Origin of the sequence: Pseudomonas chlororaphis subsp. chlororaphis, assembly GCF_003945765.1 — a bacterium.
GTDB lineage: Bacteria > Pseudomonadota > Gammaproteobacteria > Pseudomonadales > Pseudomonadaceae > Aquipseudomonas > Aquipseudomonas chlororaphis.
In genome coordinates, this window is the sequence record NZ_CP027712.1 from 5,470,296 (window position 1) to 5,584,450 (window position 114,155).

Annotated in this window: 105 protein-coding genes, 1 tRNA gene and 3 pseudogenes (1 of these 109 only partly in view); 42 read left to right on the plus strand and 67 right to left on the minus strand. The window is 62.2% G+C overall.

The genetic code is table 11. The annotated features are described in order from the left end of the window. A protein-coding gene (gene metR / locus C4K27_RS24700; protein WP_007930536.1) for a transcriptional regulator MetR crosses the window boundary here: on the plus strand, positions 1-915 show its 3' portion. 3 nt of this gene lie to the left of the window's left edge; only the last 915 of its 918 coding nucleotides appear in the window; its start codon lies off the left edge, out of view; its stop codon occupies positions 913-915. Between the two features lie 32 nt (positions 916-947). Here the strand turns inward: metR and C4K27_RS24705 are convergent, their stop codons facing one another. The 4 genes from C4K27_RS24705 to C4K27_RS24720 form a co-directional block, all read right to left on the minus strand. Further along, complete coding sequence (locus C4K27_RS24705) at positions 948-1,457, minus strand: GNAT family N-acetyltransferase (protein ID WP_053262471.1); 510 nt, start codon at positions 1,455-1,457, stop codon at positions 948-950. A 39-nt stretch (positions 1,458-1,496) separates the two neighbouring features. Beyond that, entirely contained in the window at positions 1,497-2,135 is a 639-nt protein-coding gene (locus C4K27_RS24710) for a LysE family translocator (protein ID WP_007930534.1), read from the minus strand. Positions 2,136-2,162: 27 nt separating this feature from the next. Next, positions 2,163-2,597, minus strand: a complete 435-nt coding sequence (locus tag C4K27_RS24715; RefSeq protein WP_053262472.1) for an NUDIX hydrolase — start codon at positions 2,595-2,597, stop codon at positions 2,163-2,165. Positions 2,598-2,831: 234 nt separating this feature from the next. Continuing rightward, positions 2,832-3,104, minus strand: a complete 273-nt coding sequence (locus tag C4K27_RS24720) for a type B 50S ribosomal protein L31 (protein ID WP_009045397.1) — start codon at positions 3,102-3,104, stop codon at positions 2,832-2,834. A gap of 133 nt (positions 3,105-3,237) precedes the next feature. On the opposite strand from C4K27_RS24720, the pseudogene C4K27_RS24725 reads away from it, so the two are divergent. From C4K27_RS24725 to C4K27_RS24735, 3 genes and pseudogenes are all read left to right on the plus strand, one after another. Beyond that, positions 3,238-3,399, plus strand: a pseudogene (locus C4K27_RS24725) (LuxR C-terminal-related transcriptional regulator); the annotation flags it as partial. 129 nt (positions 3,400-3,528) lie between these two features. Next, positions 3,529-5,148, plus strand: a complete 1,620-nt coding sequence (locus C4K27_RS24730) for an FMN-binding glutamate synthase family protein (RefSeq protein ID WP_053262473.1) — start codon at positions 3,529-3,531, stop codon at positions 5,146-5,148. A gap of 66 nt (positions 5,149-5,214) precedes the next feature. Continuing rightward, positions 5,215-5,499 carry a putative quinol monooxygenase gene (locus C4K27_RS24735; RefSeq protein WP_007923147.1) on the plus strand — a complete coding sequence of 95 codons (285 nt, stop codon included), beginning with the start codon at positions 5,215-5,217 and terminating at the stop codon, positions 5,497-5,499. Between the two features lie 22 nt (positions 5,500-5,521). On the opposite strand, the gene C4K27_RS24740 is transcribed toward C4K27_RS24735, so the two are convergent. The 3 genes from C4K27_RS24740 to C4K27_RS24750 are packed head-to-tail and all read right to left on the minus strand — an operon-like array spanning position 5,522 to position 8,344. Then, the gene (locus tag C4K27_RS24740) at positions 5,522-7,030 is read right to left on the minus strand and encodes a glucosyltransferase domain-containing protein (protein ID WP_053262474.1); all 1,509 of its coding nucleotides are present in this window, start codon (positions 7,028-7,030) and stop codon (positions 5,522-5,524) included. A gap of 1 nt (position 7,031) precedes the next feature. Then, positions 7,032-7,973 (minus strand): glycosyltransferase family 2 protein, encoded by a 942-nt coding sequence (locus C4K27_RS24745; RefSeq protein ID WP_053262475.1) that lies wholly within the window; start codon positions 7,971-7,973, stop codon positions 7,032-7,034. Next, a complete protein-coding gene (locus C4K27_RS24750; RefSeq protein ID WP_053262476.1) occupies positions 7,970-8,344 on the minus strand; it encodes a GtrA family protein in 375 nt (124 codons plus the stop codon). The genes C4K27_RS24745 and C4K27_RS24750 overlap by 4 nt, the downstream gene beginning before the upstream one ends. 370 nt (positions 8,345-8,714) lie before the next feature. Here C4K27_RS24750 and C4K27_RS24755 point away from each other — a divergent pair, with 370 nt between their 5' ends. Next, complete coding sequence (locus C4K27_RS24755) at positions 8,715-9,311, plus strand: papain-like cysteine protease family protein (RefSeq protein WP_053262477.1); 597 nt, start codon at positions 8,715-8,717, stop codon at positions 9,309-9,311. 10 nt (positions 9,312-9,321) lie between these two features. Beyond that, the gene (locus tag C4K27_RS24760) at positions 9,322-9,921 is read left to right on the plus strand and encodes a hypothetical protein (RefSeq protein ID WP_053262478.1); all 600 of its coding nucleotides are present in this window, start codon (positions 9,322-9,324) and stop codon (positions 9,919-9,921) included. A 122-nt stretch (positions 9,922-10,043) separates the two neighbouring features. On the opposite strand, the gene C4K27_RS24765 is transcribed toward C4K27_RS24760, so the two are convergent. Then, positions 10,044-11,465 (minus strand): amino acid permease, encoded by a 1,422-nt coding sequence (locus C4K27_RS24765; RefSeq protein ID WP_053262479.1) that lies wholly within the window; start codon positions 11,463-11,465, stop codon positions 10,044-10,046. A gap of 581 nt (positions 11,466-12,046) precedes the next feature. On the opposite strand from C4K27_RS24765, the gene C4K27_RS24770 reads away from it, so the two are divergent. The 3 genes from C4K27_RS24770 to C4K27_RS24780 all read left to right on the plus strand — a co-directional run bounded on the left by C4K27_RS24770 (position 12,047) and on the right by C4K27_RS24780 (position 16,793). Further along, on the plus strand, positions 12,047-15,154 hold the full coding sequence (locus tag C4K27_RS24770) for a transglycosylase domain-containing protein (protein WP_053262480.1): 3,108 nt from the start codon (positions 12,047-12,049) through the stop codon (positions 15,152-15,154). Positions 15,155-15,435: 281 nt separating this feature from the next. Then, a complete protein-coding gene (locus tag C4K27_RS24775; RefSeq protein ID WP_009045406.1) occupies positions 15,436-16,011 on the plus strand; it encodes a PadR family transcriptional regulator in 576 nt (191 codons plus the stop codon). After that, positions 16,008-16,793, plus strand: a complete 786-nt coding sequence (locus C4K27_RS24780) for a siderophore-interacting protein (RefSeq protein ID WP_053262481.1) — start codon at positions 16,008-16,010, stop codon at positions 16,791-16,793. Before C4K27_RS24775 ends, C4K27_RS24780 begins: the two co-directional genes overlap by 4 nt. A 123-nt stretch (positions 16,794-16,916) precedes the next feature. Here C4K27_RS24780 and C4K27_RS24785 read toward each other — a convergent pair whose 3' ends face one another. Further along, positions 16,917-17,576, minus strand: a complete 660-nt coding sequence (locus C4K27_RS24785) for a Pr6Pr family membrane protein (RefSeq protein WP_053262482.1) — start codon at positions 17,574-17,576, stop codon at positions 16,917-16,919. Between the two features lie 9 nt (positions 17,577-17,585). Continuing rightward, positions 17,586-17,816: a VF530 family protein gene (locus C4K27_RS24790; RefSeq protein WP_007923118.1), complete on the minus strand. Its 231-nt coding sequence runs from the start codon at positions 17,814-17,816 to the stop codon at positions 17,586-17,588. A gap of 350 nt (positions 17,817-18,166) precedes the next feature. Here C4K27_RS24790 and C4K27_RS24795 point away from each other — a divergent pair, with 350 nt between their 5' ends. From C4K27_RS24795 to C4K27_RS24815, 5 genes are all read left to right on the plus strand, one after another. Continuing rightward, complete coding sequence (locus C4K27_RS24795) at positions 18,167-20,206, plus strand: TonB-dependent receptor (protein WP_053262483.1); 2,040 nt, start codon at positions 18,167-18,169, stop codon at positions 20,204-20,206. A 303-nt stretch (positions 20,207-20,509) separates the two neighbouring features. Then, entirely contained in the window at positions 20,510-21,883 is a 1,374-nt protein-coding gene (locus C4K27_RS24800; protein WP_053262484.1) for a carbohydrate porin, read from the plus strand. A gap of 130 nt (positions 21,884-22,013) precedes the next feature. After that, positions 22,014-24,434, plus strand: a complete 2,421-nt coding sequence (locus C4K27_RS24805) for a glucose/quinate/shikimate family membrane-bound PQQ-dependent dehydrogenase (protein WP_053262485.1) — start codon at positions 22,014-22,016, stop codon at positions 24,432-24,434. Positions 24,435-25,155: 721 nt separating this feature from the next. Beyond that, positions 25,156-25,476 (plus strand): hypothetical protein, encoded by a 321-nt coding sequence (locus tag C4K27_RS24810; RefSeq protein WP_053262486.1) that lies wholly within the window; start codon positions 25,156-25,158, stop codon positions 25,474-25,476. Positions 25,477-25,691: 215 nt separating this feature from the next. Next, entirely contained in the window at positions 25,692-25,985 is a 294-nt protein-coding gene (locus C4K27_RS24815; protein ID WP_007930783.1) for a hypothetical protein, read from the plus strand. A 90-nt stretch (positions 25,986-26,075) separates the two neighbouring features. On the opposite strand, the gene C4K27_RS24820 is transcribed toward C4K27_RS24815, so the two are convergent. Next, positions 26,076-28,418 (minus strand): putative bifunctional diguanylate cyclase/phosphodiesterase, encoded by a 2,343-nt coding sequence (locus C4K27_RS24820; protein ID WP_053262487.1) that lies wholly within the window; start codon positions 28,416-28,418, stop codon positions 26,076-26,078. A gap of 404 nt (positions 28,419-28,822) precedes the next feature. On the opposite strand from C4K27_RS24820, the gene lon reads away from it, so the two are divergent. The 5 genes from lon (at position 28,823) to cmoB (ending at position 34,450) form a co-directional block, all read left to right on the plus strand. Beyond that, positions 28,823-31,243 (plus strand): endopeptidase La, encoded by a 2,421-nt coding sequence (gene lon, locus C4K27_RS24825; protein WP_053262488.1) that lies wholly within the window; start codon positions 28,823-28,825, stop codon positions 31,241-31,243. Positions 31,244-31,430: 187 nt separating this feature from the next. After that, on the plus strand, positions 31,431-31,823 hold the full coding sequence (locus tag C4K27_RS24830) for a protease inhibitor I42 family protein (RefSeq protein ID WP_053262489.1): 393 nt from the start codon (positions 31,431-31,433) through the stop codon (positions 31,821-31,823). A gap of 1 nt (position 31,824) precedes the next feature. Next, positions 31,825-32,460 (plus strand): lysoplasmalogenase, encoded by a 636-nt coding sequence (locus C4K27_RS24835; RefSeq protein WP_053262490.1) that lies wholly within the window; start codon positions 31,825-31,827, stop codon positions 32,458-32,460. Between the two features lie 293 nt (positions 32,461-32,753). Beyond that, positions 32,754-33,497: a carboxy-S-adenosyl-L-methionine synthase CmoA gene (gene cmoA, locus C4K27_RS24840; protein WP_007929593.1), complete on the plus strand. Its 744-nt coding sequence runs from the start codon at positions 32,754-32,756 to the stop codon at positions 33,495-33,497. Continuing rightward, complete coding sequence (cmoB, locus tag C4K27_RS24845; RefSeq protein WP_007929591.1) at positions 33,494-34,450, plus strand: tRNA 5-methoxyuridine(34)/uridine 5-oxyacetic acid(34) synthase CmoB; 957 nt, start codon at positions 33,494-33,496, stop codon at positions 34,448-34,450. The genes cmoA and cmoB overlap by 4 nt, the downstream gene beginning before the upstream one ends. A gap of 131 nt (positions 34,451-34,581) precedes the next feature. Here cmoB and tadA read toward each other — a convergent pair whose 3' ends face one another. The 7 genes from tadA to treP form a co-directional block, all read right to left on the minus strand. Further along, a complete protein-coding gene (gene tadA / locus C4K27_RS24850) occupies positions 34,582-35,076 on the minus strand; it encodes a tRNA adenosine(34) deaminase TadA (protein ID WP_053262491.1) in 495 nt (164 codons plus the stop codon). Then, the gene (locus C4K27_RS24855) at positions 35,076-36,452 is read right to left on the minus strand and encodes a multicopper oxidase family protein (protein WP_053262492.1); all 1,377 of its coding nucleotides are present in this window, start codon (positions 36,450-36,452) and stop codon (positions 35,076-35,078) included. Before C4K27_RS24855 ends, tadA begins: the two co-directional genes overlap by 1 nt. A 252-nt stretch (positions 36,453-36,704) precedes the next feature. Then, on the minus strand, positions 36,705-37,004 hold the full coding sequence (locus C4K27_RS24860) for a PTS sugar transporter subunit IIB (protein WP_053262493.1): 300 nt from the start codon (positions 37,002-37,004) through the stop codon (positions 36,705-36,707). Between the two features lie 2 nt (positions 37,005-37,006). After that, positions 37,007-39,544, minus strand: coding sequence for a phosphoenolpyruvate--protein phosphotransferase (gene ptsP, locus C4K27_RS24865; protein ID WP_053262494.1), 2,538 nt, complete (start codon positions 39,542-39,544; stop codon positions 37,007-37,009). A gap of 60 nt (positions 39,545-39,604) precedes the next feature. Beyond that, complete coding sequence (locus tag C4K27_RS24870; protein WP_053262495.1) at positions 39,605-40,828, minus strand: maltoporin; 1,224 nt, start codon at positions 40,826-40,828, stop codon at positions 39,605-39,607. Between the two features lie 109 nt (positions 40,829-40,937). Beyond that, a complete protein-coding gene (treC, locus tag C4K27_RS24875; protein ID WP_053262496.1) occupies positions 40,938-42,587 on the minus strand; it encodes an alpha,alpha-phosphotrehalase in 1,650 nt (549 codons plus the stop codon). Between the two features lie 54 nt (positions 42,588-42,641). Then, complete coding sequence (gene treP / locus C4K27_RS24880) at positions 42,642-44,084, minus strand: PTS system trehalose-specific EIIBC component (RefSeq protein ID WP_009045423.1); 1,443 nt, start codon at positions 44,082-44,084, stop codon at positions 42,642-42,644. A gap of 337 nt (positions 44,085-44,421) precedes the next feature. On the opposite strand from treP, the gene treR reads away from it, so the two are divergent. Continuing rightward, the gene (treR, locus tag C4K27_RS24885; protein ID WP_007929570.1) at positions 44,422-45,126 is read left to right on the plus strand and encodes a trehalose operon repressor; all 705 of its coding nucleotides are present in this window, start codon (positions 44,422-44,424) and stop codon (positions 45,124-45,126) included. Between the two features lie 18 nt (positions 45,127-45,144). On the opposite strand, the gene C4K27_RS24890 is transcribed toward treR, so the two are convergent. The 6 genes from C4K27_RS24890 to C4K27_RS24915 all read right to left on the minus strand — a co-directional run bounded on the left by C4K27_RS24890 (position 45,145) and on the right by C4K27_RS24915 (position 51,043). Next, the gene (locus tag C4K27_RS24890; protein WP_053262497.1) at positions 45,145-45,666 is read right to left on the minus strand and encodes a helix-turn-helix transcriptional regulator; all 522 of its coding nucleotides are present in this window, start codon (positions 45,664-45,666) and stop codon (positions 45,145-45,147) included. Positions 45,667-45,668: 2 nt separating this feature from the next. Further along, positions 45,669-45,950, minus strand: a complete 282-nt coding sequence (locus tag C4K27_RS24895) for a hypothetical protein (RefSeq protein ID WP_007929564.1) — start codon at positions 45,948-45,950, stop codon at positions 45,669-45,671. A gap of 290 nt (positions 45,951-46,240) precedes the next feature. Next, the gene (guaA, locus tag C4K27_RS24900; protein WP_007929562.1) at positions 46,241-47,818 is read right to left on the minus strand and encodes a glutamine-hydrolyzing GMP synthase; all 1,578 of its coding nucleotides are present in this window, start codon (positions 47,816-47,818) and stop codon (positions 46,241-46,243) included. 99 nt (positions 47,819-47,917) lie between these two features. Continuing rightward, a complete protein-coding gene (gene guaB / locus C4K27_RS24905; protein ID WP_007929561.1) occupies positions 47,918-49,387 on the minus strand; it encodes an IMP dehydrogenase in 1,470 nt (489 codons plus the stop codon). A gap of 195 nt (positions 49,388-49,582) precedes the next feature. Then, entirely contained in the window at positions 49,583-50,131 is a 549-nt protein-coding gene (locus C4K27_RS24910; protein ID WP_053262498.1) for a hypothetical protein, read from the minus strand. Positions 50,132-50,275: 144 nt separating this feature from the next. Further along, a complete protein-coding gene (locus C4K27_RS24915) occupies positions 50,276-51,043 on the minus strand; it encodes a sulfite exporter TauE/SafE family protein (RefSeq protein ID WP_053262499.1) in 768 nt (255 codons plus the stop codon). A 101-nt stretch (positions 51,044-51,144) separates the two neighbouring features. Between C4K27_RS24915 and C4K27_RS24920 the strand changes: the two genes are divergently transcribed. The 4 genes from C4K27_RS24920 (at position 51,145) to leuA (ending at position 56,361) form a co-directional block, all read left to right on the plus strand. Next, the gene (locus tag C4K27_RS24920; protein WP_053262500.1) at positions 51,145-52,047 is read left to right on the plus strand and encodes a LysR family transcriptional regulator; all 903 of its coding nucleotides are present in this window, start codon (positions 51,145-51,147) and stop codon (positions 52,045-52,047) included. 93 nt (positions 52,048-52,140) lie between these two features. After that, positions 52,141-53,520: an exodeoxyribonuclease VII large subunit gene (gene xseA, locus C4K27_RS24925; protein WP_053262501.1), complete on the plus strand. Its 1,380-nt coding sequence runs from the start codon at positions 52,141-52,143 to the stop codon at positions 53,518-53,520. Positions 53,521-53,523: 3 nt separating this feature from the next. After that, positions 53,524-54,345: a peptidoglycan DD-metalloendopeptidase family protein gene (locus C4K27_RS24930; RefSeq protein ID WP_053262502.1), complete on the plus strand. Its 822-nt coding sequence runs from the start codon at positions 53,524-53,526 to the stop codon at positions 54,343-54,345. 336 nt (positions 54,346-54,681) lie between these two features. Then, on the plus strand, positions 54,682-56,361 hold the full coding sequence (gene leuA / locus C4K27_RS24940; RefSeq protein WP_007929549.1) for a 2-isopropylmalate synthase: 1,680 nt from the start codon (positions 54,682-54,684) through the stop codon (positions 56,359-56,361). A 68-nt stretch (positions 56,362-56,429) separates the two neighbouring features. Here the strand turns inward: leuA and C4K27_RS24945 are convergent, their stop codons facing one another. From C4K27_RS24945 to trmJ, 22 genes are all read right to left on the minus strand, one after another. Continuing rightward, entirely contained in the window at positions 56,430-56,843 is a 414-nt protein-coding gene (locus tag C4K27_RS24945) for a hypothetical protein (protein WP_053262503.1), read from the minus strand. A 54-nt stretch (positions 56,844-56,897) separates the two neighbouring features. Then, entirely contained in the window at positions 56,898-57,695 is a 798-nt protein-coding gene (locus C4K27_RS24950; RefSeq protein ID WP_053262504.1) for an amidohydrolase, read from the minus strand. Then, positions 57,683-58,831, minus strand: a complete 1,149-nt coding sequence (locus C4K27_RS24955; RefSeq protein WP_053262505.1) for a pyridoxal phosphate-dependent aminotransferase — start codon at positions 58,829-58,831, stop codon at positions 57,683-57,685. Before C4K27_RS24955 ends, C4K27_RS24950 begins: the two co-directional genes overlap by 13 nt. A 191-nt stretch (positions 58,832-59,022) precedes the next feature. Continuing rightward, a complete protein-coding gene (der, locus tag C4K27_RS24960) occupies positions 59,023-60,495 on the minus strand; it encodes a ribosome biogenesis GTPase Der (RefSeq protein ID WP_007929542.1) in 1,473 nt (490 codons plus the stop codon). 139 nt (positions 60,496-60,634) lie between these two features. Beyond that, entirely contained in the window at positions 60,635-61,786 is a 1,152-nt protein-coding gene (bamB, locus tag C4K27_RS24965) for an outer membrane protein assembly factor BamB (protein WP_009045434.1), read from the minus strand. Beyond that, a complete protein-coding gene (locus C4K27_RS24970; protein ID WP_007929540.1) occupies positions 61,779-62,420 on the minus strand; it encodes a tetratricopeptide repeat protein in 642 nt (213 codons plus the stop codon). Before C4K27_RS24970 ends, bamB begins: the two co-directional genes overlap by 8 nt. Before the next feature lie 40 nt (positions 62,421-62,460). After that, positions 62,461-63,750, minus strand: a complete 1,290-nt coding sequence (gene hisS, locus C4K27_RS24975) for a histidine--tRNA ligase (RefSeq protein WP_053262506.1) — start codon at positions 63,748-63,750, stop codon at positions 62,461-62,463. Between the two features lie 22 nt (positions 63,751-63,772). Beyond that, positions 63,773-64,882 carry a flavodoxin-dependent (E)-4-hydroxy-3-methylbut-2-enyl-diphosphate synthase gene (gene ispG, locus C4K27_RS24980; protein WP_007929536.1) on the minus strand — a complete coding sequence of 370 codons (1,110 nt, stop codon included), beginning with the start codon at positions 64,880-64,882 and terminating at the stop codon, positions 63,773-63,775. Between the two features lie 3 nt (positions 64,883-64,885). Then, entirely contained in the window at positions 64,886-65,920 is a 1,035-nt protein-coding gene (locus tag C4K27_RS24985) for a RodZ domain-containing protein (RefSeq protein WP_053262507.1), read from the minus strand. After that, on the minus strand, positions 65,920-66,678 hold the full coding sequence (pilW, locus tag C4K27_RS24990; protein ID WP_053262508.1) for a type IV pilus biogenesis/stability protein PilW: 759 nt from the start codon (positions 66,676-66,678) through the stop codon (positions 65,920-65,922). Before pilW ends, C4K27_RS24985 begins: the two co-directional genes overlap by 1 nt. A gap of 12 nt (positions 66,679-66,690) precedes the next feature. Beyond that, on the minus strand, positions 66,691-67,839 hold the full coding sequence (rlmN, locus tag C4K27_RS24995; RefSeq protein WP_007929531.1) for a dual-specificity RNA methyltransferase RlmN: 1,149 nt from the start codon (positions 67,837-67,839) through the stop codon (positions 66,691-66,693). Between the two features lie 29 nt (positions 67,840-67,868). Next, the gene (gene ndk / locus C4K27_RS25000; RefSeq protein ID WP_007929529.1) at positions 67,869-68,294 is read right to left on the minus strand and encodes a nucleoside-diphosphate kinase; all 426 of its coding nucleotides are present in this window, start codon (positions 68,292-68,294) and stop codon (positions 67,869-67,871) included. A gap of 94 nt (positions 68,295-68,388) precedes the next feature. Beyond that, on the minus strand, positions 68,389-68,589 hold the full coding sequence (gene iscX, locus C4K27_RS25005; protein ID WP_007929528.1) for a Fe-S cluster assembly protein IscX: 201 nt from the start codon (positions 68,587-68,589) through the stop codon (positions 68,389-68,391). 14 nt (positions 68,590-68,603) lie between these two features. Further along, positions 68,604-68,945 carry an ISC system 2Fe-2S type ferredoxin gene (gene fdx, locus C4K27_RS25010; RefSeq protein WP_009045439.1) on the minus strand — a complete coding sequence of 114 codons (342 nt, stop codon included), beginning with the start codon at positions 68,943-68,945 and terminating at the stop codon, positions 68,604-68,606. 3 nt (positions 68,946-68,948) lie between these two features. After that, positions 68,949-70,811, minus strand: coding sequence for a Fe-S protein assembly chaperone HscA (gene hscA, locus C4K27_RS25015; RefSeq protein WP_053262509.1), 1,863 nt, complete (start codon positions 70,809-70,811; stop codon positions 68,949-68,951). 51 nt (positions 70,812-70,862) lie between these two features. Next, complete coding sequence (gene hscB / locus C4K27_RS25020) at positions 70,863-71,384, minus strand: co-chaperone HscB (RefSeq protein ID WP_053262510.1); 522 nt, start codon at positions 71,382-71,384, stop codon at positions 70,863-70,865. Positions 71,385-71,392: 8 nt separating this feature from the next. Further along, complete coding sequence (iscA, locus tag C4K27_RS25025) at positions 71,393-71,716, minus strand: iron-sulfur cluster assembly protein IscA (protein WP_007929524.1); 324 nt, start codon at positions 71,714-71,716, stop codon at positions 71,393-71,395. Between the two features lie 48 nt (positions 71,717-71,764). After that, on the minus strand, positions 71,765-72,151 hold the full coding sequence (gene iscU / locus C4K27_RS25030) for a Fe-S cluster assembly scaffold IscU (RefSeq protein WP_007929523.1): 387 nt from the start codon (positions 72,149-72,151) through the stop codon (positions 71,765-71,767). Positions 72,152-72,253: 102 nt separating this feature from the next. Next, complete coding sequence (locus tag C4K27_RS25035; RefSeq protein ID WP_009045441.1) at positions 72,254-73,468, minus strand: IscS subfamily cysteine desulfurase; 1,215 nt, start codon at positions 73,466-73,468, stop codon at positions 72,254-72,256. 50 nt (positions 73,469-73,518) lie between these two features. Then, positions 73,519-74,010 (minus strand): Fe-S cluster assembly transcriptional regulator IscR, encoded by a 492-nt coding sequence (gene iscR, locus C4K27_RS25040; RefSeq protein ID WP_009045442.1) that lies wholly within the window; start codon positions 74,008-74,010, stop codon positions 73,519-73,521. 259 nt (positions 74,011-74,269) lie between these two features. After that, entirely contained in the window at positions 74,270-75,046 is a 777-nt protein-coding gene (gene cysE, locus C4K27_RS25045) for a serine O-acetyltransferase (protein ID WP_007929518.1), read from the minus strand. Beyond that, positions 75,039-75,818: a tRNA (cytosine(32)/uridine(32)-2'-O)-methyltransferase TrmJ gene (gene trmJ / locus C4K27_RS25050; RefSeq protein WP_053262511.1), complete on the minus strand. Its 780-nt coding sequence runs from the start codon at positions 75,816-75,818 to the stop codon at positions 75,039-75,041. The genes cysE and trmJ overlap by 8 nt, the downstream gene beginning before the upstream one ends. Before the next feature lie 255 nt (positions 75,819-76,073). Here trmJ and suhB point away from each other — a divergent pair, with 255 nt between their 5' ends. After that, on the plus strand, positions 76,074-76,889 hold the full coding sequence (gene suhB, locus C4K27_RS25055) for a type III secretion system regulator SuhB (RefSeq protein WP_007929514.1): 816 nt from the start codon (positions 76,074-76,076) through the stop codon (positions 76,887-76,889). A gap of 233 nt (positions 76,890-77,122) precedes the next feature. Here the strand turns inward: suhB and C4K27_RS25060 are convergent, their stop codons facing one another. The 6 genes from C4K27_RS25060 to queA form a co-directional block, all read right to left on the minus strand. Further along, complete coding sequence (locus C4K27_RS25060; protein WP_007929513.1) at positions 77,123-77,671, minus strand: glycine zipper 2TM domain-containing protein; 549 nt, start codon at positions 77,669-77,671, stop codon at positions 77,123-77,125. Positions 77,672-77,791: 120 nt separating this feature from the next. Beyond that, positions 77,792-78,706, minus strand: coding sequence for a protein translocase subunit SecF (secF, locus tag C4K27_RS25065; protein WP_053262512.1), 915 nt, complete (start codon positions 78,704-78,706; stop codon positions 77,792-77,794). Between the two features lie 9 nt (positions 78,707-78,715). After that, positions 78,716-80,584: a protein translocase subunit SecD gene (secD, locus tag C4K27_RS25070; protein ID WP_053262513.1), complete on the minus strand. Its 1,869-nt coding sequence runs from the start codon at positions 80,582-80,584 to the stop codon at positions 78,716-78,718. A gap of 62 nt (positions 80,585-80,646) precedes the next feature. Further along, a complete protein-coding gene (gene yajC, locus C4K27_RS25075; protein WP_007929510.1) occupies positions 80,647-80,982 on the minus strand; it encodes a preprotein translocase subunit YajC in 336 nt (111 codons plus the stop codon). 47 nt (positions 80,983-81,029) lie between these two features. Beyond that, entirely contained in the window at positions 81,030-82,145 is a 1,116-nt protein-coding gene (gene tgt, locus C4K27_RS25080) for a tRNA guanosine(34) transglycosylase Tgt (RefSeq protein WP_162096445.1), read from the minus strand. Between the two features lie 14 nt (positions 82,146-82,159). Beyond that, a complete protein-coding gene (queA, locus tag C4K27_RS25085; RefSeq protein ID WP_007929508.1) occupies positions 82,160-83,209 on the minus strand; it encodes a tRNA preQ1(34) S-adenosylmethionine ribosyltransferase-isomerase QueA in 1,050 nt (349 codons plus the stop codon). 108 nt (positions 83,210-83,317) lie between these two features. Between queA and C4K27_RS25090 the strand changes: the two genes are divergently transcribed. The 6 genes and pseudogenes from C4K27_RS25090 to C4K27_RS25115 form a co-directional block, all read left to right on the plus strand. Continuing rightward, a tRNA-Leu gene (locus C4K27_RS25090) sits at positions 83,318-83,402 on the plus strand. A gap of 165 nt (positions 83,403-83,567) precedes the next feature. Then, complete coding sequence (locus C4K27_RS25095) at positions 83,568-84,827, plus strand: tyrosine-type recombinase/integrase (RefSeq protein ID WP_053262676.1); 1,260 nt, start codon at positions 83,568-83,570, stop codon at positions 84,825-84,827. Positions 84,828-84,928: 101 nt separating this feature from the next. Beyond that, positions 84,929-85,909: a glycosyltransferase gene (locus C4K27_RS25100; protein ID WP_238437397.1), complete on the plus strand. Its 981-nt coding sequence runs from the start codon at positions 84,929-84,931 to the stop codon at positions 85,907-85,909. Continuing rightward, the gene (locus tag C4K27_RS25105) at positions 85,909-86,340 is read left to right on the plus strand and encodes a GtrA family protein (protein ID WP_081002339.1); all 432 of its coding nucleotides are present in this window, start codon (positions 85,909-85,911) and stop codon (positions 86,338-86,340) included. Before C4K27_RS25100 ends, C4K27_RS25105 begins: the two co-directional genes overlap by 1 nt. Beyond that, complete coding sequence (locus C4K27_RS25110; RefSeq protein WP_125738105.1) at positions 86,324-87,688, plus strand: hypothetical protein; 1,365 nt, start codon at positions 86,324-86,326, stop codon at positions 87,686-87,688. Before C4K27_RS25105 ends, C4K27_RS25110 begins: the two co-directional genes overlap by 17 nt. 59 nt (positions 87,689-87,747) lie before the next feature. Continuing rightward, positions 87,748-88,119, plus strand: a pseudogene (locus C4K27_RS25115) (polyphosphate kinase 2); the annotation flags it as partial. A 65-nt stretch (positions 88,120-88,184) separates the two neighbouring features. Here the strand turns inward: C4K27_RS25115 and C4K27_RS25120 are convergent. After that, the gene (locus tag C4K27_RS25120) at positions 88,185-89,528 is read right to left on the minus strand and encodes a sensor histidine kinase (RefSeq protein ID WP_053262514.1); all 1,344 of its coding nucleotides are present in this window, start codon (positions 89,526-89,528) and stop codon (positions 88,185-88,187) included. After that, positions 89,525-90,235: a response regulator gene (locus C4K27_RS25125; RefSeq protein ID WP_053262515.1), complete on the minus strand. Its 711-nt coding sequence runs from the start codon at positions 90,233-90,235 to the stop codon at positions 89,525-89,527. Before C4K27_RS25125 ends, C4K27_RS25120 begins: the two co-directional genes overlap by 4 nt. A gap of 168 nt (positions 90,236-90,403) precedes the next feature. Here C4K27_RS25125 and C4K27_RS25130 point away from each other — a divergent pair, with 168 nt between their 5' ends. From C4K27_RS25130 to C4K27_RS25155, 6 genes and pseudogenes are all read left to right on the plus strand, one after another. Next, the gene (locus C4K27_RS25130; protein ID WP_053262516.1) at positions 90,404-91,192 is read left to right on the plus strand and encodes an MlaA family lipoprotein; all 789 of its coding nucleotides are present in this window, start codon (positions 90,404-90,406) and stop codon (positions 91,190-91,192) included. Then, positions 91,182-91,454, plus strand: coding sequence for a hypothetical protein (locus C4K27_RS25135; protein ID WP_053262517.1), 273 nt, complete (start codon positions 91,182-91,184; stop codon positions 91,452-91,454). The genes C4K27_RS25130 and C4K27_RS25135 overlap by 11 nt, the downstream gene beginning before the upstream one ends. A gap of 586 nt (positions 91,455-92,040) precedes the next feature. Next, entirely contained in the window at positions 92,041-92,538 is a 498-nt protein-coding gene (locus tag C4K27_RS25140; protein WP_053262518.1) for a PAAR domain-containing protein, read from the plus strand. 3 nt (positions 92,539-92,541) lie between these two features. Next, complete coding sequence (locus tag C4K27_RS25145; protein ID WP_007929476.1) at positions 92,542-93,276, plus strand: alpha/beta hydrolase; 735 nt, start codon at positions 92,542-92,544, stop codon at positions 93,274-93,276. Then, positions 93,273-93,803: a hypothetical protein gene (locus C4K27_RS25150; RefSeq protein WP_053262519.1), complete on the plus strand. Its 531-nt coding sequence runs from the start codon at positions 93,273-93,275 to the stop codon at positions 93,801-93,803. The genes C4K27_RS25145 and C4K27_RS25150 overlap by 4 nt, the downstream gene beginning before the upstream one ends. A gap of 137 nt (positions 93,804-93,940) precedes the next feature. Beyond that, positions 93,941-95,889 (plus strand): annotated as a pseudogene (locus C4K27_RS25155) (alkaline phosphatase D family protein). 33 nt (positions 95,890-95,922) lie between these two features. On the opposite strand, the gene vapB reads toward C4K27_RS25155, so the two are convergent. Further along, entirely contained in the window at positions 95,923-96,147 is a 225-nt protein-coding gene (vapB, locus tag C4K27_RS25160; RefSeq protein ID WP_053262521.1) for a type II toxin-antitoxin system VapB family antitoxin, read from the minus strand. 161 nt (positions 96,148-96,308) lie between these two features. On the opposite strand from vapB, the gene C4K27_RS25165 reads away from it, so the two are divergent. From C4K27_RS25165 to C4K27_RS25175, 3 genes are all read left to right on the plus strand, one after another. Beyond that, entirely contained in the window at positions 96,309-96,899 is a 591-nt protein-coding gene (locus tag C4K27_RS25165; protein WP_053262522.1) for a DedA family protein, read from the plus strand. Positions 96,900-97,021: 122 nt separating this feature from the next. Beyond that, positions 97,022-98,272: a 2-aminoadipate transaminase gene (locus C4K27_RS25170; protein WP_053262523.1), complete on the plus strand. Its 1,251-nt coding sequence runs from the start codon at positions 97,022-97,024 to the stop codon at positions 98,270-98,272. Positions 98,273-98,419: 147 nt separating this feature from the next. After that, complete coding sequence (locus C4K27_RS25175) at positions 98,420-98,659, plus strand: hypothetical protein (protein ID WP_053262524.1); 240 nt, start codon at positions 98,420-98,422, stop codon at positions 98,657-98,659. Between the two features lie 9 nt (positions 98,660-98,668). Here the strand turns inward: C4K27_RS25175 and C4K27_RS25180 are convergent, their stop codons facing one another. After that, positions 98,669-99,490, minus strand: a complete 822-nt coding sequence (locus C4K27_RS25180) for an amidohydrolase family protein (RefSeq protein ID WP_053262525.1) — start codon at positions 99,488-99,490, stop codon at positions 98,669-98,671. A gap of 75 nt (positions 99,491-99,565) precedes the next feature. On the opposite strand from C4K27_RS25180, the gene C4K27_RS25185 reads away from it, so the two are divergent. Both C4K27_RS25185 and C4K27_RS25190 read left to right on the plus strand, forming a co-directional pair. Then, positions 99,566-99,922 (plus strand): hypothetical protein, encoded by a 357-nt coding sequence (locus C4K27_RS25185; RefSeq protein WP_125738109.1) that lies wholly within the window; start codon positions 99,566-99,568, stop codon positions 99,920-99,922. Then, the gene (locus C4K27_RS25190; protein ID WP_053262526.1) at positions 99,906-101,180 is read left to right on the plus strand and encodes a glycoside hydrolase family 68 protein; all 1,275 of its coding nucleotides are present in this window, start codon (positions 99,906-99,908) and stop codon (positions 101,178-101,180) included. Before C4K27_RS25185 ends, C4K27_RS25190 begins: the two co-directional genes overlap by 17 nt. 227 nt (positions 101,181-101,407) lie before the next feature. Here the strand turns inward: C4K27_RS25190 and C4K27_RS25195 are convergent, their stop codons facing one another. The 11 genes from C4K27_RS25195 to C4K27_RS25245 form a co-directional block, all read right to left on the minus strand. Then, positions 101,408-102,502: a polyamine ABC transporter substrate-binding protein gene (locus C4K27_RS25195; RefSeq protein ID WP_053262527.1), complete on the minus strand. Its 1,095-nt coding sequence runs from the start codon at positions 102,500-102,502 to the stop codon at positions 101,408-101,410. A gap of 105 nt (positions 102,503-102,607) precedes the next feature. Beyond that, a complete protein-coding gene (locus C4K27_RS25200) occupies positions 102,608-103,423 on the minus strand; it encodes a carbon-nitrogen hydrolase family protein (RefSeq protein ID WP_053262528.1) in 816 nt (271 codons plus the stop codon). A gap of 162 nt (positions 103,424-103,585) precedes the next feature. Further along, a complete protein-coding gene (locus C4K27_RS25205; protein ID WP_053262529.1) occupies positions 103,586-103,969 on the minus strand; it encodes a hypothetical protein in 384 nt (127 codons plus the stop codon). After that, positions 103,966-105,480 (minus strand): flavin-containing monooxygenase, encoded by a 1,515-nt coding sequence (locus C4K27_RS25210; RefSeq protein ID WP_053262530.1) that lies wholly within the window; start codon positions 105,478-105,480, stop codon positions 103,966-103,968. The genes C4K27_RS25205 and C4K27_RS25210 overlap by 4 nt, the downstream gene beginning before the upstream one ends. Positions 105,481-105,592: 112 nt before the next feature. Continuing rightward, positions 105,593-106,090: an HIT family protein gene (locus C4K27_RS25215; RefSeq protein WP_007929455.1), complete on the minus strand. Its 498-nt coding sequence runs from the start codon at positions 106,088-106,090 to the stop codon at positions 105,593-105,595. A 48-nt stretch (positions 106,091-106,138) separates the two neighbouring features. Then, on the minus strand, positions 106,139-107,095 hold the full coding sequence (locus tag C4K27_RS25220; protein ID WP_053262531.1) for a fatty acid desaturase family protein: 957 nt from the start codon (positions 107,093-107,095) through the stop codon (positions 106,139-106,141). A gap of 26 nt (positions 107,096-107,121) precedes the next feature. Next, positions 107,122-108,153 (minus strand): ferredoxin--NADP reductase, encoded by a 1,032-nt coding sequence (locus C4K27_RS25225; protein WP_053262532.1) that lies wholly within the window; start codon positions 108,151-108,153, stop codon positions 107,122-107,124. Beyond that, complete coding sequence (locus C4K27_RS25230) at positions 108,150-109,454, minus strand: fatty acid desaturase (protein WP_053262533.1); 1,305 nt, start codon at positions 109,452-109,454, stop codon at positions 108,150-108,152. Before C4K27_RS25230 ends, C4K27_RS25225 begins: the two co-directional genes overlap by 4 nt. Before the next feature lie 78 nt (positions 109,455-109,532). After that, positions 109,533-110,669, minus strand: a complete 1,137-nt coding sequence (locus tag C4K27_RS25235; RefSeq protein ID WP_053262534.1) for an acyl-CoA dehydrogenase family protein — start codon at positions 110,667-110,669, stop codon at positions 109,533-109,535. Between the two features lie 28 nt (positions 110,670-110,697). After that, the gene (locus C4K27_RS25240; RefSeq protein ID WP_053262535.1) at positions 110,698-113,310 is read right to left on the minus strand and encodes an aminotransferase class III-fold pyridoxal phosphate-dependent enzyme; all 2,613 of its coding nucleotides are present in this window, start codon (positions 113,308-113,310) and stop codon (positions 110,698-110,700) included. After that, positions 113,303-113,581 (minus strand): acyl carrier protein, encoded by a 279-nt coding sequence (locus C4K27_RS25245; RefSeq protein WP_053262536.1) that lies wholly within the window; start codon positions 113,579-113,581, stop codon positions 113,303-113,305. The genes C4K27_RS25240 and C4K27_RS25245 overlap by 8 nt, the downstream gene beginning before the upstream one ends. Positions 113,582-114,155: the final 574 nt, after the last annotated feature.

Consider the following 114,155-nt stretch of genomic DNA (forward strand, 5'->3'; position numbering starts at 1 on the left):
CTCGAAATCCGTCACCTGAAGACCCTGCACGCCCTGCGCGAAGCCGACAGCCTGGTCGAAGCCGCCGAACGCCTGCACCTGACCCAGTCCGCCCTGTCCCACCAGTTCAAGGAACTGGAAGAGCGCATGGGCATGCCACTGTTCGTGCGCAAGACCAAGCCGGTGCGCTTCACCAGCGCCGGCCTGCGCCTGCTGCAACTGGCGGACGCCACCCTGCCGTTGCTGCGCGCCGCCGAACGGGACATTTCCCGCCTGGCCGGCGGTACCGCCGGGCGCCTGCACATGGCCATCGAATGCCACAGCTGCTTCCAGTGGCTGATGCCGACCATCGACCAGTTCCGCGACGCCTGGCCGGAAGTCGAGCTGGATTTGGCCTCGGGTTTCTCCTTCGCCCCGCTGCCGGCCCTGGCCCGTGGCGACCTGGACCTGGTGGTGACCTCCGACCCGCTGGAGCTGGCGGGCATCACCTACGTGCCGCTGTTCACCTACGAAGCCATGCTGGCGGTGGCCAACCAGCACCGCCTGGCCAGCAAGCCCTACATCGTTCCGGAAGACCTGCTCAGCGAAACCCTGATCACCTACCCGGTGGAGCGCGATCGCCTGGATATCTTCACCCGCTTCCTGGAGCCCGCCGACATCGAACCGGCCCAGGTCCGCACCTCGGAGCTGACGGTGATGATGATGCAACTGGTGGCCAGTGGCCGTGGCGTGTGCGGCATGCCCCACTGGGCGCTGCATGAATACAGCTCGCGGGGCTATGTGAAGGCCAAGCGCCTGGGAGAAAAGGGCCTGTTCGCCACGCTGTACGCGGCGATCCGCGCCGACATGCTGGATGCGCCCTATATGCGCGACTTCCTGTTGACCGCCAAGGACACCTCGTTCTCGACCCTGGACGGGGTCAGCGCGGTGCGTTGAAAAGCGCCATCGGCCTGCAAGAGCGGGGACTGTCAGAGGGGGGAGACAACTTCACGCCACAGGTGGAGCTTGTCGAAGTACTCGACGCCCACCCGCACCGCCAGCGGCTCCAGGCCGAACTGGACGAAACCGCAACGCTGGTACAGCGCCAGGGCGGCGTCGTTGCCGGCGGTGACCGTCAGTTGCACCAGCCGCACCCCGGGGCGTTTGCGCGCCTCCTGCAGCAGCGCCTGGACCAGCCGGTAACCCAGGCCGCCGTGGCGATAAGGCGGCGCCACATACAGGCCGAACAGCGTGGCCTTGTGCCGGGCTTTTTCCCGGACCTCGAACGCCAGGCCGACGATGCCCACCAGTTCGCCATCCTCGAAAGCCCCCAGCAACAGGTCCAACGGGCTGCTCAGCCGCGACTCCCACCAACTCAGGGGCATCGCCGCACGTTCGGCGACACTGGAAGTAAAGGCCTGCGGATGATGCTCGTAGGCTTCGAGCATCAGCGCGCGGTAGGCAGCGGCGTGACCGGCATCGAGGCGCTGGAGGGACATGGTCGGTCGAGGCTCCCGGGCCGCAGGTGAATGAAACGGTCAGACCGTCTGGCGTTGTTCCAGCAGCAGACGCACCGCCAGCCCGGCCAGCACGAAGCCCATGAAATAACGTTGGGTCGCCAGCCACAGCGGGTTGTGCACGAACCAGGCGGCGATGCCCGAAGCGAACAGCGCGATCAGCAGGTTGACGCTGAAGCTCACGCTGATCTGGGTCAGGCCGAGGATGATGCTCTGGGTGAACACCGAACCGTGTTCCGGGCTGATGAACTGGGGAAAGACCGACAGGTAGAACACCGCGATCTTCGGGTTCAGGGCGCTGGTGAGAAAGCCCATCAGGATCAGCTTGCGCGACGAATCCGGCGGCAACTGCTGCGCCTCGAACGGCGAACGCGCGCCCGGCTTCAGGGCCTGCCAGGCCAGCCACATCAGGTACAGGGCACCGACCCACTTGAGCACTTCATAGGCCACCGGCACGGCCATGAAGACCGCGGTCAGGCCGATCGCCGCGGCGAACAAGTGGACGAAGAAGCCGGCCACCACGCCGACCAGCGAGGTCACGCCTGCCCGGCGGCCCTGGCAGATCGAACGGGAGATCAGGTAGATCATGTTGGGGCCGGGGGTCAGCACCATCAGCAAGGCTGCGGCGATGAAGATCAACATGTCGTGAAGGGGAATCATGATGGGCAATCCTTTGTCCTTGAAAAATCAGGCCGAGGCCAGTTGCGAGGCGCGATAGAACGGCAAGATCAGGTCGCGTGTCAATGGGGCCAATGTGAGCTCGTCGCCAGCCTGCGGATCGATCCAGCAGACCTCCTCGATTTCCGCCGCGGGCCGGACCTCGTCGGTGTCCAGATCGAGGCGAAACAATTCGGCCTCGACCACAAAACCCGGCTCGTTGGCTGCCGGTGCGGAAAAACGTCCCAGGTAACGGGCGTCGGCCGGGGCGATACGCAGCCCGAGTTCTTCTTCCAGCTCACGGGCCAGGGCCTGGGCCGGCAACTCGTCCGGCTCGATCTTGCCGCCCGGCTGCATGAAAGCCAGGGTGCCGCGCTTGCGCACCAGCAGGGTACGGCCGTCCGGGCCGATCAACAGGGCCGCGGCGATACGGATAAGGGGGGATGTAGCGCTTGAAAGAGTCATGAAAAACCTGGATCGGTTACGCGAGGCGGCAAGGATCCCATGACTGGCGAGGCGTCGTCACGACACAGTCGGCCGCTGTTTTTTCCATACACCCGGCGCCTCGGGCGGGACCAAGCGCTTGCCACCCAGGCCTTCCATGGGCGGGTTGGAATAGAGAGGGGAATAGACCAGAGGATGCAGCCCGCTCCTGCACGGATGCAGGAACAAGCGGCTGTGCGGCAAGGGCCGGGGCCCTCAAGCGTTGCCGGTCTTGCCGGACGAACCGAACGAAGCGAAACGCTTGTTGAAGCCGGCGATCCGCCCTTCGGACTGAGTCTTGCGCTGCTGGCCGGTGTAGACCGGGTGCGAAGCGCTGGAGACGTCGAGGGTGACATAGGGATAGGTGTTGCCATCGCTGTGGCGCTGGGTGCGGTCGGTGTCCACGGTGGAACCGATCAGGAAGTACACATCCGCGGCGGTGTCGTGGAACAGTACGGTGCGGTAGGCGGGATGGATATTGGCTTTCATGGCAGTCTCCGAGGGCTGGGTGATGATCAATTGCGTTATACAGTAACATTATCAGACCATGGAAACGAGAACCAGTTGCAATAAGAAAAGCAGCAAATCGTCTATCGCCCTCGTCAACGCCTGGCACCAGGGCGGACACCTGATGCTCAGCGGTTGCTCCAGCAAGGAGATCGCTCGTAAGCTGCAAACCTTTGCCGAAACCGTGAACGTCCATAAGAAACACATCTACGGCACGCGGGGCATCAAGTCCCGGTCCGAACTGTTTTCAATTGTTCTCCAGGCGCGCACTGCCTGACGCCTGAAGCTGCCATGTGCGCACACTGGCTGCGCCACAGCCGTTCTCTACAACAACAAGATCGTTGGCCACACAAGAAGAATGAGTACCCAAAAACGAAATCTATAGAGTCCGAACCAAGGAAACCGTATGAGCCTGTCCCTCCTGAGCCGCTACGCCTTCTTTGCTGCCTGCGTGATTTTCACCCTCGCCAGCTTGCCCTTTCTCGAACATGACTGGCTCTGGCCATTCACCCTGGTCACCTTCCTGCTCAGCCTGCTGGGCATTTTCGACCTGCTGCAAAGCCCCCACGCGGTGCGCCGCAACTACCCGATCCTGGGCAATATCCGCTACCTGGTGGAAGGCATCCGCCCGGAAATCCGCCAGTACCTGCTGGAGTCCGACAGCGACGCCCTGCCCTTCTCCCGGGCCCAGCGCTCGCTGGTCTATTCGCGGGCCAAGAACGAAAGCGCCGACAAGCCGTTCGGCACCCTGATCGACGTCTACCAGTCGGGTTTCGAATTTATCGGCCACTCCATGCGCCCGGCGCCCCTGAGCGATCCGAGCACCTTCCGCGTCACAGTCGGCGGCCCGCAGTGCAAGCAGCCCTATTCGGCCTCGGTGTTCAACATCTCGGCCATGAGCTTCGGCTCCCTCAGCGCCAACGCCATCCGTGCCCTCAACCAGGGCGCCAAGCTCGGCAACTTCGCCCATGACACCGGCGAAGGCAGCATCAGCCCCTACCACCGGGAAAACGGTGGCGACCTGACCTGGGAACTGGGCAGCGGCTACTTCGGCTGCCGCACCAGCGACGGCCATTTCGACCCGGAGCGCTTCGCCGTGCAGGCGCAGAACCCGCAGGTGCGGATGATCGAAATCAAGATGAGCCAGGGCGCCAAGCCCGGCCACGGCGGCATCCTGCCCAAGCACAAGGTGACCCAGGAAATCGCCGATACCCGCGGCATCCGCATGGGCGAGGACTGCATCTCGCCATCGAGCCACAGCGCCTTTTCCACGCCGATCGAAATGATGCATTTCATCCAGCAGCTGCGTGAGCTGTCCGGCGGCAAGCCCGTAGGCTTCAAGTTCTGCCTCGGCCACCCCTGGGAGTTCATGGGCATCGCCAAGGCCATGCTGGAGACCGGCATCCTCCCCGATTTCATCGTGGTCGACGGCAAGGAAGGTGGCACCGGCGCGGCACCGGTGGAGTTCACCGACCACATCGGCGCGCCGATGCGCGAAGGCCTGCTGTTCGTGCACAACACCCTGGTGGGCCTGAACCTGCGCGACAAGATCAAGCTCGGCGCCAGCGGCAAGATCGTCAGCGCCTTCGACATCGCCAGTGTGCTGGCCATCGGCGCCGACTGGGCCAACTCGGCGCGCGGCTTCATGTTCGCCATCGGCTGCATCCAGTCGCAAAGCTGTCACACCAACAAATGCCCGACCGGCGTCGCCACCCAGGACAACCTGCGCCAGCGCGCGCTGGTGGTGCCGGACAAGGCGCAACGGGTGTTCAGTTTCCACCGCAACACCCTCAAGGCCCTGGCCGAAATGCTCGCCGCCGCCGGCCTGAATCACCCGTCGCAACTGGAAGCCAAGCACCTGGTACGGCGCATGTCGGCCACCGAGATCAAGCTGTTCTCGCAGCTGCATGTGTTCCTCAAGCCCGGCGAATTGCTCACCGGCGCGGTCAGCGGCGAGTTCTATTCGCGCATGTGGCAGCTGGCGCGCGCCGACAGCTTCGAGCCCAACAGCGAAGCCGCGGCCTGACCGGCCACCCTCGGCGCCCCGCCGCAACGGCGGGGCGCTATCCATCATGCAAAGGATGCAACCCCAGTGCTCAAAGTCATCGCCGAAGACTTCATCAAGCCCGAACACCTCGACACCGTGCGCCCCTGGTACGCCGAACTGGTGGAGAAAACCCGCCAGGAGCCAGACTGCATCGCCTACGACCTGTTCGTCGACCAGCAAGACCCGGGGCACTTCATCTTTATCGAACAATGGCCAGACCGCGCGGCGCTCGAGGCCCATTGCCAGACCGAGCACTTCACCCGCCTGGTGCCACAGATCAACGCCTTCCAGGCCAGGGAATGCCGTGTGCTGCTGATGGATCAGTTCTGATCCAGCGGATAAGCCCGGCGCCTCACCAGTGCAACGTCTTGATCGGCGCCGGTTCCTTCATGACGATAAAACCGTAATCGCCCAGCAGATAGATCCGGTAGTAGCGGCTGTCCACCAGCGGTGGATAGCCCTGGTAACCGACCAGGGTCGCATTGCGCCGCTCCCTTTCCGCGACCACGTTGGTAATGCCCACCTTGGGCAGGTTCTCGGCCAGCATGAAGAAGTCGATGTTCAGCAGGTAGTGCAGCACCGGCATCTGCTTGAACGAGCCCGCGGCCGCCAGCAGCCAGTGATCGGAATAGGTCACCGACATATAGATGCGCTTGGCCTCGCGCAACGGCCGGTGGCTGGTGATGTCGCGCTCAAGACTCGACAGCGCGCTGGCCACCAGGGTTTTCTGCACCGTCAGCACCCGGCCATAGGCGAACGACAGCGACAGCATCGCCAGCAGCGGCACCATCAGCAACAGCGGCAAGCGCTCATGCAGTGCCGCCAACGCCAGGTGGCTCAGATAGAACAGCAGCACCCACAACACCGCGAAGCCCATCAAGGTCCGGGCGCCTTCATTGAAGTCGCGGAAAAACAGCGCGATCCCCGACACCAGCACAAGCACCAGCGGCAATGCCAGCAGGCAGACCAGGGCCATCACGACTTTTTTCAGGCCGCTGTCCGGCCGCTGGAACAGGTTCGCCGCCAGCCGCACGCAACCGGCCAGGGCGCACAGCGCCAGCGCGGCGAACACCCAGGCGAACCCGCCGTGAAACAGCAGCACGACTTTTTCCAGCACCCTGGCGATGTTGACTTGCAGTTGCAGCAAGGGCTGCGCCGACCAATTCAGCAGCAAGGTGCGGGTCTGTTCCATGAAGGGGTAGGCGGTGACGCAATAGATCATCCAACCCAGGGCCACCTGGGCGATCTTCCAGCCGATCATTTCCCACCAGCGCGGCCAGGCGCGCTTGTCATTGGCGCCGCGGATCACCTCCAGGCAACACAGACCCAGGAACACATTGATGCTGATCTGATACAGCCCGATGGCCAGCGCCACCAGCAAGGCCGGCACCAGCCATTGCAGTACGCGGTACGGGTTGCGATAGGTGATGGCGTAGATCACCGCCACCAGGCTCAAGGCCATGGCCGGGCCGTCGTATTGATACGACAGGTTCTGCAGAAAGAACGGGTTGTACCAGAGCGGCAACAGCACCAGGCAGCAGGCCGCCGTCGGCTGCGGGTAGTAATGGAACGTCAGGCTGGTCAAGGCCGCAGCCATGGCGACCGTGGCGATCAGCAGCGGCAAGGGAAAGATGTTTGGCGCAGCGCCGCTGAAGGTCAGGGCGTTGTAGAACAGCTCGGTAAACAGCCGCCCCTGCTCCGTCCAGGCGGTGCCGGCCGACAGCGAGCGCCAGTTGTCATCGATATAGGGAAAGTCCGCGAGGATCAGCGGCAGCACATACAACAAGGTGGCGCACAGAAAAAACAGCCAGGCCTGGCGACGCCCGAGTTCCCCGCTGAGCAAGCGGCCCATTCTGTCCATGCTATAGCCCCAGGCGGTCTTTGCCGCCGATGACGTCCTTGATCACGTAGCGCGGCCGATGCTTGGCCTCGATGTAGATACGGCCGACGTACTCGCCGAGGATGCCGATGCCGATCAACTGCACGCCGCCGAGAAACAGAATGGCGGTCATCAACGAAGGGTAGCCGGGCACGCTGTTGCCGAAGAAGATCTTGTCCAGGACCATGTACACCGCGTAGAGCACCGCGAAAATCGAGATGCCGCCACCGATGTAGGTCCACAAGCGCAACGGCACGGTGCTGAACGAGGTGATGCCTTCCAGCGCCAGGTTCCACAGTTTCCAGCCATTGAACTTGCTCTTGCCCGCCACCCGTCCGGCGCGCTCGTATTCCACCACCACCGTGGTGAACCCGGCCCACGACAGGACGCCCTTCATGAACAGCTGATGCTCGGGCAGGGTCCGGATCACATCGACCACCTTGCGATCCATCAGCCGGAAGTCGCCGACGTTCTCCTCGATCCGGGTGTAGGCGATACGGTTCAGCAGGTGGTAGAACAGCGCCGCGCTGCTGCGCCTGAGAAAACTGTCGGCCGTGCGCCTGCGGCGTTTGGCGAGGACCACATCGGCACCCTTCTGCCATTCCTCGATCAGCCGTGGGATGACGCTGATCGGGTCCTGCAGGTCGACGTCCATGGGAATCACCGCATCGCCGCTGGCGTGCTCCAGCCCGGCGAACAACGCCGGCTCCTTGCCGAAGTTGCGTGAAAAGTTGATCAACAGCACCTGCTCGTCCATCTGCGCCAGGGCCTTGACCTCTTCGGCCGTGCGGTCGGAACTGCCGTCGTTGATAAACACGATCTCGACTTCGCCCTGCTCGAACCGCAACTCGCGACGCACCGCCTGGTAAAACAGACCGATGGCCTGCTCTTCATTGAAGACCGGAACGATCAGCGAGATCTTCATCGTTCACACTCGCGGAACACCAGGTACTTGGCGAACAGAAAACCCGCCACCAGGCTCAGGGCGGAAAACACCAGCACCGTCAGCAAGCCGGGCAGCCGCCACACATCCCCGGCATGCCCGACACCCAGGCTCAGCGCCCCCATGCCCCCGAGAAACAGCAGATAGCCACCGACCGAGGCCCTGGCGGCGAAGGTGAAGCGCGCGTTCATATAGAAAGAAAACGACGCCGCGACGCAAAAGGCCGCCAGGTTGCTGAGCGCCTGGCTGAGGCCGACCACCAGGCTCAGCAAAAAGAACACCAGCCAGTGGATAAAGGTGTTGGCGATGCCGATCACCGTGTATCTGGAGATTCCCTTCCATAAGAGTCTCATTGGTGACTCTCCCGCGTTGAATGTTGCTCAACTTGTATGGCAGGTTTTTCTGCCCATCGATTGGCGAAATCGCTGATCCGGCGGTCTTTCAGACGTGTGGCATCCAAGCCGGCCTGCATGGGCCGTTGTCGTGCAAGCCCCCTCCCAGGCCTTCTCTGGCCTGATTGCCTACCCACAAATAATTGCATCAATGCATATTTAAACTTGCACAAATGCATATAACAACTAAGGTTACCCCTGAGCCCGACCGGAGCAGGCCATCGAGGATGGCGAATCCTACAGGCCGGTCACGGGCTTGCGAAAAACGCTGCATCGCCACACGCAACAACGACACAAGCTGGACGCTTGTTTTCACTCATGGAGGATGAAAATGTTAACCCTTGAAGACACACCCTTTACCCGCACAGGTCCTGCCGAGGCACTACCACAGTGCCTGGTCGGTACCCTGCTCAACGCCGGACTGAGCGAAGTCGACGACAGCGCGGAACACGCCGCCCTGGCCGCCAGCCTCAACTTCAGCATTCAGCAGCAAACCCAGACCAACTGGTGCTGGGCCGCGCTGTCGGCCTCGGTCGGCAACTTTTACCGCACCGGTTCCTGGACTCAATGCGGGGTCGCCAACACTGAACTGGGGCGCAATTCCTGCTGCAACCAGCCAGGGCCATGCAACGTGTATGGCTACCTGGACTCGGCCCTGCGCACCACCCGCAGTTTTGGTGGCATGAGCCAGGGTTCGATCCAACTGTCGGCCATCGACAACCAGATCAACATGGGACGCCCCGTTGGCCTGCGCTGTGCCTGGTTTGGCGGCGGCGCGCACTTTCTGGCGATCTATGGCACCAACGGCAGCTACCTGCTGATTGCGGATTCCATCTACGGCTATTCGACCCGTGCCCTGAACACCTTCCCCCGTTCGTACAACGGCGGCGGTAACTGGACCAACACCTACTTCACCCGGAAAAACTAAGGAGGGCAGCATGCAACTGACTTATCCCAAGGCACCCGCCAACGGCGCTCAGGTACTGCGCCCGGCTCTCCAGGCGGCCCTGCAGAGCAAAGGCTTCGGCGTCAACCGCCAGTTCGCCCAGGCCACCGCCAGTAAAGTGAGCCTGTCCGAGCCCTACCGCGGCTACTCGCTGAGCCTGGAAGACCTGGCCCAGGGCAAAGGCCTGCAGCAGGCCACGCTGGGGGACTGGCATTACCTGGTATTCAGCGACGGAGTCTCGATTGCCGACGCGCAACTGGCGGAAGTCGCCGGCCAGGTCGAGTTCTCGTCGCTGAACCACGGCGCCCTGGCGTCGGCCACGGTCAATGCGCTGAACCTGGCGGAAAAGGCGCCGCACCTCAAAGGCCGGACCTTTGAACTGCGCGTGTTGTTTGTCTCGGCGCTGCATGTCGCGGCGATCTGGCTGCACGCCAACGATGAAGACGTGCTGATCCCCATCGAACCAACGCCCAAGCACCTGGCGAGCACCAAGCTGTACAGCGAGGCCGCGTTGCTGGCCCTGCTGGCGCCCGCCGCGCAACAAGCGAAAGCGGCGTTCGATGCGGACACCACAGGGCTGTTGGGGAGCTGACCGTTCACCGGGCTGCGGTGAACGGGCGGTTGCAACACTAAAACCCGGAACCGCAGAAACAGCGCCCGCATAAAAAAGCCCCGGTCACTGACCGGGGCTTTTGGTTTTATCGCCTGATGGCGTTACGACGCCGAACGCACCGCGCCCTGTTGGGCATTGTTCGGTTGCAGCTTGAACAGGTAGAACAACGCCGTCAGCAGCACCAGGAACGCCGGCCCCACATACAGCGCCACACGGGTGTCCGGGAAGTAGGCCATCAGCCCCACCACCAGCACCAGGAACGCCAGGGCCAGGTAGGAACTGACCGGGTACAGCCACATGCGGTACTTCAGGCCGGCACGTTGCGAAGCGCTCAGGCCTTTGCGGAACTTGAGCTGGGCCAGGAGGATCATCACCCAGGTCCAGATCGCGCCGAAGGTGGCGATGGAGGTCACCCAGACGAACACTTTCTCCGGCACCAAGTAGTTGAGCAGCACGCCCAGCAGCAAGGCGAAGATCGACAGCAGCAGCGCGCGACGCGGCACGCCGTTGTTCGAGGTCTTGGCGAAACCGGCCGGGGCCTGGCCGTTCTGCGCCAGGCTGTAGAGCATGCGCCCGGTGCTGAAAATGCCACCGTTGCAGGACGACAGCGCGGCGGTGATCACCACGAAGTTGATGATGCCAGCGGCGGTCTTGATGCCCAGGCGCTCGAAGGTCATCACGAACGGGCTGCCCTGGGTGCCGATTTCGTTCCACGGGTAGATCGACAGGATCACGAACAGCGCGCCCACATAGAACAGCAGGATGCGCCAGAACACCGAGCCGATGGCGTTGGGAATGGTCTTCTGCGGGTTGCGCGCTTCACCGGCGGTGAGGCCGATCATCTCCACGCCCAGGTAGGCGAACATCACCATCTGCAGGGACATCAGCACGCCGGTCACGCCGTTGGGCATGAAACCGCCGTGGGTCCACAGGTTGGAGATGCCCAGCGCCACGCCGTCATTGCCGAAACCGAAGGCAATGATGCCGACGCCACCGATGACCATGGCGATGATGGTGACGATCTTGATCAGGGCGAACCAGAACTCGAACTCACCGAAGGCCTTGACCGCGATCAGGTTGATCGAGCCCATGCTCACCAAGGCCGCCAGGGCCCAGATCCAGCGCGGCACATCGGGGAACCAGATGCCCATGTACACCGCCACCGCGGTGATTTCCGCGACGCAGGTCACCAGCCACAGGAACCAGTAGTTCCAGCCGGTGAGAAAGCCCGCCAGCGGGCCGAGGTAGTCTTGCGCGTAACGGCTGAAGGAACCCGCGACCGGGTTATGCACGGCCATCTCGCCGAGGGCGCGCATGATCACCAGAATCGCCAGGCCGCCGAGAATGTAGGACAGCATGATGGCCGGGCCGGCCATTTCGATGGCCTTGGCCGAACCGAGGAACAGACCGACGCCGATACAGGCGCCAAGCGCCATCAAGCGAATATGCCGTTCGCCGAGTTCGCGTTTCAGCGGGCCGCCTTGAGCGGTCTCGCCTTGGGGCAGGTGGTTGCCAACTGGCATAGGGATACAACCTCATCTTGTTATTGGATATGAGCCACCGAGTCTGTGAGGCACGGATGGATAACCCGTGCCAACCAGATCGGATCGACCTTGTGGGCCGACACGTCTTGTAGGACAAATCCTGCAAGATCAGTGGGGTGTGCAGTATAAAAAGCTGACGACAGGCTTTTTCACTCTATAAACAGCTAAATTTAGAGAGAAATCTCGGTATTTTCGGGTTTTACCGAGTGGCATTACCTGGAATTTTCGCCGTTTGTCATTTTTGAACGGCGCCGAGTATTGCACAGCCATGGGGCAGCGTCATGCCCCTACCTAGGACCTATTTACTGGTCGCGATGGCTCTATCTCAAGCTTCTTTCGCCTCGCCCCATGCCCCGTAGGAGCGAGCTTGCTCGCGATAAACCCGAGGGCGCCGCGATGCTTTGGATACACCTAGCCATCGTTGACGACCATCGCGAGCAAGCTCGCTCCTACAGGGGGAGATGAATGCTTTCAGGTCGCGCACAAATTTTTCACCATTGCCTACCACCGTCTAAGCTTCAGACAAGTCCGATCAATCTGCGTGAATGGATCAGTCGACTATGGGTGCTTTGCGACAGACCGATTCGAGTAAAAAAGTAGTGCCAACTGATCGCGTGGAAGAAGCGCCTATCCCTGAGAAATCCCATTCAAGCCGGCTTTGGTGGCGGCTGTTCTGGCTATTGCTGCTGATGGCGCTGATCGCCCTGGGCTTTGCCGCGTCCAAGGAAATGCGCACCTCGAAACTGCAGGCGCGCGAGCTCAGCAAGTTCGCCGCGGACCTGAGCTATTCCGTAGCCCCCGGCCCCAGCGATGCCATCGTCTACCCCGGCGCCGGGCCCTTCGACAAGCGCCTGGGCTACAGCGCCCTCGATGATTTCCTGGCGCGCCTGCTCAAGCGCGGTTACGTGGTGGAGGCCCAGACCCGCTTCTCCCCCGCCTTGATGAACTACAGCGAAAACGGCTTCTTCGTCCCCTATACCGAGAAGATTCAGGCCGGGCTGTCGATCACCGATTGCCGCGCGGCGCCGCTCTATCAATTCAAGTACCCGCAACAGCTCTATTCGAACTTTGCCGCCATCCCGCCGGTGATGGTGCGCAGCCTGCTGTTCATCGAGAACCGCGAGTTGCTCGACCCCGACCAGCCCCTGGCCAACCCGGCGGTGGACTGGCCACGCTTCGCCAAAGCCGCCTGGTCGCAAGTGGCCAAGCTCCTGCACTTGCCAGGGCAGACGGCGGGCGGCAGTACCCTGGCGACCCAGCTGGAAAAGTACCGGCACTCGCCGGACGGCCTGACCGTGTCCGGCGCGGAAAAGATCCGGCAGATGATTTCCGCCAGCGTGCGTGCCTACCAGGGCGGCCAGCAGACCCTCGAGGCCCGGCGGCGCATCATTCGCGACTACCTCAACAGCGTGCCGCTGTCGGCCGTGCCCGGCCACGGTGAAGTGCATGGCATGGCCGAAGGACTGCGGGTCTGGTACGGCGCCGACTTCGCCCAGGTCAACGAGCAGCTGGCGAGCACCGCCAACGATCCGCAGAGCCTGGCGCAACGCGGCCTGGCCCTGCGCCAGGTGCTGTCGTTGATGATCGCCCAGCGCCGGCCTTCGCATTACCTGTCCAAGGGCCGCCGGGAACTGGCCGAACTCACCGACAGCCATATCCGCCTGCTGACCCAGAATGGCGTGATCGATACGCCGCTGTCCGAAGCCGCCCTGGCCAGCAAGGCCACCTTCCGCGACTGGGTGCAGCAACCGACGATCCAGCCGATCGAAACCAACAAGGGCATCAGCGTCGCCCGCAGTCGCCTGGCCGGCTTGCTCAACCGGCCGCTGTACGACCTCGATCGCCTCGACCTGTCCGCCACCAGCACCCTGCAAAGCGACCTGCAACGCCAGGCCACCGAATATCTCAAGCACCTGGCCGACCCGGTGTTCGCCGCCGAGATCGGCCTGCTCGGCGAACGCCTGCTGACGCCGACCAGCACCACCCAGGTGCGCTACAGCTTCACCCTGCTCGAGCTGACGCCGGACGGTTCGCGGGTGCGGGTCCAGACCGACAGCACCGACCAGCCCTTCGACATCAACGAAGGCAGCAAGCTGGAGTTGGGCTCCACCGCCAAGCTGCGGGTCCTGACCACCTACCTGCAGATCATTGCCGAACTGTACGAGCAGTACGGCGCCGAAACCCCGGCGGTGCTGAAGAAAGTCGAGATCGCCGAACAGGACCGCCTGAGCCGCTGGGCCGTGGACTACCTGATCCAGAACAGCGACCGCAGCCTGCCGAAAATGCTCGAGGCGGCCCTGGACCGCAAATACTCGGCCAGCCCCGGCGAGAGTTTTTTCACCGGCGGCGGGCTGCACACCTTTCATAACTTCCGCAAGGAAGACAACGGCCGCATACCGACCCTGCGCGACGCCCTGCGCGAGTCGATCAACCTGCCCTTCATCCGCCTGATGCGCGACCTGGTGCGCTACAGCACCTACGCCGGCCCGAGCAACAGCGCCAACCTGCTCAAGGACGACGGCGACCCGCGGCGCCAGGAATACCTGGCCAAGTTCGCCGACCGCGAGGGCACTTCTTTCCTCCTGCGGTTCTGGAAGAAATACCGCAACAAGGACACCCAGGCGCGCCTGGACACCTTCCTCGACAGCATGCACCCGACGCCGATCCGCCTGGCGGCCGTGCACCGCTACCTGCTGCCGGAAGCCAGCCAGGAGAGTTTCAACAGTTTCGTGCGCTCGCACCTCAAGGGCGCCAAGCTCACCGAGAAACTCACCGACGAACGCCTGGACAAGCTCTATTACAGCTACGGCCCCGGCTCCTACGACCTGCCCGACCAGGGCTACATCGCCAAAGTGCACCCGCTGGACCTGTGGCTGCTCGGCTACCTGTTGAACCACCCCGACGCCAAGTTCAGCGAGATCGTCAAAGCCAGCGAATTCGAGCGCCAGGAGGTCTACAGCTGGCTGTTCAAGAGCCGGCACAAGAGCGCGCGGGACAGCCGCATCCGCACCATGCTGGAGATCGAGGCGTTCCTCGACATTCACCAGCGCTGGCAGAAAGTCGGTTATCCGTTCGACCACCTGGTGCCCTCGCTGGCGACCGCCATCGGCAGTTCCGGCGATCGCCCCGCGGCGCTGGCCGAACTGGTCGGCACCATTCTCAACGACGGCGTGCGCATGCCGACCCTGCGCATCGACAGCCTGCACTTCGCCGCCGATACGCCGTATGAAACCAAGCTGGTCAACGACCCGGCCGAGGGCAAGCGGGTGATGCCTTCTGAAGTGGCCACGGCGCTGCGCGGCGCCCTGTCGCAAGTAGTGGATGCCGGTACCGCCAAGCGCCTCTCCGGCAGCTTCAAGCTGGCCGACGGCACCCCGCTGGCCATGGGCGGCAAGACCGGCACCGGCGACAACCGTATCGAGGCCATCGGCTCCGGCGGACGGATCCTCAGTTCGAAATCCATCAACCGCACCGCCACCTTCGTGTTCTATATCGGCGAACACCACTTCGGCACCCTGACCGCCTATGTGCCGGGCGTCTCGGCGCAAGCCTTCAAGTTCACCTCGGCCTTGCCGGTCCAGGTGCTCAAGGGCATGGCGCCGATCCTCACGCCGTACCTGCAACCGGGCAGCAATACCCAATGCCTGGGCAGCCTGGCCCAACGCTGAAACCTCCCCCCGCAACGTAGCCGCCTGTAGCCGCTGCCGAGGCTGCGATCGGCTGCGTAGCGGCCGCAAACCGGGCAACCCCGCTGCTCCAGGTATCACTGCGGAGGCCGTTTTGCGAGGACTGCGTCCTCGATCGTAGCCTCGCGGGCTCGGCAGCGGCTACGGACTGTCTCGATTCTCCCCCTCTACGACAAACGGCTGGTGCGGCCAGCACGGAAGTACTTGCGCGGCCTTTAAGATATATCTTAAGTTATGTCTTAATCGCACAGGAGAAAGAGAAAATGAGAGAACACCACCACCCCCACCGTGAGTACGGCGACGGCCACGACGGTTTCGAAAAACGCCCCGGGCGCGAACGCGGCGGCCGTGGCCCACGGGTCTTCGCCCCCGGCGACCTGAAGTTGCTGTTGCTGGCGCTGATCGCCGAGCAGCCGTGCCACGGTTATGACCTGATCCGCCAGATCGAAGGCATGTTCGATGGCGCCTACAGCCCCAGCCCGGGCGTGATCTACCCAACCCTGACCTTCCTCGAAGAGAGCGAATTGATCAGCGGCGACGCCGAAGGCGGGAAAAAACGCTACAGCGTGACCGAGGCCGGCCGTCTGTCCTTACAGGACCAGGCGATTGCCCTGGATGGCGTGCGCATGCGCATCGACGTCAGCAAGCGCTCGCTGCGCGGCCACGATCGCCCGGCGGAAATCCACGAGGCGGTGCACAACCTGCGCCACGCCCTGCAAATGCACCACGGCCGCTGGAACCCGCAAGAAATCCTGCGCGTCCGCGACCTGCTGAACAATACCGCCCGCGCCATCGTCGACGGCCCGGCCCCCTCTTCCACTCAGGAGTCAGCTGAATGACCGCAGACACTTCGCCATCGATTCATCGGGTCAGCCACGAGATCAAACGCCGTCGCCTGGAAGTGCTGCGGGTGGTCGACCTGACCCCGCGCATGCGCCGCATCACCCTGGGCGGGCCGGAACTCGCCGGTTTCATCAGCCTGGGCAGCGACGACCATATAAAGCTGCTGTTCCCACAGAACGCCGAACAGCAGGCGGCCCTGGAGACCCTGGTGCTGGGCCCGGGCAAGGACAACGGCGCGATGCCGGCCATGCGCGACTACACGCCACGGCGCTACGACCTGGACATCGGTGAACTGGATATCGATTTCGTGCTGCACGGCGACGGCCCTGCCTCGACCTGGGCCGAGCAGGCCAAGCCCGGTCAGTTCCTGCATATCGGCGGGCCGCGCGGCTCGATGATCGTGCCGGACATGTTCGACAGCTACCTGCTGATCGGCGATGAAACCGCGCTGCCGGCGATTGCCCGGCGCCTGGAGGAATTGCCGGCTGGGCGCCAGGTGCTGGCGGTGATCGAGATCCAGGACCCCGCCGAGCGCCAGGTGCTGCAGAGCGCGGCGCAGGTCGAGGTGATCTGGGTCGAGCGCGACGGCGGCCAGCAGGACCTGATCGGCACCGTGCGCGGGCTGCAGGTGCCGAGCGGCAAGCTGTACGCCTGGGTGGCCACGGAAAGCAAAGTCTCGCGGCAGATTCGCCGGGTGCTGCTGGACGAGCACCGGCTCGACGACGAGTTCGTCAAGGCCGCCGGTTATTGGCGCCTGGACAGTAGCGAAGAAGATTAAGCGGCGGCTTTGTCGCCTTTCGCGGGCAAGCCTCGCTCCTACAGAATTCAAGCGGAACACCGTCATTCATTTTCTGTAGGAGCGAGGCTTGCCCGCGATGACGCCCTTCCAGTCACCGCATACTCAAGCCCGGCGCCGCCCCAGCCAACGATCCAGCCCGACCATCCCCAGCGCCACCAGCACGAACCCCGCCAGAATCCCCAGCGCATTCACGAACGCCTGCGCATAGCCCAGCTTGCCCACATCGACAAAAGGATAGGGATACAGCCCCAGCACATGCCCGCGCAGCAGCACATAAGCGAAGTACAGCAGCGGGTAGAGCATCCACCCGGCGACATGCCGCAGCCCCAGGCGCCCCTTGGGCACGCAGCACCACCAGTAGACGAGAAACAGCAGCGGCATCACGTCGTGCAGCAACTCGTCCGCCACCAACTGCCAGCCCTGGGGATGCCACAGGTGACGCAGCAGCAGGCTGTACGCCAGCCCCACCACCACAATGCTGACCGCGATACCGCTGCTGACCCAGGGTTGCAGAAAGAACCGCTGCCCGCGCGAGCTGCGCAGGTTCAAGGCACAGGTCAGCACCACCGCCACCAGGGTGTTGGTGAGCACGGTGAAGAAACTGAAAAAGTTGATCAGCCCACCCAGCAGGCTGGCGTCCACCGTCCAGCGCAAATGGAGGATCAGGTACAGCTGGATCGTCAGCGCCAACCAGCCGAGCAACGCGGCCAGCGCGGTGAACAGCCGTTTACCGCCTGAAGGAAAAACCGGCTCGACAGCCATCGAAGGTCCTTAGAGCGGGCGTTTGGTGCGCTGCAATTTCACGTACAGCTGCTCGACTTTCTCCCGCGCCCAGGGCGTCTTGCGCAAGAAGGTCAGGCTCGACTTGATGCTCGGGTCGCTCTTGAAGCAACGGATATCGATGCGCTCGGCCAACCCCTGCCATTCGTAGTGTTCCACCAGCGCCTTGAGGATCTGTTCCAGGGTAACGCCGTGCAGCGGGTCGTTGTTCGTTGCAGTCATGCCGGGCCTTTGAGCAAGAGAAAAAGGAAGTCGCGCACCTTAGCCGAGGGTTCGATCCGGTGGAAGGGCGAACACTCATCAACTGTAGCCGCTGCCGCAGGCTGCGATAGCGCCGAAGGCGCTCATGCACCTGAGATCGCCACGAGCGTTCTGCTCGATCGCAGCCTGCAGCAGCGGCTACATCGGAACGAATGCCCCCCTTCTCCTGAAAAGTTCCTTTCTTTTTGTTCAGAAAGAGATGTTATATTGTATCAATACAAAACAAACCCCTGATCCAGACACCTCGCCGTGTCACGCCTGTTCTCTTTTGACTCAAAGCGCACAGCCTCGCGCTTGCCAAGGAATGACCGATGTCCCTCTCTGCCCCCCGCCCTTCTCGCTCTTTACTCTGGCGCCTGACACCGCTGTCCGCCGCCTTGCTGTTCGCCTCCCAGGCCCACGCCCTGGAGTTGCAACCGCAGGTCATCACCGCCAACCCCCTGGGCAGCCAGCAAACGGCAGCGCCGAGCACGGTACTGGAAGGCGACGACCTGACCCTGCAACAACAAGGCAGCCTCGGCGAAACCCTGAATAAACAGCCGGGCGTGTCTTCGTCCTACTTCGGCCCGGGCGCCAGCCGGCCGATCATTCGCGGCCTGGACGGCGATCGCATTCGCCTGCTGCGCAACGGTGTCGGCGCCCTGGATGCGTCGTCGCTGTCCTACGACCACGCCGTGCCGTTGGACCCGGTCAACGTCGAGCGCATCGAGATCGTCCGCGGCCCGGCCGCCCTGCTGTATGGCGGCAGCGCCATCGGCGGCGTGGTCAACACCTTCGACAACCGCATCCCCACCGCAGCCATCGAAGGCATCCACGGTGCCGGTGAATTGCGTTATGGCGGTGCCGACACCACCCGCAGCAGCGCGGGCAAGCTGGAAGCCGGCAACGGCACCTTCGCCTTGCACCTGGACGCCAACTCGCGGCAGTTCAACGACCTGAAAATCCCCGGCTACGCCCGCAGCCGCCATGCCCCAGCGAGTGAAGACGGCAACGGCAAAAAAGGCCGCCTGGGCAACAGCGACGGCCGTCAGGACGGCGGCGCCATCGGCGGTTCCTACACCTGGGACGACGGTTACGCCGGGCTGTCCTATAGCAACTACGACTCCAACTACGGCTCGCCCGCCGAAGACGACGTGCGCATCCGCATGAAGCAGGATCACTACGCCTTCGCCTCGGAACTGCGCAACCTCGACGGCCCCTTCAGCTCGCTGAAGTTCGACGCCGGCTACACCGATTACGAGCACCGCGAAATCGAAGGCGGCGAGACCGGCACCATTTTCAAGAACAAGGGTTACGAAGCCCGGGTCGAAGCGCGCCACCAGCTCCTCGGCCCGCTCAATGGGGTGATCGGCACCCAGGTCAGCCGCAGCGAATTTTCCGCGCTCGGCGAAGAAGCCTTCGTGCCCCAGACCGATACCGACAGCGCCGCGCTGTTCATCCTCGAAGAATTGCAGGCCACCGAGCGCCTGAAACTCAGCCTCGGCGGGCGCCTGGAACACACCCGCGTCGACCCGGACAGCAAAGGCAACGAGCGCTTCAGCCAGGCCGACAGCTCCAACAGCTTCACCGCCGGCAGCCTGTCGTCCGGCGCGGTCTACACCCTGACGCCGATCTGGTCCGTGGCCGCCACCCTGGGCTACACCGAACGCGCGCCGACCTTCTACGAGCTGTATGCCAACGGCGCCCACGTGGCCACAGGCACCTATGAAGTCGGCGACGCCAACCTGTCGAAAGAAAAAGCCGTGTCCAGCGACCTGGCCCTGCGTTTCGACAACGGCACCCACAAAGGCAGCGTCGGGGTGTTCTACAGCCACTTCTCCAACTACATCGGGCTGCTCGGCAGCGGTCGCACCCTCAACGATGAAGGCGAGGAGGACGCCGGTGGCATGCCGGAATACACCTACTCCGGGGTCCGCGCGCGGTTTGCCGGGATCGAGGCCCAGGACCACTGGAAGCTCGGCGAAAGCGCCTACGGCAAGTTCGCCCTGGAACTGTCCGGCGACTACACCCGCGCCAAGAACCTGGACAACGGCGAAGCCCTGCCACGCATCGCGCCGCTGCGCCTGAACAGCGGCCTGCTGTGGGAACTGGATCGCTGGCAGGCGCGCATCGATGTCGAACACGCCGCCAGCCAGCGTCGCGTGCCGGACAACGAAAGCGGCACCGACGGCTACACCACCCTGGGCGCCAGCGCCGGTTACCACTTCGACATCGGCAGCAGCCAGTGGCTGGCCTTCGTCAAGGGCGAGAACCTGACCAACCAGACCGTGCGCTACGCCAGCTCGATCCTGCGCGACATCGCCCCGGCCCAGGGGCGCAGCATCGAGGTCGGCTTGCGTACCACCTTCTGAGGCTCTGACCCGCGACGGCCTGCAACGGGCCGTCGCGCCACGGCTTTCCTGGCGTTCACCGCGCCAGCAGGCCCTGTGCTCCAGGAGGCGAGGCAGTACTGTTACCGAATCCGAAATGATTCATGTCAACAAAAGCCCTTTCTCTCGCCTGGCCCCTGATTTATTCTTCGCGCCGCTCAAGCTGAATCCATTAATCCTGCCCTTTGAATCAGCTGTATTAACGTGCTCGCACTGCCGCGAACCGAGCCACGTCGAGCCTTTGCTTGCCTGCCCATTTCCCTGAATAAGACCAAGATTTCACCTATGCCAGACGTTCAAACCTTTAAAGACAGCGCTGTCTCTCGCCCTGCCGCCCTGCACCAAACCATGACCCTGCTCAGCGCCCTCGGCCTGGCTACCTGCGCCCAGGCCGCGCCGGCCTTCGACAGCGAGTCCCCGTGGATGCTCGGCGACTGGAATGGCAACCGCACCGAGCTGGCGAAAAAAGGCTACGACTTCAAGATCGACTTCGTCGGCGAAATGGGCGCCAACCTGCATGGCGGTTACGACCATGACCGCACCGCGCGCTTCAGCGACCAGTTCGCCTTCGGCAGCCACCTGGACCTGGGCAAGATCCTCGGCTGGAACGATGCCGAGTTCCAACTGACCATCACCAAGCGCGACGGCGACAACATCAGCAACGACCGCATCAACGACCCGCGGGTCGGTGGCTTCACCTCGGCCCAGGAAGTCTGGGGCCGCGGCCAGACCTGGCGCCTGACGCAGATGTGGTACCAGCAGAAATTCTTCGACCAGAAACTCGACATCAAGGTCGGCCGGTTCGGCCAGGGCGAAGACTTCAACAGCTTCCCCTGCGACTTCCAGAACCTAGCGTTCTGCGGCTCCCAGGTCGGCAACTGGGCCGGCAGCGTCTGGTACAACTGGCCGGTCAGCCAGTGGGCGCTGCGGGTCAAATATCACCTGACCCCTGAGCTCTACGCGCAGATCGGCGCCTATGAGCAGAACCCGTCCAACCTCGAGCGCGACAACGGCTTCAAGCTCAGCGGCAGCGGCACCCAGGGCACCCTGCTGCCAGTGGAACTGGTGTGGACGCCGAAGCCGGGCGGCCTGCCGGGTGAATACCGCGCCGGTTACTACTACAGCAGCGCCAAGGCCAACGACGTGTACAAGGACAGCAACGGCCAGCCGGCGGCCTTGAGCGGCGAGGCCTATCGCAGCAGTTCGAGCAAGCACGGCCTGTGGCTGGGCGCGCAACAGCAAATCACCAGCCTGGCCAGCGACCACTCGCGCGGCTTGAGCCTGTTCGCCAACGCGACGATGCACGACAAGAAGACCAACGCCATCGACAACTACGTCCAGGCCGGCCTGGTCTACAAAGGCCTGTTCGATGCACGCGCCAAGGACGACATCGGCTTCGCCATGGCCCGGGTCCACGTCAACCCGGCCTACCGCAAGAACGCCGAAGCGACCAACCAGGCCAACCTCATCCAGGACTACGACAACCCGGCCTACCTGCCGCCCCAGGACACCGAATACAGCGCCGAGCTGTACTACGGCGTGCATGTCACTAATTGGCTGACCGTGCGCCCGAACCTGCAATACATCCGCCACCCGGGTGGCGTGGACAAGGTCGACGACGCACTGATCGGCGGGATCAAGATCCAGAGCTCGTTCTGAGGCGCACCGGCAACGCGCCCAATCTGAATAAAACTGTTTTTCCCAAACACTGCTGAACCATGCCCGCGCCTGATCGTCATCTACAGTGAACAAGCGCGGGACTACCTTAAACGTCACGGAGAACCACACTATGAGCACTGATGGTGCTTCAAGTCCGAGCCGCCTGCTGCCGAGCCTGCTCGGCATCTTGCTGCTGCTAATGGGCCTGGCCATGCTGGCCGGGGGGATCAAGCTGAGCATGCTCGGCGGCTCGCTGTACTACCTGTTGGCCGGTATTGGCCTGATCGTCAGCGGCATCCTGCTGCTGGCCGGTCGTAGTGCCGCGCTGCTCGTCTACGGGGTGGTGCTGTTCGCCAGCTCCGTCTGGGCGCTGTGGGAAGTCGGCCTGGACTGGTGGCAACTGGTGCCACGCCTGTCGCTGTTCTTTGCCCTGGGCGTGGTTCTGCTGCTGCCATGGTTCCGTCGTCCGCTGCTGCGCAACGGCCCGGCGCCTGTGAGCACCGCGGTACTGGGCGTGGCCGTGGTCCTGGCCGGCGGTGCCGCGATCAACAGCCAGTTCACCCACCCGGGCGAGATCTCGGGCGAACTGGGTCGTGCAAGCGCCGACACCACCAGCGCCGCGCCGACCATGCCCGAAGGCGACTGGCAGGCGTATGGCCGCACCGAGTTCGGTGACCGCTACTCGCCGCTGACCCAGATCACTCCGGCCAACATTGGCAAGCTGCAGGAAGCCTGGCGTATCCGCACCGGCGACATGCCGACCGCCAAGGACCCGGTGGAAATCACCAACCAGAACACCCCGCTGAAGGTCAACGGCATGCTCTATGCCTGCACCGCCCACAGCCAGGTGCTGGCGCTGGACCCGGACACCGGCAAGGAAATCTGGCGTTTCGACCCGAAAATCCAGGGCCCGAACGGCGATGACTTCCGTGGCTGGGCACACATGACCTGCCGCGGCGTGTCGTACTACGACGAAGCCAGCTTCAACAAAAGCGACGCAATCAGCACCCCGGCCAGCCTCTCGGCCGCCGGCCAGGCGATCGCCGCCAGCTGTCCGCGTCGCCTGTTCCTGCCGACCGCCGACGCGCGCCTGATCGCGATCAACGCCGACACCGGCAAGGTCTGCGAAGACTTCGGCAACAAAGGCGCCGTGGACCTGAAGGCCGGTATCGGCCCGTTCACCCCGGGCGGCTACTACTCGACGTCGCCAGCCGCCATCACCCGTAACCTGGTGATCATCGGCGGCCACGTGACCGACAACGAGTCGACCAACGAACCGTCCGGCGTGATCCGTGCCTTCGACGTGCACGACGGTCACCTGGTGTGGAACTGGGACGCCGGCAACCCCGACGTCACCACGCCGCTGCCGGAAGGCCAGACCTACACCCGCAACTCGCCGAACATGTGGTCCCTGGCCAGCGTCGACGAGAAGCTAGGCCTGGTCTACCTGCCGCTGGGCAACCAGATGCCTGACCAATGGGGCGGCAACCGCACCACGGGCGCCGAGAAGTTCAGCGCCGGCACCGTGGCCCTGGACATCGACACCGGCAAGCTGCGCTGGAACTACCAGTTCACCCACCATGACCTGTGGGACATGGACGTGGGCAGCCAGCCGACCCTGGTGGACATGAAGACCGCGGACGGCATCAAGCCGGCGCTGATTCAGCCGACCAAGCAAGGCAGCCTGTATGTGCTGGACCGTCGCGACGGCACCCCGATCGTGCCGATCCAGGAAGTACCGGCGCCGGGCGGTGCGGTCGAAGGTGACCACACCGCGCCGACCCAGGCCCGTTCGGGCCTGAACCTGCTGCCGCCGCCGCTGGAAGAAAAAGGCATGTGGGGTGCCACGCCGTTCGACCAGATGCTGTGCCGCATCCAGTTCAAGGAACTGCGCTACGAAGGCCAGTACACCCCGCCGTCGATCCAGGGCAGCCTGGTCTACCCGGGTAACGTCGGTGTGTTCAACTGGGGTAGTGTGTCGATCGACCCGGTCCGTCACCTGCTGTTCACCAGCCCGAACTACATGGCCTTCGTTTCCAAGCTGGTGCCACGCGCCGAAGTCGCCGCCGGCAGCAAGCGCGAAAGCGAAACCTCCGGTGTGCAACCCAACACCGGCGCGCCTTACGCGGTGATCATGCATCCGTTCATGTCGCCGTTCGGCGTACCTTGCCAGGCCCCGGCCTGGGGCTACGTGGCCGGTATCGACCTGACCACCAACAAAGTGGTGTGGAAGCACAAGAACGGCACCAGCCGAGACAGCTCGCCAGTACCGATCGGCCTGCCCATCGGCGTGCCGAGCATGGGCGGCTCGATGGTCACCGCCGGTGGCGTGGGCTTCCTCAGCGGCACCCTGGACCAGTACATCCGCGGTTATGACGTGAACAACGGCAAGGAACTGTGGAAGTCGCGCCTGCCAGCGGGCGGCCAGGCCACGCCGATGAGCTACACCGGCAAGGATGGCAAGCAGTACGTGCTGGTGGTCGTGGGTGGCCACGGCTCGCTGGGCACCAAGATGGGCGACTACATCATCGCCTACAAACTGTCGGAATAAGCCTTACCGGCGGTGAATGAAAAGGCGGCTACCTGCGGGTAGCCGCCTTTTTTTGTGGGTGGGGTTTGGGGGGAGTGTCTTTGGCCTTTCATTTTGTATTGCCCGGCCTGACGTCATCGCGAGCAAGCTCGCTCCTACAAGGACGATGCAATACCTGTAGGAGCGAGCTTGCTCGCGATAGGGCCCGCCCAACCACCACCAGCCTCCCGGGCGATAACGATTCATGTAGCCGCTGCCGAGCCCGCGAGGCTGCGACCGGCCGCAAAGCGGACGCCAAACCAGACAACGTGGTGTATCAGGCTGATGGGGGACACCGCCCTTGCGTCTGCTACGCAGACGATCGCAGCCTCGCGGGCTCGGCAGCGGCTACAGGGCCAATGTCGATCCGAGATCGGTGTGGCAGTGGTTATAGCGAAAATTCCTACAACACGCGTCGACTCCCATCACCTTGTCCCGCCAGGCCTCGGACTCTATGGTTTGGCCTGTCACTGCCAATTCAGTGACAGGGCGTAGGAACCCTTTTGATGACCCTTGGCGCGTACGCGTCCCGACTGATTGCGGCCCCTTTGAGGTGTCCGTAAGATCAGCCGCGGCGGCTGTGCGCGGGCACGTTTCGACGTGGCCGAGTCCCTGGGTATTCGGTTCCTACCCCGCGCACGGCTGCCACCCAAGCCCGTAGGAAGGCTGTTGGCGGCTCAGATCCCTACCCGGAGCCAGTTCAATGAAAAAAGTCGTTCCCGATCCACCCGTGCTCATCGACGACACCTCACCCCGCCGCTACATGGCCCTGACCAGCAACGACTGCACCATCCCCGCCTTGCTGATCGACACCGAGGCGCCATTGGATGTGCTGCACGAAGCCGCCGCCCACCGCATCCGCGCCGCGGCCCAGTTGCTGGAAAACCTCGCCAGCGACGCCAACCTGCACGGCAACCCGGCGCTGCTCCAGGATTTCGCCCAGCTCTGCGTCATCCCCCTGCGCGACGGTTGCGACCTGCTGGACGTACTCGGCCGGCGCCTGCAGGAACAACTGCTGAGCTGAACCTCGATCCGGGGCCGGCGACTTTCTGCCGGCCCTGACCCCATACCCCGCCCGCCGCAATTGCAAAGGGACATTAGCCCATCTGTGCTAATCGACCCTCTTCCACCCCGGCGATATAGTGCCAACCACTCACTCGCTCTTCTCAACACTGCCGCTCTGCGGTGTCGGGGTCGGCTGCGCCGTAGAAAACACAACAATGCCAAGGAAGAATCACCATGAACCTCCACCCCACTGCTCGTCCCCTCGCCCTGCTCGGCATCCTGGCTCTCGCCCTGGGCGGTTGCGCCATTGCCAAACCCAGCAACGACGACCTCAAGAACCGCGCCCAGACCACCCTCGGCAAGCCCGTGACCACGGTCTCCAATGTGCGTAGCGACGCGTCCCAGACCTACTTCACCGCCAGCACCAGCAACGGCGAATACAATTGCATCCTGCCCAGTGGCGGCATGGTCGCCTTCGCCTCCATGGGCGGCGTCGTAGCACTCCCCGCCGAGTGCACCAAGCAGTAAGCCACGCCCCATCACCGAGGGTTCATGGCGCCAGGCTTCACACCGTGAAGCAGGGCGGCTGCAGCGCCCGGTGCGGCCACACAGGGCTGCTCAGCTGGAAATCCGCGACTTCAACAGCCAGGCCTCGAAGGCTGTGGCAGTCAGCGGCCGGCTGATCAGGTAGCCCTGGGCCGTGTCGCAATGCCAGCGCTCCAGCAGGCGCAGGCTGCGCTCTTGCTCCACCCCTTCGGCCACCACCTTGAGCCCCAGGTTGTGGCTCATCTCGATGGTGGAACGCACGATCACCGCGTCGCCGCTGGTTTCGTCGAGGTTGCGGATAAACGACTGGTCGATCTTCAGCTCCTGCACCGGCAGCCGCTGCAATTGCGCCAGCGACGAGTAGCCGGTGCCGAAGTCGTCCACCGACAGGCTGATGCCGCAGTCGCGCAGGCTCTGCAGCACCTCCAGCGCCTGCTCCGGGTGACGCATGATGGCGCTTTCGGTGATCTCGAAAATCAACTGCTCGGCGGACAACCGATAACGCTGCAGCAACACGCTCACCCGCGCCGCCAGGTCGTGGCCATGCAGGTCGTCCGCCGAGATGTTCAGCGACAACTGCAGATGCAGCCCGCGCATGTTCCATTCGGCCAGTTGCCGCATGCCCTCCTCGATCACCCACAGGGTCAGGCTGTTCATGCTGCCGGTGCGCTCGGCCAGGGGGATGAACTCCGCCGGCGAGACCATGCCGAACTCCGGGTGCTGCCAGCGCAGCAGGGCTTCGGCCTGGTGCACATGGCCGTGACGCAGGTCCAGCTTGGGCTGGTACAGCAAGAACAGCTCGCCTTCCGCCGCGGCCCGGCGCAGGTCGCGGATCAGTCCGATCTGGCGCTGATGGGCCAGGTCGCGGTCCTGCTGGTAGATCTGCAGGTAACCGGGCTGGGCGGCCGCGTCGTGGCGGGCGATGGCGGCGCGGCTGATCAGCTCTTCCGCCGATTGCCCGTCGGTGGGGTAGACCGCCACGCCGATGCACACCTGGCGCTGCACTTCATCGCCACGCAGGGGCTGCGGCCGGCTCAATAACGCATGGAGCCGGTCGGCCATGGCCACCGCGCCATCGATCTCGGTATTTTCCAGCAGCAACAGAAACTCGTTGGCGGTGATGCGCGCGGCGGTGTCACCGGTGGACACCGTCTCCGACAGCCGCCGGCTGACTTCGCGCATCATCTGCTCCACCCCTTCCGGGCCCAGGCCTTCGTTGATCGCCCGATAGTCCTCGATGCCCAGGTACAGCAGCACCACCTTGCGCCCGGCGCTGATGGCGTTGCTCAGGCGCTCCATGGCCAGCGCCCGGTTGGGCAGGCCGGTCAGGGGGTCGTGCAGGGCGTTGTGGGCCAGTTGCAGCTCGCGGCTGGCAATCCCGCTCTGCATAGCGTTGATCGCCTCGGCCAGCAAGCCGAACTCGTCGGTGCGCTTGAGCACCACCGGCACCTGGTAGTTGCCGGCGCCGATGCGTTGGGCGGCATCGGCCAGCACATTCAACGGCCGCGACACCCGCCGCGCCATGAACAGGGCGCCGGCCAGCGACACCACCAGCGCCACCAGGGCAATCACCAGGAACTCGCGGTCCAGCGGCGCGAAGGCCTGCAAGGCGTGATCCAGCGGGCTTTGCAGCAACGCCAGAACCTTGGGGTCGTCGGGATCGTCGGTATTGGCCAGTTGCAGGGCCTGATTGAGGAAGCGCTTGCCGTGGGCATCGCTCAACTGTGGTCGCGCGCGCCAGGACGCATTGCGCAGGGTGGTGATGATGGTCGCCCAGAAAATATCCGGCTGAGTGCTGAACAGCTCCCCCGCGCGCCCGTCCTGCAGGGTGAGGAATGACACCTCCAGGTTGCTCATGGAGCGCAACTCGCTGGCGAACAGGTCGTCCATGCGAAACGCCATGACCACCCGATTCATGTGCATCGGCGTCAGTACCTGCCCCTGGACCAGCAGATAAGGCTGGCCCTTGAGCGCGACGATCAACATGCTTTTGTTCTGCCGCAGGGCCGTGCGCAATGCTCGGTCGTAGGGGAAATGCTCACGCTCGGCGATCGCCCCCAGGGTGCTGGCGATCACCGTGCCTTCGGCGCCGAGCACGAACAGCTCGCTGCCGCGGGTGCCAGTGCCATGCTGACGCAGCGCCTCGAGAATCGCCCGCGAGTCGCCGCTGATCACCGCTTCACGGAACTGCGCGTCCACCACCAGCCAGTCCACGCCATAACGCAAGCGCCGACCGCGCAGTTCGAGCAGGCGTTCGAAGACCCGGGCGCCGGTTTGCAGCTGCACTTGCGCCTGGTTTTCCACCGCATGATTGGTCGCGGCCTTGACGGCGAAATACACCACCCCGATCACGATCAACAGCAACAACGCCAATACCCCAGTGATCCTTACCTGGAACGTATGGCGCCACTTCATGAGACGGCTCTCGTCGCCGCGACCTCACTGTTGTCGACCCTGCACCCCCACGGCGACACCCGCCGCTCCCCGCTGAAAAGTCCTTTGATCATTACGCGTCCCTCTGGGCAGCTAAAGATGCGTCAAATAAATGCCATTTTCCTGACAACATTCAATCGATCCAGATTAGACTGCCAAGAGAAGAAGATCACGCAATAAAATCAGGGGGTTCATAAAGTCATTTTTTTGTCACCGCCAATTTACCAACGTTCTTGCGCAGAAATGACAGCCTCACAATCAGCGCTTTGGAAGCTGCACTGCGTTGCGGTGACAAGGACTGAAATAATTGATCCGGCCCGGGCACCATTGAAACCGCTCGTCACCTGCCCCATCTAACCAGGCATACCCCATTGCGCAGGTGCCCCATGAGCGACCAGCAAGAACTTCCTGAAACCATGAGTGAATACGCCGACCCGGAAAACGCCGAACTCCATACGTCCTCCGGCAAGGGCCTGGCCCTGCCCGGGCAGAATCTGCCGGACAAGGTCTACATCATCCCGATCCACAATCGGCCGTTCTTCCCCGCGCAAGTCTTGCCGGTGATCGTCAACGAAGAACCCTGGGCCGAAACCCTGGAGCTGGTGAGCAAATCCGAACACCATTCCCTGGCGCTGTTCTTCATGGACACCCCGCCGGAAGACCCACGCCATTTCGACACCTCGGCCCTGCCGCTGTACGGCACCCTGGTCAAGGTGCACCACGCCAGCCGCGAGAACGGTAAGTTGCAGTTCGTGGCCCAGGGCCTGACCCGCGTGCGCATCCGCACCTGGCTCAAGCACCATCGCCCGCCCTACCTGGTGGAGGTCGAATACCCGCACCAGCCGAGCGAGCCGACCGACGAGGTCAAGGCCTACGGCATGGCACTGATCAACGCGATCAAGGAACTGCTGCCGCTCAACCCGCTGTACAGCGAAGAGCTGAAGAACTACCTCAACCGCTTCAGCCCCAACGACCCGTCGCCTTTGACCGACTTCGCCGCCGCGCTGACCTCGGCCACCGGCAACGAACTGCAGGAAGTGCTCGACTGCGTGCCGATGCTCAAGCGCATGGAAAAAGTCCTGCCGATGCTGCGCAAGGAAGTCGAGGTCGCGCGCCTGCAGAAAGAGATTTCCGCCGAGGTCAATCGCAAGATCGGCGAACACCAACGCGAGTTCTTCCTCAAGGAACAGCTCAAGGTCATCCAGCAGGAGCTGGGCCTGACCAAGGACGATCGCAGCGCCGACATCGAGCAGTTCGAGCAGCGCCTGGCTGGCAAGGTCCTGCCTCCTCAAGCGCAAAAGCGCATCGTGGAGGAAATGAACAAACTGTCGATCCTCGAGACCGGCTCGCCGGAGTACGCAGTCACCCGCAACTACCTGGAATGGGCCACCGCGGTGCCCTGGGGCGTGTACGGCGAGGACAAGCTCGACCTCAAGCATGCGCGCAAGGTGCTGGACCAGCATCACGCCGGGCTCGACGACATCAAGAGCCGGATCCTCGAATTCCTCGCGGTCGGCGCCTACAAGGGCGAGATCAGCGGCTCCATCGTGCTACTGGTGGGCCCGCCCGGCGTGGGCAAGACCAGTGTCGGCAAGTCCATCGCCGAATCCCTGGGCCGGCCGTTCTACCGCTTCAGCGTCGGCGGCATGCGTGACGAGGCCGAGATCAAGGGCCACCGCCGCACCTACATCGGCGCCCTGCCGGGCAAGCTGGTGCAGGCGTTGAAAGACGTCGAGGTGATGAACCCGGTGATCATGCTCGACGAGATCGACAAGATGGGCCAGAGCTATCAGGGCGACCCGGCCTCGGCGTTGCTGGAAACCCTCGACCCGGAACAGAACGTGGAATTCCTCGACCACTACCTGGACCTGCGCCTGGACCTGTCGAAAGTGCTGTTCGTGTGCACCGCCAACACCCTGGATTCGATTCCCGGCCCGTTGCTGGACCGGATGGAAGTGATTCGCCTGTCGGGCTACATCACCGAGGAAAAGCTGGCCATCGCCAAGCGCCACCTGTGGCCCAAGCAGCTGGAAAAGGCGGGTGTGTCCAAGGCCAACCTGAGTATCAGCGACGCGGCCCTGCGCGCGGTGATCGATGGTTACGCCCGCGAGGCCGGCGTGCGCCAGCTGGAGAAACAGCTGGGCAAACTGGTGCGCAAGGCCGTGGTGCGGCTGCTGGAAGAACCGGACGCGGTGATCAAGCTCGGCCCGAAAGACCTGGAGGCGTCCCTGGGCATGCCGGTGTTCCGCAACGAGCAGGTGCTCAGCGGCACCGGGGTGATCACCGGCCTGGCCTGGACCAGCATGGGCGGCGCCACGCTGCCGATCGAAGCCACGCGGATTCATACCCTCAACCGCGGCTTCAAGCTCACCGGGCAGTTGGGCGACGTGATGAAGGAGTCGGCGGAAATCGCCTACAGCTACGTCACCTCGCACCTCAAGCAATTTGGTGGCGATGCCAAGTTCTTCGACGAGGCATTCGTCCACCTGCACGTGCCGGAAGGCGCCACACCGAAGGATGGCCCGAGCGCCGGGGTGACCATGGCCAGCGCCCTGCTGTCCCTGGCACGCAACCAGCCGCCGAAAAAGGGCGTGGCCATGACCGGCGAGTTGACCCTGACCGGGCATGTCCTGCCCATCGGCGGGGTGCGCGAGAAGGTCATCGCGGCGCGCCGGCAGAAGCTCTACGAGCTGATCCTGCCGGAAGCCAACCGCGGCCACTTCGAAGAGCTGCCGGAGTACCTCAAGGAAGGCATCACCGTGCACTTTGCCAAGCGTTTCGCCGATGTGGCGAAAGTGCTGTTCTAAACGCTGTCCGTAGGAGCAGGGGGACGCCCAGTCCTTGCTCGCGATGAACGATGACGCGGTGCGTCAGGTACTACGCGCTGCCTTCATCGCGAGCAAGCTTCGCTCCTACAGCGTCTGCCTTCCCCGGCACATATTCCTCAATCTTCGGTTATGCTCGCCCTTTGTCATGACCGGAGCTTTCTGACCCATGTCACCGATTCGTCTGTTGCTGCCCCTCAGCCTCACCCTGCTCGCCGCCTGCGCCAGCCAACCCAAGCACAACGTCACGGTCGAGAACCAGAGCGAATGCCCAGTGCAACTGAGCAACGGGCAAAACCTGATCCTGACCCTGCCGAGCAACCCGACCACGGGTTATCGCTGGGCGATCCAGGATTCGGCCGGCGGCGTGCTGCGCAAAATCAGCCCCGAGGTCTACAGCAACCCCGAAGACAGTGGCCTGGTGGGCAGCGCCGGCCAGTCCACCTGGCGCTTCCAGGCCTTCGCCGCCGGCACCGGGCGCCTGCTGCTGACCTATCAACAGCCCTGGGCCCCGGAAGTAGCGCCGGTGAAAGCCTTCGACTGCGCCATTTCGGTCAAATGACATGGGCTGGCTGATCCTGGCGCTGATGGGCGCGGTGACCTTCCTCTACGGCCTGAGCATTCACGCCACCCTGCTGTGCCTGCTGGTCAAGCCGCTGCCGGTGCTGGCCCTGCTCGGCTGGCTGCACGATGCGCCCCCCAGCGACTATCGCCGCTGGATCAGCCTCGGCCTGTTGTTCTCCCTGCTCGGCGACGTGCTGCTGGCCTGGCCCGCCGACCTGTTCGTGTTTGGCCTCGGCGCCTTCCTGGTCGCGCACCTGGCCTATCTCAAGGCCTATACCAGCGATTGCCGGCGCCTGGCGCCCTTGCCCCTGCTGCTGGCCCTGGTCGTCGGCGCGGCGTTGCTGGGCATCCTGATCAGCCATGGCCTCGGCCCGTTGCTGGTGCCGGTGATTGTCTACGGCCTGGCCATCAGCGCCATGCTCTGGCGCGCCCTGGCTCGCCTGGGCAGCGAGGTGCCCAAGCGCTCGGCGCAACTGGCCGCCGCCGGCGCCGTGGCCTTCGTGTTCTCCGACAGCGTGATCGGCATCAGCCGTTTTGTGGTGGCCTTCGATGCCGCGCCCTACCTGATCATCCTCAGTTACTGGCTGGGGCAATGGGGGATTGCGGCGTCGGCCTTCCGCCAGAAGCCCCGCTGAGCCTGTAGCCCTGTAGCCGCTGCCGAGCCCGCGAGGCTGCGATCGGCTGCGCAGCGGCCGTAAAACCAGTCGCCACGGCTCTTCAGATAAACCCCATGCACAGGCTTGGCGAGGACTGCGTCCTCGTGCGCAGCCTCGCAAGCTCGGCAGCGGCTACAGGGCCAGAGGCGGCGAATCCAGCCGGCGGCGCCTTGTGTCGCCCTTGCGGCCCTGAAGGCCCTTCGGGCCTTATCGCAGCCTGCGGCAGCGGCTACAATGCCGCCCCTCTTTCTATCTCCACCGCTGGAACCGCCGTGAGCAAAGAACCCGACCGCCTTTTCGCCCAGCCCCTGGCCCAGGTGCCCGACTTCGCCTTCAACGAGGACGTGGTGCGGGTGTTCCCGGACATGATCAAGCGCTCGGTGCCGGGTTACCCGACCATTGTCGAGAACCTCGGCGTGCTCGCCGCCCAGTTCGCCCAGCCCAATAGCGTGCTCTACGACCTGGGCTCGTCCCTCGGCGCCGTGACCCAGGCCCTGCGCCGCCATGTTCGCACCGACGGCTGCCGGGTGATCGCCATAGACAATTCAGCGGCCATGGTCGAGCGCTGCCGCGAATACCTCAACGGCCAGGACTCGATGTTCCAGGAGCTGTTGCCGGTCGAAGTGATCGAAGGCGACATCCTCGCCCTGGAGTTCCAGCCGGCCTCGGTGGTGGCGCTGAACTTCACCCTGCAATTCATCGCCCCCGAACAGCGCCTGGCCCTGCTCGGGCGCATTCGCCAGGCGCTGCTGCCCGGCGGCGCGCTGATCCTCTCGGAGAAGCTGCGCTTCAACGACCCCGAGGAGCATGCGCTGCTCACCGACCTGCACATCGCCTTCAAGCGCGCCAACGGCTACAGCGAACTGGAAATCGCCCAGAAGCGCAGCGCCATCGAAAACGTCATGAAGCCCGACAGCCTCGAAGAACACCGCGAACGCCTGCTGGCCGCCGGGTTCTCGAAAGTCGTGCCGTGGTTCCAGTGTCTTAACTTTGCCTCGTTGATTGCCTTGCCATGATTGATCTGTCCCCCCTCGCCCGCCGTCTGGCCGGTACGCCGCTGGCCGACTGGGCCAACACCCTGCAAGCGCAACTCGACACCAAGATGGAAAAGGGCCACGGCGACCTGGAGCGCTGGCAGAGCGCGCTGGACGCGCTGCCGAAGATCCAGCCGAGCACGGTCGACCTGCTCAACGGCCTGACCCTGGATACCGATTGCGACGACGCCACCCGCGCCCAGATGCGCAGCGCGCTGATGGGCCTGTCGCCCTGGCGCAAGGGCCCGTTCGACCTGTTCGGCGTGCATGTGGACACCGAATGGCGCTCGGACTGGAAATGGTCGCGGGTCGCGAAGCACCTGGACCTGCAAGGCAAACGCATCCTCGATGTCGGCTGCGGCAACGGCTACTACATGTGGCGCATGCTCGGCGCCGGTGCCCACAGCGTGATCGGCGTCGATCCGAACTGGCTGTTCTTCTGCCAGTTCCAGGCGGTGCAGCGTTACCTGTCGGAGCCCGCGGTGTGGCACCTGCCGTTCCCGTTCGAGGACCTGCCACCCAACCTGGAAGGCTTCGACACGGTGTTTTCCATGGGCGTGTTCTACCACCGCCGCTCGCCGATCGAGCATTTGCTGGCGCTCAAGGACTGCCTGGTCAAGGGCGGCGAACTGGTGCTGGAAACCCTGGTGGTGGAAGGCGACCGGCATCAGGTGCTGGTGCCGGAAGACCGCTACGCGCAGATGCGTAACGTATGGTTCCTGCCGTCGGTGCCGGCCCTGGAACTGTGGCTGCGTCGTGCCGGCTTCAGCGATGTGCGTTGCGTGGATGTGAGCGTGACCAGCATCGAGGAACAGCGCGGCACCGAGTGGATGAAGTACCAGTCGCTGAGCGATTTCCTCGACCCCAACGACCACAGCAAGACCATCGAAGGCCTGCCGGCGCCGATGCGCGCCGTTATCGTCGCCAGGAAGTAAATGCCCCACACCGTGTAGGAGCGAGGCTTGCCCGCGATAGCGATTTCGAGCGTCACGCCAGGTTCGAGGTATGCATGGCCCGGGCTGACGTCATCGCGAGCAAGCTTCGCTCCTACAGAGAAGGGAGGTGCTCAGTTGCGACTGGCCCGGCGCGCCTTGAAAAACTCGCTCAACACCGCGCCGCACTCTTCAGCCAGCACCCCACCCTCGACCAATACCCGGTGGTTGAGAAAACCCTGGCTGAAGAACTGCCCCTGGCTCTGCACGATGCCCGCCTTGGGCTCCAGCGCGCCGTACACCACCCGGGCGATACGCGAATGCACGATCAGCCCGGCGCACATGCTGCATGGCTCCAGGGTCACGTAGAGGGTGCTGCCGGGCAGGCGATAGTTGTCGACCGCCTGGGCCGCGGCGCGGATCGCGACCATTTCCGCGTGGGCGCTGGGATCGCTGCCGCTGATCGGGCAGTTGAAACCTCGGCCGATGATTTCCCCGTCCTGCACCAGCACCGCGCCCACCGGCACCTCGCCCAGGGCCGCGCCCTGGGCGGCCAGGGCCAGGGCTTCACGCATGAAGTCCTGGTCGCGGCTGCGATCGATGATCCGGGCGGGGCGAATCTGCCGCATCAGGCCACCTCGATGGCGGCCATCAGGCCGGTTTCCATGTGGTCGATCACATGGCAATGGAACATCCACACCCCCGGGTTATCCGCCACCAGCGCCACCCGGGCACGCTCGTTCTTGCCCAGCAGGTAGGTGTCGGTGAAGTACGGGGTGATCTTCTTGCGGTTCGAGGCGATGACCTTGAAGCTCATGCCGTGCAAGTGGATCGGGTGCTGGTACTGAGTCATGTTCTTCAATTCGAAAATGTAGCTCTGGCCCTTCTTGAGCGTGGCGATCGGGCGGTCGGCGCAGGTCTTGTCGGTGATGTCCCAGGCCTTGCCATTGATCTGCCAGAGGCTCGGTGGCTTGCCATTGTCCACGTTCACCGAGACTGAGCCAACCCACTCGAAGTTGAAGTTGAGCTTCTCGGCGTTATCCAGGTCCGGCTCGGCGATCGGGTTGGCCGGCAACGCCGGCGGCCACTCGGTCGGCGCGTCGCTGTTGGCCACCGAACGCAAGGTGCCCAGGCGCACCGGGCCGTTGCGCAACGACAATTCTTCACCGGTCGGCGGTGCCTTGATCGCCAGGCAGATGCGCATGCCCGGCCCCAGCCAGTACTCCTTGCCCAGCGGCCGCGGCTCGATGGGGTTGCCGTCCAGGGCGTAGATTTGCGCTTCGACACCCGGAATGTTGATGCGGTAGGTCAGGGTGTTGTCGAGGTTGAGCAGGCGCACGCGGGTGATCTGCCCGGCCGGGATCTCCACCACTGCCTGGGACACGCCATTGATGGTCGACAGGCGCCCCGCCGTACCGCCACGCGCCGCCTCGCGGGGAATGCTGAAAGGCACGAAGGCGCCGGCTTCATCCACATGCCAGCTTTTCAGGCTCAGGGTGCGTTCGTACTTGAAGCCGGTGGGTTCGCGCTCTTCGATGATCAGCGGGCCAACCAGGCCGCGACCCAGTTCTTCACTGCTGTTGACGTGGGGGTGGTACCAGTAGCTACCGGCATCCGGCACGCGGAACTTGTAGTCGAAGTATTCGCCCGGCATCACCGGCAATTGCGAGACGTAAGGCACCCCGTCCATTTCCAGCGGCAGGCGGATGCCATGCCAGTGGATGGTGGTGGCCACCGGCAGGTGGTTGATGAAGCGCACCCGCAGCCACTCGCCCTGGCGCACCCGCAGCTCGGTGCCCGGCGCGGACGGGCCGAAGGCCCAGGCTTCGGTCTTGTGGCCCGGCACCAGTTCCACGTCCAGCGGCGCGGCGATCAGTTGATAATCGTGGCCCGCCTCGGCGTCGGCCATCTTGCCCAGCCAGTAACGCGCCGCGCCGCCGGCGCCCACGCCAACCACGGCAAGACCGGCCAGACCACCGAGTATCTGTCGACGGGTAAAGGACATGGACTCAACTACCTCACGTATCCGCGGCGGGCCGGGGCCCGCAAAAGGCGAATACGATACACCCGCAGTTGAGAAACAGTAAGGCCGGCGCGGCGACCGGCCGCAGGCATAACCGCCCCTGTAGCCGCTGCCGAGCTTGCGTACGGACGCGAAGCGTCCGCAACCCAGGCAATGCGTTGCACCTGAGCCACCACCTTGGATGCCTTGGCGGGCGCGGCGCGCCCGTATGCAGCCTCGCAGGCTCGGCAGCGGCTACAGAGGAGACAAGCCGACGAGCAGATGCACCACGCCGCCGACCAGCGCCATCACCCCGGGCACGCCGGCATTACGCAAGGCTGTGGCATCGAGCAAGGTCGGGTCATGCAATTCCACCCGCACCCGGGTCAGGGCCACGCGTTGCCGGGTCTTGAGGTTGTTGGCGCCGCCCAGCGCCGCGATGACGGCCTCGTCCAAGGCGGCGTCGTCCTTGACCGGGGCCGTCGCTTTCGGCTGGTCGGGCACCAGATCCGGAGTCAGGGCCTTCCAGAACGCCCGCTGCAATTTCTCGAACATGTTCAGTTCTCCAGAACCGGTGAAGGGGCCAGCGTCGATTGCCGATGCTGGTGCAAGGCGTCACGCACCTGCTCGGCGCTTTCCAGGCCGAGAATGCGCCCGGCGAGGGCCTGGCACTGGCTCAGCTCGACCTCGCGCACGCCGGCCTTGATCGCCGGAATCAGCGGCACGCTGACCGACAGCTCGTCCACACCCAGCCCCAGCAGCAGCGGCACCGCCAGGGTTTCCGAAGCCAGCGCCCCGCACACGCCGACCCACTTGCCATGGGCATGGGCAGCCTTGACCGTGGAGGCGATCAGACGCAGCACCGCCGGGTGGAAACTGTCGGCCTGGCTGGCCAGGCGCGGATGATCGCGGTCCATGGCCAGGGTGTACTGGGTCAGGTCGTTGGTGCCGATGGAGAAGAAGTCCACCTCCGGCGCGAACAGGTCGGCCAGCAGCGCCGCCGACGGCACTTCGATCATGATCCCCAGCTTCGGCAACTCCTTGAGCCCCAGGGCCAGGGCTTCGTCCTCCAGCATCTGCCGCGCCCGCCGCAACTCCGCCAGCTGGGTGACCATCGGCAGCATGATGTGCAGGCGAGCCAGCCCGGCGCTGGCGAGGATCGCCCGGAACTGCTCGCGCAACAGCTGCGGGCGCTCCAGGCACAGACGGATCCCGCGCATGCCGAGGAAGGGGTTGGCTTCAGGTTCCATCGGCACATAGGCCAGCGGTTTGTCGCCACCGACATCCAGGGTCCGCACCACCAGATTGCGCTCCGGCCCCAGGGCCCGGGCGATGGCGCTGTAGGTCGCGGCCTGTTCCTCGTGGCTCGGGGCGACGCCGCGGTCCTGGTAAAGAAATTCCGAACGCAACAGGCCGACGCCCTCCCCGCCCAGGTCCATGGCCTGCTCCGCCTCGGCCAGCGAGGCGACGTTGGCCGTCACCTCGAAGTGATGGCCGTCGCGGGTCACCGCGGCCTGGGCCGACTGTTCCAGCTCCTGGCGCTGGCGCTGCTGTTGCTGCTGACGTCGTGCCTGCAACTGTGCGATCACCGCCGGCGCAGGCTCCAGGTGCAATTCGCCCTGGTCGGCATCCAGCAGCACCGGTGTGCCGCTGGCCAACGCCAGCACCTGTACCGGCAGGCCGCAGATCGCCGGCAACCCCAGGGCCCGGGCCAGAATCGCCACATGGCTGGTGGCCCCGCCGCCGACCGTGGCGAACCCCAGCACCTTGCGGGTATCGAGGCTGGCGGTCTGGGACGGGGTGAGCTGCTCGGCAATCAGGATCGCCTGCTCCGGCAGGGCCCAGGCGCTGTCCTGCACACCCAGCAGCAACTTGAGCACCCGCTGGCCGACATCCATCAGGTCCAGGGCGCGCTCGGCCAGCAACGGACTGCCTGAATCCTTGAACAGCTCGGTGGTGGCTTCGGTGGCGCGGTTCCAGGCGAATGCCGCGCTCTTGCCGTCGCTGATCAGGGCCTGGGCCTGCTCCAGCAGGCTCGGGTCTTCCAGCAGTTCCTGGTGAGCCTTGAAGATCTCGCCCTGGGCTGCACTGGCGGCCTTGTCCCGCAGGACTTGCAGGGCCGCGTTGGCCTGCGCCAGCGCCCGTTCCAGCTGCCCACGCTGCGCCGCCTGATCGCTGACGAACTCGACGACCTCAAGCTTCTGCTCGGCCACCTGCACCACTTGCCCGAAGGCCGAACCCGTCGAGGCGCAGACGCCCCGCAGCAACTTGCCCGATGGCGCGGCAACCGGCGCCACAGGTTCGGCGGCGATCACCGCGGTCACCGCTTCGCCACAACCACTCGCCAGCAATTCGGCCAGGGTCTTGATCGCCCTCTCGGCATCCTCGCCCGCCGCGCTGACTTGCAGGGCATCGCCCTGCGCGGTCTGCAACGCCATGATCGCCACCAGGGACTTGGCGTTGGCGCTGGCCTGCTGCTTGTGCAGGCAGATGCTCGCCTTGAAGCCCTTGGCCGCCTGGGCGAACACCGCCGCCGGACGCGCATGCAGGCCATTGGGATTGGGCAGCGTCACCGGTTTGGAAAACAGCGCCTCGCTCTCTTCCTCGGGCTCCGCGCTTGGCGCAGTCTCGCCCAGGCTCAACTGCAATAGCGGCTGGCCGCTGTCCACCAGCGCGCGGTCCGCGGTCAGCCAGGTGAACGGCTCGCCGCTGACCACCAGCATCAGCGTCAGCAGGCTGCGGGCATGCACGGCGATGTAGTCGGCATCGAACTCGATCAACGGTTGCCCAGCCTCGACCCGCTGGCCCTCCTCCACCAGGCGGCTAAAGCCCTTGCCCGCCAGGTTCACCGTGTCCAGGCCGATGTGCATCAGCACCTGCACCCCGTTGTCGTCAGTGATGCTCACCGCATGGCCACTGTCCTGCACGTTGCTGACCACACCGGCCAGCGGCGCGCGCAGGGTCTGCGAGGTCGGGTCGATGCACAGGCCGTCACCGATGACCCGGCTGCAGAACACCGGGTCCGGCACTTGCTCCAGGGGCATCAGCAGCCCGGACAGCGGCGCGAGCAGTTGCAATTGTTGGGTTGTAGCCATGACTTCACCTGCTGTTTGTTCTTGTAAGTGCCGATGGAGCGCGAGCCCCGACAGCATCGCTTATTTCCACCAGTACTCGACTTGCAATCCGACGTTCGCGCCATGCCTGGCGGTGCCGAAGGCGCCGGTATCGGACAGCGCCGACCCCGCCGCCAGCTCATTGGCCGCGCGCTTGGCGGCCTGGTTCCAGCTGGCATAGGTGTAGTACAGACGCACCTCGGGGCGCGCCCAGAATTCCGGGCCCTTGGGCGACCAGGTCGGGGCGAAGGTGAACTTGCTGAGCTTGCGCGTGCCGCCGGGGGCCTCGACCTGATCGTGGCCCAGCTCGGTGACCAGCTTGAACTGCTCGCTGATCGCATAGGCCGGGCGGATGCCCAGGGAGATCCAGTTCTGGTCGTTGCCGTCGGGGCGGATGTCTTTCTGATAGATCGCCTCGACCTGCCCGCCAAACCGCGGGGTCAATTGCCAGTCGAAGAACTCCACCAGGCGGTAGCTCTTGTTGCTGTCATCCAGTTGCACATTGCCGGTGTAACCCAGCCCGGTGCCCGGGCCTTCACCGTACTGCAACGCCAGCTTGTTCTTGCCACCGAGGAAGTCCTTTTGCACATGCTGGGCGGTGATCGCCCAGCCCCGATGGGCGTCGCGACTGTCAGGCTTGTCGATGTAGCTCAGGCCCAGTTCCAGCTCGCCGCCGGGGTTGGTCTTGAAACCGGCGACATTGAAGTCGTGCCGGTTGATGTAGTCCTTCTGGTACAGGTTGTCCTTGCGCGAGAAGGCGTAGCTGTATTTCAAGTCGCCGATCAGCACGTCCTCGATACCGCCGCCAGTGGCGCTCTGGTTCCAGTAGTAGAAGTCGGAGATATGGATGTCGTTGCGCTTGTAGTAACGCCGGCCGGCCCACAGCGAGCCGCCATTGAGGCTGGGCATGTTCGACCATTGGGCATACATCTGCGGCATGCGCGCCGAGCCGTTGTCGCCCTGGAAGGTCAGGCTGCGGTCGTACTGGTTATACAGCGACGCCATGGCATCGACACTGAGCACCGAGCCGTCGTCCAGGGTGTACAGGTCCTGGCGCAGCTCCAGCTCGGCGTACTGTTCGCATTCGTTGCCCAGGCGGTATTTGGACTGGGCGCCGGGCAGTTGGAAACAGGATTGCGAGCTGCTGTTGACCGAGGTCCCGAGGCCGCTACGCAAGTAACCGGCGAACTCCAGGGCCTGGGCCGGGAACGGCAAGGCCAGGCAGACGCAAGAGGCTGCGAGACCGCGATTTATTGTTGTTTTCATAAGCCACCCCATTATTTTTATTCTGTGTGTGTGCCCCGCAGGCGCCGCCCTACCGGCGAGCGAAAGCTCGCGGTGTACCGGGCACGCCGCGCTCATGCGGGGAAGGTTGTCAGCGGTCGATCAGGTGCAGGACAAAGGACTCGTAAGGCCGCAGGAACAGCTGGCGACTGCGGGTTTGATGGTCCGCGTAGTTACTGATGACCAGGCGCTGCTCCATGCGCTCGGTCATCACTCCCTCCGGCAACTGCACTTCGCAGGCGCTGCCGTAGAAATTGTTCACCACCAGCAGACGCTCGCCCTGGCCCTCGCGCAGATAGGCCCAGACCTGCGGGTGCTCGGCCAGCAACTGGCGATATTCGCCGTCCTGGATCAGCGGCTCGCGACGGCGCAGGGCAATCAGCTGGCGATAGTGGTGCAACACCGAATCCGGGTCTTCGAGCTGCTGCGCGACGTTGATCCGCGCGGCATTGGCCGGCACGCCGATCCAGGGCTCGACGCTACTGAAACCGGCATGGGCCTCGGTATTCCATTGCATCGGCGTGCGCCCGTTGTCCCGGGACTTCTGCATGATCGCCGCCATGTTGTCCGCCTCGCTGTCGCCGGCTTCGCGCTTGAGGCGGTAGATGTTCAGGGTCTCGACATCGCGGTATTGGTCGATGTGGGTAAAGCCGGGGTTGGTCATGCCCAGCTCTTCGCCCTGATACACGAACGGCGTGCCCTGGAGGAAGTGCAGCGCGGTGGCGAGCATCTTCGCCGAAACCACCCGGTACTCGCCGTCGTCGCCGAAACGCGACACCACCCGTGGCTGGTCGTGGTTGCACCAGAACAGCGCGTTCCAGCCACCGCCAGCCTGCATGCCGCTCTGCCACTCGGAGAGGATGCGCTTGAGCTGGAGGAAGTCGAAATCGGCTCGAATCCACTTCTGCAGGTTCGGGTAGTCGACCTTCAGGTGGTGGAAGTTGAAGGTCATTGACAGCTCTTTCGACTCGGGCTGCGAGTAACGAATGCAGTGATCGAGGCTGGTGGAAGACATCTCGCCGACGTTGATCAGGTCAAAGCCCTCGAAGACCTCGCGATGCATCTGCTGCAGGTACGGGTGCACGTTCGGGCCGTCGGTATAGAAGCGTCGACCGTCGCTGGCATCTTCCGGGAAATCCGCCGGTTTGGAGATCAGGTTGATCACGTCCAGGCGGAAGCCGCCCACGCCCTTGTCGCGCCAGAAACGCATCATCTTGAACACTTCGGCGCGCACCTGGGGGTTGTCCCAGTTGAGGTCGGCCTGGGTATGGTCGAACAGGTGTAGGTAGTACTGGCCGGTCTGCGCTTCGTATTCCCAGGCGGAACCGCCGAACTTGGACTCCCAGTTGTTCGGCTGGTCACGCCAGATGTAGAAGTCGCGATACGGGTTGTCGAGGCTGCTGCGCGCCTGCTGGAACCACTCATGCTCGATGGAGGTGTGGTTGACCACGATGTCCAGCATCAGCTTGATGCCACGCTTGCCGGCCTCGGCGATCAGCAACTCGCAATCGGCCATGGTCCCGTAGCTCGGGTCGATGGCGTAGTAGTCGCTGATGTCGTAGCCGTTGTCGCGCTGGGGCGAACGCAGGAACGGGGTGAGCCACAGGCAATCGACGCCCAGCCAGTGCAGGTAGTCGAGCTTGTCGACCACCCCCAGCAGGTCGCCGGTGGCCTGGCCGCTGTGGCTGTAGAAACTCTTCGGGTAGATCTGGTAGATCACCGAACGCTGCCAGTCTTGCATGGCGGGCTCCTTCAATGGGTTGGGTACTGGCCCTGGGGGCCTTGTCGCGATCTGTCAGGCGACGCGATACCCCGGCCGGATGATCTTCATGCTCAAGCCGCAGGTCAGCACGAACGGCACCACCAGGGCGACGACCATGCCGACCACGAACATCGGGATGTACTGGGGAATGATCGAGATGAATCCCGGCAGCCCGCCAACGCCGATGGCCGAGGCCTGGACCTTGTTCAGCGAGAGGAAAATGCAGCCTAGCGCCGAGCCGATCAGCGCGGCGTAGAACGGGAACTTGTAGCGCAGGTTGACCCCGAACATGGCAGGTTCCGTGATGCCGAAATAGGCGGAGATCGCCGAGGTCGAGGCCATGCTGCGGTCCCGCGCGTTGCGGCTCATGCTGAACACCGCCAGTGCCGCGCTGCCCTGGGCCAGGTTGGACATGACGATCATCGGCCAGATGAAGGTGCCGCCCTGGGTCGAGATCAGTTGCAGGTCCACGGCGAGGAACATGTGGTGCATGCCGGTGATCACCAGCGGCGCGTAGAGCAGGCCGAAAATCGCCCCGCCAACCATTGGCGCCAGTTCGAACAGGGTGACCACGCCCTCGGTGATCAGGATCCCCAGGTGCCGGGTCACCGGGCCGATCACCGCCAGCGCCAGCACGCCGGTGACCACGATGGTGGTGATGGGCACGACCAGCAGGGTGATCGCATTCGGCACCCGCGCCCGCAGCCATTTCTCGATGACGCTCATGACATAGGCCGCCAGCAGGATCGGCAGGATCTGCCCCTGATAGCCGACCTTCTCGATCTGGAACAGGCCGAAGATGTCGAAGTACGGCAGGCTCTGGCCCTCCAGCCCGGCCACGGCCTTGCCGTAGTTCCAGGCATTGAGCAGGTCGGGGTGCACCAGCATCAGGCCCAGCACGATGCCGAGGATTTCGCTGCCGCCAAAGCGCTTGGCCGCCGACCAGCCCACCAAGGCCGGCAGGAATACGAAGGAGGTGTTGGCCATCAGGTTGATCAGGCTCCACACGCCATCCAGGGTCGGATAGGCCTCGAGCAGGGTCCGGCCTTCGATGAACATGCCCTTGGCGCCGATCAGGTTGTTCACCCCCATCAGCAGGCCGGCAATGATCAGCGCCGGCAGGATCGGCATGAAGACATCGGAAAACACCCGCACCAGACGCTGCATGGCGTTGGTCTTGTCGGCGCCCTTCTGCTTGACGTCGGCGATGGTGGAAGCGGCCAGCCCGGTGAGTTGGCGCAACGCGGCATAGACCTTTTCGACTTCGCCGGGGCCAATGACCACCTGGAACAGGCCACCGGTGAAAAACGAGCCCTTGACCAGATCGATCTGGTTCAGCGTCGCGCTGTCCACCCGGCTCGGGTCCTTGAGCGCCAGGCGCAGGCGGGTGACGCAATGCGCGGCTTGTTCGAGGTTGTCGGCGCCACCGAGGCTGTGCAGCAACTCGCTGGCGATCGTGGAGTAATCGTGGCTCATGCTTGTTCTTCCGCTTTGGTTTTTTGTTATTGGCAGCACGCCGAAGCGAAAAATACTCGTCTGTACGAGTTAAAGCAACAACTCGTACAGACGAGTTTGCCGGCATCGCTCCGAAACCCGGGTCGCAGGGAGTTTCTGCTGCGCAAAAACGGCTCTAGATCCATACTCTCCGGCAGAGCGCGCCATGCGCGACAGAAAATTCTTAAACTGCTGTAAGGTGTTTCATTGCCATTTCGACACCCGCAGTCAGGCGTTCGACCCACTCGCCTCAAATAGACAAATCCGCTCACGGCCCTTAAGGTTCCCGCCTTGAGCGCAGACGGCACAGAGCCATCCCATGAGTAAATACAACCAGATCTACAGCGATCTGCTTGCCAGCATCACCACCGAGCGCCTGGAACGCGGCGCTCGTCTGCCTTCCGAAACCGAGTTGATGGACAGCTACCAGGCCAGCCGCGGCACCGTGCGCAAGGCCATCGAGCAGTTGCAGGAGCGCGGCTTCGCCCAGAAGATCCATGGCAAGGGCACTTTTGTGCTGTCGCCGCACCCGATCGAGTTCCAGCTGGGCGGCATTGTCAGCTTCCAGGAAACCTATCCGCGCCTGGGCAACGACGTCAGCACCGAGGTGGTGGAGTTCACCCAGTTTCCCCTCGAAGGCGCGTTGCGCGAACACCTGCAGGCCGAGGAAGGCAGCCTGATTACCCGCATCAAGCGGGTGCGGCGTATCGATGGCAAACGGGTGATTCTCGATATCAACCACTTCGTCGCCGAGTTGATCCCGGGACTGGACCGGCAGATTGCCGAGCACTCGATCTACGCCTACATCGAGCAGACCCTGCAATTGCAGATCAGCTACGCCCAGCGGACCATCGAAGCCACCCCACGCACCCGGGATGACCAGCAGCACCTGGACCTGGAGGGCCAGAGCCACGTGATAGTGGTCAGCAACCAGACCTTCCTGCAGGACGGCCGGCAGTTCGAGTACACCGAATCACGCCATACCCTGGACAAGTTCTACTTCTCGGACGTCGCCCGACGCTGACCACCGCGGCAGGCCCGCTCAACCCAGCAGCGCCACCAGTTCGGCGCTCGGCGTGCCGACCCGTCGGGCCTCCTTGGCGACGTTTACGGATTGCGCGACCCGCGCCACCTCTATCACCGGATGCTGCAACTGGTAACCGCCCCGGGCCTCCAGCCAGCTCAGCACTTCCGCCAGATGCCAGAGCGAGGCACTGCCCTCGTGGATCGCCAGGGGGAAACTGCCGGCATGGTTGAGCATCAACTTGCGCATGTTCTGCCGGGAGACCCCGACGATGTCGGCAATCTCGCTCAGGCCGACGAAATCCGGGCTGGCCTCTACCAGCCGCGCATCCGGAATGATCCGCTTGATATCGCCCAGGGCACTGAGCAGCGCCGCCTCAGCGCTTTCGGCCTCGCGGCTGAACTCCAGTGCCAGGCGCCCCGCCAGCCCGGTACCGACCAGCGCATCGGTACAGCCCCCCGCGCCGAGGCGCTCCACCAGCACGTCCGGGTCGCAGTCGTGGGCGGGCAGCAGGTAGTTGAGGGTAAACAGGTATTCCATGGTCATGACTCCCGACGAGGTTGCGGGACTTTCCCGCCGCGCAGCTGATTCAGCGTGCAGTTGTCGATTACCCGGCACAGCGCCCGGGCATGCTGGAGGGGATTTTTCGGCGTGCTCCACACACTGGTGATGCAGAACTCGCCGCAACGACACACCTCGCTGTTGTAAGGGCAGTAGATCTTGCCCCAGGCATGACTACCGCCGACTTCGACGCGCCAGCCCTGCCATTCGGCGTAGCGCAGCGCCATTTCAATGTCTTTCTTGGGATGAGGTGTGCGAGCCATCCATGGCCTCCAGTCTCGTCAACAATGAATAGGTTGTCAACTGACAACCACAAATATTCTGAACACCTGCGCCGGAGTCGCCAGAGGCCGCCGCTGGGAGTTCGATGAATGTCTGTCGAGGGTACACAGGCCAGGCGGGCGACGATGTGCCCATGTCTTTCCTGGTATTGCGGAAGGGCTGGAAAACGGGCTTTTTAAAGACCCTGAAACACAAATGGCGATCGACACCCGAAGGTCTCGATCGCCATTGCTGTTGCCTGAACGATCAGCTGCCGATCACTCGGCCGGGATCATTCCCACTCGATGGTGGCTGGCGGCTTGCTCGACACGTCGTAGGTGACGCGGGAGATGCCTTCGATCTCGTTGATGATCCGGCCGCTGACGGTTTCCAGCAGCTCGTAAGGCAGGTGCGCCCAACGCGCGGTCATGAAGTCGATGGTTTCCACGGCACGCAGGGCCACGACCCAGGCGTAACGACGGCCGTCACCGACCACGCCCACCGATTTCACCGGCTGGAATACCACGAACGCCTGGCTGACCTTGTGGTACCAGTCGGCCTTGCGCAGCTCTTCGATGAAGATGTGGTCGGCGCGACGCAGCAGGTCGGCGTATTCCTTCTTCACTTCGCCGAGGATGCGCACGCCCAGGCCCGGGCCCGGGAACGGGTGACGGTAGACCATGTCGTACGGCAGGCCCAGCTCCAGGCCCAGACGACGGACTTCGTCCTTGAACAGCTCGCGCAGTGGCTCGACCAGCTTGAGGTTCATTTCTTCCGGCAGGCCGCCCACGTTGTGGTGCGACTTGATCACGTGGGCCTTGCCGCTCTTGGCGCCAGCCGACTCGATCACGTCCGGGTAGATGGTGCCCTGGGCCAGGAACTTGATGTTGTCCAGCTTGCAGGATTCGGCATCGAACACGTCGATGAAGGTACGGCCGATGATCTTGCGCTTCTTCTCCGGGTCGGCTTCGCCGGCCAGGTTGTTGAGGAACTGTTCCTCGGCGTTGGCGCGGATCACCTTGACGCCCATGTTCTCGGCGAACATGGCCATCACTTGCTCGCCTTCGTGCAGGCGCAGCAGGCCGTTGTCGACGAAAACGCAGGTCAGCTGGTCGCCGATGGCTTTGTGCAGCAGGGCCGCGACCACCGAGGAGTCGACGCCGCCGGACAGCCCCAGCAGCACGTTGTCGGTGCCGACCTGGGCACGCACCTGGGCGATGGCGTCTTCAGCGATTTTCGATGGGGTCCACAGGGCTTCGCAGCCGCAGATGTCGAGGATGAAGCGCGACAGGATGCGACCACCCTGCTTGGTGTGGGTCACTTCCGGGTGGAACTGCACGCCGTAGTAGCGCAGGTCGTCGTTGAACATGCCGGCGATCGGGCAGCTCGGGGTGCTGGCCAGGATGTGGAAGTCTTGCGGCATCTTGGTGACCTTGTCACCGTGGCTCATCCATACGTCGAGGCCGAACAGGCCGTCGGCGTCGACGTGGTCTTCGATGCCGTCCAGCAGGCGGCTCTTGCCGACCACATCGACGCGGGCATAACCGAATTCACGCAGTTCGGAACCCTCGACCTTGCCGCCCATTTGCTCGGCCATGGTCTGCATGCCGTAGCAGATACCGAAGACCGGCACGCCCAGGTCGAACACCGCTTGCGGGCAACGCGGGCTGTTGGCTTCGTGCACGGACTCGGGGCCGCCGGCGAGAATGACGCCTTTGGGAGCGAATTCGCGAATCGCTTCGTCATCCATGTCGAACGGATGCAGTTCGCAGTACACGCCGATTTCACGCACGCGACGGGCGATCAATTGGGTGTACTGAGAACCGAAATCGAGGATCAGGATGCGGTGGGCGTGAATGTCGAGGGCCATGATTCAGTCTCGTCTAGGTAATTCGAAAACAGTCGTGATTCAGAAACGACTCGGGGCTGAATAAAACAGCCCCGGTCATTTAACGTTTTGCTTGAAGCATCAACCTACGCGGTAGTTTGGCGCTTCCTTGGTGATCTGCACGTCATGGACGTGGGATTCAGCCATACCGGCGCCAGTGATGCGTACGAACTCTGGCTTGGTGCGCATTTCTTCGATGTTGGCGCTACCGGTGTAGCCCATGGAAGAACGCAGGCCCCCCATCAGCTGATGGATGATGGCGGTCAGGGTGCCCTTGTAGGGAACACGGCCTTCGATGCCTTCCGGAACCAGCTTCTCGGCACCCGCGGAGGAGTCCTGGAAGTAACGGTCGGAAGAGCCCTGGGCCTGGGACATGGCACCCAGCGAACCCATGCCGCGGTAAGCCTTGTAGGAGCGACCCTGGAACAGTTCGATTTCGCCTGGCGCCTCTTCGGTACCGGCGAACATCGAGCCCATCATCACGCAGGAAGCACCGGCGACGATGGCCTTGGACAGGTCACCGGAGAAGCGGATGCCGCCGTCGGCGATCAATGGAACGCCGGTGCCTTCAAGGGCCGCGGCGACATTGGCGATGGCGCTGATTTGCGGTACGCCGACACCGGCGACGATACGGGTGGTGCAGATCGAACCAGGGCCGATACCGACCTTGACCGCATCAGCGCCCGCTGCGGCCAGGGCCTTGGCTGCGGCACCGGTGGCGATGTTGCCGCCGATCACCTGCACTTGCGGGTAGTTTTCCTTGACCCAGCGAACGCGGTCGATCACACCTTTGGAGTGACCGTGGGCAGTGTCGACCACCACTACGTCCACGCCGGCGTTGACCAGGGCGGCAACGCGGTCGCCGGTGTCTTTACCGGTACCGACGGCAGCCCCTACGCGCAGACGACCTTGATCGTCCTTGCTGGCCAGCGGGTAAGCCTTGGCTTTTTCGATGTCGTTGACGGTCATCATGCCTTTGAGGGCGAACTTGTCGTCGACGATCAGCACGCGCTCGATGCGGTGCTTGTGCAGCAGCTCGCGCACGTCGTTCTTGTCGGCGCCTTCCTTGACCGTGACCAGGCGCTCTTTAGGCGTCATCACTTCACGGACACTGGCGTCCAGGCGGTTTTCGAAACGCACGTCACGGGAAGTGACGATGCCGACCAGGTCGCCATCGTGCAGTACCGGAACGCCGGAAATGTTGTGCATGCGGGTCAGTTCGAACAGGTCGCGCACCGTGGCGTCAGCCTCGATGGTGATCGGGTCTTTGACGACGCCGGCTTCGAACTTCTTGACCTTGCGGACTTCGGCAGCTTGCTGCTCGATGGTCATGTTCTTGTGGATGATGCCGATGCCACCTTCCTGAGCCATGGCGATTGCCAGACGGGCTTCAGTGACGGTGTCCATTGCGGCGGAAACCAGTGGAATATTCAGCTCGATGCCACGGGTAAGACGGGTCTTGAGACTGACTTCGTTAGGAAGCACCTCGGAATAACCGGGCACTAGGAGAATGTCGTCGAAGGTCAGAGCTTCTTGGCTGATACGCAGCATCGCGGGGGCTCCCGAGCGGGAAAATGGAAGCGCGCCATTATACTCAGACACCTACCCGGGCTCAATGTAAAAGTCTGTCTATTATCAACGGGGTGATGGATGGGGAATTTGCCAGAACACAGCATCTGTTTCGCGAGCAGACATGGCACCTGCTGATGATGAATTCACCACCCGGACCCGGCTGCCGAAATCCCCTTACAACTCCACCTTCACCCAGCTCACCGGCTGATCCAGCCATTCGGCGAACTCGTCGAGAAAGCTCTGCTTGAACCCGGCTTCGGCCCAGTTATTGAAGATGAAACCGAGGTTGGAAAACCCACACTCCTGCAAGAACAGAAAACCGTTGATGTCATCTTCATGACCGCACTCGGGGCAGGTGAAGTTATCAGTGCGCCCGGGCATCCAGTCTTCCAGGCTCTCGAACAGCGCCTCCCCCACTTCCTGACGGCATTCGGCGCAACCCGCTTCCTCGAGAAACCCCTTGGCCGGGGTATAGATGCAGCGCTTGGTAATGATTTCCAGGCCGTTGACCGGTTCACCAAAGGGCAAGGCCTCCGGGTGCAGCACCACATCCCGCGCGCCTGGGGCGATCGCATGCGCCATGCGATTGCCGGTACGGCCACAGGTGCTCAAGGCTTCCTCAACGATGTTCTTGCGCACCAACCAACGCACGATCGCCCGGGCGCGGGGTTCGTGAACCGGCAAGGTGGAGATTTTCGGGATGATGATGCTTTGCGAGTTCATGGATGGGGCCTGAAGCGTCTGAAGGGAAGTCTGCGTCGCCTGCTCGAACAGTACCGCCAGCAAACCGATACCTGCCAATAAGTGTAGAAGTCGGCGTACCTGGCAAATCCGAGGGCCCGCAGCTTAATCCCTGAACCCCACAGGTCAAGTGCTCAGGTAACGACCGACCAGGGCCATGCCGCTGGCCAGCACCAGCCAGGTCACCAGCCGGACGAACGCCTCGCGGGACAATCTCATGGTCAGCCGCCGGCCAATCCACAGGCCCAGGGCCATGGCCGGCAACAAGCACAGCGCCAGCACCAATAAAGGCAGTTGCGCATAAACGCCGGCAATGGCGAACAGGCTCAGGCGCACCACCGTGCTGCAACTGATCAACGCACTCTGGGTGGCCCGCGCCGCATCCTTGGGCAGGCGGCTATTCAGATAGATCGCATATAAAAAGCCGCCGCTGCCGAACAGCGCGCCGAACGTTCCACCCACGGTCCCCATGGGAATCGCCCAGCCCGCCGCCAGCGCCTTGGGCCTTGTCTTGCCCCAAAGGCTGTACGCCGCATAAGCGCTGATAAACAGCCCCATCAACAGCAGCAACACATCGGACTTGAGGTTGAGCAGGAAGATCACCCCCAGGGTGCAGCCCAGCGCCATGCACGGCAGCAGGCGCAACAGTTCGGAGCGATCAACATCCCGCCGCGACGGCAGGAGATTGCCGAAGGCCGCGACAAAATCCAGCAGCACCAGCAGTGGGACTATCTTCGACAGCGGCATGAACAGGATCAGCACCGGCCCCGCCACCAGCGCCGTGCCGAATCCGGCGATGCCAAACACGATATAGGCCAGGGCGATCCCCAGGCCGATCGCCAACCAGCCACTCGTCCCCCACGACCACTGCCCCAACAACTCGACCATGCTCATCGATTCGCCTTCCTTCTTTATCAAGGAATGACTTTAGCCAGCCACAAGCCTTGCGACTAATATCATCAAAGCCACCTACCCATCTCAAAAAGGCATGACGAGTGATTTCAACCCGCCAACTGCGCTACTTCGTGGAAATCGCCGACAGCGGCAGTTTCAGCGCCGCCGCCGAACGCCTGTTCGTTGCCCAGTCAGCCCTCAGCCGGCAGATCAAGGAACTGGAAACCCACCTCAAGACCGCGCTGTTCGAGCGCACCGCGCGCCTGCCCAGGCTGACGGCGGCGGGCGAAGCGTTCTACCCGCGCGCCCGCAACCTGCTCGATGAGCTGAACAAGGCCAGCGAACTGGCGACCCAGGTCGGCCAGGGGCAGCTGGGAACATTGCGCCTGAGCCACTCCAGCACCGTGTCCATGAGCGGCCGCCTGCTGCGGGCCATCAGCGGTTACCTGGAGCAGTGCCCGGGGGCCTCGATGGACATCGCCACCCTGTCTTCCGAAGCGCAGTTGGAAGAAGTCGCCGAAGGCCGGCTGGATATCGGCCTGCTGCGACTGCCGGTACTGCGCCAGCGCGAGGGCGTGCGGATCACGCCACTGTTCAGCGAACGCCTGCTGCTGGCCGTGCCGCCGGGCCACCCTCTGGCAGCAGATCCTCCCAAGCAGGGCGTGGATCTGGCGCAACTGCGCGACGAAGCCTTTATCTCCATTCCCCATCCGCAGCGTGGCGGCCTGAGTTACCTGTCGGCCGAGTTGTGCATGCGCCAGGGCTTTTTCCCCAAGGCAGCGCGGGTGCTGTCGCGCAAGACCACGCAGTTGCAGTTGATCCAGGCCGGATTCGGCATCGCCCTGCTGCCCGAGTCGATGCGTGACATCGCGCCCGCCAGCCTGCACTTCCTGCCCTTGGCGGACCCGGCCTGCCAGAGCACGGTCGCCCTCGCCTGTCGGCAAGATCCGACACCTTTGGTCAAACAGTTCATCGAACACTTCCACAACGCTCTCACGCCCTAACCGCCGAAGGCGTATTGGAGGCCGGCAAAGGCATCGTCTCCTTTTGTTTCGATCCATGGAGATTGTTTGCCGAATGCCTTTAAACTGCGCCCCATGATTAAAGATCCCTTTGCAAGACTCGGCCTGGACCGCGAAGTCCTGACAGTCAGCCAGCTCAACGGCCGTGCGCGGGTGTTGCTGGAAGACGTGTTCAGCAACATCTGGGTCGAAGGCGAAATTTCCAACCTCGCCCGCCCGGCGTCCGGCCATGTGTATTTCACCCTCAAGGACAGCAATGCCCAGGTGCGCTGCGCGCTGTTTCGGCAAAATGCCGCGCGGGTGCGCCAGGCTCTGAAGGACGGCCTGGCGGTCAAGGTACGCGGCAAGGTCTCGCTGTTCGAAGGCCGCGGCGACTACCAACTGATCCTCGATACGGTCGAACCGGCCGGCGACGGCGCCCTGCGCCTGGCCTTCGATGCGCTGAAGGAAAAGCTCAGCGCCGAAGGCCTGTTCAGCAGCGAACGCAAAGTGCCACTGCCCGCCCATCCGCAGCGCATCGGCATTATCAGTTCGCCGACCGGGGCGGTGATTCGCGACATCATCAGCGTGTTCCGACGCCGCGCGCCACAGGTGGCCCTGACCCTGATCCCTACTGCCGTACAAGGCCGCGAGGCGACCGCGCAGATCGTCCGCGCCCTGAAAATGGCCGATGCCCGTGGCTTCGATGCGCTGATCCTGGCCCGTGGCGGCGGCTCCCTGGAAGACCTTTGGTGCTTCAACGAAGAAGCCGTGGCCCGGGCGGTGGATGCCTGTGTCACGCCGATCGTCAGCGCCGTGGGTCATGAAACCGACGTATCGATCAGCGACTTCGTCGCCGACGTGCGCGCACCAACGCCCTCGGCGGCGGCCGAACTGCTCGCGCCGGACGCCAGCGACCTGCAACACCGGGTCGAAAGCCTGCATCGGCGCCTGGTGATGCGCATGCGCGACCGGTTGCTGCGTGATCGCCTGCGCCTGGAAGGCATGGCCCGGCGCCTGCGTCACCCAGGTGAGCGCCTGCGCCAGCAAGCACAGCGCCTGGACGACCTGGACATGCGCATGCGCCGGGCGTTCGAGCGCAGCCTCAATACCCGCCGCGAGCGTCTGATCCGCCTGGAAACCCGGCTCGCCGGCCAACACCCCGGGCGTCAGCTGGCGCTGCTGCGGCAACGCCTAGATAGCCTGGCCGAACGCCTGCCACGGGCCATGCGCGAAGGTCTGAAATCCCGTCGCCTGCAACTGCAAAGCCAGATGCAGACCCTGCATGTGGTCAGCCCGCTGGCCACCCTGGGCCGTGGCTACAGCATCCTGCTGGACGAACGCGGCCAGGCCATTCGCAGCGCCGCACAGACCCAGCCGGGCCAGCGCCTCAAAGCCCGGCTTGGCGAAGGCGAACTGCAGGTCCGGGTCGAGGACAATCACCTGACGCCTGTCACCCTTTCTTTACTGGATTGATCCATGCCGCGTTTTCTGAGCTCCCTGCTGTTGCTGTGCCTGACCTTCAACGCCCACGCCGATAGCTACATCACACGCCTGCTGAACAAACCGGTGCCCGGCGGCGTGGCGGTGATCGATCTGGGCAGCGCCGCCCAGGCGCCCAAGGCCAGCTACCAGGGAAAACCGCTACTGGTGATCAAGGAACAGAACAACTGGCTGGCGATTGTCGGCATCCCGCTGACCGTCAAGCCCGGCACCCAGCAGATCAGCGCTGGCGGTCGCAACCTGAACTTCAGTGTGGGCAGCAAGAAATACCCGGAACAACACATCACGCTGAAGAACAAACGCCAGGTCAACCCCGATCCGGCCGACCTCAAGCGCATCGACGCCGAGTTGGCCGAGCAGGTCCGCGCCTACCGCAGTTTCAGCCCCAACACCCCGAGCAACCTGTTGCTGGACAAGCCGGTGAGCGGCCCGCTGTCGAGCAAGTTCGGCGTCCGCCGCTTCTTCAACGGTGAGGAGCGCAATCCGCACGCTGGGCTGGACTTCGCAGTGCCCGCCGGCACGCCGATCAAGACACCCGCAGCTGGCAAGGTGATCCTGATCGGCAATTACTTTTTCAACGGCAATACCGTATTCGTCGACCACGGCCAGGGTTTTATCAGTATGTTCTGCCACATGTCGAAGATCGACGTGAAGGTCGGCCAGCAACTGGCCCGCGGCGGGGTGGTCGGGAAAGTCGGCTCCACCGGGCGCGCCACCGGGCCGCACATGCACTGGAACGTCAGCCTGAACGACGCCCGGGTCGATCCGGCGATCTTTATCGGGGCCTTCCAGCCCTGAGCCGTGGCTCCCGCAGGGATTGCGCAGGTTCAAAACTCTGCGCAATAAGATCGAGCCAGCTATAAGCTCGACAGAATAAAATCTCGCGAAAAACCATTTTTAAGAGATTTATCTCAATTTTTTTCGACTGCTTGCCATCTTTCACCCCAGTGGTTAGGGTTGAGGGCATGAAAACCTCTCACACCCTCATTCAGCGCCGTCAACACCGAAGCCTCTGCCTCGTCAGCGCACGACTGCCAGGTTGAGTCGCGGTACCTCGTCCCCTGCTTCAAACAACACACCCATTGATTCACCGGCAGGCCGCCTCTTTTCGGCCCGGACAATAAGGATTTCCCCATGAGCATGCTCAAAGACCCTTCCTCGAAGTACCGCGCGTTCCCGACCATCAACTTGCCGGACCGCACCTGGCCGTCGAAGACCATCACCCGCGCGCCGATCTGGTGCAGCTCCGACCTGCGTGATGGCAACCAGTCGTTGATCGAGCCAATGGATGCGGTGAAGAAGCTGCGCTTCTGGAAAACCCTGGTCGCCGTCGGCGTGAAAGAAATCGAGGCCTCCTTCCCGGCCGCTTCGCAGACCGACTTCGACTTCGTGCGCACCCTGATCGAAGGCGGCCACATCCCGGACGACACCACCATCCAGGTGCTGACCCAGGCCCGTGAAGACCTGATCGCCCGTACTTTCGAATCGTTGCGCGGGGCGAAGAAAGCCATCGTCCACCTGTACAACGCCACCAGCCCGTCGTTCCGCCGCATTGTCTTCAACCAGGACAAGGAAGGCGTGAAAGAGATCGCGGTGAATGCCGCCAAGCTGTTCGTCAAATATGCCGCCCAGCAGCCGGAAACCCAATGGCAGTTCGAATACTCGCCAGAGACCTTCAGCGCCACTGAGCTGGAGTTCGCCAAGGAAGTCTGCGACGCAGTGATCGAGGTCTGGAACCCGACGCCAGCCAACAAGGTGATCCTCAACCTGCCGGCCACCGTCGAAGTCGCCACGCCGAACATCTATGCCGACCAGATCGAATGGTTCGGTCGCCACATCAACCGTCGTGACAGCGTGATCATCAGCCTGCACACCCACAACGACCGTGGTACCGGCGTAGCCGCCACCGAGCTGGGCCTGATGGCCGGCGCCGACCGCGTCGAAGGCTGCCTGTTCGGCAACGGCGAACGAACCGGCAACGTCGACCTGGTCACCGTGGCCCTGAACCTCTACACCCAGGGCATCGATCCGGAACTGGATTTCTCCGATATCGACGGCGTGCGCAAAGTGGTCGAAGAGTGCAACCAGATCCCGGTTCACCCGCGTCATCCGTATGTCGGCGACCTGGTTCACACCGCCTTCTCCGGCTCGCACCAGGACGCTATCCGCAAGGGCTTCGCCCAGCAGAAATCCGATGCGCTGTGGGAAGTGCCGTACTTGCCGATCGACCCGGCCGACATCGGTCGCAGCTACGAGGCGGTGATTCGCGTCAACAGCCAGTCGGGCAAAGGCGGTATCGCCTACCTGTTGGAACAGGAATACGGCATCAGCTTGCCACGCCGCATGCAGATCGAGTTCAGCCAGGTGGTACAGCGTGAAACCGATCGCCTGGGTCTGGAGATGACCGCCCAGCAGATCCACGCGCTGCTCCACAGCGAATACTTGCAGGCCAACACCCCATACGCGTTGGTCAGCCATCGCCTGCAGGAAGAAAACGGCCACAGCGCCGTGGAAGTGGAAGTGTCCGGCAAGGGCCAGGGCGAGACCAACCTGCACTGGCGCGGCAAGGGCAATGGCGCCCTGGAAGCCCTGGTGGCCGGCTTGCCGGTTCCGGTGGAAATCATGGACTACAACGAGCACGCCATCGGCGCGGGCACCAACGCCAAGGCAGCGGCCTATATCGAACTGCGTGTGAACGGCGAACGCGCGGTGCACGGTGTGGGTATCGATGAAAACATCACCACCGCCAGCTTCAAGGCCCTGTTCAGCGCGCTGAACCGCTCCCTGAGCCAGCTGGACGCCAAAGCCGCCTGACGGTTTACGGCGACAAAAAAGCCCCGGATGATCCGGGGCTTTTTTTGGCTGTGCATTTATTGCCCCACTCAGGCGGTGGTATTGATCCGCGCCGTCAGCGCCTGGAGCAAGGCCGCCTGCAATACTTGCAGGTTATTGGCAGTGATCGCGATCTGCGCCTGCACCTCCAAGGCCTGTTGCGCCTTCTGCTCCTCGCTCGCCTGGCCCTTCTGCACCCCGGACAATTGCGACTGCTGCTCGGACAGGGTCTTTTCGGTCTGGTCGATCTGCTTCTGCAACTGCGCGACGATATCAGCAGTGGATGAGCTGAGGTCGGCCTTGGCGCCGTATTCCCGCATGTCGACACTCACCGAGTCGCTGTCATCGACAGCGCCCTTGTCCTGCACCTCGAGCGGGCTGGCCTGCTGCTCGGCGATGTTGAGCTTTTGCGGCGCGGCCCCCAGCGGGAATGGATTGATGCTCGCGGCACCGATAGTGGTCATGACAAATCTCCCTGAAAATCCTCTTACCCCTTAACGGCCCACCCCGACAGATCTTTAAGCTTGAGTGAACTCGAAGGTGTCGGCATCGAGGTAGGCTGGAAAGCGCGCGCGATAGGCCGCCAGATCCGCGGCATTCAGGCAGACCTGAAATACCCCGTCGGCCTCCCCCGCGCTGAGCAGGGTCTCGCCCTGGAAATCCAACACCTGGCTATCCCCGGTGTAGGCAAACCCCTTGCCGTCGGTACCGACCCGATTGACCGCGGCCACATAACACAGGTTTTCGATGGCCCTGGCCGGCAACAAACGGTTCCAGTGCTGACGCCGTGCCCCTGGCCAGTTGGCGGTGTACAGCAGCAAGTCGGTATCCCGGGCATCGCGGCTCCACACCGGAAAGCGCAGGTCGTAGCAGATCAGCGGCCTGACCCGCCAACCCTTGAGTTCGAACTGCACCTGGCGCTCGCCCGGCGTGTAGTGATCGTGCTCGCCCGCCATGCGGAACAAATGGCGTTTATCGTAATGCCAGACCTCGCCGTCAGGGCGAGCCCACAGCAGGCGGTTGCGGTGGCTGCCGTCGGCGGCCTGGATAATCACGCTGCCAGTGATGACCGCATCAAGCCTGGCGGCCTGGCTGCGCAGCCACTTGCTGGTCGGACCGCTTTCCGCCTCGGCGAGGGCTTCGGACTCCATGGAAAATCCGGTGGTGAACATTTCCGGCAGGATAATCAGGTCGGCGCCCCGGGCCTGTTCGAGCAACAGCTCGAAGTGCTCAAGATTGGCCTGGCGGTCGTGCCAGACTAGAGAGGTCTGTATCAGCACCACATTCAGATTGGGTAAAGCACTCAGATCACGCATAGCTTCTCCGCTGCCTGACGCAGCGTCTCCTCACGCTTGGCAAAGCATAGCCTTACCAGACGCTGTCCTTGTGGTGGCTCGCGGTAGAACACCGACACCGGAATGGTCGCAACGCCGTGCTCGCGGGTCATCCAGATCGCCATCTCGACGTCATTCAGGTCCGGGCGGATCTGCGAGTAGTCCACCAGTTGGAAGTAAGTACCGGCCACCCGGGTAAAGCTGAAGCGCGAAGGTGCCAGCAGGTCGCAAAACAGATCACGCTTGGCCTGATAGAAACCGGGAAGCTCTTCGACATGTTCTGGGTGTTCGGCCATGTAGTCCGCCAGAGCGTACTGCAAAGGAGTCACGCCGCAGAAGCTGACATATTGATGCACCTTGCGCAGCTCCGCGCTCAGGGCCGGTGGTGCGACCACATAGCCGGTTTTCCAACCGGTCACGTGATAGGTCTTGCCAAAGGAACTGACCACAAATGCCCGTTGGTACAGCTCCTCATGGGCCAGCACGCTGACGTGGGGGATGCCGTCGAATACCAGATGCTCGTACACCTCGTCGCTGACCAGGTAGATATCCCGATCGCGAATCAGCGCAGCCAGCTGGTCCAGTTCCGCATGGCTGATCAGCGCACCGCTGGGGTTGTGCGGGGCATTGAGAATGATCATCCGCGTACGCGGGCTCAGGGCCTCGCCGAGTTTCTGCCAATCGATGGCGAAATCGGTCAGGCCAAGCTGTACATGCACGCAGCGCCCGCCAGCGAGCTCCACCGAAGGCTCATAGCTGTCGTAGCAAGGATCGAAGACGATCACTTCATCACCGGGCTGGATCACTGCCTGGATGGCGCAGAAGATCGCCTGGGTGGCGCCCGGAGTAATGGTTACCTCGGTCTCGGCATTCACCTGCACGCCATAACTGCGGGCGATCTTGGCCGCCACTTGCTGGCGCAAGGCCGGCAGACCGGTCATCGGTGCGTATTGGTTGTGGCCGCTGGCGATATGCCGGGCGACGGCATCGCGCAGGGCCTGTGGGCCATCGAAATCGGGAAAACCCTGGGACAGGTTCAGCGCGCCGGTTTCTACGGCGAGCTGTGACATTTGCGTGAAGATGGTGGTGCCGACATTCGGCAGCTTACTGGTGATCATGGGTGATTCCCTGCTGAACACCCGGCTCTACGGCGGCTCGGGGAGGTCCCGAGAATAGCCCAAACCACAGGCATGAAAAAGGGCGCCAAAGGCGCCCTTTTTCCAAGGCAAATCCTGCAGGAGCCGGCTTGCCGGCGAAGCATTGAAGCGGGTCCGGGGCTTCGCCGGCAAGCCGGCTCCTACCAGGTGACTCAGCGCTTGTCTTTGCGCTTCTTCTCGGCCTTTTTGTGGTGTGTCATTAAACGACGCTTCTTGTTGACCTGACGGTCGGTGAGCGTGTTCTTGTTGCCTTCGTACGGGTTTTCGCCGCCCTTGAATTCGATGCGGATCGGCGTACCGACCAGCTTCAGAACACGCCGGTAGGTGTTTTCCAGGTAGCGCACATAGGACTTCGGCACCTTCTCCACCTGATTGCCGTGGATCACGATCAGCGGCGGGTTGGCGCCACCCAGGTGGGCATAACGCAGCTTGATGCGACGGTTGTTGACCATCGGTGGCGCGTGCTCGCTCACGGCGTCTTCGAGGATCTGCGTCAGGCGGCTGGTCGGCCAGCGGGTTACCGCGGACTTGAAGGAGTTCTGCACCGACTGGTAGAGGTTGCCCACGCCAGTGCCGTGCAACGCCGAAATGAAGTGGATGTCGGCGAAGTCGACGAAGAACAGCCGGCGCTCCAGCTCGGTCTTCACATAGTCACGCTCGCGCGGGTCCATGCCATCCCATTTGTTCAGGGCGATGACCAGGGCCCGGCCCGCTTCCAGGGCGAAGCCCAGCAGGTTCAGGTCGTGGTCGACCACGCCTTCGCGGGCGTCCATGACGAAGATCACCACGTTGGCGTCCTTGATCGCCTGCAGGGTCTTGACCACCGAGAATTTTTCAACTTCCTCGTGGATCTTGCCGCGCTTGCGCACACCGGCGGTGTCGATCAGCGTGTACTTCTCTTCGTTACGCTCGAAGGGAATGTAGATACTGTCGCGGGTGGTGCCCGGCTGGTCGTAGACGATGACCCGGTCTTCGCCGAGCATGCGGTTGACCAGGGTGGACTTGCCCACGTTCGGCCGACCGATGATGGCGATCTTGATCCCGTCTTTTTCGCTCGGACCCGGAATGCGCTTGGCTTCCTCGCCTTCGGCTACGACTTCTTCCTCGCCCTCTTCCGGCTCGTCTGCGTCGTCTTTCGGGAACTCGCGCAGGGCGATTTCCAGCATCTGCGTGATACCACGACCGTGAGCACCGGCGATCGGGATCGCGTCGCCCATGCCCAGCGGGGCGAACTCGGCACGTGCCATGTCTGGGTCGATATTGTCGACCTTGTTGGCGATCACGTAAGAGGTCTTGTTACGTTTGCGCAGGTGCTCGCCGATCATCTGGTCGGCCGCGGTGAAACCGGCCTTGGCATCTACCAGGAACAGGACGACATCGGCTTCTTCGATGGCCAGCAGCGACTGCTCGGCCATCTTTTCGTCCATGCCATGCTCGTCACCGGAGATACCGCCGGTGTCGATCAGAATGTAGGTACGCCCTTGCCACTTGGCCTCACCGTATTGGCGATCACGGGTCAGACCGGACAGGTCGCCGACAATGGCGTCGCGAGTCCGAGTCAGGCGGTTGAACAAGGTGGACTTGCCGACGTTCGGTCGGCCCACCAGGGCGATTACGGGAACCATGCGGCTCTCCACTGCGTTAATTCAGAAAATACAAAAGCCGCTGCGAGGCAGCGGCTGGTGCTCGGGGCAGCACGTGACGTGCTGCGAACCTTGCCGGGGCAAGGCCGCTTGGGGATCAACCCCAAGCATAGTCAAACCATTACTTGATGGTCAGGGCTTCCAGTTTGCCGCTGTTGCCATACACATAAATCATATTGCCCACTACCAGCGGACGCGCACGCAGACCATCGCTGTCGATACGCTCACGGCCAACGAAGCGACCGTCAACCTGGCTCAGCAGGTGCAGGTAACCTTCCAGGTCACCGACCGCCACGTAGCTGGAGAAGACTTCCGGGGCCGACAGTTGACGGCGGGCCAGCGAGTCGTTGCTCCACAGCGCAGTGGTGGAACGCTCGTCGATGCTTTCGACGGTGCCGGAGGACAGGCTCACATAGACGCTGCCGAAACCTTGAGCGACACCCGCATAGCTGGAAGCATCGCGCTGCCAGAGCGGACGACCGCTTTCCAGGTCCAGCGCCGCTACGCGACCCTGGTAGCTGGCGACATACAGGGTGCCACCGGACAACAGCAGGCCACCGTCGATATCGACCACGCGATCCAGTTCGGAACGACCTTGCGGAATGGCCACGCGCTGTTCCCACACCGGCACGCCGTTGCGGATATCCAGGGCCACCACTTTACCGGTCGACAGACCGGCAACCGCCAGGCGGTTGGTGGTGATTGGCGCACTGGTGCCGCGCAGGGTCAGTACCGCCGGGGTGCTGTCGTAGACCCACATCTGGTTGCCGGTGGCGGCATCGAGGCCGATCACACGGTCATCCTGGGTCTGGACCACCACCACATCGCCATTGGTGGACGGCGGAGCCAGTACTTCACTGGTCACCCGCGCGCGCCACTTCTCTTCGCCGCTCGAAGCGTCCAAAGCGACCACTTCGCCCTTGAGGGTACCGATCATGACCAGACCGTAACCCACGCCAACGGCACCGGACACAGGCAACTCCAGGTCCTGTTTCCATTTGACGTCGCCGTTCATGCGATCCAGTGCCTCTACCACGCCAGTGACGTCGGCGGCGTAGATGGTGCTGCCGTCGATCGCCGGAACCAGCATGTTGTAGGTTTCGCCCTGGCCGTCACCGACCGAACGGCTCCACTGTTTCTGCAGGACCACTTCTTCTTTGAAGTCGACCAGTTCGGCAGGTGGCAATTCTTTCTTGCTGTTGCTGCTGCAACCCGCGGCCAGAACGGCCAGAGCCAGCAATGCTGCATGTTTCCAACGGATCACGTCACGCATCCCCTTTGGCCAGGTCGTCCAGCTTGATTTGTAGGCCACCGACCGCCGCTTCATCGGACAGCGCGGCCTTGGCTTTTTCATACGCAGCATGGGCTTCGTCGGTACGGCCCAATTGGACCAGCAGGTCGCCCTTGAGCTCTTCGCGAGTGGCCAGGAATGCCTTGTCGGCATCGCCTTCGAGCAGCTTCAGCGCTTCATCGGCCTTGTTCTGCGCGGCCAGGACCTGGGCCAGGCGCTGACGGGCGATTTCGCCCAGCGTCGGGTTGGCCGGCTTGTCGGCGATGGCTTTGAGCTCGGTCGCTGCGTCGTCCAGCTTGCCGGTGTCGACCGCCACCTTGGCGACGAACAGGCTGCCGTATTGCGCATAGGCAGTACCGCCGAACTCACTGTTGAGCTTGCCGGCCAGGTCTGCGACACGGGCTGCATCCGGCTTGCCGTCAGGCGTCAGCGTGGTCTCCAGCAATTGCTGATAGAGCATCGAGGCGCCTTGCGATTGATTGTTCTGATACTTGTGCCAGGCCTGCCAGCCGAACACGATGACCAGCGCCAACAGGCCGCCGGTGACCAGGGGCTTGCCGTTGCGCTGCCACCAGTCCTTCAAATCCGCCAGCTGTTCATCTTCGGTACTCGACACCCCAATACTCCTTATTCGCTAAATCGGCTGTTTGACAGCTTCAACCCTGCACGACGCAGGTGGCCAGGTGTGCAGCGAGCGCATCCCAGGCAATGCTTTGTTGTTCGCCCTGGCCACGCAGGGGTTTGAAACCTACCACTTGCTGGGCCAGTTCGTCGTCACCGAGGATCAATGCGTACAACGCACCGCTCTTGTCGGCCTTCTTGAACTGGCTCTTGAAGCTGCCGGCACCGGCGTTGATCTGCAGGCGCAGGTTGGGCAACTGATCACGAACCCGTTCACTCAGCGCCAGAGCAGCCAGTTCGGCGGCTTCCCCGAAAGCGCAGAGATAAACGTCGACCTGGCGCGAGATCTCTTCAGGGATCTGCTCCAGAGTTTCCAGCAGCAGTACCAGACGCTCGATACCCATGGCGAAACCGACACCCGGGGTAGCCTTGCCGCCCATCTGCTCGACCAGGCCGTCGTAGCGGCCGCCGGCACAGACGGTGCCCTGGGCACCGAGCTTGTCGGTGACCCATTCGAAAACGGTCTTGCTGTAGTAATCCAGCCCGCGCACCAGCTTCGGGTTGATCACATAAGGGATACCGGCGGCATCCAGACGGGCCTTGAGCCCCTCGAAGTGCACGCGGGACTCTTCGTCCAGGTAATCGGCCAGCTTCGGCGCGTCCACCAGTACGGCTTGAGTGTCCGGGTTCTTGGTGTCGAGCACGCGCAGCGGGTTGGTTTTCAGGCGGCGCTGGCTGTCTTCGTCGAGCTTGTCCATGCGTGCCGAGAGGAACGTCACCAGCGCATCGCGATAACGCGCACGGGCTTCGGCGGTTCCCAGGCTGTTCAGCTCGAGCTTGACCGCGTCACGGATACCCAGTTCGCCCCACAGGCGCCAGGTCAGCACGATCAGTTCGGCGTCGATGTCCGGACCGTCGAGGTTGAAGACTTCGCAACCGATCTGGTGGAACTGACGATAACGGCCTTTCTGCGGACGCTCGTGACGGAACATCGGGCCGATGTACCAGAGTTTCTGCACCTGGCCACCGCCAGTGATGCCATGCTCGAGCACAGCGCGCACGCACGCCGCGGTGCCTTCCGGACGCAGGGTCAGGGAGTCGCCGTTACGGTCGTCGAAGGTGTACATTTCTTTTTCGACGATGTCGGTCACTTCACCGATGGAGCGCTTGAACAGCTCGGTGAACTCGACGATCGGCATACGGATCTGCTTGTAACCGTAGTTATCCAGCAACCGCGCAACGGTGCCCTCGAAATAGCGCCACAGGGGCGTCTGCTCGGGCAGGATGTCGTTCATGCCACGAATGGCTTGCAGAGACTTGCTCACAAAAAATCCTTAATTCGTTCGATTAGCCGCGCGCGATCAGCGCTGCGTCGGCTTCGACCTTTTCGGCCGCTTTCTCGCGGATCAGCTTTTCCAGTTGATCCACAAGATTGTCATTCGTCAGTTTCTGCGACGGCTTGCCGTCGATGTAAATCAGGTTCGGCGTCCCGCCGGTCAGGCCGATATGCGCCTCTTTGGCTTCGCCCGGACCGTTGACCACACAACCGATGACCGCCACGTCCAGCGGTACCAGCAGATCCTCGAGACGCCCTTCCAGTTCGTTCATGGTCTTGACCACATCGAAATTCTGCCGCGAGCAGCTCGGGCAGGCGATGAAGTTGATGCCACGGGAACGCAGATGCAGGGACTTGAGAATGTCGTAGCCGACTTTCACTTCTTCGACCGGGTCGGCCGCCAACGAGATGCGAATAGTATCGCCAATCCCTTCGGCCAGCAGCATACCGAGGCCCACGGCGGATTTCACCGTGCCTGAACGCAAACCGCCAGCTTCGGTGATACCCAGGTGCAGCGGCTGGATGATTTCCTTGGCCAGCAGGCGATAGGCTTCGACGGCCATGAACACGTCGGAGGCTTTCACACTGACCTTGAAGTCCTTGAAGTTCAGGCGCTCAAGGTGCTCGACGTGACGCAGGGCAGACTCCACCAGCGCCGCCGGGGTGGGCTCGCCATATTTCTTCTGCAGGTCCTTTTCCAGGGAACCGGCGTTGACGCCGATACGGATCGGGATCCCGCGATCACGGGCCGCATCCACCACCGCACGCACGCGGTCTTCACGACCGATGTTGCCGGGGTTGATCCGCAGGCAATCGACGCCCAGTTCGGCCACGCGCAAGGCGATCTTGTAGTCGAAGTGGATGTCGGCAACCAGCGGCACCTTGACCTGCTGCTTGATACGACCGAAAGCTTCGGCCGCGTCCATATCCGGTACGGAAACCCGCACGATATCGACACCGGCGGCTTCCAGACGGTTGATCTGGGCCACAGTGGCCGCCACATCGTTGGTGTCGCTGTTGGTCATGCTCTGCACGGCAATGGGGGCATCGCCACCCACGGGTACCGAGCCGACCCAGATCTTGCGGGACTCGCGACGTTTGATTGGAGATTCGCCGTGCATGACTTATTGACCTAACTTCAGGCGAGCAGTCTCGCCACTGGTGAACGGAGCCACATCGACCGCTTGTCCGTTGTAGCTGACCTGCGCACCACGGGCATAACCCAGGCGCACGGCAAATGGCGGCTTGCCGGAAACATCGGCGGTCTCGCCCTTGCGCTTCAGGCCACTCAACAGCACTTTGCCGCTGCCGTCGGTGATCTGGGTCCAGCAATCGGCTGTGAACTGGATCTGTACCTGACCCGCGCCGGCTACAGGCGCGGCGGCGGGCGCAGTTGGCGCTACCGGGGTAGCCGGAATAGTCGCTGCTGCAACCACAGGCGCTACAGGGGCAGGCGCGGCCGGAGCGCTCGGCGCTGGTGCCGCCGGTGCTACGACCACTGGGGCAGGAGCAACCGGGGCTGCAGGTGCGGCAGCCGGGGCGCTTGGCGCAGGGGCTGTAGCATCAGCCTGGGCCTGGCCTGGAGCCGGGGCTTCAGGCAGGGCCAGGGCGGTTTCGCCCTCGGTCTGACCTTCCACGACCGCCTGGTCTTCCGGCTCATCGATCGGATGAATCTGCGTGGTGCCGTCGGCCCCTTCGACTTCGACGTGTTCCTGATTGAGACCAACCAGCTCCTTGGTGCGCACGGACGTTTGATCCTGCCACCAGATAAAGCCACCACCGATCACCGCGATCAGCAGCAACAGGCTGACGATGCGCAAAATGGTGTGGGAAACCCGTACTGGCTCTTCGATACGGCCGAGGCTGTGCACATTGCTGCCCTGGGAATCGGTGCCCGTGTATTGGTCGAAGGCCTGGACCAGAACGGCCTGGTCCATCCCCAGCAACTTGGCATAGGCACGGATATAACCGCGGGCGAAGGTATGCCCCGGCAGCTTGTCGAAAGCGCCGGCTTCCAGGTTGCTCAACGAGTTTGCGGTCAGATTGAGCTTGAGGGCCACTTCAGCCAGCGACCAACCATTGCTTTCGCGGGCCTGACGCAGGGTCTCACCGGGGTTGACGCGAGTCGCTGCTAGAACTTCGGGATGCGCCGCTTTCATCATTGCTCCGACAGGTATTGCTGATATTCCGGCGTACCGGGATAGAGTCGTTTTAATTGCAGGCCGTAACTGGCGGCCTTGTCGCGATCTTCAAACACCGTTGCCAGCCGAACGCCGAGCAATAGACTACGTGCATTTTGCTCGCTCAGCAGGCTAAAACGATCGTAATAGTCGCGGGCGGGCACATAATGCCTGTCTTCGAAGGACAACTCAGCCATTTCCAGCAATGCGCGAGGCTGCTGGCGGTTCAGGCGCAGGGCTTTTTCCAGGTGTTGCCGGGCCAGGTCACGCTCACCCAGCATCGCGGCGGTCATGCCAAGGTTCTCGAACACTCGGGACCGTTCGGGGTACAGGGTATCAGCAGCCGCCTGTTCAAAGCGCTGATAAGCATCTTTGTAACGTTTTTCTTCAAAGAGAAAGCTGCCGTAGTTGTTCAGGATACGGGCATCGGAGGGACGCGCAGCCAGGGCCTTGCGGTAATGCTGGTCAGCCAGCTCGGGTTCCATTTCAGCCTGGAACACCAGCGCCAGGGCGGCATTGGCGTCAGCGTCGGACTCGTCCAGCTCCAAGGCCTTTTTCAGCGGCACTTTCGCCCGCTCGGTCATGCCTTGTTGCAGATACCCCAAGCCCAGCTGAACATAGGCCTCACGCGCCTCGTCCCGCCCCTTGCTTGTCTTCATCGGGTTGAAATCCCCCGAAAGAACACAGCCAGCCGACAGGCTGACAAAAAGCAGAAGCAGCGCGACGCGCAAGGTCATGGAGATCCTCTCTCAGGTACGATTCGCAGCGCTTTGCGGCATATCGGCGTCGGCGCTCAATTCGCGCACCGCGATATAACGTTCGCTACGACGGGTGCGATCCAGCACCTGCCCGACCAGTTGTCCACAGGCCGCATCGATGTCTTCGCCGCGCGTGGTGCGCACGGTGACGTTGAAGCCTGCGTGATGCAGTTGATCCTGGAACCGGCGAATGGCGTTGTTGCTCGGCCGCTCGTAACCGGAATGCGGGAACGGGTTGAACGGGATCAGGTTGATCTTGCAAGGAATGTCCTTGAGCAACGCGATCATCTCGACAGCGTGTTCAACCTTATCATTGACGTCCTTGAGCAGCGTGTACTCAATCGTCAGCACACGTTTCTCGCCCAGCGACGACATGTAGCGCTGGCAGGACTCGAGCAGCATCTTCAGCGGGTACTTCTTGTTGATCGGTACCAGCTGGTTGCGCAGCGCATCGTTTGGTGCGTGCAGGGACAACGCCAGGGAAACGTCGATGTGCTTGGCCAGCTCATCGATCATCGGTACCACGCCGGAGGTCGACAGGGTCACGCGGCGCTTGGAAATGCCGTAGCCCAGGTCGTCCATCATCAGGTGCATGGCCGAGATGACGTTGTCGAAGTTCAGCAGCGGCTCACCCATGCCCATCATCACCACGTTGGTGATGGCACGGTCGACGGTCGCCGGGACACTGCCAAAGGATTTGTTGGCAATCCACACCTGGCCGATGACTTCGGCGGCGGTGAGGTTGCTATTGAAGCCTTGCTTGCCGGTGGAGCAGAAACTGCAGTCCAGGGCACAGCCTGCCTGGGACGAAACGCACAAGGTGCCGCGTTTGCCCTGGGGAATGTAAACGGTCTCGACGCAGCTGCCGGACGCCACGCGCACCACCCACTTGCGGGTGCCGTCGCTGGAGATGTCCTCGCTGACCACTTCCGGACCACGAATTTCGGCAACGGCCTTGAGCTTTTCGCGCAAGGCCTTGCCGACGTTCGTCATGGCGTCGAAATCATCGACGCCAAAGTGGTGAATCCATTTCATTACCTGACCGGCACGGAAACGCTTCTCCCCGATTGAGTCGAAGAATTTTTCCATTTCCGGTTGAGTCAGACCCAACAGGTTAGTTTTGCCAGTCGATGTAGTCATGGTTTCACCTTCACTCACGGGCCTTTGGCTTAGCGAGTGGTCACTTCGGTGGAAGCGAAGAAGTAAGCGATTTCGCGTGCAGCAGCGGCTTCGGAGTCCGAACCGTGAACGGCGTTGGCGTCGATGGATTCAGCGAAGTCAGCGCGGATGGTGCCGGCAGCAGCTTCTTTAGGGTTGGTAGCGCCCATCAGCTCACGGTTCAGAGCGATAGCGTTTTCGCCTTCCAGAACCTGAACGACAACCGGACCGGAAGTCATGAAAGCAACCAGCTCGCCGAAGAAGCCACGAGCGCTGTGCTCAGCGTAGAAGCCTTCAGCTTCGGCTTTCGACAGTTGCTTCATTTTCGAAGCTACAACGCGCAGGCCAGCTTTTTCGAAACGGGTAACGATCTCGCCGATGACGTTTTTTGCAACAGCGTCAGGCTTGATGATGGAGAAAGTACGTTGAACAGCCATGGTGTAACTCCAGAAACGGTGATTAAAGCGAAAAATTAAACCCGCGAATTATACGCGGGTTTATAGGGATTGCCTAACTGCGTACGGGACAGACTCAGTCTGCTTCTTCGATCCAGGCGGCCTGAATGGCTTCAAGAACCTTCTCGCCACCGCGAGCCGGATCGTCGCTGAATTCCGGCAGCGCCAGAACCCATTGGTGCAGATCGACAAAGTTTACGTACCGCGGATCCACATCCGGCTTGGATTCAGCCAGCTGAATCGCGATTTCCAGCACATCAACCCATTTCAGACTCATGATGATTCCTTGAATCAGTGCGGCGCTTCGGCTGCATGGTTGAGCGAGTATTTCGGAATTTCGACGGTCAGGTCTTCCTCGCCGACGATCGCCTGGCAGGATAGACGCGATTGCGCCTCCAGGCCCCAGGCTTTGTCCAGCAAGTCTTCTTCCAGCTCGTCGGCTTCGTTCAGCGAGTCGAAACCCTCGCGAACGATGCAGTGACAGGTGGTACAGGCGCAGACGCCGCCGCAGGCGCTCTCGATCTCGATGTGGTTGTCATGCGCCACTTCGAGAATCGAGGTACCCGGGGCAGCCTCTACAACCAGGCCATCCGGGCAAAACACGGCGTGTGGCAGAAAAATGATCTGCGGCATCAGTTATTCCTCGATTTCATTCAGATTGCGCCCCGCCAGAGCGGCTTTCACCGTCGAGTCCAGGCGGCGGGCAGCAAAAGCATCGGTCACTTGCGACAGACGCTTGGTCTGCTGCTCGATGGCGTAACCATCGGTACCACGCATCAATTCACTCAATTCCTGCATTTGCAGCTCGATGACCATGCGCTCTTCGGCATCCAGCAAACGCTCGCCGTCCGCGTCCAGAGCACCCTGCACCGCCTCGATCAGGCGCTGGGCATCGACCTGCTGCTCACGCAGCACGCGGGCGACCTTGTCGTCGCTGGCGTACTGGAAGGAATCCTTGAGCATCCTGGCGATTTCGCCATCGGTCAGACCGTAGGAGGGCTTGACCTGGATGCTGGCTTCGACGCCCGAGCCCAGTTCACGAGCGGACACGCTCAGCAGACCGTCGGCATCGACCTGGAAGGTCACGCGGATCTTCGCTGCCCCGGCGACCATGGCCGGAATGCCGCGCAGTTCGAAACGCGCCAGGGAACGGCAGTCGCTGATCAGCTCGCGCTCGCCTTGCAGCACATGAATCATCATGGCCGACTGGCCATCTTTGTAAGTGGTGAAGTCCTGGGCCCGGGCAACGGGGATGGTGGTGTTGCGCGGAATCACCTTCTCCATCAACCCACCCATGGTTTCCAGCCCCAGGGACAGCGGAATCACATCAAGCAGCAGCAGTTCGCCACCATCGCGCTTGTTGCCGGCCAGGGTATCGGCCTGGATCGCGGCACCAATGGCCACCACCTGGTCCGGGTCGATCTCGGTCAGCGGCTGGCGACCGAACATTTCGGCGACCGCCTCGCGAACCCGTGGAACACGGGTCGAACCACCGACCATGACCACTGCCTGGACATCTTCCAGCTCGACATTGGAATCACGCACGGCGCGACGGCAGGCCTTGAGGCTGCGCGCCACCATTGGTTCGATCAGGGCATCGAAGGCTTCGCGGGTCAGCGGTGCCGACCAGGCGCCATAGGTCACGTCGACCGACGGGGTGTTGGTAAGCGCTTCCTTGGCGGCACAGGCGATTTGCAGCAGATTGCGCTGCTTGCCCGGATCGAGATCGGCGGACAGGCCGGCGCTCTCGATGATCCAGCCGGCGATCGCATGATCGAAATCGTCACCGCCCAGGGCGCTGTCGCCACCGGTGGCCAGCACTTCGAAGACACCACCGGTCAGGCGCAGAATGGAAATATCGAAAGTCCCGCCACCCAAGTCATAAATGGCCACCACGCCTTCGGCGTGTTGATCCAGACCATAGGCCACGGCCGCCGCGGTCGGCTCGTTGAGCAGACGCAACACATTGAGACCGGCCAGCTTGGCCGCATCCTTGGTCGCTTGACGCTGCGCATCGTCGAAATAGGCCGGAACGGTGATCACCGCCCCCACCAGCTCACCGCCCAGGGTCGACTCGGCGCGCTGGCGCAGGACCTTGAGGATATCGGCGGAGACTTCCACCGGACTTTTCGGGCCCTGGATGGTGTCGATGAACGGCATGTGCGACTCGCCGTCGACGAAGCGGTATGGCAGCTGCTCGCCCAACTGCTTGACGTCGGACAAACCACGCCCCATCAAGCGCTTGACCGACAACACAGTGTTCAGGGGATCGGCAGACGCCGCCAGCCTGGCGGACTCGCCCACCTCGACACGGTCGGCGTGATAGCGCACGGCAGATGGCAGGATGACCTGCCCGCTGGCGTCGGCCAGCGGCTCGGAAAGACCACTGCGCAAGGCAGCGACCAGCGAATTGGTAGTACCCAAGTCGATCCCCACAGCCAGGCGACGCTGGTGCGGTTGAGGACTTTGGCCGGGTTCAGCGATCTGCAGTAGGGCCATGTTTATCTGGACTTATCTGTATATCAGGCGTGCGACCGGAGCGGCACTGGGTTAATCGTCGAGGCGCTCTTCTAACTGGCGCACTTCGTAGGTGAGCTTGTCGAGGAACTGCATGCGCCGCATCAGGCGCTCGGCCTGTTCGCGTTGCGCAGCATCATCCCAACAGGCTGCGAAGCTTTCGTTCAATTCATCCTGGGCCACTTTCAGGCGGCGCTTGAAAGCTGCAATACCGGCCAGATCGGCCTCGTCCTGCAGATCCTCGAGCTCTTCGCGCCACTGCATCTGCTGCAGGAGGAACTCCGGATCGTGCACCGTGACCTCCAGCGGCAGCTCATGGCCGCCCATCGCGAGCAGGTATCGCGCGCGCTTGGGAGGACTCTTGAGAGTCTGGTAGGCCTCGTTGAGGCTGGCGGATTGTTCCAGCGCCAAGCGCTGCTCACGCTCGGAAGCGTCAGCGAAGCGGTCCGGATGAACGGCACGCGCCAACTCACGATAGCGCGCGGCCAGCTGCTCGAGATCCAGGCGGAAGCTCGGTTGCAGCTCAAATAAAGCGAAATGACAAGGAGTACCCACGAGCTGCCTCAGATGTTGAAGCTTTCGCCGCAGCCACATTCACCGCGCACGTTGGGGTTGTTGAACTTGAAGCCCTCGTTCAACCCTTCCTTGACGAAGTCCAGTTCGGTGCCATCCAGGTAGGTCAGGCTTTTCGGATCAATGATCACTTTCTCGCCATGACTCTCGAACACCTGATCGTCTTCACCGATCTCGTCGACGAACTCCAGGACATAGGCAAGGCCGGAACAGCCCGTGGTGCGAACACCCAGACGAATCCCATCACCTTTGCCGCGCCCGTTGAGGGAGCGCCGCACGTGTTGAGCAGCCGCTTCTGTCATGCTGATAGCCATCGTGACTCCTTACTTGTCGCTCAATCTGTGAAAGCTGATCCGCGAAAATCAGATCAGGCCTTTCTTCTGCTTGTAGTCGCGAACGGCGGCCTTGATGGCGTCTTCGGCGAGTACCGAGCAGTGGATTTTCACTGGCGGCAGGGCCAGCTCTTCAGCCAGCTGAGTGTTCTTGATGGTCTCTGCTTCATCCAGAGTCTTGCCTTTCATCCACTCGGTAGCCAGGGAGCTAGAGGCGATAGCCGAACCGCAACCGTAGGTCTTGAACTTGGCGTCTTCGATGATGCCCTGTTCGTTGACCTTGATCTGCAGGCGCATCACGTCGCCGCACGCCGGAGCGCCGACCATGCCGGTGCCGACATCAGGATCTTCCGCGTTCATCTTGCCGACGTTGCGCGGGTTCTCGTAGTGGTCGATGACCTTTTCGCTGTAAGCCATGATTCTTAATCCTCACTCATCAGGGCCGCTCTTGAGCCCCTGTAGTTACGCCTGCGTCAGTCGCCGCGTCGCTACAGGAGCTGTACCTGGCGGCTTCTATATTTAGTGTGCCGCCCACTCGATCTTCGAGATATCGACGCCGTCTTTGTACATGTCCCACAGCGGCGACAGAGCGCGCAGCTTGGTCACGGCCTCGCAGACTTTCTGCGCGGCATAATCGATTTCTTCTTCGGTGGTGAAGCGGCCGAAGGTGAAGCGGATCGAGCTGTGTGCCAGTTCGTCGTTGCGGCCCAGGGCGCGCAGCACGTACGAAGGCTCCAGCGAAGCCGAGGTGCAGGCCGAACCGGAGGAAACCGCCAAGTCCTTGAGCGCCATGATCAGCGACTCGCCTTCGACGTAGTTGAAGCTCAGGTTCAGGTTGTGCGGTACGCGGGAGGTCATGCTGCCGTTGATGTACAGCTCCTCCAGGTGCTCGACCTGCTTGTAGAAACGGTCGCTCAACGCCTTGATGCGCAGGTTTTCGGCAGCCATGTCTTCCTTGGCTACACGGAAGGCTTCGCCCATGCCAACGATCTGGTGGGTGGCCAGGGTGCCGGAACGCATGCCGCGCTCGTGACCGCCGCCGTGCATGGTCGCTTCGAGGCGAACCCGCGGCTTGCGGCTGACGTACAGCGCACCGATACCCTTAGGACCGTAGGTCTTGTGGGCGGAGAAGGACATCAGGTCGACTTTCAGCGCCTGCAGGTCGATGTCGACCTTGCCGGTGGACTGAGCCGCGTCGACGTGGAACAGAATGCCTTTGGAACGAGTCAGCTCGCCAATGGCGGCGATGTCGTTGATGGTGCCGATTTCGTTGTTCACGTGCATGATCGAAACCAGGATGGTGTCATCGCGCAGGGCGGCTTCAACCATGGCCGGAGTGATCAGGCCGTCTTCGCCCGGCTCGATGTAGGTGACTTCGAAGCCTTCACGCTCGAGTTGGCGCATGGTGTCCAGGACAGCCTTGTGCTCGATCTTCGAGGTGATCAGGTGTTTGCCCTTGGTGTGGTAGAAATGCGCGACACCCTTGATTGCCAGGTTGTCGGACTCGGTGGCACCGGAGGTCCAGACAATTTCACGCGGGTCGGCATTGACCAGGTCAGCCACTTGGCGACGGGCATTTTCCACCGACTCTTCGGCTTTCCAGCCGAACACATGGGAACGGGACGCCGGGTTACCGAAGTTTCCGTCGACCAGCAGGCATTCACTCATCTTTTGCGCGACACGCGGATCAACCGGGGTGGTCGCTGAGTAATCAAGGTAAATCGGCAATTTCATGGACTCTCTCCTAAATCAGGCTGGCTGGCGTGCCGCTAGCTCTTTGGCTGTCATTCGACGGCGGACGCTTCAATCTTGTCCAGGTGCTGCGCCTTGCCATTACAGCGGCGCTGATCCTGACGCTGGGCTACTTCTTGCACCTCACGGCGAGTCACAAGGTCAGCCAAGCTGATACCGCTCAGAAATTCGTGAATCTGCAGGCTCAGATCGCACCACAGGTGGTGGGTCAGACAGGTGTCGCCGGAATGGCAATCGCCCTGGCCCTGGCATTTGGTTGCATCGACCGACTCGTTCACCGCATCGATCACCTGGGCCACCTGAATGCCTTGCATGTCACGCGACAGCTGGTAGCCACCGCCTGGACCACGCACGCTGGACACCAGATTGCTGCGGCGCAGCTTGGCGAAGAGCTGTTCGAGATAGGACAGGGAGATGCCTTGGCGCTCAGAGATATCGGCCAGGGACACCGGCCCATGTTGCGCGTGCAACGCCAAGTCAAGCATGGCTGTTACCGCGTATCGGCCTTTTGTAGTCAGTCGCATGGACAAGTACCACGGAGTGTTTCGGGATGGGAGCGAGTATGCAATTCCCGAGTAATTAAGTCAACTATAAGACCTACTACTTTAGTCAGGTTTACCCGCAAAAGAGCGCGCGAATCATAGCAAAGTCTGCAGGGTAATGGCACGCCCTGGATTTGCTCGGTGACTAATGGGTCGCCAACGCCCTTTTGGGCGCTGCACGAGCCGGCTCACTTCGACAAAGCGAGCCTGCTCGCGATCAACGCCAAAGCGCCAGAAAGGCTCAACCGACCTGGCTGTCGCCCTTGTCCTTGACGCCCGCGAAATCCTCATCGCGCAGCGCCGGAAGATCCTTGGCACAGTAGTTACTACCCAGATCCTTCAAGGCCCCGCACATACCCTCCAGACGCCCATCGACGGCCTGCAGATGGTCGAGCAACTGGCCAATGGCCCGCGCCACCGGGTCCGGCATGTCTTCACTGACCCCATAGGCGTCGAAACCGAGCTTCTCGGCCATGGCCTTGCGCTTGGCTTCCTGCTCGTCATCGGACTTGACGATGATGCGCCCGGGAATACCCACCACCGTGGCGCCAGCCGGCACCGCCTTGGTCACCACCGCATTGGAGCCGACCTTGGCGCCCGCCCCTACAGTGAACGGCCCCAGCACCTTGGCGCCCGCCCCCACCACCACGCCATCCTCCAGGGTCGGATGACGCTTGCCCTTGTTCCAACTGGTGCCGCCCAAGGTCACACCCTGATAGAGGGTGACGTCGTCACCGATCTCAGCAGTCTCGCCAATGACGATGCCCATGCCGTGGTCGATAAAGAAACGGCGACCGACCTTGGCCCCCGGGTGAATCTCGATCCCGGTCAACCAGCGCCCGAAGTTCGACACCAGGCGCGCCAGCCACTTCCAACCCATGCCCCACAACGCGCCGGACAGGCGATGAATCCAGATGGCATGCATGCCCGGGTAGCAGGTCAGGACCTCGAATGCATTACGCGCCGCCGGGTCACGATGGAAAACACTCTGGATATCTTCACGCAAACGCTCAAACATCATCATTCTTCCGCTTAAGGAGCTCGCCACGGGCCGCTTTCTGGGTTTCCGTGAGGATGCCACGCAAAATATTCATTTCCGCCCGACTCACCGAGCTGCGTCCGTACAACCGGCGCAGGCGCGCCATCAAGTGCCGTGGTTTTTCCGGATCGAGGAAGTCGATGGCCACCAGCGTCTGCTCCAGATGCTCGTAGAACCGCTCCAGTTCGTCCATGGTCGCCAGCTCATCGCTGCGCGGCGACGCCACTTCATCCTTCTCGACCTTGCTCGGCTGACCTTCGGCCGCCAGCCAGGACATACGCACTTCATAAGCCAGTACCTGCACCGCCGTCGCCAGGTTCAGCGAGCTGAACTCCGGGTCCGAAGGGATATGCACGTGAAAATGACATCGCTGCAGCTCGTCATTGGTCAGGCCGGAATCCTCACGACCGAAGACCAAGGCAATTTCGGCGCCCTGCCCTGCCTCCTGCACCACCTTGACCCCGGACTCCCGGGGGTCGAGCAACGGCCAGGGAATACGCCGGTCACGGGCGCTGGTGCCAAACACCAGGGTGCAGCCGGCCAGGGCATCTTCCAGGGTGGCGACCACCTGAGCGTTTTCCAGAATGTCGGTAGCGCCGGAGGCCCGCGCATCGGCCTCATGGGACGGGAAAATTCGCGGCTCGACCAGCACCATCCGCGACAGCCCCATGTTCTTCATGGCACGTGCAGCACCACCGATGTTCCCGGGATGACTGGTATTGACCAGGACGACACGAATGTTCTGCAGCAAGGGAGGCGCTCTCGGACACGGGAAAGGGGAGCAAATCTTACAGAACAGCCAGCGCTCCCGCCTCAAAAATAACTGCTTCTGGATCGCACCTTATAGAAGCCGACCAGTTGCAGACGAACCACCACTCGTCAAAATGTCCGCGTATTTATGGGCTTGAGCGGCAGACCAAGCAAGCGGAGCGAATGTCGACCTTCATCTGCAAAAGTTTTCTGCTAGAATGCTCGGCTTTCTTTAACAACCTTAGGTGACCTATCCATGCAGCCAATGCTGAATATCGCGCTGCGCGCCGCCCGCAGCGCCAGTGAACTGATTTTCCGCTCCATCGAGCGCCTGGATACCATCAAGGTCGACGAAAAAGACGCCAAAGACTACGTATCCGAAGTTGATCGCGCTGCCGAGCAGAAGATCATCGACGCATTGCGCAAGGCCTACCCGACTCACGGCATTCTCGGTGAAGAAACCGGTCTGCACGCTGGCAGCGGTGAAGGCGAAGACTACCTGTGGATCATCGACCCACTGGACGGCACCACCAACTTCCTGCGCGGCATTCCTCATTTCGCTGTCAGCATCGCCTGCAAATACCGTGGTCGCCTGGAACACGCCGTGGTTCTGGACCCGGTGCGCCAGGAAGAATTCACCGCCAGCCGTGGTCGCGGCGCCCAACTGAACGGTCGTCGCCTGCGCGTCAGCGGCCGCACCAGCCTGGACGGCGCCCTGCTGGGTACCGGCTTCCCGTTCCGTGACGACCAAATGGACAACCTCGACAACTACCTGGGCATGTTCCGCGCCCTGGTCGGCCAGACCGCCGGCATCCGCCGCGCCGGCGCTGCCAGCCTGGACCTGGCCTACGTGGCTGCCGGTCGTTTCGACGCCTTCTGGGAGTCAGGCCTGTCCGAGTGGGACATGGCTGCGGGCGCCCTACTGATCCAAGAAGCCGGTGGCCTGGTGAGCGACTTCACCGGCGGTCACGACTTCCTGGAAAAAGGCCACGTGGTTGCCGGCAACACCAAATGCTTCAAGGCGGTCCTCACCGCTATCCAGCCGCACCTGCCGGCTTCGCTGAAGCGCTAAGCGCCAGCGACAAAAAAGCACCCCTCGGGGTGCTTTTTTTATGCCTGGGATTTGTCGGAAACCACTCTTTCCGTAGGAGCGAGGCTTACCCGCTATCTGGGAGCTGCGCTGTATCAGCCTCACTCGGGGCTGAAGCTATCGCGGGCAAGCCTCGCTCCTACAGAAGCAAACCCAAGCCACAGGCAATAAAAAAGCACCCCGCAGGGTGCTTTTTTTGATTGACGCCGAAAGGCTTATTGCACCGGCTGGTTCTGGCCCAGGATCAACTGACCTTCCTTGTTGACCGGAATCTGGCTACCTGGATCACGATCCATACGCACCTGACCCTGCTTGCCGTTCAACTCGTACTTCACGTCATAACCCACGACCTTTTCGCTGATGTCATTGACCGTGTTGCAGCGAGTCTGAGTAGTGGTGTAGGTATCACGCTCCTGCATGCCTTCCTGCACCTTGTTACCGGCGTAACCACCGCCGACCGCACCGGCGACCGTGGCGATCTTCTTGCCTGTGCCGCCGCCGATCTGGTTGCCCAGAAGGCCACCGGCCAGCGCACCGACCACCGTACCGGCGATCTGATGTTGATCCTTCACCGGAGCCTGACGGGTCACGGTGACGTCCTTGCACACTTCACGCGGTGTTTTGATCTGTTGTTTGACCGGCTGAACTGCCAGCACCTGCGCATACTCAGGGCCACTATTGACCAGCTTGTAGGTGGCAACAGCCCCCCCAGCAGTCACAGCGACGGCACCTAATACCGCACCAACTAGCATCGACTTGTTCACGTGAACCTCCTGACCATCACAAGCGGGACAAGCCCGCGCTTCTCCCAGCCTTGGAGCATAAAAAAAGGCGCGAGTTCAATACTCGCGCCTTTTCGACTGCCTGCCGGGAATGGAAAACCGTTATGGACGGTCGTCGACTTCCTTCTCGGTATTGGCCGGAGGAATCAAGTCCTCGCTGCTCAGGTTCAACCAGATCAGCACCACGTTGGCGATGTAGATCGACGAGTAGGTACCCGCCAGGACACCAACGAACAAGGCGATGGAGAAGCCCCACAGGTTGTCGCCACCGAAGAACAGCAGTGCCGCGATCGCCAGCAGGGTGGAGATCGAGGTCGCCATGGTGCGCAACAGGGTCTGAGTGGTCGAGATGTTGATGTTCTCGATCAGGCTGGCCTTGCGCAGCACACGGAAGTTCTCACGCACCCGGTCGAACACCACGATGGTGTCGTTGAGCGAGTAGCCGATGATCGCCAGTACCGCTGCCAGCACCGTCAGGTCGAAGGTGATCTGGAAGAACGACAGGATACCCACGGTCACCACCACGTCGTGGATCAGGGAGACGATGGCACCGACCGCGAACTTCCACTGAAAGCGGAAGGCCAGGTAGATCAGGATGCCGCCCAGCGCCATCAGCATGCCAAGGCCGCCCTGGTCGCGCAGCTCTTCACCCACTTGCGGGCCGACGAACTCGACGCGCTTGACCTGCGCCGGGTTGTCGCCGCCGATCTTCTGCAGCGCCTCCGCCACCTGGTGGCCCAGTTGCGGGTCTTCACCCGGCATCCGCACCAGCAGATCGGTGGTCGCACCGAAGCTTTGCACGATCGCTTCGTGATAGCCGGACTCGCTCAGTTGAGCACGAACCTTCATCACATCCGCCGGACGCTCGTAGGTCAGCTCGATGAGCGTACCACCGGTAAAGTCCAGGCCGTAGTTCAACCCCTTGTGGAACCAGCTGAACAACGCCAGAACGGTCAGGAGCAAAGTGACGCCGAACGCAACGTTCCGCACGCCCATGAAGTTGATAGTACGTAACATGGCAGCCCCTTAAATCCACAACTTCTTGAAGTCACGACCGCCGAAGATCAGGTTGACCATCGCGCGGGTCAGCCAGATGGCCGTGAACATCGAGGTAAAGATCCCGAGGGACATGGTCACCGCAAAGCCCTTGACCGGGCCAGTGCCCATGGCAAAGAGAATCCCGCCGACCAGCAACGTGGTCAGGTTGGAGTCGAGAATCGCGGTGAATGCCCGGCCGAAGCCTTCGTTGATTGCCCGCTGCACGGTCATGCCGGCGGCGATCTCTTCACGTATCCGCGAGAAGATCAGTACGTTGGCGTCCACCGCCATACCCATGGTCAACACGATACCGGCGATACCCGGCAGGGTCAGCGTAGCCCCCAGCAAGGACATCAGGGCCAGCAGCAACACCATGTTCAGCGCCAGCGCCACGGTGGCGATGATGCCGAAGAAACGGTAGATGGCGATGATGAACAGCGACACGAACAGCATGCCCCACAGCGACGCATCGATACCCTTGGTGATGTTGTCGGCACCCAGGCTCGGGCCGATGGTGCGCTCTTCGGCGAAGTACATCGGCGCGGCCAGGCCACCGGCACGCAGCAGCAGCGCCAGCTCGGAGGACTCGCCCTGGCCGTTCAGGCCGGTGATGCGGAACTGGCTACCCAGCGGCGACTGAATGGTCGCCAGGCTGATGATCTTCTTCTCTTCCTTGAAGCTCTGCACCGCGACGTCTTTCTCGACACCGTCGACCACTTGCTTGGTGTAAGTGGTGGTCGGCTTCTGCTCGATGAAGATCACCGCCATGCTGCGACCGACGTTGCTGCGGGTCGAACGGCTCATCAGCTCGCCGCCGTGGCCATCGAGCTTGATGTTCACCTGTGGACGACCATGCTCGTCGAAGCCCGCTTGGGCGTCGGTCACCTGGTCACCGGTGATGATCAGGCCACGCTCGATCAGCGCAGGAGGACGATTGCCTTCACGGAACTCGAAAGACTCGGAAGTGGCTTTCGAAGCGCCCGGCTCAGCGGCCAGACGGAACTCAAGGTTGGCCGTCTTGCCCAGGATACGCTTGGCTTCAGCGGTGTCCTGCACGCCCGGCAGCTCAACCACGATACGGTTGGCGCCCTGGCGCTGAACCAGAGGCTCGGCAACACCCAGCTCGTTGACGCGGTTACGCACCGTGGTCAAGTTCTGCTTGATGGAGTATTCACGGATTTCCGCCAGCTTGGCCGGGGTCATCGCCAGACGCAGCACCGCCTGACCATTGAGGTCGGCCGGAACAATGTCGAAATCGTTGAAGTTCTTGCGGATCAGCGCACGGGCCTGTTCACGGGTCGCTTCGTCGCTGAAGCCCAGTTGAATGGCACCGCCCAGCTGCGGCAGGCTGCGATAGCGCAGACGCTCTTTACGCAGCAGGCTCTTCACATCGCCTTCGTAGACTTTCAGGCGTGCGTCGAGGGCTTTTTCCATGTCCACTTCCAGCAGGAAGTGCACACCACCGGACAAGTCCAGGCCCAGCTTCATCGGATGCGCGCCGAGGTTGCGCAGCCATTGCGGGGTGGTTTGTGCCAGGTTCAATGCAACGACGTAGTCGTCACCCAGGGCCTTGCGCACGACGTCCTTGGCTGGAAGCTGGTCTTCCTGCTTGGACAGACGCAACAGCCCGCCCTTGCCCTTGGCCGCGATGGTCGCTGCCTTGACGTTGATCCCGGCGTCGGTGAGCGCTTTGCTCGCACGATCCAGATCCGCCTGAGTGACCTGCAACGCGGTGCTCGCGCCGCTGACCTGAATGGCCGGATCATCAGGGTATAGATTGGGAGCGGAATAAATAAAACCGATCGCCAGCACCGCCAGGATCAGTACGTATTTCCACAGAGGGTATTTGTTCAGCATCACGCCGCCCGTTTATGAAGCGGGGCGCCTTGCGCGCCCCGTCGATTGGTAAAAGTTGAAACTTAGATCGCCTTCAGCGTGCCTTTTGGCAGCGTGGCAGCGATCGCGCCTTTCTGAAACTTCATCTCGATAGTGTCGGAAACTTCCAGCACTACGAAGTCATCGGTCACTTTGGTGATCTTGCCGGCGATACCGCCAGTAGTCACAACTTCGTCACCTTTTTGCAGGCTGCCCAGCAGGTTCTTTTGCTCTTTGGCGCGCTTGGCCTGTGGACGCCAGATCATCAGGTAGAAGATGACCAGGAAACCGACCAGGAAAATCCACTCAAAGCCAGTGCCGGCGGGGCCAGCAGCAGGTGCAGCAGCATCAGCCATTGCAGTCGAGATAAAAAAGCTCATGTAACACTCCGGATAATTGCAAAAGTGGGTCTAAACGTCTTTAGAACTTATTCTAAAGGCGGCACGGGCAACCCGCGTTTGGCATAGAAGGAATCGACAAAGGCGGCCAATGTACCCTGTTGAATAGCCTCGCGCAAACCAGCCATAAGCCGTTGGTAATGACGCAAATTATGGATGGTATTGAGCATGCTCCCCAGCATTTCGCCGCACTTGTCCAGATGATGCAGATAAGCACGGGAGAAGTTCTGGCAGGTGTAGCAATCGCAGGTCGGATCCAGCGGCGAATCATCATGGCGATGGAACGCGTTGCGGATCTTCAGCACGCCAGTGTCAATGAACAGGTGCCCATTGCGGGCATTACGGGTTGGCATCACGCAATCGAACATGTCCACACCGCGGCGCACACCCTCAACCAGATCTTCCGGCTTGCCAACACCCATAAGGTAACGAGGTTTGTCTGCTGGCATCTGGCCCGGCAGGTAGTCCAGCACCTTGATCATCTCGTGCTTGGGCTCGCCCACCGACAGGCCGCCAATGGCCAGGCCGTCGAAGCCGATCTTGTCCAGGCCTTCCAGGGAACGCATGCGCAGGTCCTGGTGCATTCCGCCCTGGACGATGCCGAACAGCGCCGCCGTATTGTCGCCATGGGCGTTCTTCGAGCGCTGGGCCCAGCGCAGCGACAGCTCCATGGACACCCGTGCGACGTCTTCGTCGGCCGGGTACGGGGTGCATTCGTCGAAGATCATCACGATGTCCGAGCCCAGGTCGCGCTGGACCTGCATCGACTCTTCCGGGCCCATGAAAACCTTGGCGCCGTCGACCGGCGAGGCGAAGGTCACGCCCTCCTCCTTGATCTTGCGCATGGCGCCCAGGCTGAACACCTGGAAACCGCCGGAGTCGGTGAGGATCGGGCCTTTCCACTGCATGAAATCATGCAGGTCGCCGTGCTTCTTGATCACTTCGGTGCCCGGGCGCAGCCACAGGTGGAAGGTGTTGCCCAGGATGATCTCGGCGCCAGTGGCGACGATGTCCCGCGGCAGCATGCCCTTGACCGTGCCGTAGGTGCCCACGGGCATGAAGGCCGGGGTTTCCACGGTGCCGCGGGGGAAGGTCAGACGACCGCGACGAGCCTTGCCATCGGTGGCGAGCAGCTCGAAAGACATACGACAGGTGCGACTCATGCTTGATCCTCAGGGCCGCGTGGCGCGGGATTGCGGGTGATGAACATCGCATCACCGTAGCTAAAAAAGCGGTATCCATGCTCGACGGCAGCCTTGTAGGCGGCCATGGCTTCGGGATAACCGGCGAACGCCGAAACCAGCATCAACAGCGTGGATTCGGGCAAATGGAAGTTGGTGACCAGGGCATCAACCACATGGAACGGCCGGCCCGGGTAGATAAAGATGTCGGTGTCACCGCTGAACGGCTTGAGCACGCCATCGCGCGCCGCGCTTTCCAGGGAACGCACGCTGGTGGTCCCCACCGCCACCACCCGACCGCCGCGCGCGCGGCAGGCGGCTACCGCATCCACCACGTCCTGGCTGACTTCCAGCCATTCGTTGTGCATATGGTGATCTTCGATGCGCTCCACCCGCACCGGCTGGAAGGTCCCGGCGCCGACATGCAGGGTCACGAACGCAGTCTCGACGCCCTTGGCAGCAATCGCCTCCAGCAGCGGCTGGTCGAAGTGCAGCCCCGCGGTCGGCGCGGCCACCGCGCCCAGGCGCTCGGAGTACACGGTCTGATAACGCTCGCGGTCCGAGTCTTCGTCCGGACGGTCTATATAAGGAGGCAACGGCATATGGCCGACGCGCTCCAGCAGCGGCAGCACTTCCTCGGCGAACCCCAGCTCGAACAGGGTGTCGTGGCGGGCCAGCATCTCGGCCTCGCCACCGCCGTCGATGAGGATCTTCGAACCCGGTTTCGGCGACTTGCTGGAGCGCACGTGGGCCAGCACACGGTGACTGTCGAGCACCCGTTCCACGAGGATTTCCAGCTTGCCGCCGGAGGCCTTCTGGCCAAACAGGCGCGCCGGAATCACCCGGGTATTGTTGAACACCATCAAGTCGCCCGGGCGCAAATGCTCAAGCAAATCAGTGAATTGACGGTGGGCCAGGGCGCCGGTGAGCCCATCCAGGGTCAACAGGCGGCTCGCGCGACGCTCGGCCAGGGGGTGGCGGGCGATCAGCGAATCAGGGAGCTCGAAGGTAAAGTCAGCAACACGCATGATGGGGTTCGTCTAGCAGGGCCGGAAAGTTTAGCGGAAATAGCCAAAATTGACCATGAAACCTGATTGACCAACGGTAGGCACGTCTCTATACTTCGCCGCCATTGAGCCCTGATGGCGGAATTGGTAGACGCGGCGGATTCAAAATCCGTTTTCGAGAGAAGTGGGAGTTCGAGTCTCCCTCGGGGCACCATCTACAGGTTTCACGTTGATCCAACATGAACCAGAAACACAAAAAAGCCGGCCACTGCGCCGGCTTTTTTGTGCCTTCTTAAAACAACTTAATTCATCTTGTTCCTTGTTGACGTGTATGGCGTGATGTATGTTCGCCAAAATCACGAACTGGCCCATACACGAATTGAAGCGTTCCGACATCAAGCGGCGCCCCCTGGCGGACACCGTTCTTTCATCGCTAGAACCTGAGCCCAAGGAGTACCGAGAGTTCTATGGGATCGATCGCATCTACTTCGTAGTCGCCGCAAATGGGCGCAAGCGCTGGGAATTCCGCTACAAGAAGCCATCAACCGGCAAGTGGTCATGGCTTGGTCTTGGCGGCTACCCAGAGACGTCTGCCCGACGCGCTAGAGATAAAGCCGATGAGGTCCAGGCTCTTCTCAATCATGGAACAGATCCGGCGAACCAGAAGCAGGCCGCAAAGAAAGCGATCGAAGAAGCGGAGTCAACCACGTTTCGCGCGGTGGCCACGGTCTGGTTGGAGAAGAAAGAAAAGGACGGCCGCTCAGATTCGACCCTGGACAAAATCCGCACTTACCTGGACAAGGACCTCCTCCCAGCGCTGGGCGACATGCAGGTGCATGATATCGGGCGCCGGAGTTGCGCCGACTTGCTGGCGAGCATTGAAGCCCGCAAAGCCTTCAACGTTGCAAAGAAGGTTCGCGGATGGTTGAAAGAGATCTTCAGCCAGGCCATTGCCAAGGGGCTCATCGAGTACAACCCAGCATCTGAGCTACTGTCCATTGCTGCCGAAGCACCGCCTACACAGCAATACCCACACCTGCTCGAGGAAGAGCTGCCCGACTTTATGCGGGCAATGAAGAAGACCACCAGCAGGTTGGCCGCACGAACAGCAGCATGGCTGACGATCTGGACAGCGTCGCGCCCGGGCATGGTCCGCTGGGCGGAGTGGTCAGAGTTCAACCTCGAGGAAAGCCTTTGGGAAGTCTCAGCGAAGAAGATGAAGATGGACCGGGACATTCTGATACCACTGCCCAGACAGGCCGTGGACGCGCTTTACGAACTGAAGGAGTTTACCGGCCGTAGCCGGTACCTGTTCCCCGGGGTTGGCCAGAAAACTGCAGTGATCAGCGAGAACACAATAAACAAGGTCTTCGCCACGGTAGGCTATAAAGGAAGACTGGTAGGTCATGGCACTCGCCATACGGCAAGCACGCTGCTGCGAGAGCATGATTGGATAAAGGACCACATCGAAATGCAGCTAGCCCATAAGGAGGGCGGAATGAGCGGCGTGTACAACAAGGCAAAGTATCTGCGGCAGCGCAGAGTGATGATGCAGTGGTACGCCGATTATCTCGACGCCCTGGGAGAAGGGATGACAAACGAAAGGCAAACGGATTTCGACAAATTGGTGAACTCATGATGGGTTGAAGCATGAAAAACTGTTGAGACGTTTGACAACCAGAAGGCCGCATGTGATCCCCATGCTGTCTCTATTTGAATTTTTACCATCAAGATGACTTGATGGCCAAATTTGACAATGGATTATTTATGTCTTACCGCGGACTTAAGATTGCTCTAATTACACCGTGCTACAACGAAGAAGTTGCCATTGCCAAGGTGATACGAGACTTTCGAAAGGCGATGCCTTGCATTGAAATTTATGTTTTCGACAACAACTCGACAGACAACACTGTTGCAGTTGCTTTAGAAGAAAAAGCACAGGTTGTTTCCGCTCCATTGCGCGGAAAAGGGAACGTGGTTCGAAGAATGTTTGCTGATGTGGATGCAGACATTTTTGTCATGGTTGATGGGGATGCAACTTACGATGCAGCCTCAGTTACTCGCCTTGTAGATAAGTTGATCGATGAACACCTAGACATGGTGGTTGGCTGCAGGGAAACACCTGAAGTCCTTTCAGGAGAGGCTTATCGCCGCGGTCACCAATGGGGAAACCGAATGCTAACGCAAAGCGTTGTGCAAATTTTCGGTGGCGGCTTTACAGATATGCTATCTGGCTATCGTGCTTTCACACGCAGATATGCAAAGTCATTCCCAGCGCTTTCTCGAGGGTTCGAAATCGAGACCGAGTTAACGGTCCACGCACTAGAGCTGAGAATGCCTTTTGGTGAAGTGATGACGCCATATGGTGCACGCCCAGAAGGATCAGTAAGCAAACTGTCTACATATAAAGACGGGTGGCGCATCCTAAAAACAATTGCTCGCCTGTACATTGTCGAAAGACCTTTCATGTTCTTCGCTATTTGTGCAGCGATTTTCGCCTCATTATCAGTAGCTGTTTCTATTCCTTTAATTGTTGAGTACATAGAGACAGGAATGGTACCAAGGGTCCCAACAGCAGTGCTTTCAGCATCAATAATGGTTTGTTCCCTACTATCATTTTCTTGCGGAATAATATTGGACAACGTAACACTAGGAAGACAAGAGATTAAACGACTCGCCTATTTGGCGATACCACGACCATCAACAAACGAGCGACCATAATGAAGCTAGCCTTTCACCTTTTTTGGTTCGCTGTAGCTGGGGCACTTGGCTTTCTAGTTGATGCTGGCGTTCTATATATTTTGAAAGGCTCGCTGGGACTATATGCAGCAAGAGTCATATCATTTTTTTGTGCGACATTTGCAACATGGGCTTTTAACAGGACAATAACCTTTGGAGCTGAGAAGTCAGGGCATTCAAAGAAAAGGGAATTCTCGATTTATCTTTTCCTTATGCTGATAGGAGGATCGGTTAACTACCTGACTTATGCACTATTGGTATCAACCCAAGAGTTCATAGCATCAAATCCTGTCATTGGCGTTGCCGCAGGAAGTATAGCGGGAATGTTCATAAATCTAGCAACATCAAAAATATTCTTATTCAAGAATGCAGAAAGCAAAATACATGGAGATGATTTTGATCAAGCCGAATAACTTGTTAAACAAATCCAACTTAATTGGATTTTGCAAAAAAACAAGAGATACAAGAATATTTTACTTGATTGGAATAACGCCATTTGTAATTGCTTATTACACATCCGTGTTTTACCCAGGGTATTTAACATCTGACAGCCTATACATGCTGGCCCAAGGTGCCGGGCTTCAACCGCTATCTAACTGGCACCCACCTTTTATAACAATCTTGTGGGGATGGCTATTTTCTATTTTTGAAAGTGCCGGGGGAATATGGATAATACAGATATCTCTTTACATTGGGGCTGTACTATTCTTCTCAACAAGAATAAAAAGCACAGTGATCGCGGTCATTACATTTGCAACTCTCTTACTATATCCGCCAATCTTTACTAACATGGCGGCACTATGGAAGGACTGCTGGGTTATTTCTACGACGCTGGTATGTGCTGCGTTTTCAATTCAAGCGATCGACAGCAAAAAAACAGCACCACTATTATTTTGCATTGCATTCTTTGTAATCAGCAGCCTAATAAGAATAGACTATGCAGTAGTTGCTTTGCCGCTTTTGCTTGGGGCAATACTATTCTCAGACAACAAGCGATCAACGCTAACAAGCAAATTAAAAAACAAAAGAACTGCACACCTAATAATCTCGTCACTTGTCGCTCTATTCATATGCGGAAAAATTGCAGGAATTAAAGTTGTTGAAAAATTCAACCCATGGCTTTCTGTGGCGATCTGGGATATTGCTGGAGTGGAAAGTAACTCGGAGCAAGGGGTAACGGTTCCAGGATATAGATGCGCGACATCAGACCCTTTGGTCTTTGGTGAAAATAAAAGATTTTTAGTTAATCTTCCTGCATATTCGGAAGGAACAAGCACAAACAAAGAGTCAGAAAAGTATCTAAAACTATGGATAGAAACAATTACAAGCAACCCGATTGCATATGTAAAACATCGAATCTGTGTGGCTAAAAGTTTTTTCGGTATTGGAACAGAGCAAGTGCACTATCCAAAACCAAACTCAGAGATGTCAAAAAGCAGTCTTACACAAAGCGCCGAGCGTAGTTCGTTAAACCTAAAGCTATATTGGTTTTACGATAAAAACGCTCACGGCCCTATGTTTAGATACTGGTACTACATTGCTGGATCTATTGCGCTTTTTGTTTTTTGCGTAGCAGCCAAGAAGTCAACAATTCCCCAATCTATTATTTTTATGTCAATTATTATGGCTGCTTCAAGGTTTCTGATTCTGCCGGCGGCAGACTTCAGATATGGGCTATGGATAGTGATAGGGTCAATTGCGCTTATAGCAATCTCTTTAGACTCCTTATTAACAAGAAGACCAGAGCAAATAACAACTTAAAACCAAGACAAAAAAATACAAACAAATGTTGAGCAGCTGTGAACAAAAAACAAAAGGACGACGAGCAGCTGCGCCGCTTCATTTCGCGCCGCGACGACCCGCTCAAGCACTGGAAACTCTCGCCCATCGACATCAAGTCGCTGGACAAGTGGGACGAATACACCGCCGCCAAACAGGCGATGTTCTTCCACACCGACACCGCCGATGCGCCCTGGACAGTGATCAAGTCGGACGACAAGAAGCGCGCGCGGATCAACTGCATCCGCCACTTTCTGCACTCCCTCGACTATCCGGGCAAGAACCTGCGCGTGGCCCATCAACCTGACCCGGTGCTGGTCGGCCGGGCGTCGCGGGTGATGGAGGAAGACGAGCGGGTGTACAACGAAGCGGCCGCGGAGCCGGTGCGCAATCCGCAGGCGACGCTCGCCTAAGCAGCCAGCCTTGAAGCGGGCCCCGCTCCAGGATCGCTGAAAGATCCTGAAGCGGGGCCAGCCAGCTAGATACCCTGCACCGGCAACAATACACAGGCCTGCAGCCCGCCACCGTCACGGTTGCGCAAGCGCAGTTCGCCGCCATGCTCCAGCACGATTGCCCGCGCCGCGGAAAGCCCCAGGCCGACGCCGCCGGTGTTGCGGTTGCGCGAGCTTTCCATGCGGAAGAACGGCTCGAACACCTGTTCCTGCCACTCGACGGGAATCCCCGGCCCGCGATCCAGCACACAGACCTTCACCTGCTCGGCATCCGCCACCACTTCAATCGCCGGTTCGCTGCCATATTTGATGGCGTTTTCCAGCAGGTTGCTCATGACCCGCTTGAGCCCCAGCGGGCGGCCGAAATACACCAGGCGCGGCGGGCCGCTGAACGCGATGTCGATGGACTGGTCGCGGTAATCGTCGACCAGGGTTTGCAGCAGTTCCGCCAGATCGAAGGACGTCGCCTCCTCCAGCCGCGCGTCGTCACGGAAGAAATCCAGGGCCGAGTTGATCATCGCCTGCATCTCGTCGACGTCATGGAACAGCCGGCGCTGCTGCTCGGGGTCCTCGATGAACTCGCCGCGCAGGCGCATGCGCGTCAGGGGGGTACGCAGGTCATGGGAGATCGCCGCGAGCATCTGCGTGCGGTCCTTGATGAAGTGCTGCAACTGGGCCTGCATGGCGTTGAACGCGAGGATCGCCTGGCGAATCTCGTGGGGCCCGACCGGCTCGATGGGCGGCGCGCGAAAGTCCACGCCAAAGCGCCGCGCGCCCAGGGCGAACTGCTGCAAGGGCTTGGCCAGGCGGCGGGTGGCGATCAGGGCGACCAGGACGGTGGACAACAACACCAGCCCGATCACGATCAGGTTACGCGGCCCCTCGTCCAGCCCCCAACTGCGCGACGCCGAAGAAAACATCAGCCAGGAATCGTCGGCCAATTGGATCAGCAACGCGTACTGGCCGTTCGGCCCGGGCCAATCGCTGGGCTGATAAGCCTCGATATGCCCGTTCGGCGATTTGAGCAACTGCCGAAGCCCCTCCGAATCCGTGCGGTATTCCGGGTCGTCGGTCACCGGCACCGAGATGTCTTGTCGCCTGTTGTGCCAGGTCACGCTCAAGACCGAATTGCTGGCCACTTCGGCCAGGCGCGAGCGCTGCGTCGGTTCGGCGGCCTCGATCATGTTGGTAATAGACGCGATCCGCTCCACCAGGCCGGATTCGCTCAACGGCGGCTTGGCCCAGACCCCGGCCAACTGCACGAACAGCGCATTGAAGGCCAGCGCGGTGAGCATCGCCATCAGGGTGGTCAGGGCGATCCAGCGGGCGATGGTGTCGCGCGGGCCACCCGGTCTGTGTCTTGCCCTCATTGGCGGGTCACGCTGGGGGTGAACAGATAGCCGCCATTGCGCACCGTGCGAATCATCGCCGGGCGCTTGGTGTCGAACTCCAGCTTGCGCCGCAGGCGACTGACCTGCACATCGATGCTGCGGTCGAAGGCGTCATGGGCCTGCCCGCGCGCCAGGTCGAGCAACTGCTCGCGGGTGAGGATGCGTTGCGGATGCTCGACGAACACCAGCAGCAGGTCGAACTCCCCCGCCGACAGCGGGATCATCACCTGGTCCGGCGAGCGCAGTTCGCGGCGGGTCAGGTCCAGTTGCCAGTCGGCGAACCGGATCAACGGGCGCGGCACCTCCCCGGTCACCGGCCGACTCTCCCCGGCCCGGCGCAGCACCGCGCGCACCCGGGCCAGCAACTCGCGGGCATCGAAGGGTTTGCTCAGGTAATCGTCGGCGCCCATTTCCAAGCCCACCACGCGGTCGCTCAATTCGCCCATGGCGGTCAGCATGATCACCGGCACGGCGTGCAGCTGGCGCAGGCGCTGGCAAAGGGTCAGGCCGTTTTCCCCCGGCAGCATCAGATCGAGAATGATCAGGTCCGGCACCTGCCGCTCCAGCGCCGCCCACAGCGAAGCGCCCTCGGTGGCGACTTCCACCGAGTAGCCGTGTTGCACAAAAAATTTCTTCAGCAGCGCGAGGACCTCAAGGTCGTCGTCCACGATCAACAGACTGCTCACCAGTGTGTATCACTCAAGCTCGGAATGAGCTGTCATTCAAAACCATTGGACGCGGCCCGTCATATATTTCAACGCGGTAACAAACCGACAACCCCGCAATAAAGCAGACATCTTTAAGCAAAACGCCCATGCCAGCATCGGCCTCCCTGTTCCCAAGGTCCGCCGCCCATGCGCTCATTCCTGTGTTCCGCCCGCCTGCCTCGTCATACCGCCCTGCTGATGTTCCTGTCCTACCTGGCGGGCTGTACCAGCCCGGGCCCCACCACCCAAACCGACTGCGCGAAGGTCGACTATCCGATCTATGACCCCGCCGAGCCGGTCAACCGTGGCGTGTTCGCCTTCAACAAAGCCATCGACGACTACGCACTGGCACCGGTCGCCCGCGGTTACCGCCACCTGCCCGACTTCATGCAACAAGGTGTGCACAACTTCGCGAGCAACTTCGGCGAGCCCAAGGTCTTCATCAACGACCTGCTGCAGGGCAACCCGCAGCGCTCGGTCAACAGCCTGGGGCGCTTTGCGGTCAACACCACGGTTGGCGTGCTCGGTCTATTCAACGTCTCGGACCCGCTCGGCATCCCACGCCACACCGCCGACTTCGGCCAGACCTTTGGCGTGTGGGGCATCGGCAACGGTCCCATCGTCGAACTGCCGCTGTTGGGCACCGACAACAGCCGCGACTCCGTGGGCAAGATCCTCAACTTCGTGGTCTCCCCCTTCGGCGACAACAGCGACACCGTACAGACCCTGGGCACCGTCGCCATGGTCGGCGGCGTAGTGGACGGTCGCGCCGCCCTGCTGCCGCTGACCGACAGCCTGAAAACCATGCCCGACTACTACAGCGCCCTGCGCGACGTGAACGCCGAACACCGCGCCGCCTTCGTGCAGGAAGGCAAGCAAGGCGCTACCAGCCCCGCGAAAAACCGCTGTGAAGGAGCGACTCACGATGACTTCTGAAACCGACGCCCTGGTCCTGCTGCAACGCGTAGCCAAACACGGCGACGCCTCCCTGCAATGCCGCGAAGTCAGCCTGCGCCTGTCAGACGACCAGCAACACCTGACCCTCAGCCGCTACAGTGAACACTACAGCCCCGAAGGCCTGGAATGGGTCGAACGCCAACACCGCATCAGCGTGACCGAGCTGATCCGCTGGGTGATCAAGCAGGGGGAGCCGCAGGTGTTGGTGCAGAGTAGAGAGTCGCAAAGAGCTTCGGCTTAAAACCGAGGCAAGCACCCACCTTGGAAACGACGGATGAAAAGTCTGATTGGAGAGCCGCGTCTGAACATTGAGTGAAGCATCATCGGCCGTTACAAACAGATAATTCCTATAAAAAGAACGATAACTCTGACTTGGTTTGTTTTTAAAAGTCCCGGTGTCATGGTTCGAAGGTCACTAATCCCGGTGACATTCAAAGAGAAATGAACATGACACTAGAAGCAGGCGCAACCGCCAACATCGGCGACAAATGTCCACAAGGCGGCACCTGGTACCCCGCAGGTAGCCCAAGCAAAACCCGGTCAATCGGTATCGGCAACAAGATGCCTCCGACTCCCGAGGGTGAACCCCACTGGGTCCTTGAGACCCCAACCGGCGATGATTAAAAACAGGTAGTTTCACCATGTCTTGCGTGCAGCCCTCCCTCGGTTTCCGGCGGAGGGCTTTTTGCACCTCGGTAGAAAAGTGCGTATGCCTGTGCATCAACAGAAACCGAGTCATCTGTGGAAGTTCAGGTTTGAAGAACCTGCTCGGCTACTGCATCATGCGCGCCCCAAAGGGATGACTCGCAACACTTCAAGGACCGATCATGAGTGGCAAACCCGCTGCCCGCGTCAGCGACCCAACCGCCTGCCCGCTTCCCGGCCACGGCGCCAACCCTATCGTCACGGGTTCGCCCAATGTCGTTTTCGACGGCCTGGCCGCCGCTCGAAAGAGTGACCAATCAGCTTGTGGCAGCCCGATAACCGGGGCGGTTTCCAGCACTGTTTTCATCAATGGCTTGAATGCCGCCACGCTGGACAGCACCGGCGGGCACGGCAACATCATCGTCGGGGGCTCCGGCACCGTCATCATTGGCGACACGGTGGTCAACGCCCCCTTCTCCGGGCTCCTGCCCATGCCGGTGAACTTCACTGACCGTTTGAAGCTGGTGAACGATGTAACGGGCGAACCGATGCCCAATCATGCTTACGTGATCCAACGGGCCGATGGGCGCCTTGAGCATGGGGTTTCGGACGCCGCTGGCTTCACCCATGAAATCAGCTCGCATATTGCAGAAAGCATCAAGTTGTTTTTGGAAGAGTGACGCATGGAAGCCAACACCATTACCTCGGCGAACGGTAAACCCGTCAAGTTGAAAGCCGAGCACACGCTTACGGATAAAAAAGACAAGAGTGACAAAGTCATTCCTATCGAGAGCACCAAGGCCATTGTGTTTTTTGTCGGGGGTGCAGGGGACAAGGAAAGTTATTATTTTTCTGGCCCTTATGAAAATATAAAATACGCACAAGAGCCCTTAGATAAGCGAGCCAATACCTTACAAAAACAAGGAAAATACAGATCCGCATGGCTTGGGTACAACCAGATTAGAGGAAAGAAAGATATTCAGAAAAATGTCTTGAATATTATCCCTTATAAATCGTGCCCTATTTACATTATTGGCCATAGCTTGGGAGGCTGGAACAGCGGGCATTTGACTAAAACCATGGCTGACTGGGGGTACACCATAACAACACTGGTGACTCTCGACCCCGTCGGAGAAGGTACGCTGGTGTGGCTTGGCTCTGACATTGCCGGATCTGCGCCTACACCGGTTGCGGAGAAGTGGATCAACATCAGAGCCACACCATCCAAACCTGACGATTCAGACAAAGTCGCGGACTTTGGTGAAAGATGGATAATGAATAGCGGGCCTGATTTGAATCTAAACATGGATATTAATCATGCAAATGCATTTGGTATGTTCATGCGGCCAATTGTGGGCTCACAATCCGCCTGCGATATCATCTTTGAATCCATTACCAACAAGCTGGCAAAAACATGAAAAGACTATGGCTGCTTCTACTGGCTATCGCCTGTTCCTCCTGCGCAAAAGATCATGAGAAACCGCCAGCAGACTTGAGTTTCATTTCTGTCGAACGCAAAGCGGATCTTTCGCTGTACATCATCCGCTACGAATCAAACATCAACCTTCTGGATCTCTACGGAAGAGGTATGGGAGAAGGTATTGCCTCAGCTCAATTTATTTGTGCATTAGACGGTGACTATGACTTTTCTGTTGAGCATGAAATTGCGCGTTCTGCCTATGGCAGGATTCAGGCTGATGCGGCTCAAGCGAATCAACCAACTTCAATCTTTTTCACTGAAGCTTTTTTGAGTGAAACCCTCGACAAAGGACAATCCCGTCGCGACCTCTCTGTCGAAGAATTGAACGCTCTGTTAGCCAACAAACAGACGATTCCGTGCAAAACACTCATCACCGCCTACGGCTACAAGGCCTACTACTCCAACACCCTGCAATTACCTGTTGCCGATCTGCTTCGAGAAATCAATAAACCCGAGACCCCGTAGCCCTCTACGAGCACCGCGCAGTTCTTACCCCCTCCCTGCGTGACTCTCCCAAGCAACCTGAGCACTGGCTGACAAATCTTCGACATCAGCTGCGGTACTATCGGCGCTTCCGTCTGCCGTATGAGCTTTGAATTCGCGTGTCTCGAACGTCCCCCTCGACCGCTGCTAGCAACAACTTGCCCTGCGTCCTCGCCGGCCCCTGCTGCGCCGCCTGGAACCCACGCGGCTGGTGCTGTGGCTGGTGGGCTCGCGGGCGCTGGAGCTGACATTGCGTTTGCAGGCCGGCAGCGAGGCGCAAATCCGCGACTACCCGCTCAGCGCCGAGCAGTGCCAGGTGATCCCGGTAGGCCAACACGCTTTTATCCACCTGATCGATCTGCCGCTGGACAATCCCCTGCCTTGCGATGTGCCCATCGACTACGACCTGCTGATCGCCAACGCCGACGGCTCCAGTTCGGGTATCGCCGAGTGGGCGCCGCATTTGCTGTATGGGCAAAAACAGCAGCCGGATTTCGTCCTGCACAGCCGCATCCAGCAGTTGGTCCACGGCTCCTGCCGCAAGCCCCATCATGCGGCGGACGAAGGTTTGCTTTGCGTCGATCGCCTGCTGGCGGAAACAGCCGATCCGCAACAACGCCCTGCCCTGCTGCTGATGACCGGCGACCAGGTGTACGCCGACGACGTGGCCGGGCCGATGCTGCGGGCGATTCATGCGCTGATCGAGCGCCTGGGCTTGTTCGGCGAGCATCTGGAAGGCGCGGTGGTGAGCGACAGCGCCGCGCTTTACCGGCATCGCGCCAGTTATTACAAACGCGCCGAATTGCTGCCGGCGCTGAAAAGCAACGAGACCCTGCGCGAGCGTTTCTTCGGCGGGGTGAAGAAGCCGATCTTCACCAGCAGCAGCGCCGACAATCACCTGGTGACCTTCGCCGAGGCCATGGCCATGTACCTGCTGGTCTGGTCACCGCTGCCCTGGGGCCTGATCGATCCACGACCGCCACAGCTGGATGCCAAGGAACAGCAGCGCTACCAGCGCGAACAACTGCGGATCGAGGCTTTCGCCAAGGGCCTGGGCGGCGTGGCGCGGGTGTTCGCCCACCTGCCGAGCCTGATGATCTTCGATGACCACGACATCACCGATGACTGGAACCTCAGCGCCCAGTGGGAAGAAACCGCCTACGGCCACCCGTTTTCCAAACGCATCATCGGCAATGCGCTGATCGCCTACATGCTGTGCCAGGGCTGGGGCAACAATCCGGATGCCTTTGCCACGCCGCTGCAACACACCCGCGCCCTGAGCGCCGAGGCCCAGGGCGATGCGCTCTACCTGGACAGCGCCACCCAGGACACCCTGATCGACGAATTACTGCGCTTCCAGCAATGGCAATACACCCTGCCCACCACCCCGGCGCTGGTGGTGCTGGACACCCGCACCCGGCGCTGGCGCAGCGAGTTCAACCTGGCGCAGCCCTCGGGCCTGCTCGACTGGGAAGCCCTGAGCGAGCTGCAACATGAACTGCTGGATCACCCGTCGGCGATCATCGTTTCACCGGCGCCGGTGTTCGGCGTCAAGCTGATCGAGACGGTGCAGAAGGTCTTCAGCTGGTGCGGTCACCCGCTGCTGGTGGACGCGGAAAACTGGATGGCCCACCGCGGCGCGGCCCAGGTGATCCTGAATATTTTCCGCCACTCGCGCACCCCGGGTAACTACGTGATCCTCTCCGGCGACGTGCACTATTCCTTTGTCTACGAAGTGCTGATCCGCCACCGCAAGGGCGGCCCGAAGATCTGGCAGATCACCAGCAGCGGCATCAAGAACGAGTTTCCACCGACCCTGCTGGAATGGTTCGACCGCCTCAACCGCTGGCTGTATTCGCCACGCTCGCCGTTGAACTGGTTCACCCGCCGCCGACTGATGCGAGTGGTGCCCTACAGCCCCGAACATCGCGAAGCTGGCGAACGGCTGTGGAACTCGGCGGGCATTGGCCAGGTGTTCTTCAACGACAACGGCCAGCCCCGGGAGATCTACCAGCACAACGCCAATGGCGCGCCGAAAACCCGGATGCTGGCGCCGGAGGAAGACTGAAGAGTGAGAGCGACTTGGCAAAAACCGAGTCGCTCAGACGTCTTTCGGTTCAGCAGGTTGATCCCTGTCCGTCATACAGTCCGTACTCACAGAAGCCTCATCAAACCAACTGTCCCAAGCTTCTCCAGCCGGAGCGATGACCCGAGTACGCCCCATAGCGATGATCTCCACTTGCGTAACATCACCAGGAAACGCCATAGCCTCAGTCAGGTAAATAGTCTGACCGCTGCTGTTTCTAAAGACTGATCCTTGCGCCATCGAGCTATCTCCTGGCGTTTTCAAATAGAGCCACCAACCTAGCGCGCGTCACCAACAGGTCAACGATCAGGCAAACTTTTCCCCTATGCTTGGGCAGGCCAAGAGATATCTCGGCGCGTCTAAAGCTTACGGACTACTTCTGCAAAGGCCCTTTCATTCCCATGTTCGAACACCTCGACCTGCATGCCCTGCTCGCGACCTACGGTTACTGGGTGATCGTCCTCGGCTGCCTGCTGGAAGGCGAAACCGTGCTGATCCTGGGCGGCATGGCGGCGCATCAGCAAGTGCTGGACCTGTGGGTGGTGATTGCCGTGGCGACGGTCAGCGGGATGTTCGGCGACCAGTTGCTGTTCTGGAGCGGGCGGCATTTCGGCGGGCGTTTGTTGCCGCGCCTGAAGGGCCAGCAGGCCGCCATCGAGCGGGTGACCGGGCTGATCCGGCGTTACCCCTCGACCTCGGTGCTGGCGGTGCGTTTCATGTATGGCATGCGCTGGGTCGGCCCGGTGGTGATCGGCGCCAGCGGTCTGTCGCCGCTGCGTTTCACCCTGCTGAACATGCTCGGCGCGCTGCTCTGGGCCACGCTGTTCGTCTGCGGCGGCTACTGGGCCGGCGATGCGCTGGAGCATCTGTTCGGTGATTTGAAGCCTTATCGCCTGCCGATTGTCCTCGGCGTCGTGGTGCTGGTGCTGCTGGTCGCCCTGCTGCGTCAGCGCCGGGCCAGGGCCAGGAACGCCGCGCCGCTTAACGGCTGATCCCGCCCCAATCCAACATTCGGAATTTTCATACTGACCCCCGCACTTTATTTCGTTTGCGGCCCCGCCCTGCTCTTGGCTTAGATAGCCCGCATGTTCCAGGCAGACAGAGCCCTTAGCCCATGAGCAGCGAAAGCATCAGCCAGTCGATTTCCATCGTTCACCCCATCCGCCTGAGCCACGGCAAGAATGCCGAGGTGTGGGACGAGAATGGCAAGCGCTACATCGATTTCGTCGGCGGGATCGGCGTGCTCAACCTGGGGCATTGTCATCCGCGGGTGGTGGCGGCGATCCAGCAGCAGGCCACCCGGCTGACCCACTACGCGTTCAACGCGGCGCCCCACGGGCCCTATGTGGAGTTCATGGCGCGGCTGGCGCGCTTCGTGCCCTTGAGTTACCCGGTCAGCGGCATGCTCACCAACAGTGGCGCGGAAGCGGCGGAGAACGCCTTGAAGATCGTGCGGGGCGCCACCGGGCGTACGGCGGTGGTCGCCTTCGACGGCGGCTTCCATGGCCGTACCCTGGCCACCCTCAACCTCAATGGCAAGGTCGCGCCCTACAAGCAGAAGATTGGCGTGCTGCCCGGCCCGGTGTATCACCTGCCCTACCCGAGCGCGGACAACGGCGTGACCTGCGAGGAAGCGCTGAAGGCCATGGACCGGCTGTTCAGCGTGGAGATCGACGTTGCCGAAGTGGCCTGCTTCATTGTCGAGCCGGTGCAGGGCGAGGCCGGCTTCCTGGCCCTGGACGTCGAGTTCGCCCGCACCTTGCGACGCTTCTGCGATGAACAAGGCATCCTGCTGATCGCCGATGAAATCCAGTCCGGCTTCGGCCGCACCGGCCAGCGCTTCGCCTTCACCCGGCTGGGGATCGAACCGGACCTGGTCCTGCTGGGCAAAAGCATCGGCGGCGGTGTGCCGCTGGGCGCGGTGCTCGGGCGCAAGGCGCTGCTGGACAACCTGCCCAAGGGCGGCCTGGGCGGCACCTATTCCGGCAACCCCATCGCCTGCGCGGCAGCCCTGGCGACCCTGGACGAGATGAGCGACCACAATCTGCAAACCTGGGGCGAACGCCAGGAGCAGGCCATCGTCAGGCGCTACCAGCGCTGGCGGGCCGAGCGCCTGACACCTTATCTAGGGCGCCTGACCGGGGTCGGCGCCATGCGCGGCATCGAGCTGGTCAAGGCCGACGGCTCGCCGGCCCCGGAACAACTGAGCGCGCTGCTCAGCGCGGCGCGGGATGCCGGCCTGCTGTTGATGCCCAGCGGCAAGTCGCGGCACATCATCCGCCTGCTGGCGCCGCTGACCATTGAACCGCAGGTGCTGGAAGAAGGGCTGGATATTCTCGAGGGCTGCCTGGCGCGGTTGGCATGACACCGCGCGTTTGCACAAAAGCCGCTCGCCATGGACACTGGCGCGCCTCATGCCATCGACAAGGAAGCGCAACATGACATGCCCCAGATACAGAGAGCGGCCCACGGCCGCCAGCCCAGGAATCTTCGGCCGCGGCGAGCAAGACTCATGAAGCAGTACATCCCCTTTCTACTGCTATACCTGCTGCTGATGCCGCTGTACTACTGGATGAAGCCTTACCCGCTGAGGAAATGGACAGGCTTGGCCATGGGTCTGGCCGGGCTGCTGTGGATACTGTTCTTGCCCCCCATATTGGGCGATATCGATACCGGGCTGGCCGCCGTGGCGCTGGTGACCATGGGCAGCTCGCTGTTTTTCAGCCGGCGCCGCTACCAGGACCACGCCTGAGGCGCTGCGTTACAAACCGAATACCCGCCGCGCATTGCCCTGCAGGAACTTGTCCCGTACCGGCTCCGGCAACTCCAGGGCCTGGACCTGCTGCATGCATTTGGCGAACGGCAACTGCGGGAAATTGCTGCCGAACAGCACCTTGTCCTGCCCGTAGCTGCGCATGAAATGCAGCAGCTGCGGCGGGTAATAGGCCGGCAGGTAGGCCGAGGTGTCGATGTAGATATTGTCGTGCTTCCAGGCCAGGCCGATCATCTCGTCGGTCCAGGGATGGCCGATGTGCCCGGCGATGATTCGCAGTTCCGGGAAATCCAGCGCCACCTCATCCAGATAAGGCACCGGCCGCCCGGTTTCCGAAGGCATCAGCGGGCCGGTGTGGCCGACCTGGGTGCAGAAGGGAATGCCCAGCTCCACGCACTTGGCGTACAGCGGGTAGTACAGGCGGTGGTTGGGCGGCAGTTTCCACAGCCAGGGCACGATGCGCAGGGCCTTGCAGCCCAGCTCGTCCACCGCCCGCTGCAGCTCGGCCAGCGCCGTCATCGGCCGGCTCAGGTCCACCGTGGCCACACCAACAAAACGCTCGGGATAAGCCCGGGTATAGGCGGCGATTTCATCGTTGCTGAACACCCAGCGCTCCGGCCGGCACCAGGCCGCCAGCATCAGCTTCTCGACCCCGGCCTGGTCCATCAGCTCGACGGTCTGCTCGATGCTCAGCGGCTGGTCCAGCCAATGCGCGGAACCTGACTTCTCGAACAGCCGCGCCACCTCCGGCAGCAACAGCCGCGCCCGGCCGTTGGCCGGTTGTGCCCATGCGTCGATTGCACCCTTCATGAGAGCTATCCCCCCTCTGCTGACCGTGATTCAGGCGACGAGGGCTCAGGCTACGTCCGCGCCATGACAGCGACAATGTTCGCAGCGCTCGGCGGCGTTGACCGATCCGCCCAGGTTCGGCGCCCACCCTTTACCTGGTTCCGTCTCCCTCCTTTCCCCTTCCCTGCCCCTCGGACCGACCAGCGGTTCCAAGCGCGCATTTTGCTGGCATCGTCGCTGATCAGGCCGAAAAACAAACTTCTGGAAACACAACAAGCTGAAACGTATCAGCTCCAGCAAAAACGGCAATTATGCATAAATGCAAATTTACCCTTGACCCGAAAAATCGCCTCGCTTAAGGTGAAATTGCTGTATGCACATACAGTATTTTTTGATGAGCATTTATGTGAATCCATTCACGGACGAGGTATTACCTATGAAAAGCAACACTGAAAAATTCGGCAAAACACCCCATCAACCCAGCCTCTGGACTCGCGCCGATGCGCTGAAAGTCCATGCGGACGATCCCACCACGACCCAGCCACTGGTCAGCGCGGATTTCCCGGTATTGAGCAACGAGGTGTTTATCTGGGACACCATGCCGCTGCGCGACCTGGACGGAAACATAACCTCCGTCGACGGCTGGTCGGTGATCTTCACCCTGACCGCGGATCGTCATCCGAACGACCCGCAGTACATCGACGAAAATGGCAACTACGACATCACCCGCGACTGGAACGACCGCCATGGTCGGGCAAAGATGTACTACTGGTTTTCCCGTACCGGCAAGGACTGGGAACTGGGTGGCCGGGTGATGGCCGAAGGGATTTCGCCCACGGTTCGCGAATGGGCCGGCACGCCGATCCTGTTGAACGAACAGGGTGAAGTGGACCTGTACTACACCGCCGTCACGCCGGGCGCGACCATCGTCAAGGTGCGCGGCCGGGTGGTGACCACCGAGCATGGCGTCAGCATGGTCGGTTTCGAGAAGGTCAAGCCGCTGTTCGAGGCCGACGGCAAGATGTACCAGACCGAAGCGCAGAACCCCTTCTGGGGCTTCCGCGATCCATGGCCGTTCCGCGACCCCAACGACGGCAAGCTGTACATGCTGTTCGAAGGCAACGTGGCCGGCGAGCGCGGCTCGCACACAGTGGGCGAAGCAGAAATCGGCGACGTGCCGCCAGGTTATGAAGACGTCGGCAACTCCCGTTTCCAGACCGCCTGCGTGGGTATTGCCGTGGCCCGTGACGAAGACGGCGACGACTGGGAAATGCTGCCGCCGCTGCTGACCGCGGTCGGTGTCAACGACCAGACCGAACGCCCGCACTTCGTGTTCCAGGACGGCAAGTACTACCTGTTCACCATCAGCCACACCTTCACCTATGCCGACGGCGTGACCGGGCCGGACGGGGTGTACGGTTTTGTCGCCGATTCGCTGTTCGGTCCCTACGTGCCGTTGAACGGTTCCGGCCTGGTGCTGGGCAACCCGTCCTCCCAGCCGTTCCAGACCTACTCGCACTGTGTGATGCCCAACGGCCTGGTGACCTCCTTTATCGACAGCGTACCGACCGACGAAAGCGGCACGCAGATTCGTATCGGCGGTACCGAAGCACCGACGGTCGGGATCAGGATCAAAGGGCAACAGACCTTCGTGGTGGCCGAGTACGACTACGGTTACATCCCGCCGATGCTCGATGTAACGCTCAAGTAATAGCGACACAGGGCGTTCAGGCAGCGGGTTCGAGTTCGATGAAGAACCCGTTGTGGATATGAATCGAGGTATCCCGCCTGGCTCACTGCGACTTTGCTCAGGAGCTTCATTGAACAATGCGTAGTACCGACCCTTCGGAACTGGCTACACGGATGTAGCCAGTTCTGCTCCTTCCTTGCGTGACGCCCCTTTCCCCTTGGCCAGCATGGCTGTCCACTCCCCCAGGCTCAGCTCCCGGTCTTGACCTTGCTCCAGACCCGGGTACGCACCCGTTCCATTTTCAGCGGCAGCGGTTCCAGCGGGAACAGCGTGGCCATCACTTCCCTGGACGGATAGACACCCGGGTTGTCGCGGACTTTCTGCTCCACCAGCGCCGTGGCATCGCGGTTGGCGTTGGGGTAGCCCAGGTAGTCGGAAGACTGGGCAATCACTGACGGACGCAACAGGTAGTCGATGAACTTCAGGCCATCCTGTGGGTGCGGCGCGTCCTTGAGCAACACCAGGTTCTCCACCCAGACCGGCCCGCCTTCGCGCGGAATGCTGTAGACCAGATGACGGCCGTTGTCAGCTTTCTGCGAGGCGACCTGGGCATCGAACACCCCGCCGCTCCAGCCCACCACCACACAGACGTTGCCGTTGGCCAGGTCGGAGATGAACTTCGACGAATCGAAGTAGCGGATATGCGGCCGGACCTTGAGCAGTAAGGCCTCGGCCTTCTTGTAATCCTCGGGGTTCTGGCTGTTGTAGGGCAGGCCCAGGTAATGCAGGGCGATGGGGATGATTTCGTTCGGTGCATCGAGCATGGCCACCCCGCACTGGCTGAGCCTGGCCAGGTTCTCTTCCTTGAAGATCAGGTCCCAGGAGTCCACCGGCGCCTGGTCGCCGAGTAGCGCCTTGACCTTGTCGACGTCATAACCGATGCCCGTGGTGCCCCACAGGTAGGGTACGGCGAAGCGGTTGCCAGGGTCGTTGCTCTGCACCTTGGCCAGCATCTCGGGGTCCAGGTGCGACCAGTTGCCGAGCTGGCTGCGGTCCAGTTCCTGGAGCACCCCGGCCTTGATCAGGTTCGGCAGCAGGTCGCTGCTGGCCACCACCACGTCATAGCCACTGCGCCCGGCCATCAGCTTGCTTTGCATCACGTCGCTGTTGTCGAAGGTGTCCTGCAGCACGCTGATGCCGGTTTCCTTGTGGAACTGTCCGGGCGTGTCCGGGGCGATGTAGTCGTACCAGTTGTAGAAATGCACGCTCGGTTCGGCGGCCTGGGCCGTAGCGAAACCGAACAGTGCGGCCAGGGCCAGGGGCAAACAGCGGATAGCTTTCATCTGAGGACTCCGAGCGTTGGCACCCGCCCAAGGGACGTGCGCCTCGCCTGCTGATTATGGATTGTTATGGCAGGGCCGAAAGCGGCGGAAAAACAGCGATGGGGTTTAAGGGATCAACAGCTCGCGACGGCCATCGGCGTGCTCGACGTATTCGCCGGACAGTTGCAGGCGCCGGTCGTGCAGGTAGTCGTAATCGCGGCGAGCGGCCTTGAGTTGCCCGAGGTCGAGCTGCACCACCTGCCGGCACTCGTCGCGGCCGGCCTCGAACAGCAGCCGGCCGAAGGGATCGGCCAGCGCGCTGCCGCCGGCGAACACCAGGCCGCCGGTACCGCTGCCGACCCGGTTCACCATCACCGCGAAGGCCTGGTTCTCCTGGGCACGGGCCATGATCGCGGTGCGGTGCACCGGGCCGTAGGGGTCCATGTTGCCGTTGCTCACCAGAATCAGCTCGGCGCCCAGTTGGCCGAGGGCGCGGGCGCTTTCCGGCAGTTCGATGTCGTAGCAGATCAGCAGGCCGATCCGCACGCCCCGCCAGAGCACGCTGGTGTAACGGTCACCGGGCTGGAACAGGCCGCGCTCGTCGGGCCACAGGTGAGTCTTGCGATAACTCGTCGCCACCCCTTCGGGGGTCACCAGCAGCGAGGTGTTGTAGTAATGGCCGGCGGCTTTTTCGGCGATGCCGACCACCACCGCGACACCCTTGGCGCGCACCGCCCGCAATACGGCCTGGATACTCGGCCCGTCCAATGGCTCGGCGACCTCGGCCAGTTGCTGCTGGTTGGCGAAACCGCTGATCTGGGTTTCCGGGAATACCAGCAGGTCGATGTCGTCATCACAGTCGGCAATGCCCTGCAGGACCCGCTCGAGGTTGTAGGCCGTGTCGCCGTCACGACCGGCCAGTTGCATCAGTTCAATCTTCATCGTGGATCCTTTGAAGTGTCGGCAGGTCTCCGGACGCCACATGGGTGTCACCCGCCAGGGCTGGTGGCGAGTATGGAGGGGATGCAGCCGCGCGGTAATCACTGCAAAGGAGTACCCCGCCAGGGTTAGCTGGCGGGACAAGGCAACAGAAGACTGGCGGGGTCAGGCGTTACCCAGCGACTGGCGGGAAGCCCGCGCAGCCTTCAGTGCGCGCCAGGTCCAGAGCGCGCCGCACAGGTCCGGCAAGGCCAGCAGCAACAGCACCGGCGACACCAGCCCGGCGGCGGCGAAGGCGGCAAAAAACACCGGCACCGACAGACGGATCGCCACCGTCAGGGCCATCAACTCGCGCCGCTCGGTGTAGCCGGCCCAGACGTAATAGACGCCCAGGTACAAGGCCAACTGGCCCATCACCCGGATCCACACCTCATCGGTCAGGGCGAAGCCGAACAACGGCAACAACAGGTTCGGCGCCAGCACCAACGCGGCGCCCAGCAACAACATGTACAGGCCGAACACAAACACGCTCTTGCCCGGATGGCTCATGGTTTCACTCCTTGGGGGTGCGAGGTGAGGCGATAGGCCTCGGCATCGAAATAACGGGTCTGCTGGCGGAACTGCCAGCTGAACCCTGGCCACAGGGCGACGTTGCGCCCGCTGTTGGGGTCCATGTACCAGCTCTGGCAACGGCCGACGCTCCATACCGCGCCGCGCAGCCGATGGCGCAGGCCCTGGTTGAAGCGCGCCTGGGCCTGCGGATCGACATCGACGCTGGTCACGCCCAGGCGTTGCAGGGTGTCCAGGGCGCCGAGGATGTAGGCGATCTGCGACTCGATCATGTAGACGATGGAGTTGTGCCCCAGGCCGGTGTTGGGCCCCATCAACAGGAACAGATTGGGAAAGCCGCTGACCGTGGTGCCCTTGTAGGCTTCGCTGCCCTGCTGCCAGGTGTTGACTATGTCCACCCCGCCACGCCCGAGGATCATCCCCGCCGGGAACGGCGTGCGCGCCTTGAAGCCGGTGCCGAAGATCAGTGCATCCAGGGCATGGCGCTGGCCGTCGACGGTGATCAGCGCGTCCTCGGTGACTTCACGGATGCCGCTGGTGACCAGCCGGGTATTGGCCTGGGCCAGCGCCGGAAAATAATCGTTGGACAGCAGGATGCGCTTGCAGCCGATGGCGTAGTCCGGGGTCAGGCGCCGGCGCAGTTCCGGGTCCTTGACCTGGCGCCGCAGCAGGTTGAGCGCCAGCCATTTGTGCAGGGCCATCAGTCGCGGGTTGAACACGAAACCCAATACCCGGGTTTCATGGGCGGTGTAGATCAACCCGCGCAACAGCCGCTGCACCGCGGGAAAACGTCGCAGCAGGTGCTGGGCGGTCGTGGAAAAGGCCCGATCCGGCTTGGGGATGATCCACGGCGGCGTGCGCTGGAACACCGCCAGGCTGGCCACCCGCGGCTGGATCTGCGGCACGAACTGGATCGCCGAGGCGCCGGTGCCGATCACCCCCACCCGCTTGCCGGCCAGGACGTAGTCATGGTCCCACTGCTGGGAATGAAAGACCCGGCCCTTGAAGCGCTCAAGCCCCGGCAGTTGGGGATAGTCCGGAGTCGACAAGGCCCCGGTGCCGGCCACCACCACCTGGGCGAAACGCACGCCGCCACGGGCATCCGTCACCTGCCACAGGGCGCGCTCTTCCAGCCAGCGCAGGCCGGTGACCGCGGTGTTGAAGCAACAGTGTTGCAGCACCTGATACTTGTCGGCGCAGTGCCGCAGGTAGTCGCGGATCTCCGGCTGCGGCGAAAAGCGTCGCGACCAGTCGGGGTTGGGCTCGAAGGAAAACGAATAGAGGTGGGAAGGAATATCGCAGGCACAGCCGGGGTATTGATTGACCCACCAGGTGCCGCCGACGCCGGCTTCCTGTTCGAGGATCAGGAAGTCCTGTTCTCCGCGCTGGCGCAGGTTGATCGCCATGCCGATGCCGGAGAAGCCGGCGCCGATGATCACGACCCGATAGACCCGCGCGGGGTCGGCCTGCTCCTGAAGTAGCGCACTCATGTTCCTGACTCCTGGCGGCACAAACGCCGGGCGAGACCGTCCGCAGCGCATGCACGGCTGTTCATTCCGAAGTTCCGTGGATCGAGGGTGGGCCGCTCACCGGCCCTGGCGGTTAGGTTGACGCTGCGTGCAGCCTGCTGGTCCGGTGCGCCAGGTTCTCCAGCGCCTGCGGGTCGAGTTCGGCGGCGATCACCAGGGCCTGGCGGCGCAGGGTCTGCAGGGGCGTGCGGCGGCCGAATATGCCGGTGAAGTGCATGAACATGCGCAGGCCGAAACCCAGCCCATCGCCCCTTTGCCGCGGCACCAGGTGCAGGTGGGCGTGGGGAATGTGCTGGTTGGTGGCTTTGCCATCGTTGACGATCAGGTGCGTGCCTTCCACCCCGAAGCCGGCGCGCCGCTGGGCGGCGAGCAAGGTATCGAACACCTGGTACAGATGCTGGCGGATGACCGTGGGCAGTTGCTCGAGTTTTTCCACATGGGCCAGCGGGATCAGCAGCAAGTGCCCCTGCCCCAGCGGATGCACATCCATGAAGGCCATGCAGTGGGTGTCGCGATAGACCAGGGCACTGGGCAATTCGCCGGCCGCGATCTGGCAGAAAATACAGGTCATCCGTGAATCCTCGGTGAGTGGCGCTCCTTCGGGCGCTGTAAATGTAGCTCACGCCGCTCGCCGAGGTTCGGCGCAAGTTGTTACCGGACGTCGCGCGAACATCCGCGCCAGCAGCCAGCGGTCGCGCAGGTAGGGCTTGTTGTCCAACAGCGCCGCCAGCCGCGGCAGGTTGACGAAGGGCACGCCGGGGTAGATGTGATGCTCGACGTGGTAGTTGATATTGGCCCACAACAGGCCGATCAGCCGGTCGCTGACGGTCACGGTGTTCTTCGCCAGGTCCAGGCGCTCCGGGTCGCCAACCGCCAGGGTGGCCATGGGGAAGTGCTCGTAGCCCCGGGAAATCGGGTTGATCACCAGCGCCAGCAACAGCAGCGGCACGATGAAAATCAGCACGAATTGCAGCATCAGCCCCTGGCTGTAGCACCAGGCGCCGATCGCCGCCATCGACAGCAGATTGAACGCCAGCTCGCGCAGCACCCGGTTGCGCACCGCCTTGCCGTAGCGCACCAGGGAAAAGTAGATGAAGCGCGGCACGAACACGGCGATGCGCAGGAACATCCACTTCACCCCGCCGGTGTAGTTCCAGTCGTCGGGGTCCTTGTCCGGGTCGCCCAGGTAGCGGTGATGGTATTTGTGGCACTCGGTGAAGGAGGAAAACGGGAACACGATGAACCAGGCCATGAAGCGCCCGACCCACAGGTTCAGCGCCGCCGAACGAAAGCCGCTGGCATGCCCGCAATCGTGCTGCAGCACGGTGAAGGCATGCAGCTGGTTGCCCAGCACCAGCACCGCCAGCGCCAGGCCCCAGGGGTTGTCGCCGAGCAGGATGTACAGCGCCGCCGCGCACCAGACCAGCACATGCAGTACCGACCAGAGCACGAACTTCAGCGGCTGCGGCTGCATCAGTGCCTGCAGCTGGGCCTGGCGCTCGCGGTCGACCCGCAGTTCGGCGCGCTTGGCCAGCCGCAGTTCGTCCTCGGCGGCGTGGTGGGTTGAATGATTCATGAATTGACCTTCCTCTGTCTGTATCGCTAATCGACTTGCAGGCGCACGTCGTCCGTCAATGGATAGCCCACGCACAACAGTGCCTGGCCCCGGTTCAGTTCGTCCGCCGACAGCCCATGGTCCTCGCGCATGCGTACCTGCCCCGCCAGCCGGGTGCAGACGCAGGCCGTGCAGAAACCGCTGCGGCAGGAAAACGGTGGCTGCACGCCGCTGGCCAGGGCCGCGTCGAGCAGGGTCTGGCCCGGGGCGACCGTGAAACTGAACGCCTGGCCCTGCATCAGCAGCTCCACGCGTTTTTCCGTGTCGCCGCTGGCCACTGGCGCCTTGGCCGGGGTGAAACGCTCCTGGTGCACGCTTTCCGGGGCGATGCCCAGGGCCTCCAGGGCGGCGGTCACCTCGTCCATCATGCCGCTGGGGCCGCAGCTGTAGTATTCGCGGGCTTGCGGGCCGGGCAGCGCGCCGAGAATGTCGATCACCCGCTGCCGGGTCAGGCGTCCTTCGTGGGCCCCCGGGGTGTCCGGCCGCGACAGCACATGCACCAGTTGCAAGCGCTCGCCGAAGGTCTGGCGCAGCTGGTCGAGCTTGTCGCGAAAGATCACCGACTGCTGATTGCGGTTGCCGTAGATCAGCGACACCTGGGCGTCCGGCTCGAAGTGCAGCGCCGACTTGAGGATCGAGAAGATCGGCGTGATCCCGCTGCCCGCCGCCAGCAGCACCAGGTGCCGCCCCCGGCCCGGCTGCGGGGCGAAGGTGAAGCGGCCGTGGGTGCCGAGGGTCTGCACCGCGTCGCCGGCGCTCAGCTCCTGCACCAGGCGGTTGGAAACCTTGCCGCCGGCCACGCGCTTGACGGTGATTGACAGGGTCTTGTCCAGCCCCGGCGTGCTGCTGATGGAATAGGCGCGGCAGCCCTTGGCGCCGTCGACGTCGACCTCCAGGGTCAGGTACTGCCCGGCGCTGTAGCGGACTTTGCGCAGCAGCGGCTGCTTGAGGTGAATGGTCACCGCATCGTCGGTTTCCCGTTCGATGGCGGCGACTTTCAAAGTCAGGGGACGGTTCATGGCTGGCCCAGGGCGCTGTGCGCGGGGGTGGGTTCGTCGGCGTTGCGCGGTGTGGCGAGGCGCCGTTGATGGGCATGTTCATGGGCCGCGATGGGCGCCGGCAGCACCCGGAATTGCAGCAGGCGGACTTTCTCTGCGTGGTCCAGCGGCTGCCACCAGTCGAGCTTGTCCGCCAACGCATCGAAGCGGCGCAGCATCAGCAGCACGAACAGGCCGAATACGCTGAGGTCGCGAAACACCATGGAACCCGCGGCCGCCAGTTCCGGCTTGAGCCGCTCGAACAGCGCCGGGCTCTCCGACCAGTGGCCGACGGACCAGTGATGGTGGCAGGCGTGGTAACCCTCGTTGAGGATGTTCACCGGTGTTTCCAGCAGGGTCACGGTGTTGTACATCCAGTCCTTGGGGTCTTGCTGGCCGCCGTAGAAGGCGTGCTGGCTCCAGTGGATGACGCCCATCAGGAAATTGCTCGCGCACCAGGGCACCAGCATGTAGAGCACCGCGATCGGCAGGCTGTAGCACGCCAGCGCGACGAACAGCCCGACATGCACCAGGTTGCCCATGACCATGGCCCGGGCCTGGCTGCGCTTGTGTTTGCTCTTGAAGTACAGCCAGGGCGAAACCATGAACTGCTGGTACATCACCTCGCGCACCATATACACGGCGAAATCCCAGGCGCTGGCATGGTCGTAGCGCGCGGTGGCGTAGACATCCAGCGGCCCGGCGTTTTCCCGGTGATGCTGTTGCAGGTGCGCCGCCGCATGGGGGATCAGGCCCATGGGAATGGCGAAGAACATGTACAGGAAGGAATTGCCGACCCAGCGATCGAGCAGGCTCGAACGCTTGAAGATGCCGCCGGGCACATGGCCTTCCTGATGCATGGCGCTGAAGGAGCGGACAAAGCCGCGAATGTTCGGCCCATAGACGAAGGCGTAGAACAGCAGCACCAGCAACCAGGAGATTTCCTTGAGCCACAGCTGGGCAATGAACACCGGCCCGGCGGTCAGGCCCAGGCTGATGGCGGCGGCCAGGATCGGCTCGTCCCGCGGGTCCTTGAGCAAGCGGTCGGCCAGGGGTTGCAACAAGCGGTGATAGCTCGTCACCAGCCAGTTGCCCAGGGCCTTCATGCCCGGCAGCCACGACAACGACCGGCGCCCGGCCTGCAAGGTGCATGACAGGGCCAGAATCACAGCGATGGCCGCGGTGTTGAACACCAGCAGCAGGCTGAACAGCGGAATAGCCAGGCAGTGAAACCCGCGACCGACATTGGCCGGGCGCGGCGGATAGAGAAAATCGCTACTCATGCTTCTACTCCATTAGGCATGTTGCCGAGCCGGAGCGACGCCAGGGGCGCCGAAGCTCCGGCTGCGGTAGCAGGCGAATCAGGCGCTGTAGGACTCGCGCAGGAACTGCGCCAGCAACGGCGTGGCGGCGCTGCGGGAGATCGGGTGGAAGCCGATCGCCCGGGAGGCCGCCAGCAGATAGGCCACTTCGTCGGAGGCGATGAACGCCATGCCACCCAACAGCTCGACGCTGAGGTTGGTCGCCCGCTCGATCGCCGCCTGCACCAGGAAGCGCGTGCACAGCGCCTTGTGGTAGGTGTTCATCGGCGCATCCTGTTGCGCCTGCAATTCGCCGGCGGTGCCGAGCAGCGCCTGATGGGCGCCCTCCAGCTCGATGCACAGCAGGGCCAGTTGCGCGGGGTCGGCGAAGGGCTTTCTCAGCAACCGGTCGACCAGCGCCGAAGCCACGCCCAGGTAGCTGCCGCCGACCATCAGCTGGAACCAGCTCAGGCCGTTGAGCGAGGTTTCCATGGCGGTGGCGGCCACTTCTTCGCTGTCGGCGCCGTCGGCCAGCAGCATGCGCTCGCTGGGCACGAACACGCCGTTGAACACCAGTTCGTTGCTGTCGGTGGCACGTAGCACCGTGGCGTTCCAGAAGGGTTCGCGGGTGATCGTGCTGCCATCGGCAAAGACCACGGCAAAGCCCTGGCTGACGCTGCCGTCGTCCTGTTCACAGGCGACGCCGACCACGATCACGTCCATGTGGTGGCTCATGGTGCAGGGCTTCTTGCTGCCGTCGAGGACGAAACCGCCCTCCACCGGCCGCGCCTTGACGCTGCGGTTGAAGATCTCCGAGCCCGGCTTGCCCTCGGCGAAGGCCGAGGCGATCAGCAACTGGTCCTGGGTGATGCCCCACAGCAGCTCTTCCGCCGCCGGGATCAGCCCGCCCAGTTGCACGATGGTGGCGATGGTGTGGTGATGCATGGTCATCATCACCGCCAGGGACGGGCACAGCGAACCGATGGCGCGCAGGATCTCCACGGTTTCCTCCGGCGAGGCGCCGAGGCCGCCGTAGGTCTCGGGGATGATCAGGCCGGCGGCGCGGTAGTCGCGAAACAACCCGCAGAGCACGGCCGGATCGGCTTGCTCCAGGGCCATCAGGCCGCGCTCCCGGAGGGCGGCGAGCAGGCCCGGCAGGTACTTCTCGGTGGCGTTGCGGGCGTTGTGCATCGACATGGTGTGGACTCCTTTCTCGTTGTCAGGGTTAACCGGCTTTTTCGATCAACTGCTCCACCGCGGGGGTGAAACCGAAGGCTCGGGCCAGGTCGAAGATCGCTTCGGCATCCTCCAGTGGAGGACGCTTGCCGATGCTGTAGTCGCGCTGCAGGCCGGCCATGGTCAGGACCATGGTTTCGGCCAGGCAGCTGAAGGTCACGCCCGTGGGCAGACCGGTGAGGTTCTGCTGGCCGAAACGCTGGCTGCGGTCGGGCAGATGGATCAGGCCGCCTTCGATCACCGTGACGTCCGGGCGCAGTGCCAGGGTGACGTGGCCGATGTCCGGCGGCTGCGCGCAGTCGCAGATGATCGCGTTCTGATGCAGCACCAGCGGATCGATAAAGGCCGAGCCATTGGAGGTCGCCGAGAGCACGGTTTCCAGGCGCGGCAGCCAGTGGCCCAGGTCCGCGGTGATCACCAGCGGCGGCTGCACCTGCGGCTTGCCCTGGGCCAGGGCGTCGACGCTGTCGAACAGCATGCGCAATTGCTCCTCGTCGCCAAGGTCGCGATCCAGCAGTTGCTCGACGCTGGCCAGGCTCGGCAGGAGCAGCACCAGGGTCTTGGCGATACCGCTGCTGTGGCCGCCCTGGATCTGCAGCAAGGCATCGCGATACAACTCGCCGGCCACCAGCCGCAGCTCGTCCATGGCGCCCCGATTGGCCCCATTGCCGAGCAATACCAGGTGCTCGCAGAAGCGCCCCAGGCGCAGGCTGGCCAGGCGACCCACCGAACCGTAGGCACCGATCACCCCGGTCAGGCGCTTGGCCAGCGGCGCGCCGCGGTTGGCGCAAGTGCTCAGCAGCGCATCGACACCGACCATGGCCGTCAGGCTGTTGCCGGTGGTGGTGTGGAACCGCTCATTGATGACATCCACGCCGGCACTGGAAATCACCGAGGTGTAGGCCCCCAGCCCGACGAAATCCACCTCCAGCTCGGCGACGCTGTCCAGGTAATTGGCCAGCAGCTTGCGCCGCTTGCCCAGGCTCAGGCGCATCAGGTCGCGCGGTTGCAGCAGGCTGCCGACCAGCCAGCCTTCGACGTAGTCGCCGGCATCGTTGTAGACCCGGCGGGCGTGATAGGACACCCCGGCGTCGAGGTCGGGCTTGGCCCATTCGGAGAAGTCGTCGAGCCAGCCCTGCATAAAGGTTTTTTCCGCCGCCGACAGCCCCAGGCCATCCACCACGCTGTCGCCGTTGACGCTCTCGGCGGTGGTCGGGTGCAGCAGGAAGGCAAAGCGCCCCAGGCAACGCCCGCTGCTGCGTGGTTTGCCCGCTGCGATCCAGGGGCTCAGGGCCCCCCGTGGCCCGGCATAACCGTGGGCTTCGAGAATCAACCGGTGTTGCTGGTTATGCACCACCAGTTCCGCCACCGCCTTGAGGCCTTCGAGCAGCAGGTCGATATCGGCGCGCTCGATGCACAGCGGCGGCTGGATGCGCAGCACGTTGCCTTCGGTGAGGGTCGGCAGGCAGTACACGCCATGCCGGCTTTTCAGGTAGCCGCAGACGATCGGCACCAGGGCGCCGAAAGCGCTGGCCAGGGACAGCGTATACAGGCGCTCGCCGCTCCAGCGGCGAAACTTCAGGCCGAGCATCAGGCCGCGGCCGTCGAGGCTGTGGAACACCTCGGGATAGTCCTGCACCAGCCGCGACAGCCCGGCGTACAGGTAGGCGCCCTGCTCCGCCGCATGCTTGAGCTGGGCGCCGTCGTTGGCGGTGAGCTGATCGAGCACGGCCAGGCCGATGGCGGCGCTGAAGCCGTTGACGGCGAAGGTGGAGCTGTGGTGCCGGTCGAAATCGCGGCTCCAGCACTGCTCGCCGTAGATGCACGCGCCGATGGCCGCGACGCCGCCGCCCAAGGCCTTGGCCAACAGCACCACGTCCGGTTCCAGACCGTGGGCGGTGGCGGCAAACAGCTCGCCGGTGCGGCCCAGGCCCGTCTGGATCTCGTCGAGCACGAACAGGGTGCCGTATTGGCGACAGAGGTTCTGCGCCGCCAGCAGGTAGCCTGGCGGTGGGGTGATCATGCCCGCCTCGCCTTGCACCGCCTCGACGAAAAAGGCTGCGGCGCGTCGGGTTTTCAGCAGCTCCTCGAGGGCCTCCAGGTCGCCATAGGGCAAATGGCTGAAACCATCGGCGCGGATCTGGAACGGCTCGCGGTAAGTGGCCTTGCCGGTGACCCCGACCGCGCCCTGGGTCTTGCCGTGAAAACCGGTCAGGGTGCCGATCACCAGTTCGCGCTGGGTCGCGGCGCGGCACAGCTTGATCGCCGCTTCGACGGTCTCCGCGCCGCTGGTGGTAAAGGTCACCTTCGAGTGGGTGCCGGGCGCCAGCTCGATCAGGCGCCGCGCCAGTTCTTCGGCGCCGGGGTTGATCAGCGGCTGGACCAGCGAGGCCTGGCCGCTGGCGAGAAAGGTGTGGATCGCCTCGGTAATAGGTGCCGCGCCATAACCGAAGGGCACCGCGCCGAACTGGCCGACGAAATCGATCAGGGTCTGGCCGCTGGCGGTTTCGATGCGGGTGCCCTGGGCGCGCACCACGGTCTCGTTGAGGCCGACGAATTCCAGCAGTTCCTGGCGGGTGATATTGAGCAATGAATCAGCCATGACTGACCTCCCCCACCACGCCAAGCGCGCCCTGGTTGATGACGCCGTACAGGTGCTGGCTGACCTTGCTCACGGTGTCGTGCAGGTAGGCCAGCTCAGGGTCCAGGGAGATGCCGAAACGGTCCTCGAACTCGGCGGACAGGCCGACGATCAGCACCGAGTCGACGCCCATCTCGTGGAACGAGCGCTCGACGTCCAGCGACCCGGAATCGACCTCCAGCAGGCTGGCCAGGGTTTCGGTCACGGCAAAGGTTATTTCGTCTATGTGCACAGTCGCCTCCCAGCGTATTTCGCTTCCTTTGCATGGCCGTTGGCCCGCGCCAACCGCGTGGTGAAACCAGCGGATCAACGCTTGGGCAGGCGTCATGATGCAAACGCGTGTTGAGTGTGGATAACCCGACGGAGCAGGCTATTTGCTACACCCCGATGCTCGGCGTCATGCCGGTTCAGCTCAATACTCCGTAAGGAGTAGCGAGCCCTGTAGCCGCTGCCGCAGGCTGCGATAGGACCGAAGGTCCTCCAGCGGTTTCAAAATCCCTGCGCCTGCTGCGCAGTCGATCGCAGCCTCACAGGCTCGGCAGTGGCTACAAGATTTAGCGCCGACCGGTAGGTCGCGCCCGGCTTTTGATCTTGATCTACCCGCCCCATCGGGAGGCCGAGTGGAGGTGTTCATCAGGGGACAGGCGCGCAGCGCCCCTCGACGCAGTCGAGGACATCGTATGGAGGTCGAAGCGAAGCCGACCGGAGTCGATGCCCCCTGATGGACGCCGGAGCGAGGGAACCTGAGCGCAGCGAAGGCCGTACGCAGGGGCAAGCGTTTTTTGGTTACTTTTTTTGGCGTTTGA

Bases quoted from the DNA above. Each gene is read 5' to 3' on its own strand.
- C4K27_RS24705 (WP_053262471.1), bottom strand. From the start codon at position 1,457: ATGTCCCTCCAGCGCCTCGATGCCGGTCACGCCGCTGCCTACCGCGCG.
- C4K27_RS24710 (WP_007930534.1), bottom strand. From the start codon at position 2,135: ATGATTCCCCTTCACGACATGTTGATCTTCATCGCCGCAGCCTTGCTG.
- C4K27_RS24715 (WP_053262472.1), bottom strand. From the start codon at position 2,597: ATGACTCTTTCAAGCGCTACATCCCCCCTTATCCGTATCGCCGCGGCC.
- C4K27_RS24720 (WP_009045397.1), bottom strand. From the start codon at position 3,104: ATGAAAGCCAATATCCATCCCGCCTACCGCACCGTACTGTTCCACGAC.
- C4K27_RS24730 (WP_053262473.1), top strand. From the start codon at position 3,529: ATGAGCCTGTCCCTCCTGAGCCGCTACGCCTTCTTTGCTGCCTGCGTG.
- C4K27_RS24740 (WP_053262474.1), bottom strand. From the start codon at position 7,030: ATGGACAGAATGGGCCGCTTGCTCAGCGGGGAACTCGGGCGTCGCCAG.
- C4K27_RS24745 (WP_053262475.1), bottom strand. From the start codon at position 7,973: ATGAAGATCTCGCTGATCGTTCCGGTCTTCAATGAAGAGCAGGCCATC.
- C4K27_RS24750 (WP_053262476.1), bottom strand. From the start codon at position 8,344: ATGAGACTCTTATGGAAGGGAATCTCCAGATACACGGTGATCGGCATC.
- C4K27_RS24755 (WP_053262477.1), top strand. From the start codon at position 8,715: ATGTTAACCCTTGAAGACACACCCTTTACCCGCACAGGTCCTGCCGAG.
- C4K27_RS24760 (WP_053262478.1), top strand. From the start codon at position 9,322: ATGCAACTGACTTATCCCAAGGCACCCGCCAACGGCGCTCAGGTACTG.
- C4K27_RS24765 (WP_053262479.1), bottom strand. From the start codon at position 11,465: ATGCCAGTTGGCAACCACCTGCCCCAAGGCGAGACCGCTCAAGGCGGC.
- C4K27_RS24770 (WP_053262480.1), top strand. From the start codon at position 12,047: ATGGGTGCTTTGCGACAGACCGATTCGAGTAAAAAAGTAGTGCCAACT.
- C4K27_RS24775 (WP_009045406.1), top strand. From the start codon at position 15,436: ATGAGAGAACACCACCACCCCCACCGTGAGTACGGCGACGGCCACGAC.
- C4K27_RS24780 (WP_053262481.1), top strand. From the start codon at position 16,008: ATGACCGCAGACACTTCGCCATCGATTCATCGGGTCAGCCACGAGATC.
- C4K27_RS24785 (WP_053262482.1), bottom strand. From the start codon at position 17,576: ATGGCTGTCGAGCCGGTTTTTCCTTCAGGCGGTAAACGGCTGTTCACC.
- C4K27_RS24790 (WP_007923118.1), bottom strand. From the start codon at position 17,816: ATGACTGCAACGAACAACGACCCGCTGCACGGCGTTACCCTGGAACAG.
- C4K27_RS24795 (WP_053262483.1), top strand. From the start codon at position 18,167: ATGTCCCTCTCTGCCCCCCGCCCTTCTCGCTCTTTACTCTGGCGCCTG.
- C4K27_RS24800 (WP_053262484.1), top strand. From the start codon at position 20,510: ATGCCAGACGTTCAAACCTTTAAAGACAGCGCTGTCTCTCGCCCTGCC.
- C4K27_RS24805 (WP_053262485.1), top strand. From the start codon at position 22,014: ATGAGCACTGATGGTGCTTCAAGTCCGAGCCGCCTGCTGCCGAGCCTG.
- C4K27_RS24810 (WP_053262486.1), top strand. From the start codon at position 25,156: ATGAAAAAAGTCGTTCCCGATCCACCCGTGCTCATCGACGACACCTCA.
- C4K27_RS24815 (WP_007930783.1), top strand. From the start codon at position 25,692: ATGAACCTCCACCCCACTGCTCGTCCCCTCGCCCTGCTCGGCATCCTG.
- C4K27_RS24820 (WP_053262487.1), bottom strand. From the start codon at position 28,418: ATGAAGTGGCGCCATACGTTCCAGGTAAGGATCACTGGGGTATTGGCG.
- lon (WP_053262488.1), top strand. From the start codon at position 28,823: ATGAGCGACCAGCAAGAACTTCCTGAAACCATGAGTGAATACGCCGAC.
- C4K27_RS24830 (WP_053262489.1), top strand. From the start codon at position 31,431: ATGTCACCGATTCGTCTGTTGCTGCCCCTCAGCCTCACCCTGCTCGCC.
- C4K27_RS24835 (WP_053262490.1), top strand. From the start codon at position 31,825: ATGGGCTGGCTGATCCTGGCGCTGATGGGCGCGGTGACCTTCCTCTAC.
- cmoB (WP_007929591.1), top strand. From the start codon at position 33,494: ATGATTGATCTGTCCCCCCTCGCCCGCCGTCTGGCCGGTACGCCGCTG.
- tadA (WP_053262491.1), bottom strand. From the start codon at position 35,076: ATGCGGCAGATTCGCCCCGCCCGGATCATCGATCGCAGCCGCGACCAG.
- C4K27_RS24855 (WP_053262492.1), bottom strand. From the start codon at position 36,452: ATGTCCTTTACCCGTCGACAGATACTCGGTGGTCTGGCCGGTCTTGCC.
- C4K27_RS24860 (WP_053262493.1), bottom strand. From the start codon at position 37,004: ATGTTCGAGAAATTGCAGCGGGCGTTCTGGAAGGCCCTGACTCCGGAT.
- ptsP (WP_053262494.1), bottom strand. From the start codon at position 39,544: ATGGCTACAACCCAACAATTGCAACTGCTCGCGCCGCTGTCCGGGCTG.
- C4K27_RS24870 (WP_053262495.1), bottom strand. From the start codon at position 40,828: ATGAAAACAACAATAAATCGCGGTCTCGCAGCCTCTTGCGTCTGCCTG.
- treC (WP_053262496.1), bottom strand. From the start codon at position 42,587: ATGCAAGACTGGCAGCGTTCGGTGATCTACCAGATCTACCCGAAGAGT.
- treP (WP_009045423.1), bottom strand. From the start codon at position 44,084: ATGAGCCACGATTACTCCACGATCGCCAGCGAGTTGCTGCACAGCCTC.
- treR (WP_007929570.1), top strand. From the start codon at position 44,422: ATGAGTAAATACAACCAGATCTACAGCGATCTGCTTGCCAGCATCACC.
- C4K27_RS24890 (WP_053262497.1), bottom strand. From the start codon at position 45,666: ATGGAATACCTGTTTACCCTCAACTACCTGCTGCCCGCCCACGACTGC.
- C4K27_RS24895 (WP_007929564.1), bottom strand. From the start codon at position 45,950: ATGGCTCGCACACCTCATCCCAAGAAAGACATTGAAATGGCGCTGCGC.
- guaA (WP_007929562.1), bottom strand. From the start codon at position 47,818: ATGGCCCTCGACATTCACGCCCACCGCATCCTGATCCTCGATTTCGGT.
- guaB (WP_007929561.1), bottom strand. From the start codon at position 49,387: ATGCTGCGTATCAGCCAAGAAGCTCTGACCTTCGACGACATTCTCCTA.
- C4K27_RS24910 (WP_053262498.1), bottom strand. From the start codon at position 50,131: ATGAACTCGCAAAGCATCATCATCCCGAAAATCTCCACCTTGCCGGTT.
- C4K27_RS24915 (WP_053262499.1), bottom strand. From the start codon at position 51,043: ATGAGCATGGTCGAGTTGTTGGGGCAGTGGTCGTGGGGGACGAGTGGC.
- xseA (WP_053262501.1), top strand. From the start codon at position 52,141: ATGATTAAAGATCCCTTTGCAAGACTCGGCCTGGACCGCGAAGTCCTG.
- C4K27_RS24930 (WP_053262502.1), top strand. From the start codon at position 53,524: ATGCCGCGTTTTCTGAGCTCCCTGCTGTTGCTGTGCCTGACCTTCAAC.
- leuA (WP_007929549.1), top strand. From the start codon at position 54,682: ATGAGCATGCTCAAAGACCCTTCCTCGAAGTACCGCGCGTTCCCGACC.
- C4K27_RS24945 (WP_053262503.1), bottom strand. From the start codon at position 56,843: ATGACCACTATCGGTGCCGCGAGCATCAATCCATTCCCGCTGGGGGCC.
- C4K27_RS24950 (WP_053262504.1), bottom strand. From the start codon at position 57,695: ATGCGTGATCTGAGTGCTTTACCCAATCTGAATGTGGTGCTGATACAG.
- C4K27_RS24955 (WP_053262505.1), bottom strand. From the start codon at position 58,831: ATGATCACCAGTAAGCTGCCGAATGTCGGCACCACCATCTTCACGCAA.
- der (WP_007929542.1), bottom strand. From the start codon at position 60,495: ATGGTTCCCGTAATCGCCCTGGTGGGCCGACCGAACGTCGGCAAGTCC.
- bamB (WP_009045434.1), bottom strand. From the start codon at position 61,786: ATGCGTGACGTGATCCGTTGGAAACATGCAGCATTGCTGGCTCTGGCC.
- ispG (WP_007929536.1), bottom strand. From the start codon at position 64,882: ATGCACGGCGAATCTCCAATCAAACGTCGCGAGTCCCGCAAGATCTGG.
- C4K27_RS24985 (WP_053262507.1), bottom strand. From the start codon at position 65,920: ATGAAAGCGGCGCATCCCGAAGTTCTAGCAGCGACTCGCGTCAACCCC.
- pilW (WP_053262508.1), bottom strand. From the start codon at position 66,678: ATGACCTTGCGCGTCGCGCTGCTTCTGCTTTTTGTCAGCCTGTCGGCT.
- rlmN (WP_007929531.1), bottom strand. From the start codon at position 67,839: ATGACTACATCGACTGGCAAAACTAACCTGTTGGGTCTGACTCAACCG.
- ndk (WP_007929529.1), bottom strand. From the start codon at position 68,294: ATGGCTGTTCAACGTACTTTCTCCATCATCAAGCCTGACGCTGTTGCA.
- iscX (WP_007929528.1), bottom strand. From the start codon at position 68,589: ATGAGTCTGAAATGGGTTGATGTGCTGGAAATCGCGATTCAGCTGGCT.
- fdx (WP_009045439.1), bottom strand. From the start codon at position 68,945: ATGCCGCAGATCATTTTTCTGCCACACGCCGTGTTTTGCCCGGATGGC.
- hscA (WP_053262509.1), bottom strand. From the start codon at position 70,811: ATGGCCCTACTGCAGATCGCTGAACCCGGCCAAAGTCCTCAACCGCAC.
- iscA (WP_007929524.1), bottom strand. From the start codon at position 71,716: ATGGCTATCAGCATGACAGAAGCGGCTGCTCAACACGTGCGGCGCTCC.
- iscU (WP_007929523.1), bottom strand. From the start codon at position 72,151: ATGGCTTACAGCGAAAAGGTCATCGACCACTACGAGAACCCGCGCAAC.
- C4K27_RS25035 (WP_009045441.1), bottom strand. From the start codon at position 73,468: ATGAAATTGCCGATTTACCTTGATTACTCAGCGACCACCCCGGTTGAT.
- iscR (WP_009045442.1), bottom strand. From the start codon at position 74,010: ATGCGACTGACTACAAAAGGCCGATACGCGGTAACAGCCATGCTTGAC.
- cysE (WP_007929518.1), bottom strand. From the start codon at position 75,046: ATGTTTGAGCGTTTGCGTGAAGATATCCAGAGTGTTTTCCATCGTGAC.
- suhB (WP_007929514.1), top strand. From the start codon at position 76,074: ATGCAGCCAATGCTGAATATCGCGCTGCGCGCCGCCCGCAGCGCCAGT.
- secF (WP_053262512.1), bottom strand. From the start codon at position 78,706: ATGTTACGTACTATCAACTTCATGGGCGTGCGGAACGTTGCGTTCGGC.
- secD (WP_053262513.1), bottom strand. From the start codon at position 80,584: ATGCTGAACAAATACCCTCTGTGGAAATACGTACTGATCCTGGCGGTG.
- yajC (WP_007929510.1), bottom strand. From the start codon at position 80,982: ATGAGCTTTTTTATCTCGACTGCAATGGCTGATGCTGCTGCACCTGCT.
- tgt (WP_162096445.1), bottom strand. From the start codon at position 82,145: ATGTCTTTCGAGCTGCTCGCCACCGATGGCAAGGCTCGTCGCGGTCGT.
- queA (WP_007929508.1), bottom strand. From the start codon at position 83,209: ATGCGTGTTGCTGACTTTACCTTCGAGCTCCCTGATTCGCTGATCGCC.
- C4K27_RS25100 (WP_238437397.1), top strand. From the start codon at position 84,929: ATGGCCAAATTTGACAATGGATTATTTATGTCTTACCGCGGACTTAAG.
- C4K27_RS25105 (WP_081002339.1), top strand. From the start codon at position 85,909: ATGAAGCTAGCCTTTCACCTTTTTTGGTTCGCTGTAGCTGGGGCACTT.
- C4K27_RS25120 (WP_053262514.1), bottom strand. From the start codon at position 89,528: ATGAGGGCAAGACACAGACCGGGTGGCCCGCGCGACACCATCGCCCGC.
- C4K27_RS25130 (WP_053262516.1), top strand. From the start codon at position 90,404: ATGCGCTCATTCCTGTGTTCCGCCCGCCTGCCTCGTCATACCGCCCTG.
- C4K27_RS25135 (WP_053262517.1), top strand. From the start codon at position 91,182: ATGACTTCTGAAACCGACGCCCTGGTCCTGCTGCAACGCGTAGCCAAA.
- C4K27_RS25140 (WP_053262518.1), top strand. From the start codon at position 92,041: ATGAGTGGCAAACCCGCTGCCCGCGTCAGCGACCCAACCGCCTGCCCG.
- C4K27_RS25145 (WP_007929476.1), top strand. From the start codon at position 92,542: ATGGAAGCCAACACCATTACCTCGGCGAACGGTAAACCCGTCAAGTTG.
- C4K27_RS25150 (WP_053262519.1), top strand. From the start codon at position 93,273: ATGAAAAGACTATGGCTGCTTCTACTGGCTATCGCCTGTTCCTCCTGC.
- vapB (WP_053262521.1), bottom strand. From the start codon at position 96,147: ATGGCGCAAGGATCAGTCTTTAGAAACAGCAGCGGTCAGACTATTTAC.
- C4K27_RS25165 (WP_053262522.1), top strand. From the start codon at position 96,309: ATGTTCGAACACCTCGACCTGCATGCCCTGCTCGCGACCTACGGTTAC.
- C4K27_RS25170 (WP_053262523.1), top strand. From the start codon at position 97,022: ATGAGCAGCGAAAGCATCAGCCAGTCGATTTCCATCGTTCACCCCATC.
- C4K27_RS25175 (WP_053262524.1), top strand. From the start codon at position 98,420: ATGAAGCAGTACATCCCCTTTCTACTGCTATACCTGCTGCTGATGCCG.
- C4K27_RS25180 (WP_053262525.1), bottom strand. From the start codon at position 99,490: ATGAAGGGTGCAATCGACGCATGGGCACAACCGGCCAACGGCCGGGCG.
- C4K27_RS25185 (WP_125738109.1), top strand. From the start codon at position 99,566: ATGTTCGCAGCGCTCGGCGGCGTTGACCGATCCGCCCAGGTTCGGCGC.
- C4K27_RS25190 (WP_053262526.1), top strand. From the start codon at position 99,906: ATGAAAAGCAACACTGAAAAATTCGGCAAAACACCCCATCAACCCAGC.
- C4K27_RS25195 (WP_053262527.1), bottom strand. From the start codon at position 102,502: ATGAAAGCTATCCGCTGTTTGCCCCTGGCCCTGGCCGCACTGTTCGGT.
- C4K27_RS25200 (WP_053262528.1), bottom strand. From the start codon at position 103,423: ATGAAGATTGAACTGATGCAACTGGCCGGTCGTGACGGCGACACGGCC.
- C4K27_RS25205 (WP_053262529.1), bottom strand. From the start codon at position 103,969: ATGAGCCATCCGGGCAAGAGCGTGTTTGTGTTCGGCCTGTACATGTTG.
- C4K27_RS25210 (WP_053262530.1), bottom strand. From the start codon at position 105,480: ATGAGTGCGCTACTTCAGGAGCAGGCCGACCCCGCGCGGGTCTATCGG.
- C4K27_RS25215 (WP_007929455.1), bottom strand. From the start codon at position 106,090: ATGACCTGTATTTTCTGCCAGATCGCGGCCGGCGAATTGCCCAGTGCC.
- C4K27_RS25220 (WP_053262531.1), bottom strand. From the start codon at position 107,095: ATGAATCATTCAACCCACCACGCCGCCGAGGACGAACTGCGGCTGGCC.
- C4K27_RS25225 (WP_053262532.1), bottom strand. From the start codon at position 108,153: ATGAACCGTCCCCTGACTTTGAAAGTCGCCGCCATCGAACGGGAAACC.
- C4K27_RS25230 (WP_053262533.1), bottom strand. From the start codon at position 109,454: ATGAGTAGCGATTTTCTCTATCCGCCGCGCCCGGCCAATGTCGGTCGC.
- C4K27_RS25235 (WP_053262534.1), bottom strand. From the start codon at position 110,669: ATGTCGATGCACAACGCCCGCAACGCCACCGAGAAGTACCTGCCGGGC.
- C4K27_RS25240 (WP_053262535.1), bottom strand. From the start codon at position 113,310: ATGGCTGATTCATTGCTCAATATCACCCGCCAGGAACTGCTGGAATTC.